The 114,031-nt window shown below is 60.4% G+C and carries 107 protein-coding genes (2 of these 107 only partly in view); 49 read left to right on the top strand and 58 right to left on the bottom strand.

From position 1 onward, the window contains the following. The 5 genes from BTN45_RS15990 to BTN45_RS15970 all read left to right on the top strand — a co-directional run. Positions 1-347 carry the final stretch of an ABC transporter permease gene (locus BTN45_RS15990; protein ID WP_035207072.1) on the top strand. The gene continues 604 nt to the left of window position 1, outside the view, so the window shows 347 of its 951 coding nt (coding positions 605-951); its start codon lies off the left edge, out of view; its stop codon occupies positions 345-347. After that, positions 344-1,165: an ABC transporter permease gene (locus BTN45_RS15985; RefSeq protein ID WP_207589964.1), complete on the top strand. Its 822-nt coding sequence runs from the start codon at positions 344-346 to the stop codon at positions 1,163-1,165. Before BTN45_RS15990 ends, BTN45_RS15985 begins: the two co-directional genes overlap by 4 nt. A gap of 53 nt (positions 1,166-1,218) precedes the next feature. Beyond that, entirely contained in the window at positions 1,219-2,613 is a 1,395-nt protein-coding gene (locus tag BTN45_RS15980; protein ID WP_207589963.1) for an amidase, read from the top strand. 97 nt (positions 2,614-2,710) lie between these two features. Then, positions 2,711-3,277, top strand: coding sequence for a DJ-1/PfpI family protein (locus BTN45_RS15975; protein ID WP_207589962.1), 567 nt, complete (start codon positions 2,711-2,713; stop codon positions 3,275-3,277). 69 nt (positions 3,278-3,346) lie between these two features. Further along, positions 3,347-3,697 (top strand): ribbon-helix-helix domain-containing protein, encoded by a 351-nt coding sequence (locus tag BTN45_RS15970; RefSeq protein ID WP_004445271.1) that lies wholly within the window; start codon positions 3,347-3,349, stop codon positions 3,695-3,697. A gap of 163 nt (positions 3,698-3,860) precedes the next feature. Here the strand turns inward: BTN45_RS15970 and BTN45_RS15965 are convergent, their stop codons facing one another. The 3 genes from BTN45_RS15965 to BTN45_RS15955 all read right to left on the bottom strand — a co-directional run bounded on the left by BTN45_RS15965 (position 3,861) and on the right by BTN45_RS15955 (position 7,636). Next, on the bottom strand, positions 3,861-4,781 hold the full coding sequence (locus BTN45_RS15965; RefSeq protein ID WP_004445269.1) for an ABC transporter permease: 921 nt from the start codon (positions 4,779-4,781) through the stop codon (positions 3,861-3,863). Then, positions 4,774-5,784, bottom strand: coding sequence for an ABC transporter permease (locus BTN45_RS15960; RefSeq protein WP_004445267.1), 1,011 nt, complete (start codon positions 5,782-5,784; stop codon positions 4,774-4,776). The genes BTN45_RS15965 and BTN45_RS15960 overlap by 8 nt, the downstream gene beginning before the upstream one ends. A 142-nt stretch (positions 5,785-5,926) precedes the next feature. Then, positions 5,927-7,636 carry a peptide ABC transporter substrate-binding protein gene (locus BTN45_RS15955; RefSeq protein ID WP_174151203.1) on the bottom strand — a complete coding sequence of 570 codons (1,710 nt, stop codon included), beginning with the start codon at positions 7,634-7,636 and terminating at the stop codon, positions 5,927-5,929. Between the two features lie 305 nt (positions 7,637-7,941). Here BTN45_RS15955 and BTN45_RS15950 point away from each other — a divergent pair, with 305 nt between their 5' ends. The 10 genes from BTN45_RS15950 (at position 7,942) to BTN45_RS15905 (ending at position 20,573) form a co-directional block, all read left to right on the top strand. After that, positions 7,942-9,105 (top strand): M20 aminoacylase family protein, encoded by a 1,164-nt coding sequence (locus BTN45_RS15950; RefSeq protein ID WP_004445263.1) that lies wholly within the window; start codon positions 7,942-7,944, stop codon positions 9,103-9,105. Between the two features lie 49 nt (positions 9,106-9,154). After that, positions 9,155-11,005, top strand: a complete 1,851-nt coding sequence (locus BTN45_RS15945; RefSeq protein WP_207589960.1) for an ABC transporter ATP-binding protein — start codon at positions 9,155-9,157, stop codon at positions 11,003-11,005. A 300-nt stretch (positions 11,006-11,305) separates the two neighbouring features. Beyond that, entirely contained in the window at positions 11,306-12,259 is a 954-nt protein-coding gene (locus tag BTN45_RS15940; RefSeq protein ID WP_004445260.1) for a sugar-binding transcriptional regulator, read from the top strand. Positions 12,260-12,403: 144 nt separating this feature from the next. Further along, positions 12,404-13,717 (top strand): sugar ABC transporter substrate-binding protein, encoded by a 1,314-nt coding sequence (locus BTN45_RS15935; protein ID WP_022562769.1) that lies wholly within the window; start codon positions 12,404-12,406, stop codon positions 13,715-13,717. Between the two features lie 166 nt (positions 13,718-13,883). Beyond that, a complete protein-coding gene (locus tag BTN45_RS15930) occupies positions 13,884-14,756 on the top strand; it encodes a sugar ABC transporter permease (protein WP_004445256.1) in 873 nt (290 codons plus the stop codon). A 12-nt stretch (positions 14,757-14,768) separates the two neighbouring features. Next, positions 14,769-15,593, top strand: coding sequence for a carbohydrate ABC transporter permease (locus tag BTN45_RS15925; RefSeq protein WP_022562677.1), 825 nt, complete (start codon positions 14,769-14,771; stop codon positions 15,591-15,593). Between the two features lie 12 nt (positions 15,594-15,605). Beyond that, the gene (locus BTN45_RS15920; protein WP_006698332.1) at positions 15,606-16,604 is read left to right on the top strand and encodes an ABC transporter ATP-binding protein; all 999 of its coding nucleotides are present in this window, start codon (positions 15,606-15,608) and stop codon (positions 16,602-16,604) included. A gap of 119 nt (positions 16,605-16,723) precedes the next feature. Continuing rightward, positions 16,724-18,208 carry a mannitol dehydrogenase family protein gene (locus BTN45_RS15915; RefSeq protein WP_022562768.1) on the top strand — a complete coding sequence of 495 codons (1,485 nt, stop codon included), beginning with the start codon at positions 16,724-16,726 and terminating at the stop codon, positions 18,206-18,208. Between the two features lie 7 nt (positions 18,209-18,215). Next, positions 18,216-18,935: an HAD family hydrolase gene (locus BTN45_RS15910; protein WP_048902956.1), complete on the top strand. Its 720-nt coding sequence runs from the start codon at positions 18,216-18,218 to the stop codon at positions 18,933-18,935. 60 nt (positions 18,936-18,995) lie between these two features. Beyond that, positions 18,996-20,573, top strand: a complete 1,578-nt coding sequence (locus BTN45_RS15905; protein WP_207589958.1) for an FGGY-family carbohydrate kinase — start codon at positions 18,996-18,998, stop codon at positions 20,571-20,573. Positions 20,574-20,676: 103 nt separating this feature from the next. On the opposite strand, the gene BTN45_RS15900 is transcribed toward BTN45_RS15905, so the two are convergent. Further along, positions 20,677-21,510 (bottom strand): MurR/RpiR family transcriptional regulator, encoded by an 834-nt coding sequence (locus tag BTN45_RS15900; RefSeq protein ID WP_207589956.1) that lies wholly within the window; start codon positions 21,508-21,510, stop codon positions 20,677-20,679. A gap of 294 nt (positions 21,511-21,804) precedes the next feature. Here BTN45_RS15900 and BTN45_RS15895 point away from each other — a divergent pair, with 294 nt between their 5' ends. Beyond that, positions 21,805-22,542 carry a sulfate transporter family protein gene (locus BTN45_RS15895; protein WP_004445244.1) on the top strand — a complete coding sequence of 246 codons (738 nt, stop codon included), beginning with the start codon at positions 21,805-21,807 and terminating at the stop codon, positions 22,540-22,542. Here BTN45_RS15895 and nth read toward each other — a convergent pair. Continuing rightward, on the bottom strand, positions 22,504-23,286 hold the full coding sequence (gene nth / locus BTN45_RS15890; protein ID WP_022562763.1) for an endonuclease III: 783 nt from the start codon (positions 23,284-23,286) through the stop codon (positions 22,504-22,506). The two genes, BTN45_RS15895 and nth, sit on opposite strands and share 39 nt — an antisense overlap. 37 nt (positions 23,287-23,323) lie before the next feature. Between nth and BTN45_RS15885 the strand changes: the two genes are divergently transcribed. Together BTN45_RS15885 and BTN45_RS15880 are read left to right on the top strand one after the other, a co-directional pair. Then, positions 23,324-23,803, top strand: a complete 480-nt coding sequence (locus BTN45_RS15885) for a DUF2244 domain-containing protein (protein WP_004445240.1) — start codon at positions 23,324-23,326, stop codon at positions 23,801-23,803. Positions 23,804-24,020: 217 nt separating this feature from the next. Further along, positions 24,021-24,893: a bifunctional helix-turn-helix domain-containing protein/methylated-DNA--[protein]-cysteine S-methyltransferase gene (locus BTN45_RS15880; RefSeq protein WP_207589954.1), complete on the top strand. Its 873-nt coding sequence runs from the start codon at positions 24,021-24,023 to the stop codon at positions 24,891-24,893. Between the two features lie 82 nt (positions 24,894-24,975). Here BTN45_RS15880 and BTN45_RS15875 read toward each other — a convergent pair whose 3' ends face one another. Further along, positions 24,976-25,950: a sugar-binding transcriptional regulator gene (locus tag BTN45_RS15875; RefSeq protein WP_034497564.1), complete on the bottom strand. Its 975-nt coding sequence runs from the start codon at positions 25,948-25,950 to the stop codon at positions 24,976-24,978. A 205-nt stretch (positions 25,951-26,155) separates the two neighbouring features. Here BTN45_RS15875 and tal point away from each other — a divergent pair, with 205 nt between their 5' ends. Further along, positions 26,156-27,121: a transaldolase gene (gene tal, locus BTN45_RS15870; RefSeq protein ID WP_034496814.1), complete on the top strand. Its 966-nt coding sequence runs from the start codon at positions 26,156-26,158 to the stop codon at positions 27,119-27,121. Positions 27,122-27,224: 103 nt separating this feature from the next. Here the strand turns inward: tal and BTN45_RS15865 are convergent, their stop codons facing one another. Further along, a complete protein-coding gene (locus BTN45_RS15865) occupies positions 27,225-27,992 on the bottom strand; it encodes an IclR family transcriptional regulator (protein WP_034496812.1) in 768 nt (255 codons plus the stop codon). 205 nt (positions 27,993-28,197) lie between these two features. Here BTN45_RS15865 and BTN45_RS15860 point away from each other — a divergent pair, with 205 nt between their 5' ends. Further along, the gene (locus tag BTN45_RS15860) at positions 28,198-28,929 is read left to right on the top strand and encodes an SDR family oxidoreductase (protein ID WP_004445231.1); all 732 of its coding nucleotides are present in this window, start codon (positions 28,198-28,200) and stop codon (positions 28,927-28,929) included. A gap of 56 nt (positions 28,930-28,985) precedes the next feature. Here BTN45_RS15860 and BTN45_RS15855 read toward each other — a convergent pair whose 3' ends face one another. From BTN45_RS15855 to BTN45_RS15835, 5 genes are all read right to left on the bottom strand, one after another. Beyond that, a complete protein-coding gene (locus tag BTN45_RS15855; RefSeq protein ID WP_003499086.1) occupies positions 28,986-29,159 on the bottom strand; it encodes a DUF1328 domain-containing protein in 174 nt (57 codons plus the stop codon). Between the two features lie 108 nt (positions 29,160-29,267). Then, the gene (locus BTN45_RS15850; protein WP_207589952.1) at positions 29,268-30,122 is read right to left on the bottom strand and encodes a metal ABC transporter permease; all 855 of its coding nucleotides are present in this window, start codon (positions 30,120-30,122) and stop codon (positions 29,268-29,270) included. Next, positions 30,119-30,979, bottom strand: coding sequence for a metal ABC transporter permease (locus tag BTN45_RS15845; protein ID WP_034496805.1), 861 nt, complete (start codon positions 30,977-30,979; stop codon positions 30,119-30,121). The genes BTN45_RS15850 and BTN45_RS15845 overlap by 4 nt, the downstream gene beginning before the upstream one ends. Next, positions 30,972-31,868 (bottom strand): manganese/iron ABC transporter ATP-binding protein, encoded by an 897-nt coding sequence (locus tag BTN45_RS15840; RefSeq protein WP_022562755.1) that lies wholly within the window; start codon positions 31,866-31,868, stop codon positions 30,972-30,974. Before BTN45_RS15840 ends, BTN45_RS15845 begins: the two co-directional genes overlap by 8 nt. Next, positions 31,865-32,728 carry a metal ABC transporter substrate-binding protein gene (locus BTN45_RS15835; protein WP_246751738.1) on the bottom strand — a complete coding sequence of 288 codons (864 nt, stop codon included), beginning with the start codon at positions 32,726-32,728 and terminating at the stop codon, positions 31,865-31,867. Before BTN45_RS15835 ends, BTN45_RS15840 begins: the two co-directional genes overlap by 4 nt. A gap of 311 nt (positions 32,729-33,039) precedes the next feature. On the opposite strand from BTN45_RS15835, the gene BTN45_RS15830 reads away from it, so the two are divergent. Beyond that, positions 33,040-33,975, top strand: a complete 936-nt coding sequence (locus BTN45_RS15830; RefSeq protein WP_246751698.1) for a hypothetical protein — start codon at positions 33,040-33,042, stop codon at positions 33,973-33,975. A gap of 254 nt (positions 33,976-34,229) precedes the next feature. On the opposite strand, the gene lysS is transcribed toward BTN45_RS15830, so the two are convergent. From lysS to BTN45_RS15800, 6 genes are all read right to left on the bottom strand, one after another. Continuing rightward, complete coding sequence (gene lysS / locus BTN45_RS15825) at positions 34,230-35,729, bottom strand: lysine--tRNA ligase (RefSeq protein ID WP_108081663.1); 1,500 nt, start codon at positions 35,727-35,729, stop codon at positions 34,230-34,232. A gap of 220 nt (positions 35,730-35,949) precedes the next feature. Next, complete coding sequence (gene gltX / locus BTN45_RS15820) at positions 35,950-37,407, bottom strand: glutamate--tRNA ligase (RefSeq protein WP_108081570.1); 1,458 nt, start codon at positions 37,405-37,407, stop codon at positions 35,950-35,952. A 213-nt stretch (positions 37,408-37,620) separates the two neighbouring features. Beyond that, the gene (locus BTN45_RS15815; protein WP_207589947.1) at positions 37,621-39,393 is read right to left on the bottom strand and encodes an SLC13 family permease; all 1,773 of its coding nucleotides are present in this window, start codon (positions 39,391-39,393) and stop codon (positions 37,621-37,623) included. A 115-nt stretch (positions 39,394-39,508) separates the two neighbouring features. Beyond that, positions 39,509-39,925 carry a hypothetical protein gene (locus BTN45_RS15810; protein WP_207589945.1) on the bottom strand — a complete coding sequence of 139 codons (417 nt, stop codon included), beginning with the start codon at positions 39,923-39,925 and terminating at the stop codon, positions 39,509-39,511. Between the two features lie 98 nt (positions 39,926-40,023). Then, positions 40,024-40,770, bottom strand: coding sequence for a TerC family protein (locus BTN45_RS15805; RefSeq protein WP_004445214.1), 747 nt, complete (start codon positions 40,768-40,770; stop codon positions 40,024-40,026). 193 nt (positions 40,771-40,963) lie between these two features. Beyond that, positions 40,964-41,650: a TetR/AcrR family transcriptional regulator gene (locus BTN45_RS15800; RefSeq protein ID WP_004445213.1), complete on the bottom strand. Its 687-nt coding sequence runs from the start codon at positions 41,648-41,650 to the stop codon at positions 40,964-40,966. 163 nt (positions 41,651-41,813) lie between these two features. Between BTN45_RS15800 and BTN45_RS15795 the strand changes: the two genes are divergently transcribed. The 11 genes from BTN45_RS15795 to BTN45_RS15745 all read left to right on the top strand — a co-directional run bounded on the left by BTN45_RS15795 (position 41,814) and on the right by BTN45_RS15745 (position 57,503). Beyond that, entirely contained in the window at positions 41,814-43,025 is a 1,212-nt protein-coding gene (locus tag BTN45_RS15795; RefSeq protein ID WP_004445212.1) for an HlyD family secretion protein, read from the top strand. A gap of 34 nt (positions 43,026-43,059) precedes the next feature. Beyond that, positions 43,060-44,643, top strand: a complete 1,584-nt coding sequence (locus tag BTN45_RS15790) for a DHA2 family efflux MFS transporter permease subunit (protein ID WP_207589944.1) — start codon at positions 43,060-43,062, stop codon at positions 44,641-44,643. 339 nt (positions 44,644-44,982) lie between these two features. Then, positions 44,983-46,005 carry a LacI family DNA-binding transcriptional regulator gene (locus BTN45_RS15785; protein ID WP_045531595.1) on the top strand — a complete coding sequence of 341 codons (1,023 nt, stop codon included), beginning with the start codon at positions 44,983-44,985 and terminating at the stop codon, positions 46,003-46,005. Positions 46,006-46,108: 103 nt separating this feature from the next. Beyond that, the gene (gene xylB / locus BTN45_RS15780) at positions 46,109-47,563 is read left to right on the top strand and encodes a xylulokinase (protein WP_022562746.1); all 1,455 of its coding nucleotides are present in this window, start codon (positions 46,109-46,111) and stop codon (positions 47,561-47,563) included. A 227-nt stretch (positions 47,564-47,790) separates the two neighbouring features. Continuing rightward, positions 47,791-49,101 (top strand): xylose isomerase, encoded by a 1,311-nt coding sequence (gene xylA / locus BTN45_RS15775; protein WP_045531597.1) that lies wholly within the window; start codon positions 47,791-47,793, stop codon positions 49,099-49,101. A 707-nt stretch (positions 49,102-49,808) separates the two neighbouring features. Next, a complete protein-coding gene (locus BTN45_RS15770; RefSeq protein WP_207589937.1) occupies positions 49,809-51,188 on the top strand; it encodes a GH1 family beta-glucosidase in 1,380 nt (459 codons plus the stop codon). Positions 51,189-51,554: 366 nt separating this feature from the next. Next, positions 51,555-52,184, top strand: a complete 630-nt coding sequence (locus tag BTN45_RS15765) for an NAD(P)H-dependent oxidoreductase (RefSeq protein ID WP_004445205.1) — start codon at positions 51,555-51,557, stop codon at positions 52,182-52,184. 367 nt (positions 52,185-52,551) lie between these two features. Continuing rightward, positions 52,552-53,592, top strand: a complete 1,041-nt coding sequence (locus BTN45_RS15760; RefSeq protein ID WP_207591651.1) for a methionine ABC transporter ATP-binding protein — start codon at positions 52,552-52,554, stop codon at positions 53,590-53,592. After that, the gene (locus tag BTN45_RS15755; protein WP_004445202.1) at positions 53,582-54,250 is read left to right on the top strand and encodes a methionine ABC transporter permease; all 669 of its coding nucleotides are present in this window, start codon (positions 53,582-53,584) and stop codon (positions 54,248-54,250) included. Before BTN45_RS15760 ends, BTN45_RS15755 begins: the two co-directional genes overlap by 11 nt. 33 nt (positions 54,251-54,283) lie before the next feature. Continuing rightward, positions 54,284-55,063: a MetQ/NlpA family ABC transporter substrate-binding protein gene (locus BTN45_RS15750; protein WP_006699526.1), complete on the top strand. Its 780-nt coding sequence runs from the start codon at positions 54,284-54,286 to the stop codon at positions 55,061-55,063. A 196-nt stretch (positions 55,064-55,259) separates the two neighbouring features. Further along, complete coding sequence (locus BTN45_RS15745; RefSeq protein ID WP_207589935.1) at positions 55,260-57,503, top strand: bifunctional diguanylate cyclase/phosphodiesterase; 2,244 nt, start codon at positions 55,260-55,262, stop codon at positions 57,501-57,503. Positions 57,504-57,605: 102 nt separating this feature from the next. Here the strand turns inward: BTN45_RS15745 and BTN45_RS15740 are convergent, their stop codons facing one another. Then, complete coding sequence (locus BTN45_RS15740) at positions 57,606-58,550, bottom strand: rhodanese-related sulfurtransferase (RefSeq protein ID WP_004445192.1); 945 nt, start codon at positions 58,548-58,550, stop codon at positions 57,606-57,608. Positions 58,551-58,555: 5 nt separating this feature from the next. Here BTN45_RS15740 and BTN45_RS15735 point away from each other — a divergent pair, with 5 nt between their 5' ends. Further along, positions 58,556-58,807 (top strand): hypothetical protein, encoded by a 252-nt coding sequence (locus BTN45_RS15735; RefSeq protein WP_207589933.1) that lies wholly within the window; start codon positions 58,556-58,558, stop codon positions 58,805-58,807. 34 nt (positions 58,808-58,841) lie between these two features. On the opposite strand, the gene BTN45_RS15730 is transcribed toward BTN45_RS15735, so the two are convergent. Together BTN45_RS15730 and BTN45_RS15725 are read right to left on the bottom strand one after the other, a co-directional pair. Continuing rightward, positions 58,842-59,750 (bottom strand): CHAD domain-containing protein, encoded by a 909-nt coding sequence (locus BTN45_RS15730; RefSeq protein ID WP_207589931.1) that lies wholly within the window; start codon positions 59,748-59,750, stop codon positions 58,842-58,844. After that, the gene (locus tag BTN45_RS15725) at positions 59,734-60,222 is read right to left on the bottom strand and encodes a CYTH domain-containing protein (RefSeq protein ID WP_006700246.1); all 489 of its coding nucleotides are present in this window, start codon (positions 60,220-60,222) and stop codon (positions 59,734-59,736) included. The genes BTN45_RS15730 and BTN45_RS15725 overlap by 17 nt, the downstream gene beginning before the upstream one ends. Before the next feature lie 171 nt (positions 60,223-60,393). Between BTN45_RS15725 and BTN45_RS15720 the strand changes: the two genes are divergently transcribed. The 4 genes from BTN45_RS15720 (at position 60,394) to BTN45_RS15705 (ending at position 62,916) form a co-directional block, all read left to right on the top strand. Beyond that, the gene (locus tag BTN45_RS15720) at positions 60,394-61,032 is read left to right on the top strand and encodes a 2-dehydro-3-deoxy-phosphogluconate aldolase (RefSeq protein ID WP_006700245.1); all 639 of its coding nucleotides are present in this window, start codon (positions 60,394-60,396) and stop codon (positions 61,030-61,032) included. A gap of 108 nt (positions 61,033-61,140) precedes the next feature. Then, positions 61,141-61,836 carry a tellurite resistance TerB family protein gene (locus BTN45_RS15715; RefSeq protein ID WP_004445183.1) on the top strand — a complete coding sequence of 232 codons (696 nt, stop codon included), beginning with the start codon at positions 61,141-61,143 and terminating at the stop codon, positions 61,834-61,836. A gap of 152 nt (positions 61,837-61,988) precedes the next feature. Further along, the gene (locus BTN45_RS15710; RefSeq protein WP_112766338.1) at positions 61,989-62,681 is read left to right on the top strand and encodes a GNAT family protein; all 693 of its coding nucleotides are present in this window, start codon (positions 61,989-61,991) and stop codon (positions 62,679-62,681) included. After that, positions 62,668-62,916, top strand: a complete 249-nt coding sequence (locus tag BTN45_RS15705) for a hypothetical protein (RefSeq protein ID WP_004445178.1) — start codon at positions 62,668-62,670, stop codon at positions 62,914-62,916. The genes BTN45_RS15710 and BTN45_RS15705 overlap by 14 nt, the downstream gene beginning before the upstream one ends. Here the strand turns inward: BTN45_RS15705 and BTN45_RS15700 are convergent. The 3 genes from BTN45_RS15700 to BTN45_RS15690 all read right to left on the bottom strand — a co-directional run bounded on the left by BTN45_RS15700 (position 62,907) and on the right by BTN45_RS15690 (position 65,876). Continuing rightward, positions 62,907-63,956 carry a nickel/cobalt transporter gene (locus BTN45_RS15700; RefSeq protein ID WP_207589929.1) on the bottom strand — a complete coding sequence of 350 codons (1,050 nt, stop codon included), beginning with the start codon at positions 63,954-63,956 and terminating at the stop codon, positions 62,907-62,909. The two genes, BTN45_RS15705 and BTN45_RS15700, sit on opposite strands and share 10 nt — an antisense overlap. After that, positions 63,950-64,591, bottom strand: coding sequence for a DUF1007 family protein (locus BTN45_RS15695; protein WP_004445173.1), 642 nt, complete (start codon positions 64,589-64,591; stop codon positions 63,950-63,952). Before BTN45_RS15695 ends, BTN45_RS15700 begins: the two co-directional genes overlap by 7 nt. Positions 64,592-64,697: 106 nt before the next feature. Beyond that, positions 64,698-65,876 carry a hypothetical protein gene (locus BTN45_RS15690; RefSeq protein WP_207589927.1) on the bottom strand — a complete coding sequence of 393 codons (1,179 nt, stop codon included), beginning with the start codon at positions 65,874-65,876 and terminating at the stop codon, positions 64,698-64,700. Positions 65,877-66,147: 271 nt separating this feature from the next. Here BTN45_RS15690 and BTN45_RS15685 point away from each other — a divergent pair, with 271 nt between their 5' ends. The 3 genes from BTN45_RS15685 to BTN45_RS15675 all read left to right on the top strand — a co-directional run bounded on the left by BTN45_RS15685 (position 66,148) and on the right by BTN45_RS15675 (position 69,009). Continuing rightward, the gene (locus BTN45_RS15685) at positions 66,148-66,435 is read left to right on the top strand and encodes a hypothetical protein (protein ID WP_004433441.1); all 288 of its coding nucleotides are present in this window, start codon (positions 66,148-66,150) and stop codon (positions 66,433-66,435) included. A gap of 538 nt (positions 66,436-66,973) precedes the next feature. Next, positions 66,974-67,621 carry an outer membrane protein gene (locus BTN45_RS15680; RefSeq protein ID WP_207589926.1) on the top strand — a complete coding sequence of 216 codons (648 nt, stop codon included), beginning with the start codon at positions 66,974-66,976 and terminating at the stop codon, positions 67,619-67,621. A gap of 206 nt (positions 67,622-67,827) precedes the next feature. Beyond that, positions 67,828-69,009, top strand: coding sequence for an MFS transporter (locus BTN45_RS15675; protein WP_207589925.1), 1,182 nt, complete (start codon positions 67,828-67,830; stop codon positions 69,007-69,009). 221 nt (positions 69,010-69,230) lie between these two features. Here BTN45_RS15675 and BTN45_RS15670 read toward each other — a convergent pair whose 3' ends face one another. The 3 genes from BTN45_RS15670 to BTN45_RS15660 form a co-directional block, all read right to left on the bottom strand. Further along, a complete protein-coding gene (locus BTN45_RS15670; protein WP_034496759.1) occupies positions 69,231-70,223 on the bottom strand; it encodes a WD40 repeat domain-containing protein in 993 nt (330 codons plus the stop codon). 483 nt (positions 70,224-70,706) lie between these two features. Beyond that, a complete protein-coding gene (locus BTN45_RS15665; protein WP_207589924.1) occupies positions 70,707-71,816 on the bottom strand; it encodes a GTP-binding protein in 1,110 nt (369 codons plus the stop codon). A 113-nt stretch (positions 71,817-71,929) separates the two neighbouring features. Then, positions 71,930-72,730 carry a creatininase family protein gene (locus tag BTN45_RS15660; protein ID WP_112766334.1) on the bottom strand — a complete coding sequence of 267 codons (801 nt, stop codon included), beginning with the start codon at positions 72,728-72,730 and terminating at the stop codon, positions 71,930-71,932. Between the two features lie 79 nt (positions 72,731-72,809). Here BTN45_RS15660 and BTN45_RS15655 point away from each other — a divergent pair, with 79 nt between their 5' ends. From BTN45_RS15655 to BTN45_RS15645, 3 genes are all read left to right on the top strand, one after another. Further along, positions 72,810-73,319 (top strand): MarR family transcriptional regulator, encoded by a 510-nt coding sequence (locus tag BTN45_RS15655; protein ID WP_022562734.1) that lies wholly within the window; start codon positions 72,810-72,812, stop codon positions 73,317-73,319. Between the two features lie 134 nt (positions 73,320-73,453). After that, entirely contained in the window at positions 73,454-74,476 is a 1,023-nt protein-coding gene (locus BTN45_RS15650; RefSeq protein ID WP_003505469.1) for a LacI family DNA-binding transcriptional regulator, read from the top strand. A gap of 397 nt (positions 74,477-74,873) precedes the next feature. After that, positions 74,874-75,836, top strand: a complete 963-nt coding sequence (locus BTN45_RS15645; protein ID WP_207589923.1) for a 2-hydroxyacid dehydrogenase — start codon at positions 74,874-74,876, stop codon at positions 75,834-75,836. A 158-nt stretch (positions 75,837-75,994) separates the two neighbouring features. On the opposite strand, the gene BTN45_RS15640 is transcribed toward BTN45_RS15645, so the two are convergent. From BTN45_RS15640 to BTN45_RS15590, 11 genes are all read right to left on the bottom strand, one after another. Beyond that, positions 75,995-77,122 carry a Gfo/Idh/MocA family oxidoreductase gene (locus tag BTN45_RS15640; RefSeq protein ID WP_207589922.1) on the bottom strand — a complete coding sequence of 376 codons (1,128 nt, stop codon included), beginning with the start codon at positions 77,120-77,122 and terminating at the stop codon, positions 75,995-75,997. Positions 77,123-77,158: 36 nt separating this feature from the next. After that, entirely contained in the window at positions 77,159-77,971 is an 813-nt protein-coding gene (iolB, locus tag BTN45_RS15635) for a 5-deoxy-glucuronate isomerase (protein WP_153516861.1), read from the bottom strand. A gap of 190 nt (positions 77,972-78,161) precedes the next feature. Further along, a complete protein-coding gene (iolE, locus tag BTN45_RS15630; protein WP_207589921.1) occupies positions 78,162-79,070 on the bottom strand; it encodes a myo-inosose-2 dehydratase in 909 nt (302 codons plus the stop codon). A 1-nt stretch (position 79,071) separates the two neighbouring features. After that, a complete protein-coding gene (gene iolD, locus BTN45_RS15625) occupies positions 79,072-80,898 on the bottom strand; it encodes a 3D-(3,5/4)-trihydroxycyclohexane-1,2-dione acylhydrolase (decyclizing) (protein WP_207589920.1) in 1,827 nt (608 codons plus the stop codon). Then, complete coding sequence (iolC, locus tag BTN45_RS15620; RefSeq protein ID WP_022562728.1) at positions 80,895-82,811, bottom strand: 5-dehydro-2-deoxygluconokinase; 1,917 nt, start codon at positions 82,809-82,811, stop codon at positions 80,895-80,897. The genes iolD and iolC overlap by 4 nt, the downstream gene beginning before the upstream one ends. Positions 82,812-83,016: 205 nt before the next feature. Continuing rightward, positions 83,017-83,832 (bottom strand): MurR/RpiR family transcriptional regulator, encoded by an 816-nt coding sequence (locus BTN45_RS15615; protein WP_207589916.1) that lies wholly within the window; start codon positions 83,830-83,832, stop codon positions 83,017-83,019. Between the two features lie 273 nt (positions 83,833-84,105). After that, positions 84,106-84,822, bottom strand: a complete 717-nt coding sequence (locus tag BTN45_RS15610; protein ID WP_004445152.1) for an ABC transporter ATP-binding protein — start codon at positions 84,820-84,822, stop codon at positions 84,106-84,108. Further along, complete coding sequence (locus BTN45_RS15605) at positions 84,803-85,567, bottom strand: ABC transporter ATP-binding protein (RefSeq protein ID WP_004445150.1); 765 nt, start codon at positions 85,565-85,567, stop codon at positions 84,803-84,805. The genes BTN45_RS15610 and BTN45_RS15605 overlap by 20 nt, the downstream gene beginning before the upstream one ends. Further along, entirely contained in the window at positions 85,564-86,571 is a 1,008-nt protein-coding gene (locus BTN45_RS15600; protein WP_004445148.1) for a branched-chain amino acid ABC transporter permease, read from the bottom strand. Before BTN45_RS15600 ends, BTN45_RS15605 begins: the two co-directional genes overlap by 4 nt. 1 nt (position 86,572) lies before the next feature. Next, on the bottom strand, positions 86,573-87,436 hold the full coding sequence (locus tag BTN45_RS15595; RefSeq protein WP_077986930.1) for a branched-chain amino acid ABC transporter permease: 864 nt from the start codon (positions 87,434-87,436) through the stop codon (positions 86,573-86,575). A gap of 90 nt (positions 87,437-87,526) precedes the next feature. Next, a complete protein-coding gene (locus tag BTN45_RS15590; RefSeq protein WP_004445145.1) occupies positions 87,527-88,699 on the bottom strand; it encodes an ABC transporter substrate-binding protein in 1,173 nt (390 codons plus the stop codon). A 340-nt stretch (positions 88,700-89,039) separates the two neighbouring features. Here BTN45_RS15590 and BTN45_RS15585 point away from each other — a divergent pair, with 340 nt between their 5' ends. Beyond that, positions 89,040-89,414 carry a hypothetical protein gene (locus tag BTN45_RS15585; protein ID WP_006700227.1) on the top strand — a complete coding sequence of 125 codons (375 nt, stop codon included), beginning with the start codon at positions 89,040-89,042 and terminating at the stop codon, positions 89,412-89,414. A 26-nt stretch (positions 89,415-89,440) separates the two neighbouring features. On the opposite strand, the gene BTN45_RS15580 is transcribed toward BTN45_RS15585, so the two are convergent. The 5 genes from BTN45_RS15580 to BTN45_RS15560 form a co-directional block, all read right to left on the bottom strand. Beyond that, on the bottom strand, positions 89,441-91,174 hold the full coding sequence (locus tag BTN45_RS15580; protein WP_207589915.1) for a M14 family metallopeptidase: 1,734 nt from the start codon (positions 91,172-91,174) through the stop codon (positions 89,441-89,443). A 5-nt stretch (positions 91,175-91,179) separates the two neighbouring features. Beyond that, complete coding sequence (locus BTN45_RS15575; protein ID WP_207589913.1) at positions 91,180-92,028, bottom strand: ABC transporter permease; 849 nt, start codon at positions 92,026-92,028, stop codon at positions 91,180-91,182. Between the two features lie 6 nt (positions 92,029-92,034). Next, positions 92,035-92,958: an ABC transporter permease gene (locus BTN45_RS15570; protein ID WP_207589911.1), complete on the bottom strand. Its 924-nt coding sequence runs from the start codon at positions 92,956-92,958 to the stop codon at positions 92,035-92,037. 76 nt (positions 92,959-93,034) lie between these two features. After that, positions 93,035-94,570: an ABC transporter substrate-binding protein gene (locus BTN45_RS15565; RefSeq protein WP_207589909.1), complete on the bottom strand. Its 1,536-nt coding sequence runs from the start codon at positions 94,568-94,570 to the stop codon at positions 93,035-93,037. 41 nt (positions 94,571-94,611) lie between these two features. Beyond that, on the bottom strand, positions 94,612-96,432 hold the full coding sequence (locus tag BTN45_RS15560; RefSeq protein WP_004445135.1) for an ABC transporter ATP-binding protein: 1,821 nt from the start codon (positions 96,430-96,432) through the stop codon (positions 94,612-94,614). Positions 96,433-96,906: 474 nt separating this feature from the next. Between BTN45_RS15560 and BTN45_RS15555 the strand changes: the two genes are divergently transcribed. Next, the gene (locus tag BTN45_RS15555; RefSeq protein ID WP_162699371.1) at positions 96,907-97,215 is read left to right on the top strand and encodes a putative quinol monooxygenase; all 309 of its coding nucleotides are present in this window, start codon (positions 96,907-96,909) and stop codon (positions 97,213-97,215) included. Positions 97,216-97,278: 63 nt separating this feature from the next. Here BTN45_RS15555 and BTN45_RS15550 read toward each other — a convergent pair whose 3' ends face one another. Continuing rightward, complete coding sequence (locus tag BTN45_RS15550) at positions 97,279-99,180, bottom strand: bifunctional sugar phosphate isomerase/epimerase/4-hydroxyphenylpyruvate dioxygenase family protein (RefSeq protein ID WP_107339671.1); 1,902 nt, start codon at positions 99,178-99,180, stop codon at positions 97,279-97,281. Between the two features lie 121 nt (positions 99,181-99,301). Between BTN45_RS15550 and BTN45_RS15545 the strand changes: the two genes are divergently transcribed. Next, positions 99,302-99,997, top strand: a complete 696-nt coding sequence (locus tag BTN45_RS15545) for a TetR/AcrR family transcriptional regulator (RefSeq protein ID WP_042936849.1) — start codon at positions 99,302-99,304, stop codon at positions 99,995-99,997. On the opposite strand, the gene aroQ is transcribed toward BTN45_RS15545, so the two are convergent. The 12 genes from aroQ to pcaD form a co-directional block, all read right to left on the bottom strand. After that, complete coding sequence (gene aroQ / locus BTN45_RS15540) at positions 99,969-100,412, bottom strand: type II 3-dehydroquinate dehydratase (RefSeq protein WP_207589907.1); 444 nt, start codon at positions 100,410-100,412, stop codon at positions 99,969-99,971. The two genes, BTN45_RS15545 and aroQ, sit on opposite strands and share 29 nt — an antisense overlap. Beyond that, complete coding sequence (locus BTN45_RS15535) at positions 100,409-101,278, bottom strand: shikimate dehydrogenase (RefSeq protein WP_207589905.1); 870 nt, start codon at positions 101,276-101,278, stop codon at positions 100,409-100,411. The genes aroQ and BTN45_RS15535 overlap by 4 nt, the downstream gene beginning before the upstream one ends. Positions 101,279-101,350: 72 nt before the next feature. Further along, positions 101,351-102,109 (bottom strand): amino acid ABC transporter ATP-binding protein, encoded by a 759-nt coding sequence (locus tag BTN45_RS15530; RefSeq protein WP_003505500.1) that lies wholly within the window; start codon positions 102,107-102,109, stop codon positions 101,351-101,353. Positions 102,110-102,139: 30 nt separating this feature from the next. Then, the gene (locus tag BTN45_RS15525) at positions 102,140-102,979 is read right to left on the bottom strand and encodes a transporter substrate-binding domain-containing protein (RefSeq protein ID WP_207589903.1); all 840 of its coding nucleotides are present in this window, start codon (positions 102,977-102,979) and stop codon (positions 102,140-102,142) included. Positions 102,980-103,014: 35 nt separating this feature from the next. After that, positions 103,015-103,854, bottom strand: coding sequence for a transporter substrate-binding domain-containing protein (locus tag BTN45_RS15520; protein ID WP_207589901.1), 840 nt, complete (start codon positions 103,852-103,854; stop codon positions 103,015-103,017). Between the two features lie 41 nt (positions 103,855-103,895). After that, a complete protein-coding gene (locus tag BTN45_RS15515) occupies positions 103,896-104,546 on the bottom strand; it encodes an amino acid ABC transporter permease (RefSeq protein WP_207589899.1) in 651 nt (216 codons plus the stop codon). Between the two features lie 12 nt (positions 104,547-104,558). Then, positions 104,559-105,227: an amino acid ABC transporter permease gene (locus tag BTN45_RS15510; protein ID WP_004445120.1), complete on the bottom strand. Its 669-nt coding sequence runs from the start codon at positions 105,225-105,227 to the stop codon at positions 104,559-104,561. 341 nt (positions 105,228-105,568) lie between these two features. Further along, positions 105,569-106,663, bottom strand: coding sequence for a 3-carboxy-cis,cis-muconate cycloisomerase (locus tag BTN45_RS15505; RefSeq protein ID WP_022562718.1), 1,095 nt, complete (start codon positions 106,661-106,663; stop codon positions 105,569-105,571). 68 nt (positions 106,664-106,731) lie between these two features. Continuing rightward, on the bottom strand, positions 106,732-107,352 hold the full coding sequence (gene pcaG / locus BTN45_RS15500; RefSeq protein WP_004445117.1) for a protocatechuate 3,4-dioxygenase subunit alpha: 621 nt from the start codon (positions 107,350-107,352) through the stop codon (positions 106,732-106,734). A 2-nt stretch (positions 107,353-107,354) separates the two neighbouring features. Next, positions 107,355-108,095 (bottom strand): protocatechuate 3,4-dioxygenase subunit beta, encoded by a 741-nt coding sequence (gene pcaH, locus BTN45_RS15495; RefSeq protein WP_003505508.1) that lies wholly within the window; start codon positions 108,093-108,095, stop codon positions 107,355-107,357. After that, on the bottom strand, positions 108,092-108,526 hold the full coding sequence (gene pcaC, locus BTN45_RS15490; protein ID WP_004445114.1) for a 4-carboxymuconolactone decarboxylase: 435 nt from the start codon (positions 108,524-108,526) through the stop codon (positions 108,092-108,094). Before pcaC ends, pcaH begins: the two co-directional genes overlap by 4 nt. Positions 108,527-108,529: 3 nt before the next feature. Next, on the bottom strand, positions 108,530-109,327 hold the full coding sequence (gene pcaD / locus BTN45_RS15485) for a 3-oxoadipate enol-lactonase (protein ID WP_207589897.1): 798 nt from the start codon (positions 109,325-109,327) through the stop codon (positions 108,530-108,532). A gap of 93 nt (positions 109,328-109,420) precedes the next feature. On the opposite strand from pcaD, the gene pcaQ reads away from it, so the two are divergent. Next, a complete protein-coding gene (gene pcaQ, locus BTN45_RS15480) occupies positions 109,421-110,362 on the top strand; it encodes a pca operon transcription factor PcaQ (RefSeq protein ID WP_072493010.1) in 942 nt (313 codons plus the stop codon). Between the two features lie 199 nt (positions 110,363-110,561). Here pcaQ and pobA read toward each other — a convergent pair whose 3' ends face one another. Then, positions 110,562-111,734 carry a 4-hydroxybenzoate 3-monooxygenase gene (gene pobA, locus BTN45_RS15475; protein ID WP_207589895.1) on the bottom strand — a complete coding sequence of 391 codons (1,173 nt, stop codon included), beginning with the start codon at positions 111,732-111,734 and terminating at the stop codon, positions 110,562-110,564. Positions 111,735-111,851: 117 nt separating this feature from the next. On the opposite strand from pobA, the gene BTN45_RS15470 reads away from it, so the two are divergent. After that, complete coding sequence (locus BTN45_RS15470) at positions 111,852-112,775, top strand: helix-turn-helix domain-containing protein (RefSeq protein WP_207589893.1); 924 nt, start codon at positions 111,852-111,854, stop codon at positions 112,773-112,775. On the opposite strand, the gene BTN45_RS15465 is transcribed toward BTN45_RS15470, so the two are convergent. After that, positions 112,745-113,506: an IclR family transcriptional regulator gene (locus BTN45_RS15465; protein WP_207589891.1), complete on the bottom strand. Its 762-nt coding sequence runs from the start codon at positions 113,504-113,506 to the stop codon at positions 112,745-112,747. The two genes, BTN45_RS15470 and BTN45_RS15465, sit on opposite strands and share 31 nt — an antisense overlap. A gap of 138 nt (positions 113,507-113,644) precedes the next feature. On the opposite strand from BTN45_RS15465, the gene BTN45_RS15460 reads away from it, so the two are divergent. After that, a protein-coding gene (locus BTN45_RS15460) for a 3-oxoacid CoA-transferase subunit A (protein WP_037092253.1) crosses the window boundary here: on the top strand, positions 113,645-114,031 show its 5' portion. It continues 321 nt past the right edge of the window; only the first 387 of its 708 coding nucleotides appear in the window; its start codon is at positions 113,645-113,647; its stop codon lies off the right edge, out of view.

Here is a 114,031-nt window from a genome sequence, read left to right as displayed (position 1 = left end):
CCGCCGTGCTTGAAGTGATGAACGAGGATTTCGTCCGCACCGCCCGGGCCAAGGGCCTGAGCGAGCGGGTGGCGCTGTGGCGGCATGCGGTGCCGAACGCGATGATCCCCGTCGTCACCATGATCGGCCTGCAGTTCACCTTCCTCATTGCGGGTGCGGTGCTGGTGGAAAACGTCTTCAACCTGCCGGGCCTCGGACGCCTCGCGTATCAGGCGCTGACCCAGCGGGATATCGTCGTCATGCAGTCCGTCGTGCTGTTCTTCTCGGCGCTGGTCATCATCATGAATTTCGTGGTCGATATAGCCTATCTCTTCATCGACCCGAGACTGCGGGCAGGTGCGCGATGATGCGATTTATCCGCCGCCGCCCGGCCTTCGTTATCGGTATTGCAGTCACGGCCTTTCTCGTCGCCGTCGCGCTGTTGTCGCTGGTCTGGACACCGGTTTCGCCCACCAAGATGCAGATCGTCCAAAAGCTGAAATCGCCCTTCGTCTACGGTGGTCTCGGTACCGACCATTTTGGCCGCGATGTGCTCTCCATGCTGATGGCCGGTGCGTGGAACTCACTCTCCACCGCCATTGCCGCCGTCGCCATTGGCGCCTTTATCGGCACGGCGATCGGCGTCACGGTCGCGGCGCTGCGCGGTTTCACAGAAACCGTCGTCATGCGCATCTGCGATATCATCTTCGCCGTGCCGCCCATCCTGTCGGCCATGATGCTCGGTGCTTTCATCGGCACGGGACGCTTTACCGCCATCATCGCCATCGCCACCTTCATGGTGCCGGTCTTTGCGCGGCTGACGCTTGGGGCGGCCTTACAAATCTGGGCGCGGGAATACATCACCGCCGCCACCAGCATTGGCCAGAACCGCGCCAAGATCACGCTGTTTCATATCGTGCCGAATATCTCCAACCAGATCATCGTGCAGGTGACGATCCAGCTGGGTCTGGCGATACTGACGGAGGCAGGCCTTTCCTTCCTCGGTCTCGGCATGCCGCCGCCCGCCGCCACCTGGGGGCGGATGCTGGCCGACGCCCAGACCTATCTCGGTGCGGCGCCCTGGCTTGCCATCATGCCCGGCCTTGCCATTGCGCTCGCCGTCTTCGGCCTCAATCTTCTCGGCGATGGCCTGCGCGACCTGCTGGACCCGCGCGATACAAGCTGACCGCTTCAAGCCGATATCGCCGCTATTTCCTGTTTTTCTGACGAGACGATGCCATGACCGATCTCATACACCTCAACACGCTCGAAATTCTGGCGCTTTACCGGGAAAAGAAACTCTCGCCATCGGAATATTGGCAGGCGGTGGAGGCGCGTATCGAGGCATTCGAGCCGGTTGTGAACGCCCTTTACGCTTATGATCCGGAGGATGCGCGCAGGCAGGCGCTGGCCTCGACGGAGCGCTGGCAAAAGGGTGAAACGCTGGGAGCCCTCGATGGAATTCCGGTCTCGCTGAAGGAACTCATCGCCACGAAAGGCCATCCTGTGCCGCTCGGCACCAGGGCGGTGGAGCTTGTGCCCGCGGTTGAAGACGCGCCGGTGGCCGCCCGTTGCCGTGAGGATGGTGCGATTATCTATGCCAAGACGACGTGCCCGGATTACGGCATGCTCTCTTCCGGCCTTTCCAGCTTCCATAAGCTCAGCCGCAACCCGTGGGACCCCACCCAGAATCCCGGCGGCTCCAGCGCCGGTGCTGCTTCGGCCGGTGCTGCGGGTTACGGCACCTTGCATATCGGCACGGATATTGGCGGCTCGGTAAGATTGCCGGCGGGGTGGACGGGCCTCTTCGGCTTCAAGCCGAGCCAGGGTCGTATCCCGGTTGATCCCTATTATACCGGCCGCTGTGCCGGGCCGATGACGCGCACGGTCGTTGATGCGGCTTATGCCATGGCAACGCTTTCGCGGCCGGACTGGCGCGACGGCACATCGCTGCCGCCGAACAGCATCGACTGGATGGACCTCGATATTGATGTGAAAGGCCTGAAAATCGGACTGATGCTGGATGCGGGCTGCGGCCTGCCGCTGGACGAAGAGGTGCGCGACGCCGTTGCCGCGGCTGCAAAACTGTTCGAGGCGGCCGGCGCCATCGTCATCCCGGTCGAGCCGGTGCTGACGCGTGAGATGCTCGACGGGCTGGATGATTTCTGGCGGGCGAAGTTCTGGGGCGACATGGTGGCGTTGAGCGCGGATCGTCGTGCCGCGATCCTTCCCTATATTCACGAATGGGCGGAAAAGGGCGCTGATGTTTCCGGCGCGCGTGCCGTTTTCGGTTTCAATCAGACCATGGAAATGCGTAAAGTTTGCGGGCGGTTGATGCAGTCCGTTGATGTGGTGATTTCACCCGTTAACCCCATCGTCTCCTATCCTGCCGACTGGGCTTCTCCCACCAACGATCCTGCACGCACCTTCGAGCATATCGCTTTCACCGTGCCGTGGAACATGTCGGAGCAGCCCGCATCCTCGATCAATTGCGGCTTCTCCACATCCGGCATGCCCATCGGCCTGCAGATCGTCGGTCCGCGTTACCAGGATCTATTCGTGCTCAAACTGTCCAAGTCTTTCGAGGATTGGGGTGGTGGCGTCCGGCGCTGGCCGGAGCCGCCGGCCGGCTGATATCACCTTTATCGGGCATGTAGTATTGCCATAATACCCGCATCTCGATCCCTCCTGTTAGGGTGCCCAAAGGCATTCGAAAACGGGAGGAGCAGACATGCCGAAGAAGATTTTGATGATCACCGGTGATTTCGCCGAGGATTACGAGACCATGGTGCCGTTCCAGACGCTGCTCGCTGTCGGCCACACGGTGCACGCCGTCTGCCCCGGCAAGAAGGCGGGCCAGGCCATCGCCACGGCCATCCACGATTTCGAGGGCGACCAGACCTACTCGGAAAAACGCGGCCATAATTTCGCGCTCAATGCCACCTTCGCCGATATCAAACCGGCGGATTACGATGCGCTGGTCATTCCGGGTGGCCGTGCGCCGGAATATCTGCGGCTCAATGCGGACGTGCTGGCGGCGGTGAAACATTTCTTCGAGGCAGACAAGCCTGTCGCGGCCGTCTGCCATGGCGCGCAATTGCTGGCGGCTGCGGGTGTGCTCAAGGGCCGCACCTGCTCGGCCTATCCCGCCTGCCGCCCGGAGGTGGAGCTGGCAGGTGGCACCTATGCCGATATCGCCATCGATGCGGCGGTGACCGACGGCAAGCTGGTAACGGCGCCCGCATGGCCCGCCCATCCCGCCTGGCTTTCGCAGTTCATGGCGGTGCTCGGTAAATAAGACCGGCGAACGGGGCTTTTTCCGGCCCCGTTTTCCGCCTATATCTCAGGCGTGGTGAGGGAGGAAACCATGTGCAAGCTCTTCATCAAGGCAGACCCGGCGCTCTGGGAAAGCCATACGCGGTCGCTCCGCATCGATGGCATGGTCACCAGTGTCCGGCTTGAAAACTTTTTCTGGACGACGCTGGACGAGATCGCGCGGCGCGACGGCATGAACAGCGTGCAGCTCATCGCCAAGCTTTATAATGAATCGATCGATGCCGGGCACGATCTCGGCAATTTCACCTCGTTCCTGCGGGTCTGCTGCGGGCGTTATCTCGCGCTTCAGCTTTCTGGCGATATTCCGGCGCGGAACGATATCCCGATTGCCGCGCTGGATGCGGACAGCATTCTGGATGCAGAAAAGGTGAATTATCACTAGGACGCGTCCCGCTTCTGTGCCGCGATACCCTCAACCTCGTTCCTGTGCTTGTCACAGGAATCCAGCCGACGCGCGCCTGCGCGACGGATAGAATCCTTTCAGCCCAAGCACTTGGGCTGGCTGAATCCCTGTGACAAGCACAGGGATAAGGGAAGGGAAGCGTTCAGCTCTTCAGCGCCCGCGGATCAAGCGCATCGCGCACGGCATCGCCGATGTAATTCACGCTCAGAACCGTCAGCGAAATCGCCAGCCCCGGCCACAACACGCGCGAGGGCGTCAGTTGCAGGAAGTTCGCGCCGTCGAACAGCAGCCGTCCCCAGGTCGGAAAGTCGGAGGGGAAGCCGAGACCGAGGAAGGAGAGGGCGGATTCCGTGATGATGGCGGCAGCGATGCCGAGCGTGGCGGAGACCATGATCGAGCTCAGCACATTCGGCAGAATATGCCTGAGGATGATGCGGTATTCGCGCATGCCGCTCGATTTCGCAGCCATGATGAATTCCTGGCTTTTGATCGTCAGCACATCACCGCGCACGATGCGGGCTGTATGCATCCAGCTGGTTATCCCGATCACGAAGACGATCAGGATGAAGATGCCAGTCTCCGGCCCAAAGGCCGCACGCAGCGTGTCGCGAAACAGCATCAGGATGACGAGCAGCAGCGGCAGAAGCGGTAGGGCCAGGAACAGGTCGGTGAGGCGCATCAAGGGTCCGTCCAGCCTGCGGAAATAACCTGACAGAACACCCACCAGCGTGCCGAGGAACAGAGCCAGCAGCATGGCGGTGATGCCGACGGCAAGCGAAATGCGCCCGCCGGCCAGGACCTGCGCCAGCATGTCCTTGCCAAGATTATCGGTGCCGAAGGGATGCGCCAGCGACGGCCACTGGTTGCGCGCCTTCACATTGATGGCGTTCGGAGCAACGGTGTGAATATAAGGCCCGACATAGACCGCGAGCAGGATGAAGATAAAGACGAAGAGCCCCGCCACGCCGCCCTTGTGAACGCGAAACTGTTTCCAGATATCGGCAAGGGCGGATTGCGTGGGGGTGGCCGCAACCGTCGGTGCTGTAATGGTGGCGTCAGTCATAGCGGATCCTCGGGTCGAGAATGCCGTAAAGCACGTCGGCAATCAGGTTGAAGAGCACGATCAGCACCGCAAAGATGAAGGTCAGCGTCTGAACCAGCGGAATATCCGCCCCCTGAACGGCTGTTATCAGCAATTGGCCAAGCCCGTTCACGCGGAAAATCTGCTCGGTGATGATGGCGCCGGAGAAGATGGTCGGCACCCCAAGCGCAATAACCGTTACGACCGGGATGAGGCTGTTGCGCAGCACGTGGATGAGCAGCACGGATTTTTCCTTCACGCCCTTGGCGCGTGCGGTGCGCACGTAATCCTGATGCAGATTGTCGAGCATGGAGGCGCGCACGAAGCGGCTGATCTGCGAGACGTTATAGAGCGTCAGGACCAGCACCGGCAGGAACATCTGCTTCACCTGCGCCACGAAGCTCGCCCAGTCCGTGACCCTCAGATTGGTGTCGTAGACTGAAGGGAACCATTGCAAGTAAGAGCTGAAGATGACGACCAGCAGCACGCCGGTGAAGAAGGTCGGCACCGAATAACCGACCATGGAGACGAAAGTGCCGATCTGGTCGAAGATCGAATATTGCTTGTAGGCGGAGATCACCCCGATCGGGATCGCCAGCAGCGCACCGAAGAGATAGGCAAGGCCCACCACCCACAGTGTCTGCGGCATGCGCTGGATGACGAGATCGACCACCGGGCTGCGTGTCGCCCAGGAAAGCACCCGCATACGGCTGCCATCGCCGATCTGCCAGCCGGTCAGCTTTTCGAAGAGGTTCAGCGGCTCGTTGATGAAGAATTGCTGCAGCCACATCAGGTAACGGATGAAGAAGGGCTGGTCGAGGCCAAGCGAGGCGCGGATTTGCTCACGCACTTCAGGCGGGATGGTGAGGGGAAGGTCGCCGGTCGGATCGTTGGGCGCGAGATCAAGCAGCGCGAAGATGACGAAGCTGATGACGAGCAACGTCGGAACGGCAAAGGCTAGCCGCCGGAGCGTAAAGGTAAACATCTGAAACTCTCCAGACCCAGAGCGCGGCAGAGCGAAAATTGGGAGCTATTTCGCCTTAACGCGGCAAATGTGTCTTCAGAACATGGTCCAGGGGCATGCAGAAGGCCGGCCTCTCCGGGGGAGAAGCCGGCGCATCTGCGTGTTACTTCTTGCGGGACCAGTCCGCGACGTTCCAGAGTTCCGAGTCCCAGGCATTCATGCGCACGCCTTCCAGCGTCAGCGAATGCGAGGAAACGCTGCCGCGGTGGATGAGCGGAATATGCGCGCCTTCCTCCGTCAGCATGTCGTTGAGCTGCTTGGAAATCTCCGCACGCTTGGCAAGGTCGGCGGTCTTGGAGAGTTCACCCACAAGCTTGTCGAATTCCGGGTTGCAGTAACGCGGAATATTCTGCCCCTGCCAGCCGTTTTCGGGGGCCGGAATCTTGTCGCACAGCCATTCCGCCAGATATTTTTCCGGGTCCGTACCGTCGAAATTGTTGGTGTACATTTCGACGTCGGCATAAAATTTCTGGAAGGTATCCGGGCTCGCCGGGTCACCGCCGAAGAAGACCGAGGCGCTGACATTGCGCAGTTCGGAAGCGACGCCGATCTGCGACCACATGTCCTTCACCAGTTCCTGCGTGGCCTGGCGAACCGAGTTGGTGGACGTCTGGTAAAGGAAGGAAAGTTTCACGCCATTCTTGGCGCGAATGCCATCGGCACCCTTCACCCATCCGGCATCGTCCAATAGCTTGTTTGCGCCTTCCACATCCTGCTTCAGGCACCAGCTGTCATTCTTGGTGGAAGCGACGGCTTCCGGAGCCGGTACGATGTTGCAGGTCGGCTTGCCCGCTTCTCCGTAACCTGCTTCATCGATGACCTCACGGTCGATGGCGAGCGAAAGCGCGCGTCGCACGGCGGGATCGGAAATGGCCGGATGGGGACCGGCCTGTTTGGTGGAGCGCTTGTCGCCCAGCGAAGGATCGGCATTGTACCAGTTGAGATTGATACGCTCGACCTGCGTGCCGAAGGCGGTTTCCAGCTTGCCCTTGCCGGCCGCCACCATGGTGGCGAGGATTTCCGGCTCCACCTGCATGTTCCAGGCATAGTCGAATTCCCCGGTTTCCAGCACGGCGCGCGCGGCGGAAGCGGCATCGCCGCCGCCCTTCAGGGTCGCCGTGGCGAAGGCGGGCTTGGCGGGGTCACGGTAATTGGGGTTGGCAACGAAGCTGATGACGTCGTTCGGCTTGAAATCCTTGACGACGAAGGGGCCGGTGCCGATGGGGCCGAAATTGGCGGAGGTGCAGCCGGGAGCTGCCGCGCCGACGCATTTTTCAAACTGCTTCTTCTGGATGACCGGCGACTGTGCGCCCACGAATGCCGAATAGGGGTAGGGTTTCGGCTCCGTGAAGCTGACCTTGACGGTGTGTGCGTCGATGGCCTCGACGTTCTTCACGCCCTCATATTGTGCCGCCTGCGCGCAGCCGCCATCGGGTGCGGTGCAATATTTCCAGGTGAAGATCACATCCTCTGCGGTGAAGGGCGTGCCGTCAGACCACTTCACGTCGGTCTTCAGCTTCCACGTCATGCTGAGAAGATCCTTCGCGACGCCGCCATTGTCGATCGTCGGAATTTCGCTCACCAGCATCGGCACCAGCTCGCCCTTTTCGTCATACCGCGCCAGCGGCTCGATAACCATGGACGAGCTGTAGACTTCCTTCGTGCCACCCGAAAGATAGGGATTAAGCGTCGATACGGCCTGCCAGAACAGGATTTTCAGTTCGCCGTCACTGCCGCGCTCGGCGTGGGCGGCAGAGCCCGCGAGAGCCATGGCCGCCACCGTGCCGGCAAAGAGAACGCTGCGCTTCTTCATTGTGGTTTTCCCCTTTTTGGATTTTATCTGTTTGAATGTTTGACGCTTTTCCCGTCGTCATGTGCAAGGTCTGTTATTCTAACTATTTGACTTTGCTAAGGAATACTCCTCCATTCCAGATGATGCTATTGTCAGTTTTTTTGAAAAGCAAGTCCCAATGTTTCATTGATGAACAAATTTTGAGCCATTTAGTTTTGGGCCTATTTTTCGCTCATGCAGCAAATTTCATGCTTGCAAAAGAGGAAATTCCAAACTCAATATGGCGTCCGACAACCCGGCGGGGAACAAAAAAAGGGAAAAAGAGAATGCCGATATTGAACCGTGTGGCTGAAATGCAGGAAGAGGTTGCCGGCTGGAGGCGCCATCTGCATGAACACCCGGAACTGCTCTACGATGTCTACGAAACATCGAAATTCGTTGCCGAAAAACTGAAATCCTTCGGCTGCGACGTGGTCGAAACGGGCATTGGCAAAACAGGCGTGGTCGGCATCATCAAGGGCCGGCACGGGGATGGTCCGACCATCGGTTTCCGGTCCGACATGGATGCGCTGCCGATCCTTGAGACGAGCGGCAAGCCATGGGCCTCGAAGACGCCGGGCAAGGCCCATTCCTGCGGTCATGACGGGCATACCGCCATGCTTTTGGGTGCGGCGCAATATCTGGCCGAGACGCGCAATTTCAAGGGGTCGGTGGCCGTGATCTTCCAGCCGGCGGAAGAAGGTGGCGCAGGAGCGCTTGCCATGTTGAATGACGGCATGATGGAGAAATTCGGCATCTCGCAGGTCTATGGCATGCATAACGAGCCGGGCATCCCCGTCGGGCAGTTCGCCATCCGCAAGGGTTCCACCATGGCGGCTGCGGACAGTTTCGAAATCACCATCACCGGCAAGGGCAGCCACGCGGCGGCACCGCATCTTTCTATCGATCCGGTGCTGACTTCGGCGCATATCATCATCGCCCTGCAATCCATCGTCTCGCGCGAGACGGATCCGTTGAAATCACTCGTCGTCACCGTGGCCACCACCCATGGCGGCACGGCGTCCAACGTCATTCCCGGTGCGGTGACGCTGACCGGCACCGTGCGCACGCTGCTGCCGGAGACCCGCGATTTCGCCGAAAAGCGCCTCAAGGAAGTGGCCGCCGCCACCGCCATGGCTCATGGCGCGACGGTGGAGGTGAAATACGATCGCGGTTATCCCGTCACGTTCAACCACAGTGACGAGACAGAATTCGCGACCGGCGTGGCGATGGGTGTGGCCGGCGCCAACGCCGTCAACACCAATCCCAATCCGCATATGGGCGCCGAGGATTTCTCCTACATGCTGGAAGCGCGCCCCGGCGCCTTCATCTTCATCGGCAATGGCGATACCGCCGGGCTGCACAATGCCGCCTATGATTTCAACGACGACGCGCTGCCCTACGGCATCAGCTACTGGGTTTCGATGGCCGAAACCGCACTTGCTGCATGAGACATCCGGCGGCCCCTCGTGGCCGCCTTCTGCTTTTCAGGAGATCGGCATGCTTTTGGCAGCGACATCAATGGAACAGACCGGCGGTTCGGTCAGCCCGGTTTTATCGGTTCAAAATCTCACCACCTCCTTCCGCGTCGATGGCGGCTGGAAATCCGTGGTGCGCAATATGAGTTTCGAGATCGCGCCGCGTGAGACGGTGGCGATCGTCGGCGAGAGCGGCTCGGGCAAGAGCGTCACCTCGCTCTCCATCATGCGGCTGCTCGATAAAAAGACGAGCCGCATCGAAGGCAAGGTCATGCTCGGCGGGCGCGATCTGCTGGCACTGCCGGAAGAAGAGATGCGCAAGGTCCGGGGCAAGGACATTTCGATGATCTTCCAGGAGCCGATGACCAGCCTCAACCCGATCTTTCCGATCGGCAAGCAGATCGCCGAAGCGCTGACCGTGCATCAGGATATTTCCTCCTCTGCCGCAAAGGCCGAGGTCATCCGGCTTCTGGAAAAAGTCCGCATTCCCAATGCGAAGAACCGTTTCGACGATTATCCACACCAGTTTTCCGGCGGCATGCGCCAGCGCGTGATGATCGCCATGGCGCTTGCCTCCAAACCGAAGCTGCTGATCGCCGACGAGCCGACGACGGCGCTCGACGTGACCATCCAGGGCCAGATTCTCGACCTCATCAAGACATTGCAGGAAGAGGAGGGCATGTCGGTTCTCTTCATCACGCACGATATGGGCGTGGTGGCGGAAGTCTCTGACCGCACCATCGTCATGTTCCGTGGCGATGTGGTGGAGACCGGCACCACCGACGACATCTTCCATCGTGGCCGCCACCCATATACGCGTGCCCTGCTTTCCGCGGTGCCGAAGCTGGGTTCGATGAAGGAAAGGCTGCTGCCGGCCCGCTTCCCGATCATCGATATCAAGACCGGCGAAAGTCAGCCTGTCGCGGACGTGAAGGATACTGTCTCCGGCGGCCGCACGCCCATCCTTTCGGTCAAGGATCTGACCACCCGTTTCGACATCCGCTCCGGCCTATTCGGCCGCAAATCCGGGGCCGTGCATGCGGTGGAAAAGGTTTCCTTCGATCTCGCCGAGGGCGAAACCCTCTCGCTGGTGGGTGAATCGGGCTGCGGGAAGTCCACCACGGGCCGCTCCATCACCCGGCTGATCGAGCCGACGTCAGGCGATGTCATGCTCGATGGCTACGAGGTGCTGAAGCTCGACAAGACGACGCTGCGAACCATGCGCCGCAGCGTGCAGATGATCTTCCAGGACCCCTTCGCCTCGCTCGACCCGCGCATGAGCGTCGGCACGGCGATCATGGAGCCTTTTATCGAACATCGCCTCGGAACCAAACAGCAGGCCCGGGAAAAGGCTGCCGATCTTCTGGAAAAAGTGGGCCTGAGCCCGGATATGATGCGGCGCTTCCCGCATGAATTTTCCGGCGGCCAGCGCCAGCGCATCGCCATTGCCCGCTCGCTGATGCTCGATCCCAAGGTCATCGTCGCCGATGAGGCGGTATCGGCGCTCGATGTCTCGATCAAGGCGCAGGTCTGCAACCTGCTGCTCGACCTGCAGCAGAACCTCAACCTCGCCTTCCTGTTCATCAGCCATGACATGGCGGTGGTGGAACGCGTCAGTCACCGGGTGGCGGTGATGTATCTTGGCGAGATCGTCGAGATCGGCCCGCGCGCGGCCGTTTTCGATAATCCCCAGCACCCCTATACGAAGAAGCTGATGTCCGCCGTTCCGGTGCCTGATCCCGCGCGACGGCAGATCAAGCGCAACATGGCGACCGACGAGATCAGAAGCCCGATCCGGCCGGTGGACTATGTGCCGCCGCAACGCCATTACCGCGAGGTTTCCGCAGGTCATCTGGTGCAGGAAGCGGCTTGATTGAGGGCTGGGTTCATAAACCCAGCGACGTCACCCCGGACTTGATCCGGGGTCCAGCGCGATCAAGTCTTTGATCGCAATAGACTCTTTCACGGCGCAGACGCGCCGTGGCTGGATTCCGGCTCAAGGCCGGAATGACGGAAAAAGCGACACCAATCATAACGTGCTGTCAGTCACCGATCCAACGTCTTGCGCTCGCTGGTTTTGTATCGGGTGTTCTTTGCGCACATCGCCCGTTTGACAGCCGCCGCAAAAAAATGCCAGCAAATGCTGCAAGCATAATTCTGAGAGGGCAGCTGCATGGCCAGACGAAACGACGCACATGGACGGCTGGATGATGCGGCCCGTGCCGGCTGGCTTTATTATGTCGCCGGTCGCACGCAGGACGAGATCGCCGCCGCCATGGGCATTTCCCGGCAGTCGGCGCAGCGGCTGGTGTCGCTGGCCGTTGCCGAGCGGCTGATCAAGGTTCGGCTCGACCACCCCATTGCCGCCTGTCTCGAGAAGGCCGAACGTCTCAAGGAAAAATTCGGCCTTGGATATATCGAAGTCGTGCCGAGCGATCCTGCCGGGATTTCTTCCACGGTGGGGATCGCCGAGGCCGGAGCGGCGGAAATCGAGCGCTGGCTGAGAAATGTCGATCCCATCGTGCTCGCCATCGGCACCGGCCGTACATTGAAGGCCGCCGTGGACCAGCTGCCGCCGATGGAATGCCCGCAGCACCGCATCGTCTCGCTGACGGGCAATATCGGCCCAGACGGATCGGCCGCCTATTACAACGTCATCTTCAGCATGGCCGACGCGATCAAGGCCAGGCATTTCCCGATGCCGCTGCCGGTGCTCTGCTCATCGGCGGAAGAACGCGAGTTGCTGCACGATCAATCCATGGTGCGCTCCACGCTGGCGCTGGGGGCCGCTGCCAATGTTACCTTCGTCGGTATCGGTGAGCTCGGCGAAAATGCACCGCTTTGCGTCGATGGGTTTCTTGATGTCGACGAGATGAAGGCACTGATGGCGAGCGGGGCGGTGGGAGAGATTTGTGGGTGGATTTATGATGCCAACGGTCACATCCTCGATCACGCTGTCAACGAGCGCGTCGCCTCCGTTCCCATTCCCTCACGAGACACCTGCACCGTCATCGGCATGGCGCAGGGTGCGCGCAAGAACGCATCGATTCTGGCGGCGCTGAAGGGTGGCCTGTTGAACGGCCTCATCACCGACGAAGCGACAAGCGAATATTTGCTCACGCACTGAGCAAAAATTAATCACGTAAAATCAAGAGCTTGGTTTTTCCATGTGCGTCGCAGCACAGGATGTCGCTTGACATTTTTGGTCTCCGGGTGAGTAAATGCCCCAGAGCAAAGCGAATGCTCATCATTTTTCTTCTGGGAGGAAGATATGACATTGAAGACCATTTTGCTGGGCGCATGCTCGGCACTCGCCTTTTCGACCCTTGCTTCCGCCGAGACGCTGACCATTGCCACCGTGAACAACGGCGACATGATCCGCATGCAGGGTCTCACCTCGGACTTCACCGCCAAGAACCCGGATATCAAGGTCGAATGGGTAACGCTTGAAGAAAACGTCCTGCGTGAACGCGTGACGACCGATATCGCCACCAATGGCGGTCAATATGACATCATGACCATCGGTAACTACGAAGTTCCGATCTGGGCCAAGCAGGGCTGGTTGCTGCCGCTCGAAAAGCTCGGCGACAAATATGACGTGGACGACATTCTGCCGGCGATCCGTGGCGGCCTTTCCGCTGACGGCAAGCTCTACGCAGCCCCCTTCTATGGCGAGTCCGCCATGATCATGTATCGCAAGGACCTGTTTGAAAAAGCCGGCCTGAAGATGCCTGATAACCCGACCTGGGAATTCATCGGCGACGCCGCCCGCAAGATCACCGACCGCAAGGCCGATATCAACGGGATCTGCCTGCGTGGCAAGGCCGGCTGGGGCGAAAACATGGCCTTCATCAGCGCGCTCACCAACTCCTTCGGTGGCCGCTGGTTCGATGAAAACTGGAAGCCGCAATTCGATCAGCCGGAATGGAAGAGCTCGCTGCAGTTCTACGTTGATCTGATGAAGGATGCCGGCCCGTCCGGTGCCTCCTCCAACGGTTTCAATGAAAACCTTACGCTGTTCCAGCAGGGCAAATGCGGCATATGGATCGATGCCACTGTGGCTGCCTCCTTCGTTTCCAATCCGAAGGATTCCACCGTTGCCGACAAGGTGGGTTACGCGCTCTTCCCGACCCATGGCGAGTTGAAAAACCACGGCAACTGGCTGTGGTCCTGGAACCTTGCTATCCCGAAGAGCTCGCAGAAGGCCGAAGCCGCTGAGAAGTTCATCTCCTGGGCAACCAGCAAGGACTACACCGCACTCGTCGCTTCCAAGGAAGGCTGGGCAAACGTGCCTCCGGGCACACGCACCTCGCTTTACAAGAACGCCGACTATGAAAAGGCTGCCGCCTTCGCCAAGCCGACGCTTGCCGCCATGGATGCCGCCGACATCACCAAGCCGACTGTAAAGCCCGTGCCTTACACCGGTGGGCAGTTCGTGGCGATCCCTGAATTCCAGGCGCTCGGCACCACGGTTGGCCAGCTGTTCTCGGCGGTCGTTGCCGGTCAGTCCAGCGTCGATGATGCGCTTGCCAGCGCCCAGTCGACCGCGACACGCGAAATGACCCGCGCCGGTTACATCAAGTAATCCTCCCGAAGATCGCTGTCCGGCGCCAATGCCGGGCAGCGAGACTGCGGGCTGATGACCGCCATGCGGCTTCGATAGCTTTCAAATCAAAACAAGAATGAGCCGGTTCTTCCGGATATGCCGGGCGCATCTCTTGATGCCCGAGCCCAAGGGGAGGTGAGTGCAAATGGCAACACGAAACACAAGCGGTCTTGCGCGGGTGATGCTTGCGCCTTCGGTTCTGCTGCTTCTGGTCTGGATGATCGTGCCTCTGGCAATGACCCTGTGGTTCTCGTTCCAGAACTACAACCTCCTGAACCCGGCCAATGTCAGCTTCGCCGGCCTGTTCAATTATCAGTATTTCTACACCGACCCCGCCTTTTTCCAATCGATCTGGAACACGCTGCTGATCGTCGGCGGGGTGCTTTTGATCACCGTCATCGGCGGCATTGCCATTGCGCTTTTGCTCGACAACGACATTTTCGGTCAGGGCATTGTGCGCATCATGATCATCTCGCCCTTCTTCGTCATGCCGCCGGTGGCAGCATTGGTGTGGAAGAATATGATCATGCATCCCGGCTATGGGGTGCTCGCCGATCTGTCGCGCTTCTTCGGTTTCCAGCCGGTCGACTGGTTTGCCCAGTTTCCGCTGCTGTCCATCATCATCATCGTTGCCTGGCAATGGTTGCCTTTTGCCACGCTGATCCTCTTGACCGCGCTGCAGTCGCTCGATGGCGAGCAGAAGGAAGCGGCCGAGATGGATGGCGCCAACTTTGTCAACCGCTTCATCTATCTGACGCTGCCACATCTCTCCCGCGCCATCACGGTCGTTATCCTCATCCAGACGATCTTCCTTCTCGGCGTCTACGCGGAAATCCTCGTCACCACCAATGGCGGCCCGGGTTATGCGTCCACCAACCTTGCCTTCCTGATCTATCGCACCGCGCTTCTGGGTTACGACGTGGGTGGCGCTTCGGCCGGCGGTATCATCGCCGTTATCCTCGCCAATATCGTCGCCATCTTCCTGATGCGCGCGGTCGGCAAGAACCTCGACCGGTAAAGGGGAAACATCATGGCCCGCAAGACAACCACTCGCGCGAAGATCGGCTTCTCCATCGCTGCATGGATCGTTGCCATCCTGCTGTTCTTCCCGATCCTTTACGCCTTCCTCACCTCCATCAAGACCGAGCCGGAGGCGATCGCCGGCTTCAGCCTCATTCCCTCGGGCACGCTTGAGAATTACGTGACGGTCCAGACCCAGCGCGATTACTTCAAGCCCTTCATGAACTCGGTCGTGCTGTCGCTCGGCTCGACAATCATCGCGCTGATCATCGCCATTCCCGCCGCCTGGGCCATGGCGTTCTCGCCGACCAAGCGCACCAAGGACATTTTGATGTGGATGCTTTCCACCAAGATGATGCCGGCCGTGGCCGTGCTGGTGCCGATCTATCTGATCTTCCGCAATGCCGGCCTGCTCGATACCCGCATTGGCCTCACCATCATGCTGACTTTCATCAACCTGCCGATCGTCATCTGGATGCTCTACACCTATTTCCGGGAAATTCCCGGCGAGATCCTGGAAGCGGCGCGCATGGATGGTGCATCGCTGTGGAACGAGATCGTGCATGTGCTGACACCGATGGCGGTGCCCGGCATTGCCTCGACGCTGCTCTTGAACGTCATCCTCGCCTGGAATGAATCCTTCTGGACCATCCGGCTGACCACCACCAATGCGGCACCACTGACGGCCTTCATTGCCTCCTTCTCCTCGCCGCAGGGGCTGTTCTGGGCAAAACTTTCGGCCGCCTCGATGATGGCGATCGCCCCCATTCTCGTCATTGGCTGGTTCTCGCAGAAGCAACTCGTGCGCGGCCTGACCTTTGGCGCCGTGAAATAAGGAACGACAAACATGGGCAGCATTTCCCTTCAGAACGTGTCCAAGGTCTTCGGTGAGGCAAAGGTCATCCCGTCGATCGATCTCGATATCCACGATGGCGAATTCGTCGTCTTCGTCGGTCCCTCCGGTTGCGGCAAGTCCACGCTTCTGCGCCTGATCGCCGGGCTGGAGGATGTCTCCGGCGGCAAGATCGTCATCGACGGCAAGGATGTGACCGAGCGTGCGCCGGCCGAACGTGGCCTTGCCATGGTGTTCCAGTCCTATGCGCTTTATCCGCATATGAGTGTCAGAAACAACATCGCCTTTCCGCTGAAGATGGCCAAGCTCGACAAGGCGGTTATCGACAAGAAGGTGGAGGATGCGGCACGGGTGCTGAACCTCACCGATTATCTCGAACGCCGGCCCTCACAGCTCTCGGGCGGCCAGCGCCAGCGCGTGGCGATTGGCCGCGCCATCGTGCGCGAGCCTTCCGCCTTCCTGTTTGATGAGCCGCTCTCCAACCTCGATGCGGCGCTGCGCGGCACCATGCGGCTGGAAATCTCCGAGCTGCACAACACGCTGAAAACGACGATGATCTACGTTACCCACGACCAGGTGGAGGCCATGACCATGGCCGACAAGATCGTGGTGCTGAACCGTGGCAATATCGAGCAAGTCGGTTCGCCGATGGAGCTCTATCGCTCTCCCGCCAACCTCTTCGTCGCCGGCTTCATCGGCTCGCCGCGCATGAACCTCATCACCGGTGACTTCGCCCGCCAAAAGGGTGCCGCCACAGCCGGGGTTCGGCCGGAACATTTGGTGCTGTCGAAGGAAAGCGGTCTCTGGCAGGGCAAGGTCACCGTCGCCGAACATCTCGGCTCCGACACATTTCTGCATATCGATGTCCCAGGCATCGGCCCGATTACCGCCCGCGCGGACGGCGAATTCGCCTGCAAGCACGGCGACACTGTCTTCATCACGCCCGACGATACCAAAATCCACAGGTTCGATGACAAGGGCAAGGCAATCTAGGCGGGGCTGGCCCTAAAGACGCAGCGGCTCGCCATTCGGTGGCGGCCGTTTGCAGATAGTCCGAATGCCCGCGACAGCGCGATTGGCAAGACCACCGTTTTCCCTTCGAGGATCATGACATGACATGCAAACTTTCCCTCGCAACGCTTGACGAAGCAAAAAAGACCGCGGCCGTTCCGTCCTACAGCCGGGACGATCTTTCTGCCGGCATCGTGCATTTCGGCGTTGGCAATTTCCACCGCGCCCATCAGGCGGTTTATCTCGACGACCTGTTCAACACCGGAGCGGACCATGACTTCGCGATCATCGGCGCGGGTGTCCTGCCGTCGGATACGGTGATGCGCGAAAAACTCGCCGCACAGGATTTCCTGACGACCGTTGTGGAGCAGGACAATAACCGCACCGGTGCGCGTGTCACCGGGCCGATGATCGATATTCTGCCGGTCGGAGACAGCGCGGCGATCATCGAAAAACTGGCCGATCCGCAGATCCGCATCGTTTCCATGACGATCACGGAAGGCGGTTATTTCATTGACGCCTCCGGTTCGTTTAACCCGCAGCATCCGGCGATTGCCGAAGACGGCAGAAATCCGGCTTCGCCGAAAACCGTGTTCGGGCTGATCGTCGCCGGGCTGAAGGCGCGGCGCGACAGAGGCGTGCAGCCTTTCGCCGTCATGTCCTGCGACAACATTCCGCATAATGGCAAGGTCACGAAAAATGCCGTGGTCGGGCTGGCGGCCCTGTCCGATCCTGCCTTTGCCAACTGGATTGGCGAAAACGTTGCCTTCCCCAATTCGATGGTCGACCGCATCACGCCAGCCACCGGCGAGCGCGAACGCAACATCGCCCGGGATGACTTCAACATCGACGACAACTGGCCGGTGTTCTGCGAAGAATTCAAGCAATGGGTGATGGAGGATAATTTCCCGGCGGGCCGCCCGGCGCTCGAGAAAGCGGGCGTGCAGTTCGTATCCGATGTTGCGCCCTATGAGCATATGAAAATCCGCATCCTCAATGGCGGCCATGCGGCAATCGCCTATCCTGCGGCGCTGCTCGACATCCACTTTGTCCACGAGGCGATGGAGCATCCGCTGATCCGGGCGTTTCTGGCAAAGCTCGAAAAGGAAGAGATCATACCGGTCATTCCGCCGGTGCCGGATACCGATCTCAATGAGTATTTCTCGCTGATCGAGCGGCGCTTCCTCAATCCGAAGATTGGCGACACCATTCCGCGTCTGGCGCAGGACGGTTCCAACCGCCAGCCGAAATTCATCCTGCCTTCCACCGCCGACCGGCTGGAGCGCGGAGAGGATATCATCGGTCTTTCGCTGGTTTCGGCCTTGTGGTGCCGCTATTTCTACGGCACGTCCGACAGCGGCAAGGAAATCGTCTTCAACGATGCCAGCGCCGAGCGCCTGCAGGCGGCGGCCATCAAGGCCAAGGACGATCCCATGGCCTTCCTCGCGCTTAACGATATTTTCGGAGCAGTTGCCGAATCGAAACTTTTCCGTAAACGCTTCGCCCACGCGCTGAAGACGCTGTGGCAAGAGGGTACAGCGAAGACCTTGCAGCTTTATCTGGATGACAAGCTGGCTGAAAAGTGACGATGAGATGGAAGACGACACCGGCCCCCTTTTGATTTTCGACTGCGACGGCGTTCTCGTCGACAGCGAGCCGGTTTCCATCTCCGTCCTCCTCGACATGCTCTCCCATCTGGGTGTGACGATGGGGGAGGAGGAGGCCTATGAGCGCTTTCTCGGCCGAAGCGTCGCCAGCATGACAAGAACGTTGTTCGAGGATTACGGTGTCGAGACGGATATCGATTTTCTCGATCATATGCGGGCGACGCTGTTCGAGCGCTTCAAAAGCGAGTTGCAGCCGATCGATGGCATTGCGCAGACGCTCGACAGGCTTGTGCCATTCAGGCGCTGTGTTGCTTCCTCCAGTCAGCCGGAACGTATCCGTTATTCACTGGGGCTGACCGGCCTGATCGACAAATTCGAACCGCATGTCTTCAGCGCCACCATGGTGAAGAACGGCAAGCCGGCGCCTGATCTCTTCCTGCACGCGGCGCGCCAGATGGGCGTCGATCGGCGTCACTGCATCGTGATCGAGGACAGCCCGGCCGGTATTGCCGCGGCAAAGGCCGCCGGCATGGGCGTTTTTGCTTTTACCGGTGGTTCGCATGCCCGTTTTCCCGCATTCCGTGAAAAGATCGCCGGGCTTGGCGCGGATGCCGTGTTTGACGCGATGCCGGATTTGGTCCAACTTGTCGGCAGCTATGTGGGGAAGGGCGGTTTGGGCGGCCAAGCGGAACGTGATGCAGGCTAAAACGGATTTCGCCTGCCGCCGCTGTCGCCGGGCCGTTGCGCAAGGGATGGAATTGCAGTCTTGAAGCGTCAAAATCTCGTCGCTGTCGATGTCGGCACCGCCAGCGCCCGGGCCGGCATTTTCGATGCGGCCGGCCGGCTGCTTGCCCGCGCCACCCATCCGATCCTGATGCAGAGGCCGCAGGAAAACCACGCCGAACATGATTCCACCGACATATGGAAGGCAGTCTGCATCGTGGTAAGGGCAGCGCTTGCCGAGGCGGGTGTTCCGCCGGAAAGCATTGCTGCAATCGGTTTCGATGCCACCTGTTCGCTCGTCATCCGCGATGGGCGGGGTGAGCCGGTTTCGGTATCCGTGACCGGGGAAGACCGGTTCGACACCATCGTCTGGCTCGATCACCGGGCGATATCGGAGGCCGACCGGCTGACGGCATCGGGACACCGGGTGCTGGATTTCGCCGGCAACAGCGTCTCGCCGGAAATGCAGATGCCGAAGCTGATGTGGCTGAAGCAGCATATGCCCGGGAGCTGGTCGCGCATGTCCTTAGCCTTCGATCTGGCGGATTTCCTGACGTGGAAAGCGACCGGTTCAGCAAAACGTTCTAATTGCACGCAGACGGCGAAGTGGAATTTTCTTGCGCAGGAAAATCCCGGCTGGCAGGCGGATTATCTCGAACTGGCGGGGCTTGCCGACTTGAGAGAGCGGGCAGGGCTCCCCGAAACCACCGTGATGCCGGGAGAAAGCATCGGTCCGCTTTCGCCCGAAGCTGCAGCCGAGCTTGGTCTGGATACCGGTTGTCAGGTCGCTGCGGGCATGATCGACGCCTATGCCGGCGCGCTGGGGGCGCTGGGCGGATGCCTGTCTGCCGATGTTGGCCGCCATGTTGCGCTGATCGCCGGGACTTCGAGCTGCCTTGTTGCGGTGTCGGAGCGGCAAATGCCCGGCCATAGCCTCTGGGGCCCCTATTGGCAGGCGATCCTGCCCGGGCACTGGCTGGTGGAGGGCGGGCAATCGGCCACCGGCGCGCTGCTCGATCATATGGTACGCATGCATGCGGCGGGCGGGGAGCCGGATACGGCGCTGCATGCCCGCATCGTTGCGCGGGTAACGGAATTGCGGGCGCTTGAGGGCGAGGCCTTTGCCGAGCGGCTGCATGTGCTGCCGGATTTTCACGGCAACCGCTCCCCGCTTGCCGATCCGCACGCCGTCGGCGTCATCAGCGGGCTGACATTGGATACGTCTTTCGACAGTCTTTGCCGTCTCTATTGGCGCACCGCCGTCGCGATTGCGCTCGGCGCGCGCCATGTGCTCGATGCGATGGAGCGTTTCGGTTATGCCGTGGAGAGCCTGCATGTCACTGGCGGACACGTGAAAAACCCGCTGCTGATGGAGCTTTATGCCGATGTGACCGGCAAGCGCATCGTGGTTCCCGCCACTGCCGATGCGGTGTTATTGGGCACGGCAATGACAGCGGCAACCGCCGGCGGGGTGCATGCAAGCCTCGCGGCTGCTGGCGCCGCCATGTATCCCGGCAACGCGGAAATATCAGGCGATCCGGCGCGGGGACCACGTTATGAGCGGGATTATCGCCGTTTTCTCGCCATGTACCGGCATCGTCAGGAGCTGGAAAGCCTTTGACTTATCAGCGTGGAATTTTTGCTGACGGATGCCGCGCGATTCTTCTCCGGCGGGAGAAGAAACAGGTGGTGGCCACTCGATCCTGCCGCGTGCCAAGCGCAGATCAGCCGCGTAGCGAGCGCTTCAGCGCGGCAAAGTTTTTCGCCCGCGCTTTTGTTGCGTCATCGGCCCCGGCGCTTAGCGCGCAGAGGGTGAATTCCAGCAGGGAAACCAGTTGCAGCAAGCCTTGGCCGCCATTTTGCGCCTGCGGCATGGCGAGACAGAGGTCGGCACTTTCCGGACCCCATTCGTAAAAGCGCGTGGTGATCAGCAATGTGCGATAGCCGCTCTTGCGCGCCATTGCAGCAAGCCGCTGCAGCGGTGACAGGCTGCCGCCGCAATCCATGATGACGAGCAGGGTCTTTGCGGTGTCGAAATCCCACAGGGCAACATAGGCGGCGCTGTCGCTACCGAGATAATGGATGTGCCCCCGGCTTTCGAGAAGACGCGCGTAGAAATGCCGCCCGGCATCGAGACCTTCCGGCGAGGTTGCCAGAAAGACATCGCCCGCCGTGGCGATCTCGTTCATGGCAAGCCGCCAGATTGACTGGGACGTCATGTCGAAGGCGGTCTGGACGGCCTGGATCTGCTGCGAAAGAAGCTGTGAAAACGGGTTGGACTGGCGTTCGCCGCCTTCCGCCGTTGCGGGCTGGTCCGCGCCGGCGGTTTCTTCGGCATGGCGCAGATCGGCGCGGATATCGCTGAACTGCCGGTATCCCAGCGAGCGCAGGAAACGTCCGACCGTCATCGGGCTGAGGCCGAGCTTCGCAGCCAGCGTCTGCGCCGTCTCGAACGGTAATTCGTCGAGATGTTCGATCAGATATTTGGCGATCTTCCGCTCGGAAGGGGTGCCTGCCTTCATGGCGCGCGTAAGGTTCAACAGCAGCTTTTCCACCAACGCCTCATTCTTATCTTTATTGAACGATGATGCATGCGCGCGCGCAGACAAGCGTGCGAACCGCAATTTGACGGTGGGGGATAGCTTTTCCGGCCTTGTCCTCCACCGGACCGGAATGCGAATTATGATAGGTATATTATTATATTTTAGAGATACCTTTTATTCAAGAGAAATTCCATCTCCGGTTTAGATCGCGCTAATCTACCTTTTGGGTCCCCGTCTTGCGCAGGATGGGGTCATCGCCTATCTCCTCCTGAGAGAGTGCCCAACCCGAGAAGCTTCAAGGAGTTCCGAATGATTTTTGATGCGGCGCGGCTCGCCTTCCAAAATCTCTTTGCTGCCGAAACCCGGTCGGTATTCTGGAAGGTACTGGGGCTCACCCTTCTCGTGCTCGCGGCCCTGTGGTTCGCCATCCGCTCGATCTTCATCTATTTCGCCCTGCCATGGATAGACGCGCTGATTCCCGGCGTGCCGGACTGGGCGGGCTGGCTGAGCTTCGTTTTCGCCATTTTCGCCGGAATAGGGCTGGCTTTGGCACTGGCGCTGCTCATCTCGCCGGTCACTGCCGTCATCGCCGGCCTGTTTCTCGACGATGTCGCCGAAGTGGTTGAAAAAAAGAGCTATCCGGACGATCCGCCCGGCAAGGCGATGCCGATGGGCGAGGCCGTGCTCTCTTCCATCAAGTTTTTCGGCGTTGTCATTGCCGGCAACCTCATTGCGCTTTTTCTGCTGCTTGTTCCCGGTATCAACCTCATCGCGTTTTTTCTGGTGAACGGTTACCTGCTCGGCCGGGAATTCTTCGAATTCGCGGCGATGCGTTTCCGCTCGCCCGCTGACGCCCGGCTGTTCCGGGTAAAACACCGCACCACCGTCTTCATGGCCGGGCTGGTCATTGCGGCCTTTCTGGCGGTTCCATTCCTCAACCTGCTGACGCCGCTTTTTGCGGCCTCCATGATGGTGCATCTGCACAAGGCTGTCAGCCGCCGCGACCCTTCATTCGCCGCCAGCCGAACCGAACAGCTGCGCGGGTAATTCCACCAGCGGTGCCGGAATATCGAAGGTTTTTTCCGGCGATTTGCAGATATCGGCAATCACGCAGCGCTCGCATTCCGGCTTGCGTGCCTTGCAGCAGTAACGCCCGTGCAGGATCAGCCAGTGATGGGCATGGAACAGATATTCTTCGGGAATGATGCGGATCAGCCGGTCTTCAACCTCGTCAGGGGTCTTGCCCGGCGCAAGACAGAGCCGGTTGGCGATGCGGAACACATGTGTGTCCACCGCAAGCGTGGGCACGCCGAAGGCCATCGACATCACCACATTGGCCGTCTTGCGGCCGACACCGGGAAGCGTCACCAGTTCGTCGCGGGTCTTCGGCACCTCGCCGCCGAAATTGTCGATCAGCATCTGCGACAGGGCAATGACGTTCTTCGCCTTGTTACGGTAAAGCCCGATGGTCTTGATGTAACCGATCAGCTGTTCCTCGCCGAGCGCCAGCATCTTTTCCGGCGTATCGGCCACCTTGAACAGCGCGCGGGTGGCCCGGTTCACGCCCACATCGGTCGCCTGTGCGGATAGCGCCACGGCCACGAGCAGGGTGAAGGGATTGGTATGTTCCAGCTCGCCTTTCGGTTCCGGCCGCTGGATGGAAAAGCGGCGGAAGATTTCGCTGAGCTCCTCCCTGGAATAGGCCGTCTTCACCCGCGCCGGCCTGCGTGCGGCTGCCGGATTTGACTTTTTCAAGGTTTGGGTGCTGGATCGTTTCTTGGCGATTGTCATGGATTATCTATAGCCAGCCCGCCCAAAGGAAAGCAACGTGGATACGCTCAACGACCAGCCGATTTTCGCGGCGGAACTCGTTCCGCACCGTTCGCTTGGCCGCCGCGGTTTCCGGCTGCTTCTCATCCTGTCGGGATTTGCCTGCCTGATCTATGGCGGCTTTTTCTTCGCCACTGGGGCGTGGCCGATCGGCCTGTTTTTCGGACTGGATTTTCTCCTGCTTTATATCGCTTTCCGCGCCAATTACCGGGCGGCCAAGGCGCGGGAGGAGGTCAGCGTCTCGCGCACCAGCCTGTCGATCCGAAAATTCTCCCCTGCCGGACGAATGGTGGAGCATCGCTTCAATCCGTTCTGGGCGCGTTTCAGGGTGAGGCGGCATGACGAGATCGGCATCGTCTCGATGCATGTGACGGGCGAGGGCCGGGCGACCGACATCGGCTCGTTCCTCAATCCGGATGATCGGGAAAGCTTTGCCAAGGCGTTTGGCGGTGCGCTGGCGACGGTGCGGCGGATGTAAGAGGATAATCCAGCTCTCCCTCCGTCATTCCGGCCCTGAGCCGGAATCCAGCCGACGCGCGTCGGCGCGGCGGAAAAGACTCCTTTCAGCCCAAGGACTTGGGCTAGCTGGATACCGGCTCGAGGCCGGTATGACGGTAGAAATGGAGCAGGGCGCAAGAAACGGGTGGAGACGACCACGCTTTAATGTTTTTCTCTTACCCGTTAGGAGATTTGCGATGAACGCCAATATTACGCTGAACGAAGACATCACCCCCATCGGATCCGATTACGACACGGTGCGCGGGGTCATCGAGCTTTTGACGCTGGATTATCGCGAGCAGCCCTCCCTCGAAGCCATTGCCGCAAGGCTCGGCCAGTCACCGACGCAATTGCAGAAGACTTTCACCCGCTGGGCCGGCCTTTCGCCCAAGGCATTCCTTCAGGCTGTAACGCTCGATCATGCCAAGCGGCTTTTGCGCGAGGAGGATCTGCCGCTGCTCGAAACCTCGATCGAGGTCGGCATGTCGGGGCCGGGACGCCTGCACGACCTCTTCGTCACGCATGAAGCCATGTCGCCCGGCGAATGGAAGGCGAAGGGCGGCGGGCTGACGATCCGTTACGGGTTCCACGCCTCGCCCTTCGGTCTTGCGCTGGTCATGGTGACCGATCGTGGACTTGCCGGCTGCGCTTTTGCCGATCCGGGTGAGGAGAGGGCCTGTTTTGAAGACATGGCCGGCCGCTGGCCGAATGCGGATTATGTCGAGGATCGCGAAGCGACCGCGCCTTATGCCGCCCGTATCTTCGATCCGTCCATGTGGTCGGCGGACAGGCCGCTGCGTGTTGTGCTGCTCGGTACGGATTTTCAGGTGCGGGTATGGGAAAGCCTCCTCAAAATCCCGATGGGCCGCGCGGTCACCTATTCGCACATCGCCTGTGATATCGGCCAGCCCACCGCCTCCCGCGCCGTGGGTGCCGCAGTGGGGGCAAACCCGGTGTCCTTCGTCGTTCCCTGCCATCGCGCTGTCGGCAAAAGCGGGGCTCTAACGGGTTACCATTGGGGCCTCACTCGCAAGCGGGCGATGCTGGGCTGGGAAACGGGAAAGGTGTGAGGCTGGTCTCCCTCATCCCTGTGCTTGTCACAGGAATGAGGGGTGTCTGAGTAGGCTGCCTGACAACGCTGCCTGACAACGCCTAAACCAGCTCCATCAACGCCCGCGCCGCCGCCTCGTCCGTTATCAGCGTATTGCAGCCGATCCGCTTGATCGTGGCGCGGATGGCGATGGCGCGGTGGGCGCCGCCGGAGGCAAGCACGATGTGTTTGGCCTTGCGCAGCGTATCGAGATCGATCGCCATGGCGCGCTGGTTGATTGGATGATCGACCGAGCGGCCCTCGGCATCGATGAAGTTGAACATGGTGTCGCAGACGCAGCCGGCGTCAATGAGTTCGCGCAGCGTCTCCCTGGAGATGAAACCTTCCGACAAAGATGTGGAGTGCGGCCCGATATCGCCGCAGGAGACGATGGCAAGATCGAGCGTTTCGGCGAGATCGTACAGCGTTGCAAGCCCGCATTTTTCGATCAGCGCCCGTTTGGTCTCGACCGAATCCACCAGCAGCGGCGCGAGGAACATGTAACATTCCGCGCCGAGCGCGCTCGCCAGCCGCCAGGTGTAATCGAGCGGGTTGGTCTGGTGCACGGCGACGATACCGCCGAGCAGCGAAACGACCTTGCAGTTCTCCCGGCGCGGCGGGCGGAAGCTGGAAAGCGAGGCGGTCATGGTGCGACCCCAGCCGACGCCGATGGTGGCACCATTCGGCACCGCTTCGGAGAGGAATTGCCCGAGCGCCAGCCCGACGGCCTTGGCGGTGCCTTCCGCACTGGCTTTGTCGGGAGAGGGGATGATCACGGCCTCGTCCAGCCCGTAAGCTGCCTCAAGCTGGCCGGCGAGCGAGACGAAATCTTCGATGCCCTCATTGATCCATATCTGCACTTCGGAGCGCTTCATCGCTTCGTCCAGCAGGCGGATGACGGTGGAGCGGCTGATACCCAGCTTTTCGGCGACATCTTTCTGCGTCATGCCCTGATTATAATAGAGCCATGCCGCCCGCAGCCGCAGCGAAGCCGCTTCCGAATAGGCCGTATGGGTTTCTCTTCTCAGTTTCGCCACGGTTTCCGCCATTCATTGTGTTCGCGGAGTATCGCAGGCATGAAACTTATGTCAATTGCGATGCGCAAATGTCTTGACTTTCGACCGTGCCGCTTGCGATAGTCGAAGCCGACGAAACCGCGATTTCGGCCTTGGGCGCACCCATGGTGCGGGAACGAAATGACGGCTGAGCAAGTTTTCAAGAGATCATGAAGGATCATTCGATATGACATCCAAACTCGAACAACTTCGCGCCATCACCACGGTCGTTGCCGACACCGGCGATATCGAGGCGGTTGCCCGCCTGAAGCCGGTGGATTGCACCACCAACCCGACAATCGTTCTGAAGGCGCTTGGCACGCCGGCATTTGCCGATGCGGTCAAGGAAGCCGTCGCCTGGGGCAAGAAGCAGGGCGGTCAGTCCGACGCCGTTGTTGCCGCCGTTGCCGATCGTCTGGCCATCTCCGTGGGTGCAGCGCTTGCCGGCCTCGTGCCGGGCCGCGTATCAACCGAAGTCGATGCCGACCTTTCATTCGATACCGAAGCCTCCATCACGAAGGCCCGCCACATCATTGCCGCCTACAAGGAGCGCGGCATCGAGCGTGAACGGATCCTCATCAAGCTTGCTTCCACCTGGGAAGGCATCAAGGCTGCCGAAGTGCTGCAGTCCGAAGGCATCGACTGCAACCTGACGCTCCTTTTCTCGCAGGCTCAGGCGATTGCCTGCGCCGAAGCCAAGGTCTTCCTCATTTCGCCCTTCGTCGGCCGTATCCTTGACTGGTACAAGAAGTCGACCGGCGAAAACTACACCGCCGAGACCGATCCGGGCGTCGTTTCCGTGCGCAGCATCTACAACTACTACAAGGCCAATGGCATCAGCACCGTCGTCATGGGCGCGTCCTTCCGCAACGTCGGCGAAATCGAAGCGCTTGCCGGTTGCGACCGCCTGACGATCAGCCCGGCGCTGCTGGAAGAGCTGGACAAGGATACCGGCAAGCTGGAGCGCAAGCTTTCGGCAGAAAACGTCAAGGCCGAGCCGCTGCAGTCGCTGGACGAGAAGGCATTCCGCTGGGCGCTGAACGAAGACGCAATGGCCACCGAGAAGCTCTCGGAAGGTATCCGCCTCTTCGCCAAGGATCTGGTGACGCTGCGCGAAATGGTGCGCAAGGAACTGACGGCCGCCGCCGCCTGACGAAAAAAGGGGGAACCATCCACGTTCCCCCGACGTTTACGAGACATAAATCTCCAGTCAACTGAAACGCGATCGGGTCCCTGCCGGTCGCGTTTTTTTGTGCTCAGATAGTGCCCGTCACGATCTCGGAGATACGTTTTGCTGCCTCGCGGATCAACACCTCGCAGGCCTCGCGTGTGGGCGCCTTGCCGCCAAGAGGGGTAATATAGGGGCAGGTGATCACGGCCAGCGCGGTGCCATCGAGCGTCAGCACCGGAGCGGAAATATTGCGGACCCCGGCGGTCTGGAGGCTGTCCATCGATTCGAAGCCGTTCTTGCGCACCTCTGCCAGCCGATCGGCAAGACCCTGCGGTATGGTCTCGCCGCTGCCGCGCACCTGTTCGGTTATCATGATCTGGCGCTGCGCTTCTGTCTGGAAGGCCAGAAGCACGTGGCCCGAGCCGGTGTGGAACAGGCTCATCTGCGCGCCGACACGCATGGACATGGCCCAGTAGGTGGATGATTCCTGTTGGGCAATGACCACAACGCTGCCGCGATCATGGACCGCCAGATGGCAGGCCTGCTCCGCACTCGCCGAAAAATCGCGCATGACAGGGGCCGCGAAGGAAACCAGCCGGCGGATCGGCGCATGGAAATGCGCCAGCCCGAACATCTTCAGCGTCAAAGAGAATCGATCGCCGTCAAGCCGCTGCACATAACCCCGGCGTACCAGCCGGTCCAGCATGCGGTAAAGCTCGTTGGGGCTCTTTCCGATGGACTTGGCGATCTCGATCTGTGTCAGCCCGCCATCGGTGCGGGCCAGAAGTTCGAGAATGTCCAGGCCCTTGTCGAGGGCGGGAGCGCGATATCTTTCGCTGTCGTCGTCGGTCATCTGGCCTCGATGATGATGGTGTGTATGGTCGCCGGCGCCGGGCTGGGCCTGAAAATAGGCTTGCCCTATACCAGCCGTCCAGGCAAGTTTGCTTGACGTCATATGAATACCGCGTTTACATATGAATTGTCGATCCATATTTGAGATCACTGAAATTCAACGGCTCGGCCCCGGCAGGCGGGCGTGCCTTAGCGGGAGGCTATTCATGGTGCAGGATTTTAACGGCCGGACAGTGGTGATCACCGCGGCCGGTCAGGGTATCGGGCGGGCGGCGGCAGAGCGGTTCGTGTCGCTCGGGGCGCGCGTCATCGCCACCGATATCAATGAGCAGGCGCTTTCTACGCTCAAGGGGGCAGAGACGCGGGTTCTGAACGTGCTCGACGGCGATGGCGTAAAAGATTTTGCCGCCGATATCGGCCATGCGGATGTGCTGTTCAACTGCGCCGGTTTTGTTCATTCCGGCACCATCCTCGAGTGTGAAGAGAAGGACTGGGATTTCTCCTTCGACCTCAACGCAAAGGCCATGTACCGTACCTGCCGCGCTTTCCTGCCCGGCATGCTGGAGAAGGGCAAGGGCGCGATCGTCAACATGTCCTCGGTTGCTTCCAGCGTAAAGGGCGTGCCAAACCGGTTTGCCTACACGGCTTCCAAGGCCGCCGTTGTGGGCCTGACCAAGGCGATTGCGGCGGATTTCGTGACAAAGGGCATTCGTTGCAACGCCATCTGCCCCGGAACGGTGGATAGCCCTTCGCTGCACGATCGTCTGCGCGCCACCGGCAATTACGAACAGGCTCTTGCAGATTTCATCGCGCGCCAGCCTATGGGCCGCATCGCTACGCCGGAAGAGATCGCAGCGCTCGTCACCTACCTCGCGTCAGACGAAGCAGGTTTCACCACCGGCCAGATCCATGTCATTGATGGCGGCTGGACGGGCTGACGGATTTCAAGGGAGAGGGGAGGGCGACCGGCGTGACAACCGGTCGCCTTTTTCATTCAGACGACGGCGCTTCCGGCCATCAGCGCAAGCACGAGGAAGACCAGGAAGATCACCACGGCGATGAAGAACAGAATGCGGGCCACGCCGGCTGCGGCTGCCGAAATGCCGGTAAAGCCGAACACGCCTGCGATCAAAGAAATGACAAAGAAAATAAGAGCCCATTTAAGCATGGCGCTTCCCCTTTTGCGAAATTTTCCCGAGCCGCCGCCCCGCGACAGGCTCGATAAAATGACGCGCAAAAGGAGAAAATGTTCCACGCGCCCGTAAAAATCGTTCTTTTATATTGCCGTCTCACGGGCCGTGTCGGTACGGCGGGTTTTCCAGATGGTGCGGACGAATGTCGCGACGAAGGTGACGCTCATGAAGAGCACGATCGTGGGGGCGGGAGCGCTGTCGATCAGGAAACTCAGCCATATGCCCGCAAGCGACGAGGCGACCGCCACCGCAATGGCCACCAGCAGCATGGCGGAAAAACGCCGGGTCAGCAGGAAGGCGATTGCGCCCGGTGCGACGAGCATGGCGACGGAGAGAATGATGCCAACCGCCTTCAGCGCGCCGACTACGGTGAGCGATAGAACCATCAAGAGACCGTAGTGCAGCAGGCGCACGGGCAGGCCGATGGCTCTTGCATGTTGCGCATCGAAGGCGTTGACCAGCAGATCCTTCCGCAGGATGCCGAGAAACAGAGTGGCGAAAAGCGCGATCACGCCCGTCTCCAGCATGTCCAAGGGCGCGATGCCGAGCATGTCGCCGAAGAGGATATGGTCGAGATGTACGTCGCTCTGCACCTTCACGTAAAGCACCAGTCCCAGCCCGAACATGCCGGAAAAGACGATGCCGAGCACCGTATCCTCCTTGACGCGGCTGTTTTCCTTGATGAAACCGGTGCCGAGGGCACATATCATGCCCGCGATGAAGGCCCCGATGGAAAGCGGGATGCCAACGATATAGGCCACCACCACGCCGGGCAGCACGGCATGGGAAACGGCGTCCCCCATCAGCGACCAGCCCTTCAGCACCAGAAAACAGGAGAGCATTGCCATGGGCACCGCGATCATCAGCGTGATCAGGAAGGCATATTGCATGAAAGGCAGCTGAAACGGCAGTATGGCTAGTTCGAGATATTCACTCATGGCGTTTCCTCCAGCGCCCTGCGCGCCTTGGCGCGAGAGGCGAGCAGGCCGTGTTTGGGTGCAAAGACGAAGGCGGCAAGGAAGATCGCCGTCTGTAGCACCACGATGACGCCGCCGGTCGCGCCATCGAGAAAATAGCTGAGATAGGCGCCGATGAAGCTGGTGGCCGCGCCGATGATGAGGCTCATCAGGATCAGCCGCTCGAAACGGTCGGTCAGGAGATAGGCAGTAGCGCCCGGCGTCACCACCATGGCGACGACGAGGAAAGCGCCGACAGTCTGTAGGGCGGCAACCGTGGAGGCGGCCAGCAGGGTGAAGAAGATCACCTTCAGCACTTCCGGTTTCAGCCCCACGGTGCGGGCGTGGTTCTCATCGAAGAACACCACCATGAAGTCGCGCCATTTCAGCGAAAGCACAAGGAGGCTGATACCGCCGATCAAAGCCAGCTGGATGGTGTCTTCGGCGGTGATGGCGAGGATATTGCCGAGCACGATGGTCTGGATATTCACCGAGGTCGGCGAGAGCGATACCATGAACAGGCCAAGCCCGAAAAACGAGGTGAAGATCAGGCCGATGATCGCATCTTCCTTAAGCCGTGTCTTCTGGTTCAGAAACAGCATGGACCCGGCCGCCAACCCGCCGGAGAGAAACGCGCCGAGCGAAAAGGGCAGGCCAAGCATATAGGCTCCGGCAACCCCGGGAACGATGGCATGGGAAAGCGCATCGCCGATCAATGACCAGCCCTTCAGCATCAGATAGGCCGAGAGAAAGCCGCAGACACCGCCCACCAGTGCGCTGACCCAGATGGCGTTCAACATGTAACCATAGGTGAAAGGCTCAAGAAGGGTGTCAATCATCGGCTTTCTCTTTCGGAGCCTCAGAATCGCGCCTGTCCTGGCCATTTTTGCCGTAGATCACGAAGGGCCGCTCGTCATCGGTTATGACCTTCAGGCGGCGCGGATCGGCGTCGCTATGCAACTCTGCCCCGCCGAGAACGAAGTGGCGCAGGCTTCCGCCGAAAGCCCTTTGCAGGTTTTCCTCTGTAAAGGTGTCGCTTGTTTTGCCCGACGCCAGAACCGTACCCTTGACGAAGACGGCGCGGTCGCAGAATTCCGGAACGCTGCCAAGATTGTGGGTGGAGACCAGCATGACGCGGCCCTCGTCGCGCAGTGCCTTCAAAAGCGCGACGATCTGCTCCTCCGTCGTCACGTCGACACCGGTGAAAGGTTCGTCCAGCAGGATCACCTGCCCTTCCTGCGCCAGCGCGCGGGCCAGAAACACACGCTTCTTCTGCCCGCCGGAGAGTTCGCCGATCTGGCGCTTGCGATAATCGAGCATGTTGACGCGTTTCAGCGCCTCTTCCACCATCTGGTTATCGCGCTTTGAGGGGATGCGCAGGAAGTTCATGTGGCCATAACGGCCCATCATCACCACGTCCTCCACCAGCACCGGAAAGCTCCAGTCCACCTCTTCCGCCTGCGGCACGTAAGCGACGAGGTTTTTCTTCAGCGCCTCCTTTACCGGCAGGTCGAAGATCGAGACGGAACCGGCGGCCAAAGGAACGAAACCCATGATCGCCTTGAAAATCGTGGACTTGCCGGCGCCGTTGACGCCGACAAGTGCCGTGATCGTTCCGCGGGGAATGGAGAAGCTGGCATCTCTTAATGCGGTGTGGCCGTTGCGATAGGTCACTGTCGCATTTTGAACCGTCAGGCCGCCGCCTGATTTTTTACTCCCCATTCTCATAAAGACAGTCCCTTGGCGATTGTTTCGCTCGTCACACGCAGCAGGTCCAGGTAAGTCGGGACGGGACCATCAGCCTCGCTCAGCGAATCCACATAGAGAATGCCGCCATAGGCCGCACCGGTTTCCTTGGCCACCTGCTGGGCGGGATCGGCGGAAACGGTGCTTTCGCTGAAGATGACGTGGATATTATGCTCGCGCATGGCGTCGATCACACCCCGAACCTGCTGCGGCGTGCCCTGACTATCGGCGTTAACAGGCCAGAGGAACAATTCCTTCAGGCCGAAATCGCGGGCGAGATAAGAAAAGGCGCCTTCACTCGTCACCAACCAGCGCTTGTTTTCCGGAAGGGCTGAAAGTTCATTGCGGATCGGCTGCACCGTGGCCCTGATCCTGTCCGAATAGGCCTTGGCATTGGCGGCGTAGACATCGGCGTGGGCGGGGTCGATCTCGCTCAGGCCCTTGCGAATATTTTCGACGTAGATCAAGGCGTTATCGGGAGACATCCAGGCGTGCGGATTGGGCTTGCCCTGATAGGCGCCGCCGCTGATCGCCATCGGCTTCACACCATCGCTCACCGTCACATCAGGCACGCCGGAGAGGTTAGTCAGGAATTTCTCGAACCACAATTCCAGATTGAGTCCGTTGCGCAGCACCAGATCGGCCTTGCGGGCCTTCAGAATGTCGCGGGGCGTCGGCTGGTAATTGTGGATTTCCGCGCCGGGCTTGGTGATGCTTTCCACCTCGGCCGCGTCACCCGCTACGTTGCGCGCCATATCGGCGATGATGGTGAAGGTGGTCACGACAACAGGTTTTTCCTGGGCAAGGGCGACGCCCGGAAGAAAAAGCGAGAAAGCGAAAATGGCGTGGCGGAATTTTTGGACGTTCACGTGCTCACCAGATTTTGTTGCGACTAATTCGCAATACCATCTGTTATAAAATCACCTTTGTCAACGCTATTGCAAATCATTCGCAAATCTTGAGATTTCTGAAATGTCCGAAAATGATGCGCTTTTGCGGGTATCTTGCCTGCGGGATTAAACTTTTTTCAATGAGAAAGCGGCACTATCGGAAGGCTCGGACAGCGTGGTCCGAAGCTTATCCCGCGTGTGTTCCTCATCCTTCGAGCCACGTTTCCGGGGTGAGGGCGAGAGGCGGGGTACTTGATGTCAGGATGTTGCGGGTGAAAGCTGTATTCGGACGAATGCGGTTTTCGCGCAAGCTCGTTATGATTGGAGGCGGGATCCTGCTTTTGGCAGGCGCGACCGGTTCCGCTGCCGTTTTCATCGGCAGCGAGCGGCTGCTTGGCCCATCCTATGCCTCCACCAATGGGCTTTCCTGCGACGCAGTCCAGACAGTGAATATCCGCAAGAACGGCTCGCTATGGGTACGCAAATTCATTCGCACCGAAGGCGGAGACGGCACGGAGCGGTTGAAAACCGCCCTGCGCGTCGCCAAAGCGGTTTACGACAAACAGAAGCCCGATCTGGTTCAGGTCTCCGTGCTTGACAGGAACGGCCCGCAGCTGCGTTCGGAAATGCGCGGCCGGGCCATTGCCGCACAGGTGGTCTTCATTCCGGATACGGCGAAAATTCCCGAGGGCGCCGAGGCCCGCCGTTATTCAGCCTTCTATTATGACGGCGCAGCAAATGGCAGCGGCCAGTTTTACGGTCTGCGCATCGATCTGCCGCTTGAAGATACCGAAGCCATGGCTGCCAGCCTCAGCGACTTCGCCGATTGTGCGACGCCGGTTGCGGAGCCGGAAGCGGGCGGCCACGAGGGCAAGTCCGCCAAAGGTCACGGCGAAAGCAAGGGCGGGGCCAGCGGCGAACATGACGCTGCGCCAACGGAGCCCGGCCATGGCGAAACTGCTCCGGAAGCACATGACGAAACTCCGTCTCCCGAAGCGCATGGTGAGACCGTCACCGACGAGCTTCTGACCTCGACACCGGAAGCCGAGGGCAGCAGCATCTTCAGCCTGTCCTATCTGAAGTCACTGATCTTCGGAAAAGGCTCGACCACCGCGCAGGCGGCGGAGGAAAAACCGATGGACGGAGAGGCGGCGGTGGCAGAGGAAGCTGCTGGCGAAAAGGCCAAGGCGGGGCATTGAGAGGGATTCGGCTGTTGCCTAGGCGTTCCTGTTTCATGCCGGCGGTAGGTTCCGCCGACGCTGCCTTGTCATGCTTGCCCGACGTCATCCTTGGGCTTGCCCCACGCCTCTAAGCACGTCAACAAAATCGCTACGTTAGCAAATCCTCGGGACAAGCCCGAGGATGAGGTTGAGTGAATATTCACCTTTCAGCGCCAACTTCAAGGGGATTGCAGCTTGCCCGGAAATTCGAACCGGGCAGCGCTCCTGGTGCCTCAATCCGCCTTGTTGCGGCGGGCCGGGAAGAGAATGACGTCGCGGATCGACGGGGCGTTGGTCAAAAGCATGATCAGGCGGTCGACGCCGATGCCGAGGCCGCCGGCGGGTGGCATGCCCTGGTCGATGGCGTCGAGGAACTCGTCGTCCAGCTGCTTGTCCTTTTCGCCACGCGCATGCGCCTGTTCCAGCTGCTCCACCATGCGGCGGCGCTGTTCTTCCGGATCGTTGAGTTCCGAGAAGGCGTTGCCCACTTCCCAGGCGTTGCAATAGCTTTCGAAACGCTCGACGAGGCGGGGTTCGCCCGGCACTTCCTTGGCGAAGGGCGAGATGTCTTTCGGAAAGTGCGTGACGTGGCTCGGCTGGATCAGCGTGCCTTCCACCTTCTCTTCGAAGATGAAGGCAAGGCATTCGCCCCAGGTCCAGTCCTTCTCGACAGCAAAACCGGCGGCCTTGGCGGCAGCTCGGGCTTCTTCGTCGGTCTTGATGGCGAGGAAGTCGATACCGGTTGCTTCCTTCACCGCATCAGGCATCGGCACGCGCTTGAACGGACCCTTGAACGAGATCGTCTGGCCCTGGAATTCCACCTCTGTGGTGCCGTGGAGCGAGATCGCCAGCGTCTCGAACAGCCGCTCAACGAGACCCATGATGTCCTCGTAGTCGGCATAGGCCCAGTAGCACTCCATCATGGTGAATTCAGGATTGTGCCGTGTGGAGACGCCTTCGTTGCGGAAGTTGCGGTTGATTTCAAAAACCTTGTCGGACAGGCCCGAAACCAGCGTGCGCTTCAGGAACAGTTCCGGCGCGATGCGCAGATACATGTCCATCTTCAGCGTGTTGTGGAAGGTCTTGAACGGGTCGGCCGTTGCACCGCCATAGACGGTCTGCAGCATCGGCGTTTCCACTTCGAGGAAGCCTTCGGCTTCCATGAAGCGGCGGATGCCGGAGAGAATCTTCGAGCGCTGCAGGAATCGCAGCTTGGATTCCTCGTTGGAGAGAATGTCGAGGTGGCGCTTGCGGTAACGCAGCTCGATGTCGGAGACGCCGTGCCACTTCTCGGGCATCGGCAGCAGCGACTTCGTCAGCATGGTGATTTCTTCGGCGTTGATCGTCAGCTCACCGCGCTTGGTGCGGCGCACCTTGCCAGTCACGCCGATGATGTCGCCGATATCGATCATCGGCAGCAGGTTGCGCGCCGCTTCCGGCGTCGTATCCTTGTGGCTGAAGATCTGCACCTTGCCCGAGGCGTCATGAATATCCATGAACATGCCGGAATTGCGCGAGGAATAAACGCGCCCCGCCACCGTCACCGTATCACCGGTCTCGACGTCGGCTTCGATACCGGCATATTTTTCCGCCAGCTCGGCATTGCTCATCGTGCGGTGGAAATGCGCCGGATAGACGTCGCCGATCTGCTCGCGCAGCAGCGCAAGTTTCTGGCGGCGCACTTCTGTCGCGTCGGAGGAGAGGGCGGTGGTTTCGGTCTTGGTGTCGGTCATCGTGTTCGCCTTTATGGGCACATTGTTCTGTTTGCTACTGCGGTCGCCAAATGCGTCCACACTTTCCACATCCGTCATCCTCGGGCTTGACCCGAGGATCCATTCTCCAGCCGGCACGTCTTCCTGTCGAAGCTCATCGAAACTGGCGTGGATCCTCGGGTCAAGCCCGAGGATGACGACCGTTGATGAGCGGGGTCAACAAAAGCCTCGCCGCTTTTTCCTACGTTCCGCTGCCAACCATCGTGGCCACAACGGCGATCGCAGCCTTCAGGCGCTGGCGCACGACGGAGCGGCCAAGCAGCGCCATCGAGTCAAACAGCGGCAGCGAGCGCGACGATCCGGACATGGCGACGAAAAGCGGCGGCGTGACGACGCGCAGCTTCTTGCCAGTGCGTTCGGCCACATCGCGCAACTCCGCCTCGATGGCTTCCACGTTCCAGTCGGGCATCTTTTCGAGGTCTGCGGCAACCGTGGTGAGGATTTCGTGGATTTCCTCCGGCTTGCTCTTCAGCCCGGCAAAGGAGGCGGGCGTCAGGCCAGCATCGCTTGCGAGCAGGAAGCCGGCAAGGTTCGGCAGCTCGCCGAGTTTGGAAACGCGGCTCTGCGCAAGCTTCAGGCCCTCGGTCAGGCGGGAATTCTCCATCGCCCATTCCAGTGTGCGGGCAATGAACTCTTCCGGCGAAAGCTTTTCGCGCAGCCAGCGGCCGTTCAGCCAATCGAGCTTCTGAATGTCGAAAATGGCGCCGGCCTTGGACAGCGCTTCCGGGTCGAACTTCGCGGCGAGCTCGTCCATGGTCAGAAGTTCTTCGCCCTCTGCGATCTGGATGAAGAACAGGCCGAGGAAGTTCATCAGCGCTTCCGGCAGGTAACCGAGCGCGGAATAATAGGAGATCGAGGTCGGGTTCTTGCGCTTTGAAAGCTTGGACTTGTCGGCGTTGCGCATCAGCGAGAGATGCATGAACACCGGCTCCTGCCAGCCGAAATAACGGTACAGCAGAATGTGCTTGGGCACCGAAGCCAGCCATTCTTCACCGCGCGCCACATGGGTGATCTTCATCAGATGGTCGTCGATGACGTTGGCCATGTGATAGGTCGGCATGCCGTCGGCCTTGATCAGCACCTGCATGTCGACGGAATCCCACGGGATCGAGACATCGCCATAAACGCCGTCATGGAAATCGCACGAGCCTTCGGTCGGGATTTTCATGCGCACGACGTTCGCTTCACCGGCGGCAACGCGCGCGGTCACTTCCTCGGCCTTCAGGTTGAGGCAGTGGCCATCGTATTTCGGCGGCTTGCCGGCGGCACGCTGGGCCTCGCGCATCTGCTCCAGCCGCTCGGGCGTGCAGAAACAGCGGAAGGCATGGCCCTTTTCCAGAAGTTCTTCGGCATAGGGCCAGTACATCGCCTTGCGCTCTGACTGGCGATACGGACCGTAAGGGCCGCCGACATCGGGGCCTTCCGACCAGGTAAGGCCGGTCCAGCGCAGGGCTTCCAGCACCTTCTGCTCATATTCGAGGGTCGAGCGGGTGGCGTCGGTATCCTCGATGCGCAGGATGAACTCGCCGCCGTGTTTCTTGGCGAAGAGATAGTTGAACAGCGCGATATAAGCGGTGCCGACATGCGGCTCGCCGGTGGGGGAAGGTGCGATGCGGACGCGAACGCCGGAAGTGGTCATGAATTTCACTCGTCGTGACGTGGCGGTGACATCGGGGCGGTTCCACCCTGATACCACGGAGTTTTCGTTTGGATGCGGCAGGACATCATGTCAAAAGGCGAAAGGAAAGTGCCTTTTTCATATGCCCGTTCGGCTTGGGCTTAGGCCATATTCTGCCGCAGGCGTCAAGGAAATATGGAGTCTCCAGAGGTCGGCCGGTCCTGCCGGCTGGCTTCAGTTGACCGGCCAGACGTAAAGCAGCATCGGAATGCTGGCGACGACGATCATGATCGACAGCGGCAGGCCAAGCCGCGGATAGTCGCTGAAACGATAACCGCCAGGACCCATGACCAGCGTATTGCACTGGTGCCCGATGGGGGTGAGGAAATCGCAGCCCGCGCCGATCGCCACCGCCATCAGGAAGGCCTCCGGCCGGAAACCGAGCGTGGTGGCAAAACCCGCGGCAATCGGCGCCATGACCAGCACCGTTGCGGCATTGTTGAGAAAGGGCGTAACCGCCATGGCGGTGAGCAGGATCATGCCAAGCGCGGCGAAGGGCGGCAGGCCCTGAGCCGCGTTGCCGAGCCAGGCGGCGATCAACTCGCTGGCGCCGCTGGTGCGCAGACTGTCGCTGACGGGAATGAGGGCGGCGAGCATCACGAGGATCGGGCCATCGACGGATTTGTAGACTTCGGTCAGCGGAATGGCGCCGACGACGATCATCATGAAGGCGGCTGCGAAAAAGGCGACCGAGACCGGGACCAGACCGCTGCCGGCCGCGATCATGGCCGCGGCGAGTACGAGGACCGGCAAAAGCGCGCGACGCTGTACGCCGAGCAGAATCTCCCGCTGCGCCAGCGGCAGCAGCGAAAATTCCTGCAGCACCTGCGGCAGGTTCTTGCGGCTGCCCTGTAAAAGGATGACGTCACCCGCCTGCAATGTCAGTTCCGAGAGCCGCTGGCTGACACGCTGGCCGCGCCGGCTGACTGCAATCAGGTTGACGCCACGCGTATAGGACAGCGCGAGTTCCCGCGCCGAAATGCCGTTCAGAACGGATTCGTTGCTGATGACGGCCTCCATGGAAATGAGATCGGCGGTTTTCTGGCCGTTCTCCATCAGGGGCTTGCCGGAAAGCAGCAACTTTGCCTGGGAGACGATGCGGTCGAGGCCTTCCGGGCTACCTTCGAGCAGAACCGTGTCTCCGGCCTTCAGCGTCACGTCGGGAAAGGGGGAAATGCGCCGCGGTCCGCGCAGGATGGTGCTGGCAATGACATCGCCATCGGCCTGCTTGAGAAGTTCGCGCAGCGGCTTTTCCGCAAAGCTATTGTCTGCAGGCAGCGTCGCTTCGGCGGTATAGGCGGACTGGTCGAGAATATCCTCGACAGAGGCCTTTTCCCGGTTGCGCACCGGCAGCAACCGATAACCGAAGGTCAGGAAGATGATGCCGATGAAGGTGAGGCCAGCCCCAACGGGCGTGAAATCGAACATCGAGAAGCTCTCACCGGTCATCTCCTCACGCAGGCGTGAGACGACGATGTTCGGCGACGTGCCAATCTGCGTCATCAGCCCGCCCAGCAAGGCGGCAAACGCCATGGGCATCAGGTAATAGGAAACCGGGCTTCCGGATTTGCGGGCGAACTGGAACGCGACGGGCATCATGATGGCGAGTGCGCCAATGTTCTTGATGAAGGCCGACATGACGGCGACGACGATCATCAGGAAGGCGAGCTGCAGGCCTTTTGAATGCATCTCGGGGAAATATTTCTTGATCGTCATGTCGACGATGCCTGAACGCGCCACCGCCGAACTGACAACCAGCGCGCTGCCGACGATGATGACGATATCATCCGAAAAGCCGGAAAATGCCTTGTCGAAAGGCACGACGCCGAGTGCTACAGCCACCAGCAGCGCGCTGCAGGCGACGACGTCATAACGAAACCTGTCCCAGATGAATGCCGCCATCATGCCGGCGATGACGACGAAGGCGAGAATCTGGTCTGTCGTCATTTGTGCGGGTTACTTTCGCATGCGGGGGATGGAATCGTATTTGCTTTTTTTTGTCAGGGACCTGCTCATCAACGCAAGTGCGGGGCGGGAGTTCCTCGTGCCTGCGCACATCATTTCATTGCTTGAAAAATGCCTCGATAAAACGTGTTGCCTCGTCAGATATGCCGACGATCTTGTCTGTCGCCTGGCGGTAAAGTTTGAAATTGAGTTCGGTCTCAGGCTGCCCGTCCTCCCAGTCCCGGAAATCCCGCAACTGTGCCCGGCCGAGAGGACGCCAGGCCGTTGCCGTTCTCTTTATGGTGAGATCGACCCGGGGCGTTTGGCGCGCGATGCCCGGTCTGCGGGCAATTGCCCGGGTGGCTGTCACGACGCCGCTCGCAATGAGGCCGTGCCCGCCCTCATTTTCGCTGGCAAACAGGAAAACAGTATCGCCCGCCGTGATGGTCTTGCCGCCATACATGGTTTTCTGCGCGGTGAATGCGAAAGTTTCCGCGTCGGGGTCTGAGATTTCCGCTTTAATGACGAAAGCCATGTTCTCGTCCCTTCGGGCGATGCCATGTGTCGGCCCCCCTTGGTCCGGTTATGCAAGGCCCGCATGCTGCGGGCCCTACCAGTCGTTGCAGCTATCACTCAATGCAGCTGTTTGTTCTTTCGCCTTGCATTGCGCGCCAGCATGTTGAGCAGTTCCACCAGTGCCGAGAACGCCATGGCGGCATAGACGTAGCCCTTGGGAACATGGAAGCCCATGCCTTCGGCGATCAGTGTCGTGCCGATCATCATCAGGAAGGCGAGCGCCAGCATGACGATGGTGGGGTTGCGCTCGATGAAATTGGCGAGCGGCGTTGCGGCCAGCAGCATGACTGTCACGGCCACGATGACGGCGACGATCATGATCGGCAGGTGAGGGGTCATGCCGACGGCGGTGATGATACTGTCCACCGAGAAGACGAGGTCGAGCAGCAGGATCTGGCCGATGGCGGCGCCGAAATTCATGCCCACAGGGCCGCCCACCAGGTCTTCCTTGTGGTCTTCCGGGTCGACATTGTGGTGAATTTCCTTGGTCGCCTTCCAGACGAGGAAGAGACCGCCGGCGATGAGGATCATGTCCTTCCACGAGAATGGGTGGCCGAAGGCTTCGAAGACCGGTGTGGTGAGCTGCACGATCCAGGCGACGGTACCAAGCAGGCCAAGGCGCATGACGAGCGCGAGGCCTATACCGATCTTGCGGGCTTTTTCGCGCTGTTCAGGCGGCAGCTTGTTGGTGAGAATGGAGATGAAGATCAGGTTGTCGATGCCAAGAACGACCTCCATGACGATCAGTGTGACGAGCGCCACCCAGGCGGCGGGGTCCGACAGAAGAGGGAGAATGGACTCCATCAGGTATGTTTTCCTTTCAGCAACAAGGCCAGCCGATATATTCGGTGGGTGGAATTTATAGCGCAATACGCGAGAAACAAGGAGATAGCTCCTGTGTTTGGCAAGATTTCATCGAAATTTCGCGCAAACCGCGTATCGGACGCCATCGCCTTGCCGGCCTGATGCCGGTCAGGCCGTCCCTTGCTGAATGGTCTCAGGCCTTGTCTGTTCCGTAAGCCGCCATGAATACGTTGATGGCGCTGCTGATAACCCGGTCCAGTTCCTCGTCGGGAACCGGGCCTTCCAGTTCGCCGAACAGCCGCAGCTTGAAGAAGGTGCCGGTGGAAAGCTCGATATATTGCCGGGCGGCCAGTTCAGGATCGTCCACTTTCAGGTGGCCGATTTCGACCTGATGTTGGATGAAATCCAGGAGCACGGTGCGCACGTTGTTCGGAGCCGACAGGAAAAAGCGCTGCGCCAGTTTTGGCATGCGATCGATGACGCCGAGCACCGAACGCATGGCGGGGATCATGTCCGAACAGATCATCTTGTTGGCAAAGGCCTTGCCGAACTGCTCCAGCCCCTCGCGCACCTCCTCGGTGCCCTCAAGGATATGGCGCATGGAGGTGGCGAATTCGTTGCGATGGTGATCGACGAGCGCAACGAACAGATCCTCCTTGTTGGAGAAATAGACGTAGATCGTGCCCTTGGAAACGCCCGCTTCACGCGTGATGTCGTTCATGCTGGCCGCATCGAAGCCCTTGCGCTTGAACACACGCCAGGCACCTGCCAGAATCTGCTCGCGTTTGGCCGGGTCTTCGCCCGCCGCAAAACGCCCGGCGGCATTGCCCGGACAGCCCGTTTCCGTTTCCGTCTCCATATCCCTGTCTTCACCTGCCATCGCTACCGCCCTCATAGCATCACAACGGCGTAAAAAAAATTAACCGAACGTCGAACCAATCGGTTCGATAACACTTGATATGTGTCAGGAAAGAGATTATGTCAATCGAACCGAACGGTTCAGTTCGAAAAACTTTCTTCAATCTATCACGGTAAGCTCTCTCATGTCGGCCCAGAAGAATAATGCGGTTCGCGCCGTCAACGATGCGGAAGAGGCGGATATCTCCGCCAAGGCCGAGACCTCTCCCGCAAAGCCGGCGGAGGCGCCTTCCCAGCAGCCGCAGGCAGCGCCGGCACCAAAGCAGAAGAAGCGCTCGAAGCTTCTGCCTGTCATTGCCATTGCACTGCTGGCCGGTGCTGGCTGGTACGGTTACAACTGGTGGATCGATGGTCGCTTCCTGGTGTCGACGGACGACGCCTATATCGAAGGTGACATCGCGGTCATTGCGCCGAAGGTTTCCGGTTACGTCGCCAGGGTGAACGTGGTCGAGAACCAGGAAGTCAAGGCGGGCGACCCGCTGGTGACGCTTGACGACGGCGATTATCGTATCGCGCTTGACCAGGCCGAAGCGCAGATCCGCACCGAGGAACTGTCTCTGAAGCGTATCGATGCGCAGATCATCGGCGGCGAAGCGGCGCTCGAGCAGGCCGTTGCCCAGAAGGGCGCGCTGGATGCAGCCCTTCGTGGTGCGGAAATCACCCAGAAGCGCGCAAGCCAGCTGCAGGCAAAGGATGTCGGCACGGTTGCCGCGTCCGATAATGCGCAGGTCGCGCTCGATCAGGCCAAGGCGAATGTCGTCGCCGGCGATGCCGCCATCGCCTCGGCCAAGGCCAATGTGGAGCTCCTGCGCGCCCAGCGTCAGGAGGCGGAAAGCACCATCCGTTCGCTGCAGCTGTCCCGCGACAAGGCGGCCCGCGATCTGTCCTTCACGGTTCTGAAGGCGCCTTATGACGGCGTTATCGGCAATCTCGCGGTACAGAATGGCGATCTGGTGTCTGTCGGCAAGCGTCTGGCTTCGCTGGTGCCGATGAACGAGCTTTATATCGACGCCAATTTCAAGGAAACGCAGCTCGCCCGCGTCGTACCCGGTTCGAAGGTGCGCGTGCATGTCGACGCCTTTGACGACGCGACGATCGAAGGCACGGTCCAGTCGATCTCGCCGGGTTCCGGCTCGGTCTTCTCGATGCTGCCGCCGGAAAATGCGACGGGCAATTTCACCAAGGTCATCCAGCGCGTGCCGGTTCGGATCGTCTTCTCCAAGGAAGACCTCGAAAAGCATAATCTGCGCGCGGGCCTCAGCGTTGTTGTCGATGTCGATACCCGCACGGCGCCGGAAACCACCAGAACGGCGCAAGCTAATCCGCAGGCCAAGTAAGGCGCGTCTTTGACGCACCGTTGAGGGCAAGATCATGGCGGCTACGGTTGTCGGTACGGGCGGGGCGTCCATCCCCGCCGATCCTCCGATGGACAGGCGCAGGCTCATCGCATTCTTCGCGATGGTCTTCGGCATGTTCATGTCCATTCTCGACATTCAGATCGTTTCCGCCTCGCTTGCGGAAATCCAGGCCGGCCTCGGCGCCGGCTCGGATGAGATCGCCTGGGTGCAGACGTCCTATCTGATCGCGGAAGTCATCATGATCCCGCTATCGGGCACGCTGGCGCGCATCCTCTCCACGCGCGTGCTCTTCGCCACCTGTGCTGCGGGCTTCACGATCTCGAGCGCGCTCTGCGCCACTGCCACCAATATCGACCAGATGATCGTTTACCGCGCGATCCAGGGCTTTATCGGCGGCGGCATGATCCCGTCGGTCTTTGCGGCCGCCTTCACCATCTTCCCGCCGTCCAAACGCTCGGTCGTCTCACCGATCATCGGTCTCGTCGCCACGCTCGCGCCCACCATCGGCCCGACGGTCGGCGGTTATCTTTCCAACGCCTTTTCCTGGCACTGGCTGTTTCTCGTCAACGTCATCCCCGGCATCATCGTCACCATCCTGACATGGAGCCTGATCGATTTCGACAAGCCGGAGCGGTCGCTCTGGAAGAAGTTCGACTGGTGGGGACTGATCTCCATGGCCGTATTCCTCGGCTCGCTGGAATATGTGCTGGAAGAGGGTAACAACAAGGACTGGTTTAACGACGAGCACATCGTCATGGGAACGGTCGCCATGGTTATCGGCGCGGTCGTCTTTTTCTGGCGCGCCTTCAAGGTAGAGTTCCCCGTGGTTGATATCCGCGCCTTTGCGGACCGCAACTTCTCCATCGGCTCGCTGTTCTCCTTCGTCATGGGCATCGGGCTTTACGGGTTGACCTATCTCTACCCGCTCTATCTCGGCCGGGTGAGGGGATATGACGCGCTGATGATCGGCGAGACCATGTTCGTGTCCGGCCTTGCGATGTTCTTCACCGCGCCGATTGCCGGCAAGGTCTCCACCAAGCTCGATCCGCGGGCGATGATGGCCATCGGCTTCATCAGCTTCGGCTGCGGCACCTGGATCATGACGCATGTGACGACCGACTGGGATTTCTACGAGCTGCTGATCCCGCAGATCCTGCGCGGTTTCGGCCTGATGATGTGCATGGTGCCGATCAACAACATCGCGCTCGGCACCCTGCCGCCCGCCCGTATCCGCAACGCCTCCGGCCTGTTCAACCTCACGCGTAACCTCGGCGGCGCCGTTGGTCTTGCCGTCATCAACACCATGCTGTCGCAGCGCACGGACGACCATTATGTGCGTCTGGCCGAACATATCAGCTATTCCAACCCCAAGGCGCTGGAATGGCTGAACAGTGTCGGCGCCAACTATGATTCCTACGGGCTCGATGGCGCATCCGTCGCGGTCAAGAAAATGGTCGGCATGGTCTCGCAGCAGGCATGGATTCTAGCCTTCGCCGATGTGTTCTTCGCGCTGACGCTGCTGTTTTCCAGCCTGATCTTCATGACGATCCTGATCCAGAAACCCAAGGCAGCGCCGCCACCAGACGCGGCGCACTGATAACAATCCCCTCCCATCCACCGCAGAGCTGGGGCCGTCGGAAATGACGGCCCCTTTTTTGTTTTGGATATGGAGCGAGCGTGGGCGGCAATTTTCTTCTCCCCGCCGGGGAGAAGTCCGCGGCAGCGGGATGAGGGGGCAAGTGTGCGGTCTATCGCTGGCGGTTCCCCCTCATCCGACCCTTCGGGCCACCTTCTCCCCTCGGGGAGAAGAAACACGCGGCAACGCGGGCGAAAGAACACCGACGGATCGCCGTCTTGCATCGAATTATGAGGTACGTACATCATTTTTCGATTTACGGCGGCGGCAAAGCTGGATATGCAGGAGGCGGGAGGAGCCATGAAGCCGACAGTTCACGATATCGCCGAGCGGGCGGGCGTCAGCCTCGCCACCATAGACCGCGTGCTGAACATGCGTCCCGGCGTGCATGCCGCAACGCGGGCGCGGGTGGAAGCGGCCATTGCCGAACTGGGTTACGTGCGTGACATCGCCGCCGCCAATCTGGCCAAGGGGCGCAATTATTCGATGATCTTCATCCTGCCCGGCAACGACAATTCCTTCATGGCGACGCTGCGCGCCGAGGTACGGGCTGCGGCCAGCCGCTCGCATCTGGAGCGGACGGCGATCCGCGTTATCGAGGTGCCGCCGTTTAATGCTGCGGCTCTGACCGAGGCTCTGGAAGTTGCGCGCCGGGAAAAACCATCCGGGGTGGCCTTCGTCGCCACCGATTCCGAAGATGTTGCGGAGGCCGCCGACCGGCTGGCGGAAGACGGCATCGCCACGGTGACGCTGGTGTCGGACCTCTCGGGTTCGAGGCGTGATCATTATGCAGGTGTGGACAACGTCGCCGCCGGGCGCACGGCGGCGAGCCTGATGGGACGTTTTCTTTCCGGGCGCGGCGGAGATGTCGCCGTTGTGGCCGGCTCCATGCTGGTGCGGGACCACCGCGAGCGTCTGGAAGGGTTTCGCGCCGTCATCGAGGCAGAGTTTCCCCAGGCGCGGCTGCTGCCGGTGCTGGAGGGCAGGGACGATCCGGTGACCGTCGAGGCGCTGGTGCGCGAGGCGCTCGGCAATGCAACCCTCGCCGGCATTTACAGTCTCGGTGCCGGTAATCGAGGTCTCATCCGCGCGCTTGGGGCGGTAGATGACGAAAGACCGCTTTCGGTCATTGCCCATGAGCTCACCGAAACCACCGCCAATGCGCTACGGCAAGGGCTGCTGGATGCCGTGCTCAACCAGGACGCGGGTCACGAGGTGCGCAGCGCCATCCGCGTCCTGAAGGCGCGCGCCGATGGTCTGCCCGTCATCGCCGCGCAGGAACGTATTCGTATCGACATCTTCCTCAGGGACAATCTTCCCTGAAGAAACTCTTCCGAAGGAAAAGTGGCCGCCGGTTTTCCCTCTGGCGGCGGCTTTAAAAAACCGCATGAACTTTGGCGCATGGCGCGCCGGAATGGAGAAATACATGTATCTCGGTCTCGATCTTGGCACTTCAGGCGTCAAAGCCCTGCTGATGGACGGCGATCAGAAAATCATCGGCTCGGCCAACGGCTCGCTGGATGTCTCGCGCCCGCATCATGGCTGGTCGGAACAGGACCCGGCGGACTGGATCGCCGCGACGAAAACCGCAGTTGCCGGCCTGAAGCAGAAGTTTCCGAAAGAGCTTGCCGCGGTGAAGGGCATCGGCCTTTCCGGCCAGATGCACGGCGCCACACTTGTCGATGCCGATGGCAAGGTGCTGCGCCCCTGCATTCTCTGGAATGACACCCGCTCCCATGCCGAAGCAGCCGCACTCGATGCTGATCCGCGCTTCCGCAAGATAACCGGCAATATCGTCTTCCCCGGCTTCACCGCGCCGAAGCTCGCCTGGGTGGCAAAGAACGAACCTGAAGTCTTCGCAAAAGTCGCCAAGGTATTGCTGCCGAAGGATTATCTGCGGCTGTGGCTGACCGGTGAGTATATCTCGGAAATGTCCGACTCCGCCGGCACCTCCTGGCTCGATACCGGCGCTCGCAAATGGTCTTCCGACCTGCTTGCCGCGACGGGGCTCGATGAAAAACACATGCCGTCTCTGGTGGAAGGCACGGATGAGGCGGGCGTTCTGCGCGCCGAGCTTGCCTCCGAATGGGGCATTTCCGGCCGGGCCGTGGTTGCCGGCGGAGCGGGCGACAATGCCGCCTCGGCCTGCGGCATGGGCACGGTGAAGGAAGGTCATGCCTTCGTGTCGCTCGGAACCTCTGGCGTGCTTTTTGCCGCCAATGCCTCTTATCTGCCGAAGCCGGAAAGCGCAGTTCATGCTTTCTGCCACGCGTTGCCCAATACCTGGCACCAGATGGGCGTCATTCTCTCCGCCACGGATGCACTGAACTGGTATTCGCGGCTGACAGGCCAATCTGCCGCCGATCTGACCGGCGAACTCGGCGACACGCTGCTTGCACCGACTGGCGTCACTTTCGCTCCCTACCTTTCCGGCGAGCGCACACCGCACAATGATGCTGCCATCCGCGGCTCCTTCATCGGCCTTTCGCATGAGAGCGACCGCAAGGCGCTGACGCAGGCCGTGCTTGAGGGCGTGACCTTCGCGATCAGAGACAATCTCGAAGCCCTGAAATCCGCCGGCACCTCGATCTCTCGTGTCACCGCCATCGGCGGCGGCTCGCGTTCGGCCTATTGGCTGGCGTCGATTGCTACGTCGCTTGGTGTGCCAGTGGATATTCCCGCCGAGGGCGATTTCGGTGCGGCCTTCGGTGCCGCGCGTCTCGGCCTGATTGCCGCGACCGGAGCTGATCCGGTGGCGGTGTGCTCGCAGCCGGAGACGGCGCGGACGATTGAGCCGGTGGCTGATCTGGCCGATGCCTATGAGGAGGCTTACCGGCGGTATCACGCGGTTTATCCGGCGATTAGGGGGCTTTCGCATTGAGACACGGCGTGTGGGGCTTCACCCCCCTCTGCCCTGCCGGGCATCTCCCCCACAAGGAGGGAGATCGAATCGCCGCACCGTCCCGGCCATCTCTAACGCAGCGGAGGATGCGCCGAAGTTAACGTCTTGCCGATCTCCCCCCTTGAGGGGGAGATGTCCGGCAGGACAGAGGGGGGTAGCCACACCCTCCATCAATTAAACCTAACCCACCAAGGAGGAACCACCCAATGAGCACAGGCTTCTTCGGCGATATCGCCAAGATCAAATATGAAGGCCCCGACAGCACCAATCCGCTGGCCTTCCGCCACTACAACCCTGATGAAATCGTCGCGGGCAAGCGCATGGAAGACCATCTGCGTTTTGCGGTGGCCTACTGGCACACCTTCACCTGGCCGGGCGGTGACCCCTTTGGCGGCCAGACGTTCGAGCGTCCATGGTTTGAAGACAGCATGCAGGCCGCGAAACTGAAGGCCGACGTGGCGTTCGAATTCTTCTCGCTGCTCGGTTCGCCGTTCTACTGCTTCCACGATGCCGACGTACGGCCGGAAGGCAAGAACTTCGCGGAAAACACCAAGAACCTCAACGAGATCGTTGATTATTTCGCGCAGAAGCAGGCCGATACCGGCGTGAAGCTGCTGTGGGGCACGGCCAACCTCTTCTCCAACCGCCGCTTCATGTCCGGTGCCGCGACCAATCCGGATCCTGACGTCTTCGCTTTCTCCGCTGCAACGGTCAAGACCTGCATGGACGCCACCAAGAAGCTTGGCGGCGCGAACTACGTTCTGTGGGGCGGCCGCGAAGGCTACGAAACGCTGCTCAACACCGATCTGTCGCGCGAGCTCAACCAGCTTGGCCGCTTCCTCAATCTGGTGGTGGAATACAAATACAAGATCGGTTTTGAAGGCACGATCCTGATCGAGCCGAAGCCGCAGGAGCCGACCAAGCACCAGTACGACTATGACGTCGCCACCGTTTATGCCTTCCTGCAGAAGAACGGTCTCGACAAGGAAGTGAAGGTCAATATCGAGCAGGGCCACGCCATCCTCGCCGGCCACTCTTTCGAGCACGAGCTTGCCATGGCCAACGCCTTCGGCATTTTCGGCTCCATCGACATGAACCGCAACGATTACCAGTCCGGCTGGGATACGGACCAGTTCCCCAACAACGTGCCGGAAATGGCGCTCGCCTATTACCATGTTCTTGCCGGCGGCGGCTTCAAGAATGGCGGCACCAACTTCGATTCCAAGCTGCGTCGCCAGTCGCTCGATCCGCAGGACCTGCTGATCGGCCATATCGGTGGCATGGATTGCTGCGCCCGTGGCCTCAAGGCGGCGGCGAAGATGATCGAGGACGGTGCGCTTTCGAAGCCGCTCAAGGAGCGTTATTCCAAGTGGGATTCGCCGGAAGCCCAGAAGATGCTGCGCGGCGAGCTGAAGCTCGACGAGATCGCGGCATTGGTCGAGCGCGAGGATATCAACCCCGAGCCGAAATCGGGTCGTCAGGAATATCTCGAAAACGTGGTCAATCGTTACGTTTGACGTGATGGAGGGGGTGACGGCAACGTTGCCCCCTCATCGCCCCGCTGCGCTCCGGCACTTCGCCCCGGCGGGGAGAAGAACAAGCTTCACGCTCCTTGCCAAACGCGGCGGGCTCGGCACATTTCTTCTCTCCGCCGGAGGAGCCCAAAGGGCTGGATAAGGGGCCCCGCTCTCAGTTCTGCTCCAGAAGAAGCGGACAACTCTGCGCCACCCCTCCATCCTTTTCAGTCACTTCCGAAAAAATTCTTCCTCTCCCATCCCCATTGCCTCCGTTGGCTGCATCATTCCTCCCGCAACCGGAACGGAAGGGCGATACGCGCGGCGCCTTTTGCGAACCGGTTGCCGGCATCGACAAGCATGGTTCTGGTAGACCGTGTTTCGGAGAGGCGTCCCGCACGGCCAGAGGCGGGAAGGGCTGATCGGATAGATGTCGTGAAAAGGCTGTAAGCGAGAGGCCATGATCATGGTCTCTATAATGCGGCCCGGTGCATGCAAATACTTCCACCAATACCTGTTCCACCCGCATTCACCGGGCCTGCCTTCCACGCCGCCGGCCGAGCGCCGCGGCGACGTTTGCGCATGCAAAGCGCTTTGGGCCTGTTCACCGCGCATCCTGAAACGTTGTAGATTCCGCCGAGCCCGACTGTACCTCGCAGGCGACATGGTCTAAACCGCTGCTGATCTTTTCACATCCGATGGACTCTCCGATGACCGATCCCAAAACGCTCGCAGCCCGTTTCCCCGGCGATTTCCTGTTTGGCGTCGCAACTGCCTCGTTCCAGATCGAAGGTTCCACCAAGGCGGATGGCCGCAAGCCCTCCATCTGGGATGCCTTCTGCAATATGCCGGGCCATGTCTTCGGGCGTCACAATGGCGATATCGCCTGCGATCATTACAATCGCTGGGAGGAAGACCTCGATCTCATCAAGGAGATGGGGGTGGAGGCCTATCGTTTCTCGATCGCCTGGCCGCGCATCATTCCCGATGGTTTCGGGCCGATCAACGAGAAGGGTCTGGATTTTTACGACCGCCTCGTTGATGGCTGCAAGGCACGCGGGATCAAGACCTATGCGACGCTGTACCATTGGGATCTGCCGCTGACCCTGATGGGGGATGGCGGCTGGGCTTCCCGCTCCACGGCACATGCCTTCCAGCGTTACGCCATGACCGTCATGGCCCGCCTCGGCGACCGGCTGGATGCGGTGGCGACCTTCAACGAGCCTTGGTGCGCGGTGTGGCTCAGCCATCTCTATGGCATCCACGCGCCGGGCGAGCGCAACATGGAGGCCGCGCTTGCCGCCATGCACCATATCAACCTCGCCCATGGTTTCGGCGTGGAAGCTTCCCGCCATGTCGCGCCGAAAGTGCCGGTGGGGCTGGTATTGAACGCCCATTCCGTCATTCCCGCTTCCGATGGCGAGGCTGATCTGAAGGCGGCCGAGCGGGCCTTCCAGTTCCACAATGGCGCGTTCTTTGACCCGGTCTTCAAGGGCGAATATCCCGCCGAAATGATGGAAGCGCTGGGTGATCGTATGCCCGTCGTTGAGGCGGAGGACCTCGGCATCATCAGCCAGAAGCTCGACTGGTGGGGCCTGAATTATTACACGCCGATGCGCGTTGCCGACGACGCGACACCGGGCGTGGAATTCCCCGCGACTATGCCCGCACCGGCGGTCAGCGATGTGAAGACCGATATCGGCTGGGAGGTTTACGCTCCGGCGCTGCATACGCTGGTCGAGACGCTCTACGAGCGTTACGACCTGCCGGAGTGCTACATCACCGAAAACGGCGCCTGCTACAATATGGGCGTCGAAAACGGCGAGGTGAATGACCAGCCGCGTCTCGATTATTACGCCGAACATCTCGGCATCGTCGCCGATCTCATCCGCGATGGTTACCCGATGCGCGGTTATTTCGCCTGGAGCCTGATGGATAATTTCGAATGGGCCGAGGGATACCGCATGCGTTTCGGCCTCGTCCATGTGGATTATGAGACCCAGGTGCGGACGGTGAAGAATAGCGGCAAGTGGTACAGCGCGCTGGCTTCGGGTTTTCCGAAGGGGAACCATGGGGTTGCCAAGGGGTGAGGTTTTTTCCCCTCATCCCTGTGCTTGTCACAGGGATCTAGCCAGCCCAAGTCCTTGGGCTGAGGGGAGTCTTTCCGCCACGCGGACGCGTGTGGGCTAAATTCCTGTGACAAGCACAGGAATGAGGGTGGGGAGGCCGGCTGATGCGTAAAATTCAACGTCGACTCTTGACGGGCGAGGGCACGAAGCCTGTCCGCAATAAAGTTCTATCCCCTTATTATCAGTTTTCCAAACTTTTTTGTCGGTTACCCCACGGTGCCTGCTTGCGCCTGCCGTCCCGGCTCCTATGTGAGACGGGCTACGAAGCGTAGCGCCCATCCTGCCGTCAAGGGGCAGGGCGGGCTGGTCCTCCCAGGGAAAACGAACATGCTTATCGAAAAACTTAACTGGCGTTATGCCACCAAGAAAATGGACCCTTCCAAGACGGTGTCCGAAGACAAGGTTGAGCGCATTGTCGAGGCAGCGCGGCTGGCGCCCACCTCCAGCGGTCTTCAGCCCTTTGAAGTCATCGTCGTCACCGATCCGGAAGTGCGCGCCAAAATCCGCGAGATTGCCTGGAACCAGGCGCAGGTGACCGAAGGCTCGCATCTGCTGGTCTTTGCGGCGTGGGATAATTACACCGAAGAGCGGATCAACCATATGTTCGATCTGGTCAATGAAGAGCGCGGCATCAAGAATGAAGGCTGGGAAGCCTATCGCCAGATGCTGCTTAACACCTATCCGCAGCGCGATCAGCAGGTGAATTTCGAGCACGCCGCCCGTCAGGCCTATATCGGGTTCGGCATGGCTGTGGCGCAGGCCGCCTTTGAGGGTGTGGATTCCACTCCGATGGAAGGTTTCGATCCTGCCAAGCTCGATGAAATCCTTGGCCTGCGTGAGAAGGGTCTGCGCTCCGTCACCATCCTGCCGCTCGGTTATCGCCAGCCGGAAGGCGACTGGCTGGTGAACCTGAAGAAGGTGCGCCGTCCCGCCGAAGAATTCGTCAGCCGCGTCTGATTCAAGGTACTCGCAAAATCTTGACTGCCGCAGGGCTGCACACGCGGCTTTGCGGTAGATTTTTCCTCTCTTTTCAGATAATTGAAAAAACATCCCTGTTAAAAGGTGGCGTGTGCGGGCAAGTATGCGCCATCGAATTGCCGATCCCCGGCATTTCTGAGTGAAAGCCTGACGAAATGACCCGGAAAATCAGCTGTCATCGAATGTGCCCGAAGGCTGCATGAAGAGAGCGGTTCAGCACCGCAACAGGATTTTTTGAGACCCGATCCGTCACGCATTCCCAGAGTTCACAATGAGTTTTCCATCCAGTGCGGCCTCGCCCGCGCGCCAAGAACAGGCGGTCCCTGAAGGGGCGGCAAAGGAGCCGATGGTCACGTTCGAAGGCGTGACCAAGACCTTTGGCGGCACGGGCGGCAAGCCCGGCTTCGCAGCCCTTGCCGGTATCGATTACGCCGTGCCGAAAGGCTCCATCACCGGCATCATCGGTCGTTCCGGCGCCGGCAAGTCCACGCTCATCCGCCTCGCCAACGGCCTTGAAAAGCCTTCGACCGGTCGTGTGATCGTCGATGGCGTCGATGTTGCGGCGCTCGATGAAAAGAGCCTGCGCACGCTGCGTCGTTCCGTCGGCATGATCTTCCAGCATTTCAATCTCCTGTCCTCGCGCACCGCTTTCGATAATGTGGCGCTGCCGCTCGAAATATCAGGCATGGGCAAGAGGGAAATCGAGACCCGCGTTGGACCATTGCTTGATCTCGTCGGGCTCTCCGATAAGGCAAAGCGTTATCCGGCGGAGCTTTCCGGCGGCCAGAAGCAGCGTGTCGGCATTGCCCGTGCGCTCGCCACCCAGCCGAAGCTGCTGCTGTCCGACGAAGCAACCTCCGCGCTCGATCCGGAAACGACACAATCCATTCTCGAACTGCTGAAGCGCATCAATGCCGAACTCGGTCTGACCGTGCTGCTCATCACCCACGAGATGGAGGTGGTAAAGACCATCGCGTCGCAGGTGGCCGTCATCGACAGGGGACTGATCGTCGAGCAAGGCACGACTTTCGACATCTTCACCGCCCCGAAACACGAGACCACCCGCAGCCTGCTGTCGTCCTCTGTCGGCGTGAAGCTGCCGCACTGGGTTACCTCTGGTCTCAAACCGCAGGCAGCGGAAGGCGATCGTGTTCTGGTGCGTCTGGTGTTCTTCGGCGAAACGGCCTTCCAGCCGCTGACAGCCCGTCTCGTTGCCGAAATCGGCCCTGATGTGAACATCCTCGCCGGCACCATTGAGGAAATTTCCGGCGAACCCTTCGGTTCGCTTGTCGTCTCCTATCCGGCCTCGGCTGAGGTTACGGCGCGCGCCGATCGCTTTTATGCTGAAACCGGTCTTCACACGGAGGTGCTCGGTTATGTCGCCTGATATGATCTTCAGCCTTCTGCTGAAAGGGCTGTTGCAAACCCTTCACATGGTTGCCGTTTCCGGCATCGTTGGGTCCATCATCGGCGTGCCGATGGGCGTTTTCCTCGCCACCAGCGGCAAGGGCGAACTGTTTCCCGCGCCCATGACCAACCGCATCCTCGGCCTCATCGTGAATGCGGCGCGCTCCACGCCCTTCATCATTCTTGTCGTGGCGATCATTCCCTTCACCCGTCTCGTGGCCGGCACATCGATCGGCACCAGCGCCGCCATCGTGCCGCTGACGGTTGCGACCGTGCCCTTCATCGCCAGGCTGGTGGAGGCGGCGATCCGCGAGGTGGACAAGGGTCTGATCGAGGCCGCCCGCGCCATGGGTGCGACCCCGCTGCAGATCGTCACCAAGGTTCTGCTGGCTGAGGCCAAGCCCGGCATCACGCTGGCGCTCACGCTCACGCTGGTCAGCCTCATCGGTTATTCGGCCATGGTGGGCGCGGTCGGCGGCGGCGGGCTGGGCGATCTCGGCATCCGCTACGGTTACCAGCGCTTCATGCCAGACGTGATGCTGGCCGTGGTTCTGGTGCTGATCGTGCTGGTGCAGCTGGTGCAGAGCGCCGGCGACCGGCTGGCGCGCAGCTTCGACAAGCGTACACGGAAGAATTAACTGCGTTCATAATAACAACCCAAGGAGACACCCATGAAAAAACTTATTCTCGCGGCATCCCTCGCCGCTCTCTTCACCGCCGGTCAGGCGCTGGCCGAGACGATCAAGATCGGCGTCACCCCCGCCGAACACGCGCAGATCATGGAACAGGTGAAGAAGATCGCGGCCGCCAAGGGTCTCGATATCGATATCGTCGAATTCTCCGATTATGTCGTGCCGAACCAGGCGCTGAACGATGGCGAGCTGCAGGCCAACTCCTTCCAGCACCAGCCTTACCTCGACAACCAGATCGCTGACCGCAAGTTCGATCTCGTCAGCGTCGGCACCACCATCACCACCCCGATGGGCGTTTATTCCAAGAAGGTGAAGAGCCTTGACGAGCTGAAGGATGGCGCGACGGTCGGTATTCCGAACGATCCCACCAATGGCGGCCGCGCCCTTCTGGTTCTTGCCTCCAAGGGCCTGATCAAGGTCAAGGAAGAAGCTGGCCTCAAGGTAACGCCTGCCGACATCACCGAAAACCCGAAGAACATCCAGATCGTCGAACTCGACGCCGCACAGCTGCCGCGCTCGCTTGACGATACCGACGCTTCGGTCATCAACACCAACTATGCCACGGCAGCCGGCCTGAACCCGAAGAAGGACTCCATCGCCATCGAAAGCGAAAAGTCCCCTTACGCGAACGTCATCGCCGTTCGCACGCAGGACAAGGACAAGCCCTGGGTGAAGACACTGGTGGAATCCTACCACAGCCCGGAAGTGAAGGCCTTCATTCTGGAGAAGTATAACGGCACGGTTATCCCGTCCTGGTAATCGCTCCATCACGATGAAAATGATGACCTCTCCCGTTCGCGGGGGAGGTTTTTTGTTTTACGGACGGGCGCAAATCCACTTTTCCTGAAAAACCTCCGTTCTTTCCAGAAAGGATTTTTCAGATTTGCGGTCGGGCTGTCGTTTTGTACCCGTTGTTTTTTGGGTCGGTGTTACCGCGCGGCTTAACGGCTTTTGAATGTTTCCTTCGCAAGATGATGCTTTCGAAGGGGATTTTATGCGGATTGCGCCGCGCAACATTGGGGACTATTTGCCGGTCGGGCGCAGAACCGCCGTCGGCGTTGTGCTGTCCACCTTCGCGCTGGTGCTTCTCATCGTTACGGCGCTCGTCCTCTCCGCTCTCGGTCAGGTCCGGGAAAAGGCCAACCTGCTCGACAGTGCCCGTTCACGCGAGACGACGGCGGGAGCTCTCGTCACTTTTCGCGAACAGCTTGGTGCGACGCTCAACGATTACGCCGCCTGGGACGATGCCGCCGAATATGTCTATGCTCCTGATCGCTTCGACTGGGTGGCCAGCAATTACGGCGACATGACGGCCAATAACGAACTTTTCGATACTGCCGTTATCATCGACGAGGATGACAAGGTCCGTATGGCTTATCAGAATGGCAAGCCGGCGAAATGGGTGCCCGGCACCTATTTCGCCGCCGGCCTTCCGGAAATGATCGAACGGGTGCGGTCCATGCGTCCCGGCGTCACCTCGCAGGTCACGGGTTTCGTCAAAACCGCGGATGGTATCGCCGCTGCCGGTGTTGCGTTGGTGCGGCTCAAATCGGGAGCGCTGCCGCCGGTCGGCGCGGAGCGGCGCTATCTGGTTTTTGCCCGTCATCTCACCCAGGCGACGGTGAACAAACTCGCCCGCAACTACGTGATCGAGGGCCTGGAGCTGCAATATGGCGACGGAACGGCCGCCAACCACGTGGATATCGTCAATCCGCTGGGGCAGGTGCTGGCACGGCTCGTCTGGCGGTCGCACCTGCCCGGAGATGTCAGTTTTCATGAGGCGCGGCCGGTCGTCTTTACCGCGCTCGGTATCGCCGGCACGTTCTTTCTGGTGCTGCTCATCATCGGTTCGGCCACGCTCGATCGTCTGAAGGCGGATGAGGCGGCGGCGCGGGAAGAGGCTCTGCGCGATCGGCTGAGCGGCCTCAATAATCGCGCCGGTCTCTTCGCGAGGCTGGACCGCATGGTCGCCAGGGCAAGCCACGACAAGACGGATATCAAGCTGCTTTATCTCGATCTCGACGGCTTCAAGGAAATCAACGATTCCTACGGCCACGCGGCGGGTGACCGGCTCATCAAGGGCGTGGCGGCGGCGCTCAGGGTGCTGGTGCCGGAAGGCGCGGTTCTGGCGCGGCTCGGCGGCGACGAATTCGCCATCGCCATTCAGGGCGACGACGTGTGGGTGGAAGGCCGCAAGCTCTGTCTGTCACTGCTGGAACTCTTCACCGAACCCTTCAGCATAGGCGAGCGTGTGGCAAGTATCGGCTGCAGCATCGGCACGTCGATCTCGCGGTCGGGGGACATCAATGGTGAGGAATTGCTGCGCCGCGCGGATATGGCCATGTATCAGGCCAAGGAAAACGGCCGCGGTCGTTACGTGTCCTACGAATTGAAAATGGATGCGCTGCGCGAGGAAAAACTGCAGCTCGAGGCCGATCTTCGCTCCGCCATTTTGAACGACGAGATACAGGTGGTTTATCAGCCCGTCGTCAACGCCGCCACGCGCTGCATTACCGGGGTGGAGGCGCTGGCCCGCTGGCAGAGGCCGGGATATGGCTTCGTCCCGCCCGACATATTCGTCGCCGCTGCCGAGACGAGCGGTCTCATCGACCGGCTCGGCCTGCTGGTGCTGCGCAAGGCCTGCGAGACAGCACAGCATTGGCCGTCCATCAAGCTGTCGGTCAATATTTCACCCGTGCAGTTCCGCAATCCGGCCTTTTCCGGCCATGTCGCGGATATTCTGGATGCGACGAAGACGCCGCCGGAAAGGCTGCGGCTGGAAATGACGGAAGGTTATTTCATCCAGCACCCGGAGCGGGCAAGTGCGGCGATAGACAAGCTGAAACAGCTCGGCCTGCATATCGCGCTCGACGATTTCGGCGCCGGCTTCGCCAGCGTTGGCTATCTGCGTCGCTTCGGCTTCGACAGGATGAAGATCGACCGTTCGCTCATCATGGCGCTCGACAAGGGCGGCCGCTCGCTGGAAATGCTGCAGGCGACCGTGGCGCTGGCGAAATCACTCGACATTCCGGTCACGGCCGAAGGTGTGGAAACGGAAGAGCAGGCGGCCATACTGCATCTGTGCGGCTGCGACGAATTGCAGGGTTACCTGTTCTCAAAACCGGTCGCGGCGGAAGAGATCACCGCCATGCTGGACGGGCAGGATGCGCCGCTCTTTGCGCTGCGGGCGGGGGCGTGAGGTTCTCGACGTGTCGCTTCTCGTTTCTTCTCCCCGGCGGGGAGAAGAAACACGCGGCGCCGCTCTATCCAAATTTAGATACAGTCCTATAGCTACCTGGGCTTACCGCCCAAGATGCCGCTCGCCGCGCTTCTTTGCCAGGTCGATCTGCTGTTGCCGGTCGCGGAAGCGCTGGCGGTCTTCTTCGCTGCGCTCATCGTAGCAGCTCGGGCAGGAGACGCCTTCCTCGAACTTGGGTGACAGGCGCACTTCCGGGGTGATCGGGTTGCGGCAGGCGTGGCACAGCTGGTGGTCTCCTTCGGCCAGGCCATGCACCACCGACACACGCTCGTCGAAAACGAAGCAGGCGCCCTCCCACAGGCTTTCTTCTTCCGGCACTTCTTCCAGATACTTCAGGATGCCGCCCTTGAGGTGATAGACCTCGTCGAAGCCCTGCTCCTTCATGAAGGCCGTGGCCTTTTCGCAGCGGATGCCGCCGGTGCAATACATGGCGATCTTCGGCTTGTTGTGCAGGCCGGGATTGTTCTTCACCCAGTCCGGAAACTCGCGGAAGGTTTTCGTCTTCGGATCGACTGCACCCTTGAAGACGCCGATGGCGGTTTCGTAATCGTTGCGGGTATCGATGACGATCGTGTCCGGGTCGGAGATCAATTCGTTCCAATCGCGCGGGTCGACATAGGTGCCGACGATCCGGTTCGGATCGATATCAGGCACGCCCATCGTGACGATCTCTTTCTTGAGCTTCACCTTCAGCCGCACGAAAGGCATGTGCGAGGCGCGGCTTTCCTTGTGCTCCAATGCGGAAAATTCCGGCTGGGCGCGCAGGAAGGAAAGCACGGCGTGAACGCCTGCATCCGGGCCGGCGATCGTGCCGTTGATGCCCTCGGCGGCCAGCAGCAACGTGCCCTTCACGCCGTTCTTCTGGCAGAGCTCGAACAATGGCTCACGCAGGCTCTCGAACCGCGGCAGGCGGGCGAAATGGTAAAGCGCGGCCACAAGGAAATCGCCAGAGACTTCCGGGCGGGGGAGAATGGTCGTGTCGGTCATGGCCGGTGAAATACAGCGACGGCGGCCGCAAAGCAATATTTATCGGTGTGTTCGGGTATTTTGAAAATCGTCAATCGGGAGGATTTGTGGGCTTCCTGTCATTCCTGCTGCCGTGTGCAGGCAACGGGATGTCGCAATGCCGCCTCCGTCATTCCGGCCTTGAGCCGGAATCCAGCCGACGCGCGTCTGCGCGGCGGGACAAGTCTTTTCAGCCCAAGGACTTGGGCTGGCTGGATTCCGGCTCAAGGCCGGAATGACGGAGGTGAGCGAGCGCCGAAAGTGGCGTTTGGCCTACTTCGCCGCCTGCCGCCACAGCAGGCCGACGATGCGGCTTTCCGTGCTGGCAGATTCGGAAAAGACCTCATCTGCCAGTTCAAGGCCTTCGGCACGCAGCGCCTGCTGCCGTTCGATGATGGCGTCGAGCAGCAGCGCCAGCCGTTCGCCGTTGCCAAAGCGGTCGGGCTCGCGGTCGGCCACGGCGGCGAGAACCGAGAGATCGTGTTCGTGGCCGAGAATGTCGACCAGTCGCTTGGTATCGGCGCGCTTGGCGCGCATGGCGGATGGCCAGATACGCCTCATCAGACCAAGATGCATCCAGTAGGTCTGGCCGGCCTTGCGCAACTCATGGAAATGCTCGACATCGGCCCGCTCGTGGCAATCGGCCAGCGCCTGTCGCGCCCGTTTCCTCTGCCGCGCCCAGCTTGTCCTCAGCAGCCGGGCGCTGTCCTTGAGCTCATCCGGCAGCGATAGCGTCTTCAGCCGTTCACGTCCCGCCTCGCAGCCGGTGATGGCCGCAGAAATCGCCTCGTCGAGAGCGGCCTCGTATTTCACCGCATGATCCCGACGCGCGCGCAGCATCGCCGTGATGGACCGCAGCGCCTCACCCTGTGTATCGGAGAGCGCGAAAGCCTCCAGATATTCCGCCGTTTCCACCAATGCCGTCGCATCACGGGCGAAGGCGAGCGAACGGGCAATATCCCGGAAGCGGGCATTTTCCTCTCGGCTGAAATCCGGCGCCGCCTTACGGATGAGGCGGTAGAGGGCTCGCAGCCGCTTGAAGCGCTTGCGCGCATCGTGCACGGCCTCGTGCGGGCCGGACGGACGGTCACGCAGGATGGTGACCGTCTCTTCGATCAATTCTAGGCCGGCGCGGCGGATTTCATCGTCAAAGGGCTTTTTCGGATCAATTCTGAAAGGCATCCGACAGATCTCCGCTCTGGTCGTCCGTGGCCAGGGACTGGTTGGAAAAGCGCCTGTCGCCCGTCACCTCCCTGCCGAGCCAGGCAGGAAGATCCGGATCGGCATTTTCGTCATCCATCTCCACTTCCGCCACGATAAGCCCCTTATATCGGCCTTCGAAAACATCGATCTCCCAGGTGAAGCCGCCGTGATCAACCGTGTGCCGCGTCTTCTCGATCACCACGCCGGGCGCGCTGGCCATCAGTTCCTCGGCATCTTCCAGCGGGATGGGATATTCATATTCGTCGCGGACGAGCGCGCTTGCGCCGATCTTGATGGTGAGTGTCGCGTCACGCCCGTCGACGATCCTCACCCTGACCGAACGATTTTCCATGGAGGCGACATAGGCCTGCCGGAAAGCCATGCTATGCGTTACCTCATCGCGCCATTCACCGCCTGCAACAAGAAACTTCCGTTCGATTTCCTTGGCCATGCTGTCTCCGCAAACTGGTGCGCCAGACTATCGCAAGACAGCGTGATGAAGAAGCGAATTGATTGAAGTATCAGGGCAAAAAATGGCCTTGCCATGCCTCGACATCAAAGCCGGGGCAGGCTAATCGGTAAACGGGATTTCAATCGTTTCAATCGCGCAAGGAGGCTCATCTTGGCCCAGGACTCCGAAAAACTTCTCTCCATCCTGAAACTTCAGCCGGTCGTGCCGGTGCTGATCGTGGATGACGCCGCCTCCGCCGTGCCGCTTGCGCGTGCTTTGGTCGCTGGCGGTCTGAAGGCAATCGAGATCACCATGCGCACGCCGGCCGCGCTGGACGCCATCCGTGCTGTTGCGGCGGAAGTGGAGGGCGCCAATGTCGGCGCCGGCACCATTCTCAATGCGAAGGATTTCGAGGCGGCTGCCGAAGCCGGTTCCACCTTCATCGTCAGCCCAGGCATCAACAAGAGCGTGCTGGAAGCCGCGCGCAGCTCCAGGGTGCCGCTGCTTCCGGGCGCCGCCACTGCCAGCGAAGTCATGGCGCTGCGTGACGAGGGTTACAAGGTGCTGAAGTTTTTCCCGGCCGAGCAGGCTGGCGGCGCACCTTATCTCAAGGCGCTGTCTTCGCCGCTCGCCGGCACCGTCTTCTGCCCGACCGGCAGCGTATCGCTCAAGAACGCCAACGACTATCTCTCCCTGCCGAACGTCGTCTGCGTCGGCGGCTCCTGGGTTGCCCCACGCGAACTGGTGGCGACGGGTGACTGGGCGGGCATCACCAAGCTTGCCGCCGAAGCCGCTGCGCTGCGCGGCTGATTTGTCTCCTGTCAAACCCGTTCACGAAGGCGTGAGCGGGTTTGACATTTATAATCTGCCCACGGCTTCCTATCTCCCCTGTAGATTTGACCTCTACAGGAGATTTTGATGTTCGACGCCAAGAAGCTTCTTGAACAATTCCTCGGCTCGCAGGTGCCGGGCCTTTCGGGAAGCGTCCGTGACAGAGCCGGGCAGGCCGCCGATATCGCCAAGAACAATCCCCTCAAGGCCGGTGCTCTCGCCGCCGCAATCCTGGGCACCAAAACCGGCCGCAAGCTCGCCGGCAACGTCGCCACCATCGGCGGTGTCGCCGCCATCGCTGGCCTCGGTTACCTCGCCTACAAGAATTACAAGTCAGGACAGGCGCCGGAAGCCGCGCCTAAACCAGAGCCGGAACTTCTCGCTCCGCCCGCCGATTCCGCTTTCCATCCGCAGTCGCCGGCGCTTTCCAATGATTTCGCGCTGAAGCTCATCCAGGCCATGATCGCGGCTGCCAAGGCCGACGGGCATATCGATGAGAAAGAGCGCGCCAATATCATGGACAAGGTGCAGGTTTCCGGCCTCGATAGCGAAGCCGAGCGTTTCCTCGAAAAGGAACTGGCCGATCCGCTCGACATCGACGCGCTGGTGGCCGCTGCCCGCACGGAAGAGCAGAAAGTGGAGCTTTATACCGCCTCGCGGCTTGCCATCGAGGCCGATACGCGGGCGGAGCGGGGGTATCTCGATCTTCTTGCCGGGCGGCTTGGGTTGCCGGATGCGCTGGTGGATCACATCGAGGCGACGGTGGTGGCGGCGAAGGTGTAGGTTGGCGTTTGGACTTGGGCATGAAGGTTTGAGCGTGTGGCCCACCGAGGATGATAAGCGCCCTGCCGAGATCACCGCATCCCACCCCCACATCCACTGTTGTCATCCCGCCCGGCTTGCCCTAATCCTTCTCCCAGCAAATGGGGAAGAGAATGCGCGATCTGAGTGAATTCAAGGGATGCCCGGCGCCGCTGCCGGTGGTGCTGAAGGGCCGTTATGTAACGGCGGAACCGTTCGATCGCGACAAACATCTGGAGAAACTCTGGGCTGCGCTTGGCGGCGAGGGCACCAATGCGCTGCTCAGATATTTCCCGCAAAGCGCCTTTCCCGATGCGGATGCCTTTGGCGACTGGCTTGTTGGCGCTGGCGAAAAGCTTAACTGGGTGACGCTGGTCTTCGTCGAAAACACAACGGGCGAAATCGTCGGCATGGCGAGCTACATGCGGCCCGATCCCGCCAATGGCGTGGTAGAAGTCGGCTCCGTCGCCCATGGGGCGAAGATGAAACGTTCCCCGCTTGCCACCGAGGCGCATTACCTTATGGCGAAGCATGTGTTCGAGGATCTGGGGTATCGCCGTTACGAGTGGAAATGCCACAACGAAAACGAGCCCTCCAAGACGACGGCGAAGCGTTATGGCTTCACCTTCGAAGGCGTCTTCCGCCAGCATATGATCTCGAAGGGGCAAAATCGCGATACGGCGTGGTTTTCCATGATCGACGGCGAATGGCCACTGATCGGCAGGGCCTTCGAGGCCTGGCTTTCACCGGACAATTTTACAGCTGACGGCACGCAGAAGCGCAAGCTTGAGGATATTCGCGCGGAGCTTGCCCATGCCAACGCCTGAAAAGCCAAAGCCCGAGACGCCAACCGCGAGAAAGGATTGGTCGCCTGCCATTGCCGCGGTGCTCATCATCCTCGGCTTCGGGCTGATATTCTTCATCATGCCTAAAATCATGTTGTGGCTCGGGGATTATTCGCCCTGGCTGGCGGCCGCCTTCGGCACGGTGGCGGTGCTCTGTTTTTTCCTGCTGTTCTGGCTGCGGGCGCGTTACCAGCGCCGCCATAACGATCAGAACTGAAGCGACGCCCCGAGCAGCATCAGGCCCATCAGCAAGACGAAGAGCGCACCGGCGATTTCGATCGCGTGGCTGATGCCGGCCGCCCTGCGGCTGCCGGGGCCTGCGAAACGCACGGCCAGACCCTTGGCGGAGACGGCCATGATGGCGAGGACCGAGACCGTGATGGCGGTGCCGAGCGACATCGCAAGGACGGAGAGCGCACCGCCAAGATAAAGCCCGTTCAAAAGCGCGAAGCTCATGACGATGATAGCCCCCGAGCAAGGCCTGAGCCCTACAGCGATGATGGCTGACCATGCCTCGTGAAGACTGAAGTTCTTTGCCCTCAGCAGCATCGGATCGGGCGCATGGGATTTGCCGCAGGCGGTGCAGAGGTCGCCCGAGCCGTCATGGGCGTGATCGGCAAAAACCGGTTTGCCCTGAAACCGCAGCCCCGTGCCCATGCCGGTGGTTCTTGCTGCCGGTGCCTCACCCGCCACAGCGAAAACGGTGGCCGGCTCGCGCCGGATGCGCAGCGACCAGAGTTTTCGCACCAGCAGCCATGCGCCGAACAGGGCGACCATGGCGAAACTCGCGATTTCCATCGCCTGTGTCGCTTTCGTCATGGTAATTGAGGTGCCGCGCAGCACCAGCCAGGCCGCGCCGACAAGGCCGATCGCGACAGCGCCCTGAATGAGCGCCGAGACGAAAGAGATGACGATGCCACGTCTCAGCTGCGTTTCATTGGCGATCATGTAGGAGGAGATGACCGCCTTACCGTGGCCGGGACCGGCCGCATGGAACACGCCATAAGCAAAGGAGAGGCCGATCAGCGAACCGAGCGCCCAGCTGTCCTCGCGCATCGCCTTCAGCGCGCCGGTCAGCGCCCGGTAGAACATCTGCTGGTGCACGTTGATCCACTGCATCAACGGGGCAAAAGGTCCGCCGACGGAAAAGGACGGTTCGGCCGAGCCTATGCCGAGCGGCGATTGCGCATGGGCCGCGCCGGCCACGGCAATGAAGCCGATGACGACGGCAAGCAGGCCGACCCGGCGGCTCAGCATGTGACCTCCAGCCGCGTGGCAAAGAGCTTGGTCATGTCTGTACCGGTGGGATCGTTGAAAAAGGCATCGGTGAGCGTATTCTGGTTCTGGGAGATCACCTCGTCCGGATCAGGGCGCACCACATGCTGCTTGCAGGCCTTCAAATCCTTGCCCTCGGTGGCGATATCGCCGTCCTTGGCGAAATCGATCGCCGTATACATCGTCGGATCCCACGCGCCAAAGCTGAGCCTGCCCTTCACCGCCAGAGGTTTGAGCGGTTTCACGGAAAAGAACATCAGAATCTGCTGGTCCTTGTAATCCACATGAATGGCGTCGGGTTTACCGAACTCCACCGGTTTCCCGTCAGCGGTGATGAAGGTGTAGTAGGAATATTCGGCCAGCGATTCCAGCACGGTATTGCCGATTTCGGCCAGCTCGTCCTTGTCGAGTTTCAGATCGCTGTTCTTGTCGTAATCCATCACAACGCTTGCTGAGAACATCTCGTCGAAACGCCAGATGTTGCGCACTTCCTGGATGGTCCGGTTCGGTCCCTCGACGATTTCCATCCGGGCTTCGGCAAAGATATGCGGATGGGCGGAGGCGGCGACGGGGATGCAGGCGAGGCCGGCCGCGAGAAGCAAAAATCGTCTGTACATTATCCGGTCTGTCCTGCCGTCGAATCTGGAAGGTGTGAGTCTAGCAGAAATTGGGACCGAATTTCGACCCGATGCGTCCGAACCTTCGCGCAGGTTGAGACGGAGTTCAGAAGGTGCCGCTGAAACGCGAGGTGACGCTCGAGCCATCATAGGCAAGGTCGGTATCGCGCTCGTCATGCAGCAGGCGGTTGAACTCCACCTCCAGCTTGCTGTTCTTGCCGGTATCGAAAGAGAGGGTGGCGACCAGCCGGCGCTCGCTGGTATCGTAATTGTAATAGATCCAGTCCTTGTGGACCTGCTGCAGCGCGAGGTCCAGGCCGACCTTCTCGGCCAGCCTGCTTTTCACGACGAACTGCCAGCGACGATGAAATTCGGCGATCAGGTCGTCGGGATCGAACAGGGCGTAATCCTGCGAGAAGCCCACGCCGAAGGCGATGCGGTCCGTGGCCTTCAACTCGGCTTCCGCCCGGAGATAAGGCCGGGTGCGCTTCACCTTGTCGCTGATCTCGTCTCCGGAAATGGAGGTCAGCCCAGCTTCGGCAAGCACTGCGAGACGGTTCGAGAACCTGTAGCCGTAAGCAAGCGAGCCGCGCAGCGTTTGGGCCGGAAACCGCTCATATTTTTCCTGCTGCCCTTCCGGCACGAGAATGCGGTCATAGGCGATCGTGATGCCAGCCTCACCGCCGGCGAGTGGCCGTTCATGTTCCGCCTTCAGCGACAGGAGCGCCTCATTGGCCTCCAGACGCGTGGGGATGAAATAGGCCGGGCGGAAACGCGCCTCGCCTTTCATCAGGCTGGCAAGGCTGGCCGTCAGCTTGTTCTTGCCGCCAAGGGCGAGGATGCCAAGCTGGGAGGAGGCTTCAAGCTTGTGATCCAGCTGCCTGTATCCGATATTTTCTTCCGGCAGGTGCAGGAAAATATCGCCGGCATCGCTGCGGGTGCCGCGCAACTCAAGAGCCCATTCCAGCTTTTCGGAAAAGCGTCTGGTCAAACCCAGCGACGCGATGGTGTTATGCTCATTGGCAAAACGGTAACGGGGAAGGCGAACCTCTTCCTGCTCAAGCGAGTAACGCAGTTCCGCCCCTTCAAGCGCGATCTTGCCCGTGAGCCCGAAGCCGGCGCGCAGCGAAATGGCGCTCAAGCGATTGGTATCGGCGAAATAATTGCTGTCATAGGAGATGCCGGATTTGTAGGTGATGGTGTGCTCATCGGCCTTTTCTCCCGCCCACCCGCGGCAGGCGCAGGCAAGCCCGAGAACAAGCGCGATATATCCCCCCAGCCGCATTTGCATCTCCGGTCGCTAATTAAGCAATATCTTATATTTGGATGGTTAATAAAGTTTCCTGCCCGGTTTTACTGTCTCCGCCAAAGGTGCCTGTCGATACTGTTTGGAAAAGGAGTGAAAGGGCGGAGGCGACATATGTAATATTTGATTAAAATCGCCAGTATTAGTGTTAATCGTTTATTTTAATGTTAGCCTTTGCTTGAATTAGAATCCTCTAAATATACAGTTCAGTTACGCCAGATGGCGTGATCAAACAAAAGAGGAGAGAGAAATGATTGCAAAGTTCGCTTGTGTAGCCGCTATTCTTACTGTCGCTTCCGTTGGTCAGGCCAATGCGGGCGGTCTTCTGGGTGGCATCCTGTCCGGCAACAGCAACAAGGGCGGCGCCCTTGTCGTGGTTTCGCCGAGCATCGATCTCGGTGTCAGTGGCATCCTGTCCAATAACGGGATTTTGAATGGCAACAAGACCGGCATCCTGAACGGCGTGCTGAATGGCAACAAGACGTCCGTCGATGTCATCGACAACAAGAATGACGGCGGCAAGAAGCGCCGGCACTAAGGAATGAAGAAAGGGATGGCGAAACCATTGTCTTTCGCCATCCCGCTCTGACGGGACAGCTCGAAGATCATCAGGGATTTTCGACGCAGACGATGCGCGAAGCGCATAAGCCGGTAACGAGCCCAGAGTTGCGTGTGTGTGACGCATGGTATTTCCGGCAAGAACAAACGGCGCATCGCATGACTGAAGGGGGCCCTCGGGCTCCCTTTTTTTGTCTAGGTTGCTGGCGGGAACAACGTGCACAAAAAAACGTAATGTCCACTACCTGTGATGGTTTTTCAGTGTGGCCAGAGCCGTTTTGACCGGGTGCGAACGTTCGATGAATAACCGCGCGACCTCTAATTTATGTTTAGTAAATATTGCGAATATTAATAGGAATACGTCTCATCGCAGCATATTTATCAAGGTCATTTACGCGATTTTAACCACGATGTTCTTCAATCTGGGGGTGCGCTAAGCCCGTCAAGATGCTGCGCTTCTGGTCGCGAAATACTCGCAGCCCGCAGGTGACGGGATGTTATTTTCAAGGAGCTATCGCATGTTGAAACAATCTCTTCTCGCGCTCGGCCTGCTCGGCGGTCTCGCGACTGCTGCTGCTGCTGCCGACGCGGTCAGCGACATTCCGTCCGCGCCTGTCGTCAACGACGTTGCGCCCGCCTTTTCCTGGGATGGCGTTTATCTCGGCGCGTCTGCGGGTTACGGCTGGAACCGGGTCAAGTCGACGACTTTCGGTGTCACCACGAAGCATGAATTTGACGGCGGCCGTTTTTCCGGTTTCGCAGGCTATAATGCCGAGGTTGCTCCCTCTGTCATTCTCGGCGTCGAGGGTGATCTTGGTTACGCCTGGGGCGACAAGACCATCGTCACCAGCGAAGTTTCGGCAGGCCTGAACGGCTCTGCACGCCTGCGCGCCGGTTATGCGATCGACCGCGCACTGATCTATACCGCCGCCGGTTATACCGCGACGGACAGCAAGGTTAAGGCACCCTTTGGTGAGGACAGCAAGGTATTGCACGGCTGGACCGTTGGTGCAGGCGTAGACTACGCGTTCACCAACAAGCTGTTTGGACGTGTCGAATATCGTTACAACGACTTCGGCAAGGAAACCTACCATACCGGCCCTATCACTTCGACCGGTGATGTCAGCGAACACGTCGTCAAGGTTGGCCTTGGTGTGAAGTTCTGACCTATATTTCGTTTTCGACAGGGGGCGCCGCACCGTCGCGACGCCCCACTTATCTCATGCGGCGGTCCTGAGGTTGTTCCGGCGAACCTTGAAGGTATTGCGCCGAAAACGAAAACGCACACTGCCTTTGGCTCAGGCTTGAACAGCGGAGCGTTTTGATGTGATGGTGGGTGCCACCCCCGCTTGCCAGCCTTCAGACGATTCCCATGCAACAAAAAAGCACTTTGCCGGGCGCTTTTGATCGCCAGGCCTATATGATCGCGTTGCTGGTCTTCATTGCCGGCAGCACCAATGCCGCCGTTGTGCCATTTATCGGCTTCTACATCATTCAGGTGCTTGGTCATCCGCCGGCCACCGTCGGATTTTACAGTGTGACGGCGGCGCTGGCTTCGATTGTCGCAAGCCGTGTTTATGGTGAGCGCGTTGATGCCGGGATGCGGGTGAGGCCGCTTTTGTTGCTTTCGGTGTGCGGCGCTCTTGTCGCGGCCGCGGCGGCAAGCTTTGGGCATATGGCGCTGCTGGTGGCCGTAACGGCGACCGGCATGGGGCTTTCCAACGCCGCAAGCACGCTCATTTTCAGTTACGGCCGGTATCATGGCCGGGTGAAGGGGCTGGACACGGCCGCCTATAATGCCTTCCTGCGGACGATGGTGTCGCTGGCATGGATGCTGGTCCCCGCCGCCGCCTATCTGATCTTCGACCTTGCGGGTGCGAAGGCGGTATTCGTGAATGCCATGCTGATGGCCGTCATCTGGGGCGGTCTTGCGCTCGTCGTCGTGCCGTTGAACCAGACAAGCCCCACGGAACGGCGGCCGCAGGGCGAGGGCGACACACGGCGCAATATGCCGCTGCTTCTCGCCGCCGCGGCCAGTTTCTGCATGTCTTTCGCCCATGCGCTCTGCGCTTCGGCATTGCCGGTGTTTCTGGTGCGTGAAGTGGGGTTGCCGGACTATGCGCCGGGCCTGTCGCTCAGCGTCAAATGCGCCATGGAAGTTCTGCTTATTCTTCTTGCGCCGCGCATCATGCGCCGGATCAGCGCACGGCTGCTGCTGAGCGGCGCGGCGATAACGGCGATAATCGCCTTCAACATCATCGCTTCGGTCACGACCCTGCCCGCAATGCTGGTGGGGGCTGCGATGGAGGGTGCCTATTACGGCCTTTTCGCCGGCACCTGTCTGACCTTCGTGCAGGGCTTTGCCCGTGGACGCACGGCGCGGGCGACGGCGCTCTATATGAACTCGATTTTTCTCGCTGCGCTGTTTGCGGTGCCGCTAATGGGGTTCGTATCGCAATATGCCAGCTTCGGGGCCTCGATCCGGCTCGCCTCCGTCGGTGCGGGCGCGGCTTTGCTGCTCTTGTTCCTCACGCGGCGGCAGGTGGGAGAGTAGCGTATTGCAGGGGGCAGCAATCCTGCACAAAGGCTTGGCGGCGACATTGCGGACGACCCTCGTTCCTGTGCCTGTCACAGGATTCCGGTCGACGTGCGTCTGCGCGACGGGAGGCTACTTTCAGCCCAGGGACTTGGGCTGCCTCATTCCTGTGACAAGCACAGGAATGAGGCAGCGAGATTGGCCGTGGAATAAGCGGCCGTCTCGCGGGCGGCCAGCCCTCAAGCCGAAATGTCTATAATCCCGCAATCACCCGCTTCTGAAGCGAAGGCGAGCAGCTTGCCGGTGGCGCTCCAGTCCATGGATGTGATCGCACCCTTGCCGGGACGACGCAGCAGGGCTTCCTTGCCGTCCGCAAGGCGCACGCCGAGGATCATGCCGTCGATGAACCCGATCGCGAGCACATCTTCCACGGGGTGGAAGGCGACATTGGTGACCATGATGTTGGCGCGGGTGCCGAGTTCCTCCGGGGCCTTGCCCATCGGACCATCCTTGCCGGAGAAGGGCCAGACGATGGCGGCCGGTGCGCCCGATGAGGCGAGCCATTTGCCCTTTGCCGACCAGGAAACGGATTTGACCTTGGCGGGATAACCCGTCATGCGCATATGGCGGGCCTCCATGCCGCCCTTGGTGGCTTCCATCTTCCAGCCGTGCAGGGCATTTTCCTGCATGGTGGTGACGAGGAACTTGCCGTCGGGCGAGAAGGTGACGCCGGTATGCGCACCCTTCCATTCGAGATCGACCGGGTCGCCTGCTGTGGCGACCCAATGCAATGTCACGCCGTTATAACGGGCAACGGCAATGCGCAGGCCCTTGGGCGCAAACGCGATCGCCTCCACCGTGCGCTCTTCCTTGAATTCCTTGACCGTACCGTCCGGCAGCCGCACGAAGCTGGATTTGCCGACACCATAAGCAACCGCCTTCTGTGGCCCGCCGGCAACGACGCCCACCCATTTGCGCGGCACGTTGGCAATTTCGCTGAGGCTGCCATCATGGCCGATGCGCAGCACACGCCCGTCTTCGCCGCCGGAAAGCAGCGTGGCGCTGTAGGGGTCGCGAATGCAGGTCAAGAGCCCGTCATGCGCCTCAGTCACTTTCTCGCCGCCATCGAGCCGGTGAATGGTGCCGGCGGCGGTGGCAAACAGGGGAATGTCGCCGAGAAAATGGGTCGAGACCACGTGGCCTTCGATATCAAGCGGGGCAACAGTCGGCATGGGGTATTGGTCTTTCGTATCTGTGTCTGATTGGCGGGAGCGTCATTCCCGCTGGCTGGCATGGTTCTAGAGCATTTCCGGCGAAAGCGGAACCGCTTTTACGTTCGGACGATTCGCGAAATCAAGGAGATAGAATTCTTTGTGGTAGGGGAATCACCCCTGCACAGCGGTTGAAAATCATTGATGTTCTGCGCTCCGGGCTCACCCCCCTCTGTCCTGCCGGACATCTCCCCCTCAAGGGGGGAGACCGGCAAGACGCACTTTTCTCACTTCATTCTCGACCGTCGAGAGGTGCGAAACCTCGCCACGGAACGATCTCCCCCCTTGAGGGGGAGATGTCCGGCAGGACAGAGGGGGGTGAGCCCGGAGCACCGGAGCGTCAATGATTTCAACTGCCGTGTACGGTGTCGAAGAACGCGCGTCGGGCGGATGACGAACGCAGCCGTACCCCGGCTCAGGACCGGGGTGACGGAGGGATAAAGATCAAGCCGTGGCGAGGCAGGCGTTAAAACTCTTTTCCAGCTTCTCGCGGTCCAGCTCACGGCCGATGAAGACGAGGCGGCTTTCGCGTTTTTCATCTTCCTTCCACGGGCGCTGGTGATCGCCCTCGATGATCATGTGCACGCCCTGCACCACGTAACGCTCGGCATCGCCCTTGAAGGCGATGATACCCTTGAGGCGAAGGATGTTCGGGCCGTCTGTCTGGGTGACCTTCTGGATCCACGGGAAGAACCGCTCGGGGTTCATCTCGCCGCCGCGCAGCGAAACCGACTGTACCGTCACGTCATGGATTGGGGATACCGCGCCATGGTGGTGATGATCGTGGCCATGGTCGTGATCGTGGTGATGATGCCCGTGGTCATGGTCATGATGATGATGGTCGTGATCGTGATGATGATCGCAATCAGGGCCGCAGACGTGGTCGTCATGGCCGTGCTCGAGGAAATGTGGGTCGTTTTCCAGCGCGCGTTCCAGGTTGAAGGCGCCCTGATCGAGAACCCGGGCGAGATCGACGCCGGAACGGGTGGTCTTGTAGATGCGGGCTGAAGGATTGATGGCGCGCACGATATCCTCGATGCGGGCAACTTCCTCCGGCGAAACGAGATCGGTCTTGTTGACGACAACGACATCGGCAAAGGCGATCTGGTTTTCGGCCTCGCGGCTGTCCTTCAGGCGCAGTGGCAGGTGCTTGGCATCAACGAGGGCGACGACCGCATCCAACTCGGTTTTGGCGCGCACGTCGTCATCCATGAAGAAAGTCTGGGCGACGGGCACCGGATCGGCGAGGCCCGTCGTCTCGACGATGATACCGTCGAAGCGGCCCGGGCGTCGCATCAGGCCCTCCACGACGCGGATCAGGTCGCCGCGCACCGTGCAGCACACGCAGCCATTGTTCATTTCGTAGATTTCCTCGTCGGATTCGACGATCAGATCGTTGTCGATGCCAATCTCGCCGAATTCGTTGACGATGACAGCGTATTTCTTGCCGTGGTTCTCGGAGAGAATGCGGTTGAGAAGCGTCGTCTTGCCGGCGCCGAGATAACCCGTCAGGACGGTGACTGGAATGGGCTTGGCTGTTGCTGTTTCGGTCATGGAAAACCCCGCGTGGAGAGAGGCCCGATGGCCTCAGGAAGATGTGTCGTTGTCCATATAGGCGCGACGCTCGGGCAGTTCAAAGAGATTTTGGCCGAATCCGGCCATCTCACTCAAATTTTGTTATGAAATAACGTTATGTCAAAAGCGTGGATATCTTCAAGCAGTTCGACAAGGCCGTTGACGGCGTGGGAAATCAGCCTTTCGCCCTTTTCCGCTGTCGCGGCGGCGGCGTTTCCGGCAACGCCATCGTGGTTGAGGTCGCTCATCAGCCAGCCGAATGCGTGCGGGCCATAGGCGCGCAGGTGTTTGAAGCGGCTGGCGAAATCGCTCTGGCGGGAGGGGAAATTCGCGGCCTTTTCCATTGCCACGCATTCGGGGTGAAGTGCCAGCATGACCGATGTCTCGATGTCGCCGCCGTGAATATCAACCGCCTTGTCCTCCGGCTTCACGATGTCTTCCGGCACGCCGAAACGGGTCCAGCTCGTGGCGACCGCCAGCATGCCGAAACGGGCGCGGGCCTCGGTGGCGACGATGGTCATCAGCGGTGAATTGCCGCCATGGGCGTTCAGCATGACGAATTTGCGCACACCTCTTTTATGTTCCAACTCGGCGATGCCGAGCCAGCGCTCGATGGCCTCATCGTATCGCAGCGTCTTCGTGCCCGGCACATTCATGTGTTCGATGGAATATCCGACCGGCTCCGCTGGCAGGAAGGAGACGGGCAGATGACCGGGCAAGGCGGCGGCAAGGCGGGCGACGATGCCTTCGGCAATCAGCGTATCGGTCTCGAAGGGCAGGTGGGGGCCATGCTGTTCATGCGCGCCGAGCGGCAGCACGGAAATTGCGCCTGTTGCGTGAAGATGAGGGTCTGTTACGTTTTCGTCGTGATAATGCGTGTATGAGTTTGGCATCTGGCAGTCCGCGCGAGCATTCGGTAAGGATTTCCAGCAACATATATCGGTTCCGCCACAGGGTAAAAGGCACTCGCGTATGAGCAAGGACAAATCCGGGAACAAGGACAAAAGCGCCAAGAAGGATAAGGGCGGCAAGAAGGTCAAGGACGCCAAAAAGAGGGATGAAAACTTCAACCCGGAGGAGTTGGCGCAATCGATAACCCAGGCCGCCCGCTCCATGCGTACCGCGCTCAGCCACAGCCTCGCCGAAAGCGGGCTTTATGCCGGACAGGACGGCGTCATCCTGGCGCTGGCGCAGGAAGGCAGCCTGACGCCGGGGCAAATCGCGCAGAAGCTGGGTGTCAAGGCGCCAACCATGACGCGCACCATTGGCCGCATGGAAGCCCAGGGTTTCGTGGAACGCAGCGGTGACGACGGGGACGGTCGTGTGACGCTGGTGAAGCTGACCGAAGCGGGCCTGAAAAGCGTCGAGCACATCAACGTTTCCATCGCCAATTGTGGCGCGAGAGCTATCGAAGGCCTTTCGGCCAAGGATGTTCGCAACATTGTTAAACTCTTGAAAGCCATAGACGCCAATCTTCAATAATTTTTGCTGAAATTTTTAAAAGAACCATCTGTTTTGCGGTTATTCCTTAAACGGGTTGCGGATTTTGTTTAAATTGTTTAATTGCGATTTAAACGGAGCCATCCGTCACTGACACGCGTTTGGGGAGGAATGCCGTGGCCCAAAAGGTCAAACTGTCTACCATCGCCGAAAGTCTCGGCCTTTCAACCGCCACCATTTCCCTTGCATTGCGCGACAGTCCGCTGGTCGCCGCAGATACGCGGGACAAGATCAAGGAACAGGCGCGGGCGCTGGGCTACATTTACAACCGCCGCGCCGCCAGCCTGCGCACCTCGCGCTCCGGCATTGTTGGTGTCGTGTTCCATGACGTGATGAACCCCTTCTATGGCGAAATCCTGAAAGCCATTGAAAGCGAGCTGGACCGCAGCCGCCAGACCTTCATCCTGTCCAACCATTATGATTCGGTTGAAAAGCAGCGCACCTTCATCGAGACGCTGCTGCAGCTCGGCTCCGACGGCATCATCATGTCGCCGGCCATCGGCACGCCGATCGAGGACATGACGCTCGCCGAAGAAAACGGCATGCCTGCCATTCTGGTGGCCCGTTCCATGGATGGCGTTGATATGCCGACCTATCGCGGCGATGACAGCTACGGCATTTCGCTCGCCACCAACCATCTGATCAGCCTCGGCCACCGCACCATCGCCATGGTCGGCGGCACTGACCAGACTTCCACGGGCCGTGACCGTTACCAGGGTTACGTCAATGCGCTGCGCAAGGCCGGCATCGAGGTCGACCCGAACCTGCGCATTCCCGGCCCGCGCTCCAAGCAGGGTGGTTTCGAGGCGGCGGTGCATTTCCTGTCGCTGCCGCAGAAGCCGACTGCGGCCGTGTGCTGGAACGATCTCGTCGCCATCGGTCTCATGAACGGTATTTCCCGCGCCGGTCTGGTGCCGGGTGTCGATATCTCCGTGACCGGCTACGACGACCTGGAGGAAGCGGCCATCGCCACCCCGGCGCTCACCACGGTTTCCAACGGCCAGGCCGAGGTCGGGCGCCTGGCGGCCCGCGCACTGCTGGACAGGCTGGCGGGCAGCCACGAACCTGACGGCATTCACCTCATCAAGCCGGAAATGCGTATCCGGCAATCGACCGGGCCGGTGCGGCCGCGGGTGTGAGCGTATCGCCCTCGCAGGCGTGGATACGGCAGGTTACATGCTCCTCGTCGTCTACGGTGTTTCCTTCCTCCGTCATTCCGGCCTTGAGCCGGAATCCCGGCCGCCGCGTGTCTATGCGGTGAAAAACAGTCATTCAGCCCAATGACTTGGGCTGGCTGGATGCCGGATCAACTCCGGCATGACAACCTTGCAAGTGCCGCAGCAAAGGCTGCATGATGCTGCCGGGCGCTTAAAAAAATCGGCATGAAACGTCGCTCTGCCCCCATAGCTTCCGCTTATTGGCCTTTTCACGGCAGCCGTTGTTTGAAAAGATCGCGGTCCGATGGAGCAGGATGGCGGGTAGTTTGCCCGCAACCCTCTCCGGCTATTGGAATGTTATCAGGAGGAATATCCGCTTATGTCTGACAAAAAGGCCGTCGTTCTCGTTCCCGGCAAGATCAATCCGCGCGTTCTCGAACGCCTCGAAGGCAAGGTCGAGATTGTCACGGCACCCGCCGGCGCAGAGCCGGTTCTGCCTGACGGCGCGGCGGAGCGCATCAATGCCATTGCCGTTTCCGGCGCCGTCAACGCCAGATGGATCGACGCGCTGCCGAAGCTCGAGATCATCGCCAATTTCGGCGTAGGTTACGATGGCGTTGATGCCAAACACGCCGCCACGCGTGGCATCGTGGTGACGAACACGCCTGATGTGCTCAATGACGAAGTGGCCGATACGACGATTGCTCTGTTGATCAATACCGTGCGGCGTCTCTATCAGGCCGAAACCTGGCTGCGGGCTGGCAAGTGGGTCGGCGAAGGCCCGTTCGCGCTGTCGCCGTTTTCGCTGCGCGGCCGCAAGGTTGGCCTGTTCGGCATGGGCCGCATCGGCCAGGAAATCGCCAAGCGGCTGGAGCCTTTCAAGGTGGAGATCGGCTATCACACCCGCAGCAAGCGCGACGAACTCTCCTACACCTATTACGCTTCGCTGAAGGAGATGGCTGAGGCCGTCGATACGCTGATCTGCATCGTGCCGGGCACCCCGGAGACGCACAAGGCGATCAATGCCGACATCCTGACCGCGCTTGGGCCTGAGGGCGTTTTCATCAATGTCGGTCGTGGCTCCAGCGTCGATGAGGACGCGCTTCTTGAGGCGCTCAAAAGCGGTGCTTTGGGTGCTGCGGGACTCGATGTGTTTTATGCCGAACCGAAAGTGCCGGAGGCCTTCCTGTCGCTACCAAACGTTTCCCTGTTGCCGCATGTCGCTTCTGCGTCCATCCCGACGCGCAATGCGATGGCTGATCTTGTGGCCGACAATATTCTCGGCTGGTTCAGGGATGGCAAGGTGCTGACGCCGGTGCCGGAGACGCCGGTTAAGGAGTAAGGTCGGAACCTCCACCGTCACCCCGGACTTGATCCGGGGTCCAGCGCGATCAAGTCTTGGATCGCGAAAGACTCCTCTCACGGCGCAGACGCGCCGTGGCTGGATGCCGGATCAAGTCCGGCATGACGGAGGAGACGTTTTCGCCCGTTGTGGGCGTTCTATTCCACGATCTCCGCGCTTCCCACCCAGCGCCCTTCGGCAAAAGAACGCGCCATGGCGTGAATGCTGCGCTCGATCTCCAGCCCTTCCTTAAAATCGATGATATGAGCCTTTTTCCCCTCGATTGCCGCGATCAGTTCCCGGCATTCGATCACCTTCAGATCGTTGAAACCGAGGCCGTGGCCGGGGGCGGGGATGAAGCGGTCGTAGGGCTTGTGATGCGGGGCGGTGAGGATGGTTCGGAACCCCTGTTCTTCCGGGCGTCCATCCGTGGTGTAAAGCTGGAACTCGTTCATCCGCTCCTGATCGAACAGGATCGAGCCGGTAGAGCCATAAATCTGGATGGCGATGCGCCCCTTGCGGCCCCAGGCGGAACGGTTGGCGATGAGCACGGCGGAAATGCCGCCTTCGAGCTTCAGGAGGACGCTGGCAAGATCATGCGTTTCGACGGCCCGCTCGCCGCCGCCGGCAAGCGGACGGGTCTCGTAAGGTTTCACCATATCGGTAATGGCGCTTTCTGCGTGGCCGAAGAGGGCATAAAGCAGCGATAGCGGGTGCACGGCGAAATCATCCAGTGCGCCGTAACCGGAGGACGCCTCGCTCTTCCAGTAGAAGGGCTGGGTGGCATCGGCCATGAAGTCCTCGTCCATTTCGGCACGCACATGATAGACCCTGCCGATCGCACCTTCATCGATCAGGCGGCGGATGTGGCGGATGACGGGGTTCTGGATGTAGTTGTAACCCATCGCCGCCGCCTTGCCGGACCGGCGGGCCGCATCACGCATCTTCACGGCGTCAGCAAAGGCGGGCGCCATCGGCTTTTCACACCAGACATGCTTGCCGGCCTCAAGCGCGGCAATCGCCATTTCGGGGTGAAACGCATTGGGCGTGGTGACCGAGATGACGTCGATTTCGGGATCGGATAGCAGGTCACGCCAGTTGCCTGTCGAGCGGGCAAAACCAAACTCGGCCGCTTTCTTCGCGGCAAGCTCGGGGTTGACTTCCGCCAGCGTCACAAGGCGGGGGCGTTCCACATCCCCGAAGACGCTCGTGACGTTGTTCCACGCCAAAGCGTGGCACTTGCCCATGTAACCGGTGCCGATAAGGCCCACGCCAAGAGCGGCCATGGTATTCTCCTCCCAGAGATGTGATGATTGAATGCTTCAGGGATTATCGCGCTTGAAAATCCAGTCATGATCAGGGTGGTTCTTGAAGCGCCATTTGCGCATCGGCCCCGCCATCACGTTCAGATAATACATCTCATAACCATAGGGCGCGCCGCAGGGGTGATGGCCCTTTGGCACCAGCACGACATCGCCATCCGATACAGCCATAGTCTCGTCCAGCGAACCGTCTTCGGTGAAGACGCGCTGGAAACCGAAACCCTGCGCCGGGTTGAGGCGATGATAATAGGTCTCTTCGAGATAGGTCATGTCGGGGTAGTTATCCTCGTCATGCCGGTGCGGCGGATAGGAAGACCAGTTGCCCGAGGGTGTGAAGACTTCCGTTACCAGCAGGCTGTCGGCGACGTCGCGTTCTTCCATGGCGATGGGGAAGATGTATCGCGTGTTGGCGCCCTTGCCGCGCTCGGTCAGTTGCACACCGTTAGGCCCGATCTGCTGCGCCTCGCGGCTGCCTTTTTCGCCGGGTGCGGTGCAGACGCCGACGGTGCAATCCGTTGTGGCGGTCAGCGACCATTCGGAACCGGCAGGAACATAAACGCAATGCGGTGGCTTGCGCTCGAACACATTCATGCGGTCACCGAGTTCTCCGAAATCCTTATCCCCAGCGGAAATCGTCGCCTTGCCTTCGACCAGCACGAGGATGACTTCCGTGTCGCCAGTGTTTTCCGCTGCCGTCTCGCCCGGCTTCAGTCGGTAAAGGCCGAAACCGACATAACCCCAATCCGCGCTTTGGGGCGTGATATCGTGCACCTTGCCGCTGGTCGCGACCGGCTTGCGCAGAAGTGAGGTCATGGTGGTGTTCCTTTTTGGTCAGTCGTTCGTCGGTTCTTGCCGTCTCGTCACCCCGGCCTTGAGCCGGGGTCCAGCCGACGCGCGTCGGCGCGGCGGGGACAACTCTTTTCAGCCCAAGGACTTGGGCTGGCTGGACACCGGCTCAAGGCTGGTATGACGGGCGGGGTATGCCGCCCGTTATCGGCTCAGCTCAAGCGGCCTGAGCCTTGTCCAGCCCCGCTTCGCGCGCCAACGCCTTCAGCGATTTCAGCCCGAGGCTCTGATATTCGAACGGGTTGCGCACGTCAGGATCCTGCTCGGCCTCGATCACCAGCCAGCCGCTATAGCCATGCTCGGCCGCCACTTTCAGCACGGGCGGGAAGTTGACGCCGCCTTCGCTATCGCCCGGCACGGTGAAGACACCGCGGCGAACGCCTTCGAGGAAGGAAAGCCGTTCATTGCGGACCTGATCGGCAATGACCGGGCGCACGTTCTTGGCATGGATATGGCCAACGCGGCCCATGTATTTCTGCGCGACGCGAACAGGGTCGCCGCCGCCGAACAGGCAATGGCCGGTATCGAGCAGCAGATGCGTCTTCGGACCGGTGTGCTGCATCAGGAGGTCGATTTCCTCTTCGCTCTCGACCACCGTCCCCATGTGGTGGTGATAAACGAGGGTGACGCCCTGTTCTGCGGCAAAGGCGGCCAGCGCTTCCACGCCCGCGCCGAATTTCGCCCAGTCATCGGCCGCAAGGCGCGGACGGTCGACCAGCGCCTTTCCGTCATCGCCGTGGATGGCGTTGGAGGTCTCGCAGACGATGATGACCTTCGAGCCCATGGCCTTCAGAAGGTCAAGCGCCGGCTGCATCGCCTTCTTTTCGGATTCGATATCGTCGGTCAGAAGGTTCAGCGAATGCCAGCCCGAGACGAAGGAGAGGCCGCGTGGCGAAAGCACGCCCTTCAGGCCTTCCGGGTCGGTCGGGAATTTGTGACCCTTTTCGATGCCGTCGAAGCCGATCTTGGCGGTTTCATCAAGGCATTGTTCAAGGCTGATATGGGCGCCCAGCGTGCGGTCGTCGTCATTGGACCAGGCGATGGGGTTGGTGCCGTAACGGATCATCTTACTGTCTTTCCTTGACATGGTTTTCATAACGGGCGCGCGCCGGGCCGATTTCGGCGCGGTCTGAGACTTCAGGCACCGCGACATCCCACCAGTGGCCACCGGCTCTCGGGGTCGGATAGGGGTCGGTATCGATGACAATGACGGTCGTGCGGCTGGATGCACGGGCGGCGGCGAGGGCCTCTTCCAGTTCGGTTATGGTGGAAACCTTGCGTGCATCCGCGCCCATCGAGCCGGCATGGGCGACGAAGTCGATGGCGATGGGATTGACGTTGGTATGGGCGTAGAGGTTGTTGAACTCCGCGCCGCCGGTTTCCATCTGCAGACGGTTGATGCAGCCGTAACCCCTGTTGTCGGTAATGACGAGCGTGATCTTCACGCCCATGGCGACCGATGTGGCAAGCTCGGAATTCATCATCATATAGGAGCCATCGCCGACCATGACGATCACGTCCCGGTCCGGTTCCGCCATCTTGATGCCGAGACCGCCGGCGACCTCGTAACCCATGCAGGAGAAGCCGTATTCCATGTGATAGGAGAGCGGCAGCTTGGATTTCCACAGCTGGTGCAACTCGCCCGGCATGGTGCCTGCGGCGCACATCACGACGGTATTGTCCCGCGACTGGCGCTGGACAGCGCCGATCACCTGCATGTCGGTAGGCAGGCTGTTTGCGTGTTCCTCGCCCGGAGCCGCCGTATCGGCATCGGCCTTTTCGAACCATGCTGCCTTCAGGCCGGCATCCGGCGCTGCAAAACGGTGAGCGCCGAGGGCTGCGGAGAGTTTTTCAAGGCCGATTTTGGCATCCGCCGTCAGGCTGATTGCATCGTGCTTGGCGCTGTCATAGGGCTGGACGTTGAGTGCCAGGATCTTGCGGTTCGGGTTCTTGAACAGCGCCCAGGAGCCGGTGGTGAAGTCCTGAAAACGGGTGCCGACACCAAAGACCAGATCGGCCTTTTCGCTGATGATGTTGGCGCTTTCGGCACCGGTAACGCCAACGGGGCCGAAATTGAGATCGTGATCCCAAGCCAATGCTGATTTACCAGCCTGCGTTTCGACGACGGGGATGGAGTGGGTTTCGGCAAAGCGCTTCAGCGTCTGCGTTGCGCCGGCGAAATGAACGCCGCCGCCAGCAACGATGATGGGGTTCTTCGCGGCCTTCAGCGCCGCGACGGCCTCTTCGAATTCCACCACATCGGGCTCGGGGCGGCGCTGGCGCCAGACCCGCTTTTCGAAGAAGCTTTCGGGATAGTCGTAGGCTTCCGCCTGTACATCCTGGCAGAAGGCGAGCGTGACGGGGCCGCAATCGGCAGGGTCCGTCATGGTGCGCATGGCGCGGGGGAGGGCGGTGAGCAACTGTTCCGGCCGCATGATGCGGTCGAAATAACGGCTGACAGGACGGAAGCAGTCATTCACCGTCATGGTGCCGTCGCCGAAATCTTCGAGCTGTTGCAGCACGGGGTCCGGGCCACGATTGGCGAAGACATCGCCGGGGATCAGCAGGACCGGCAGGCGGTTGACGTGGGCCAGCGCTGCCGCCGTCACCATGTTTGCCGCGCCGGGGCCAATGGAAGAGGTGACCGCCATGGCGCGACGGCGGCGCAGCTGCTTGGAATAGGCAATGGCCGCATGGGCCATGGACTGCTCGTTCTGGCCGCGATAGGTCGGCAGTTCGTCGCGGATGCCATACAGTGCTTCGCCGATGCCGGCGACATTGCCATGGCCGAAAATTGCCCACATGCCGGCAATATAGGTTTCGCCATGTTCATTCATCTGCGCTGCCAGGTAACGAACCATGGCCTGCGCAGCCGTCAATCTTACTGTCTTCACGCTGCCTCTCCCTTTTTGGCGCGCGCCTCATCCCAAATACGGCACAGGCTGGTGTAACGCTGCGCCATATCCTTGACCGCTTCCTCGTCGGTCATCTTGCCCGAGAGCCAGCCGCGGGCGGCGTCGGCAAAAATCGTGCGGCCAACGGCGAAACCTTTGACCAGATCGAAGCCAGCCGCAAGGCGGAAGCTTTCTTCCAGTTCACTCTGCGGTGCGTCGAGACCGAGAACGACGATGCCCCGCACGTAAGGGTCGTTGCGATGCACGGCGTCGCAGGCATTTTTCCATGCCGCGGTGGTTTTCATCGGCTCCAGTTTCCACCAGTCGGGGTAAACGCCGATCTCGTAAAAGCGCTCGATGATGCGGGCGGCGGTCAGATCGTCGGTCGGGCCGACCTTGGAGGGAATGATCTCCAGCAGCATTTCCAAGCGGTTGCGCCGTGCGGCTTCAAACAGCCGTATCACGGTCTCTTCCTGCGCAGCGCGCATCTCATCGGTGTCGTCGGGGTGATAGAAACACAGTACCTTGACGACATTTTCGAGCGGCCATTCGGCAAGCCCGCCAAAGTCCTTGCCGAGATCGGGTTCCAGCGTCAGCGGGCGCGAGCCCGGCCATTCCACCGGACGGCCGATCCAGAGGCCGGAGCCGCTGGCGGCAAACAGCGCGTCACGTCCAAGGCGTCCGTCGCAGAGAATGCCGTAACCCGGTTCCCCACCGGAAACTTTTTGCGCGGCCTGGAGGCAAAGCTTCTTGAAGGCGCCGATCTGTTCATGCTTGACGCCAAGCTCGTCGGCGATCGCTTCCAGCTGCATGCGATGGTCGAAAGCGAAGACGCGCATGGTTTCCCAATCGCCCTTGCGGTTAGTGGACCAGTGCACCTGCTCCAGCGCCTCGTCCTTGCGCAGCGCCTTGTTGCGAATGCCGGCCTTGAAGAAATATTGCAGCTCTTCCCAGCTTGGATAGGCAGGCGTGCAGCCGTGGCGGGAGACGGCAAAGGCGCCGCAGGCATTGGCGTATTTCAGCGTTGTCGGCCAGTCTTCGCCGCGCAGCCAGCCGCGAAACAGTCCGGCCATGAAGCCGTCGCCAGCGCCCAGAACATTAAAGACCTCGATCGGGAAACCTTCGCCTGTCTGCCCGTCATCCAGGCTTGCGGGAATATCCCCGGTGAAGACCGAAGCACCCATCGGGCCGCGCTTGCACACCAGCGTCGCATTCGAAACCTTGCGCACGGCATTTAGTGCGGCCAGCGTATCTGTCGAGCCACCGGCAATGTGGAATTCTTCTTCCGTGCCGACGATGAGATCGAAGAGATGCAGGGTGGATTGCAGCTTGGCGGTGACCTTCTGCGATTCCACGAAACGGCTCTCGCCATCGCCATGGCCGGCCACACCCCAGAGATTGGGGCGGTAATCGATATCGAGCGCGGTTTTTGCACCATTTTCGCGGGCAAGTTTCAGGGCCTTCAGCACGGCCGCTTCCGTTCTTGGATGCGACAGGTGCGTGCCGGTGGCGCAGACGCAAGCCGCCTCGGCAATGAAGGCGGGATCGATATCGTCTTCGCTCAGCGCCATGTCGGCGCAGTTTTCGCGGTAGAAAATCAGCGGGAACTGGTTCTGATCACGAATGCCGAGCAGCACCAGCGCGGTCAGGCGCTCCGGGTCGGTTTTCACGCCGCGCACGTCAACGCCTTCGCGCACCAGCTGTTCGCGGATGAAGCGGCCCATGTGCTCGTCGCCGACACGGGTAATGACGGCGCTGTTCAAACCGAGGCGGGCGGCGCCGGCTGCGATATTGGTGGGCGAACCGCCAATATATTTGGCAAAGGAGGCCATGTCCTCCAGACGGCCACCGACCTGCGACCCATAAAGGTCAACAGACGAGCGCCCGATCGTGATGAGATCAAGTTTTTTCAAAAGGTTCCTCCTTAGCACCGCACGCTGGCGCGGTCTGCCTCATATGTGTCGAGCGGATCAGGCAACCATGCCGCCAGCTATCGCCATCCCCGCTCCGGTGAGCCTCCTCCGCTCACATGGCCCGTCACGAGAAGGACAGTCGTGGAATGTCCGTTTCATGAATTTGGATCATAAATTCTATTTTTTCCGTTTTCAATAAAAATATTCAGGCCGTCTTGCGTGTTCCCACAGCCACGGCAAGGGTGATGGCGAGACAGAGCGTGGCCGAAAGGGAGCGGAAAGCGCCGAAATCGATCTCTGTAACCGTCAGCAGCGTTGCGCCGGATTTCCTTAGCGGATTGACGGCGGAATCAGACATGGCGACAACCGGAACGCCCTTGGCGCGGGCCGTTTCCGCCAGTTCCAGTGTCTCGGCAGAGTAGGGGGAAAAGGTGATTGCGATCAGCGCGTCGTCGCGGGAAATCGCACTGATATTGCCGAGCCCGCCCACGGCGCTATGCAGAACCGCCGGCACCTTCATCTTCTCGAAGGCATAGGCCAGATAGCTGGCAATGGGGAAGGACCGCCGCAGGCCGACGATATGCACGGTGCGCGCCTTGGCCAGCACGGAAACCGCCTCATCGAGCTGTCGGGTGTCGACCGATTTCAGCAGCATTTCCAGCGACGAGCGGCCGGCTTCCACGAATTCGGCAAGCAGGCCGGACGCGCTCTCATCGCCCTTTTCGCGCAGATGATCGAGCCGCGTGGCATAATCCGGCCAGCCGCCGACATAGGAATCACGGAACAGGCGCTGCATTTCTGAAAATCCGGAAAAACCCATGATCTGGCAGAAACGCATGAAGGCCGAGGGTTGCACGCCGGCACCTTCAGCCATTTCGGCGACGGTGGAAACGGCGATTCGATCCTGATTGGAGGCGACATAATCGGCACATTGCCGCAATCGTTTCGGCAAACCCTCCGCCACCTGGAGCAGCCGCTCCTCAAAAGCCTTTACGGAGTCTGGCGCCTCGATTGCCGTCATTGTCGTTCCCTGGTGCAGATTGAAATCGTGTGCACTTTAACTGCAATGGAATTTTTATTCCATTGGGTTTTTCGGAGGAAGGGCAGATGAGACGGCGGGGGCTTTGTGTGATCGGTCACCCTCCGTCGCTCCGGCCTCAAGCCGGAATCCAGCCGACGCGCGTCGGCGCGGCGCGAAGGGTCTCTTCACCCCAAAGACTTGGGGTGGCTGGATGCCGGCTCAAGGCCGGTATGACGGAGATTATATATGAACGCGCAATGGCGATGCGTTGGCTTAGTGCAGCCCACCCACGCCTAGATGCGTATCGATAATATCCGGGTTCTCCACCAGTTCGCTCGACGGTCCGTCCCAGACGATGCGGCCGCGTTCCATGATGATGGCGTGGTCGGCGAAGTCGATGGCCATCTGGATGCGTTGTTCGACGAGAAGAATGGTCATTTCGCCGGATTGGGCAAGCTTGGAGAAGGCGGCCATCAGCTCTTCGCAGATGACGGGGGCGAGGCCTTCGAGCGGTTCATCGAGCAGCAGTACCCGCGGCTGGCCGAGAATGGTGCGGGCGGTGGACAGCATCTGCTGTTCGCCACCGGAAAGTTGCGAGCCGAGATTGCGGCGGCGCTCCTTGAGGCGCGGAAACAGCGTGTAGGCTTCCTCGATCGCCGATTTCGGTCGCCCCTTGAGGCCCACGAACAGGTTTTCCTCCACCGTCAGCGTCGGAAACACGTCACGGGTCTGTGGCACGTAACCGAGTCCGGCCTTGGCGCGCGCAGCACTTGGCAGGGTGCCAATCTCCTGCCCCCCGATGCGGATATCGCCGGAAAAACGCTTCGTCTGGCCGGCCAGCGTGGCGAAGAGGCTCGTCTTGCCGACGCCGTTGCGGCCGAGCACGGCGAAACGCGAGCCCGATGGCACGGAAAGCGACAGGCCCTCGATGACCCTTGTCGGGCCATAACCGGCCGTGAGGTTGACGATTTCAAGCGGCGCTGCGGGCATCGGCGTAACTTCCCAGATAGGCTTGGCGGACTTCCGCATTGCTGGTGACATCATCAGGCGAGCCGTCGAAAATGACGGCGCCGGCGGCCAAAACGACGACGCGCTTGGCAAAACGGAAGACCAGATCCATGTCGTGTTCGATCATCAGGATCGCGAGGTCGGATGGCAGCCGGTCAAGCGCCTGTTCGATGCGCGCGGTTTCCGTGGAAGGCACGCCGGCGGCCGGCTCGTCGAGCAAGAGGATTTTCGGGCGAAGCGCCATGGCAAGCGCGATCTCGATCAGCCGCTGCTGGCCATAGGCGATTTCGCGCACCTTTGTTTCAGCGAGGGCCGTGAGGCCAAGCGTGCCGAGAATGTCGCGGGCTTCGCCCATCACGGCAGGCATGGCACGGTAACGGCCGAAAATCCGGCCGGTCTTGCCCTCACGCTGGAGAATGGCGAGCGCCACGTGCTCCTCTGGCGTCATGTCCTGAAACAGCCTGGTAACCTGGAAGGAACGTACGAGCCCGCGTTTCACGCGCTGGCTGGCGCTGAGGCCCGTCACATCCTCGCCGGCGATGCGCACCGTGCCGGCTGACGGTTTGATATTGCCGGTGACGAGATTGACAAAGGTCGTCTTGCCGGCGCCATTGGGGCCAATGAGTACCGTCCGGTCTCCCGGCGACAGCGACAGCGAGACGTTGTTGGTGACGACGAGGCCGCCGAAATTTTTCTGCAGACCGGAGACTTCGAAAATGGCGCTCATTTGCGACCTCCCCGGAGACGCGCGATGATCTGTTCGCCTGCGCCATAAAGGCCGCGCGGCGCGAAGAGCACGACGGCGATCAGCAGCAGGCCGACAATGGTGAGCCAGTGAAACGGGTTGGCGGCGGAAACCACGTCTTCAAACCACATGAAGGTGACGGTGCCGATCAGCGCGCCATAAAGGGAACCCGCGCCACCGAGCACCAGCATGACCAGCCCCTCGGCCGATAGCGTGAAGCTGAGGCTGTCCAGGCCGACGACCTGCGTGGAGATGGCGTTGAGCGCACCACCAATGCCGGCGACGATGCCTGAGATAACGAACATCTTCAGGATTGTGCCATTGACGGCGCCGCCCATGGCCTGAATGCGGATGCTGTCCTGTTTGACGCCGCGGCACAACATGCCGAAGGGTGAATTGACGACCACCTTTAGAGCGAGGAAGACGACAAGCAGCAGGCAGACACCATAGATATAGGCGGTGCGGCCGAAGAGGTCGAATTCGAAGGTGCCGAACAGCGCGTCCGGCGAAACGCCGGCAAGACCGTCGCTGCCGCCGGTCCAGCCTGAAGCCTTGTTCGCCGCCTCGTGGAACAGGTGGATGACGGCGATGGATAGCACAAGCTGTGGAAGCCCGTGGGCACGCAGCAGCACCGCGCCGGAAAGCAGCCCGGCCACGCCGCCCGCAGCCGCGCCGATGGCGGTCATGAGAAGCGGATCGGTGATTTCAAAATGGGCGGCGGCGATGCCGGCGGCATAAGCGCCGGCGCCGAAGAGGGCGGCATGGCCAAGCGTGGCGACGCCGCAATAACCGGTGACCAGATCGATCGACAGCACCAGAAGCGCAATGGCTATGATGCGTGTCAGAAGCGCCAGATTATCCGGAAACAGGTAATAACCGGCAACAGCGGCGGCGATGATGAGGAGCGGCCCCGCGAGCGCGCGCAGTGGTGAGCGCGCCTTCGGAATGTCTGCCGTTTCAGTCACGTCGTTCATGAGCACCGCCATCTCATTTCGCCCTTCCAAGAAGGCCGCGCGGGAACAGCGTGATGATCACGATGACCGCCAGATAAAAGAAGAATTCGCCATATTCGGGCGCAAGATATCGCCCGGTCGTATCGATGGCGCCGAGCAGCAGACAGGCGATCAACGCACCGGGAATGGAGCCCGCGCCACCAACGGAAACCACGACCAGAAAGGTGACCATGTAGCGCAGGGCATAATAGGGTTCCACCGGCAGCAGTTCCGCGCCGATGACGCCGCCCATGGCGGCTAGTCCGACGGCGATGGCGAAGCTGACGGCATAGATGATTTCGGTGCGCACGCCGAGGGCTGCGGCCATGGCGGCATTATCGACCGCCGCGCGCAGCTTGATGCCGAAGGCGGTCTTTTCAAAGGTGAACCACAGCGCGCCGGCCACGGCAAGACCGCAGACAATGGCGAAGATGCGGTGGGTGGCGATGGTGCGGAAGCCAAGATCGGTGGGGCCGGCCAGCTGCTGCGGCAGCGGAATGGTCTTCAGCGTCGGGCCGAAAACGAAGTTTGCGATGCCAATGATGCAGAAGGTGATGCCGATGGTCATCAGCACCTGTGTCAGTTCCGGCGCGCCATAGATGCGGCGATAAAGGAAACGTTCCAGCGGTATGGCGATGACGATGGTGCCGACGATGGCGACGAGGATCGCAGCCGCATAACCGAGACCCAGTCCGTGGGCGGCATAGGAGGCGAGATAACCGCCGATCATGGCGAAAGCGCCGTGCGCCAGATTGACCACACGCATCAGCCCCATGGTGACCGAAAGGCCGATGGAGATGATGAACAGGACCATGCCATAGGCAAGCGCATCGATGAGGATGCTGAAGACCGTCTGCATGATGAAGAAACTCCTCCCGGTGCTGCAATGCCCGTCCGGGCCGGAAACGGGCCGCCACTGGCGGCCCGGCAATATTGTCCTGTCTGGCCGTTACTTCGCGGCGGCGAGACCCGGATCGCCCTGTTTTTCGAAGGTCTGGACTTCCTTGTTGTAATAGCTGCCGTCATCGGCCTTCGCTACTTCGCGCAGATAGATGTTCTGCGTGATGTGGCGGCTTTCCGGGTCGATGCTGACCGGGCCGCGCGGGCTTGTCCAGGAAAGGCCCTTGACTGCCTCAACCGCCTTTTCCGCATCCTGCTTGCCGCCAGTGGCCTCGATCATCTTGCTGATGACATACATGCCGTCAAAGGCGCCGACGGAAGGGAAGGAGAGTTCCTTCGGATTGCCGATTGCCTTGGTTGCGGCTTCCACGAAGGTCTTGTTCTCGGGTGAATCATGCGAGATGGCATAATGGAAGGTCGTCTGCATGCCGAGTGCGGCTTCCCCGAGCGCCGGCAGATCGGATTCCTGTGTCAGATCACCCGGCGCGAAGAGCTTGACGCCTGCGGATTTCAGGCCGTTGTCGTTGAAGGCCTTGACGAAACCGAGCGTGGTCGGGCCCGATGGCAGGAAGGCGAAAACACCCTGTGCGCCGGAATCCTTCACACGTTGCATGATGGGACTGAAATCATTGGTGGAAAGCGGCATGCGGATGGTTTCAACCACTTCGCCGCCGGCAGCGGTGAAGGCCGCCTTGAAAGCATTTTCGGCATCGACGCCCGGGCCATAATCGCTGACCAGTGAGATGACCTTCTTCACGCCGCCGTCAAAGGCCACCTTGGCGATGGGGGTGGAAGTCTGCCAGGTGGTGAACGACGTGCGCACCACATAGGGGCTCTTGGTCACGATGGCCGAGGTGGCGGCATTCATGACCACCATCGGCACGTTGCCCTGCTTCAGCAGGGGTGTGACGGCCATGGCGTCAGGGGTAAAATAGAAGCCGGCAAGATATTGCACGCCTTCCTTCACCACCAGCTCCTGCGCCAGTGCCTTGGATTGCGCCGGATCGGCCTGCGGCACATCGCGATAGACGACCTCGACCGTGTCATTGCCGACCTTGTTACCGTGAAGGGCAAACCAGGCGTCGATGCCGGCCTTGAAGTTCTTGCCCTGCAGCGCAAACGGGCCGGAGAACGGGCCGACAACGCCCACCTTGATCGTTTCTGCATAAGCGGCAGAGCTGAAACAGATGGCCGCTATCGCCACGGTGATCCGAAATTTCATGGTTTCCTCCAAATTCGCCTGTGGCTCCCATCCACCGGTCCAGGCTGCCAGATTGATGATTAAGAATATCAAAGTAAAATGAAATAAGGGGGGTAATAAATAACCTGACGGTTATCAATACCGCGCCTTTGACGCCTTGCCCATATCGGATCGGGAAATCAGCCCGGCGCCTGCCCCTTTTTTCAGCTCCACATCGCCTTGGTCTTCGCGGTCTAACAGTTCGGGGCAAATGTCGCCTGCAACCGCGCGACCGGCCGTCCCGCAACCAGAGCTTTAACCAGTTCTAAGGGGATTTTTCGTAGTCTCCCCAAGCATATTTAGAACGTTATTTGGTGTCTTGATGGGCGAATATCAGAATAAAGCTGTTGAGCTGATGCGCAATCGCGTTGGAGAAAACAGGCTCAACAACCGGATCGAGCGTCGTGAAGCATTTCTGCGCAAGGCGCTGACGCTTTATCATGCCATGGGTGGTGCGATGGAGGATGTGGAAGCGGCCGTCAAGGACGCCGTGTCATCACCTGCACCGACCATCGACGTGGCCGTTGGCGACGTGATGTACAAGCTGGCCGCCATCGGCCATGTGGCCGATCTCGATATTATCCAGGCGGGATATAACAAGCTTGATGCCGCCAACCTGCATATTCTCAGCAAGGGCAAGAAGCTGCTGCAAAAACAGCGCGATCAGAAACTGGCTGCGACAACGCCGGGGAAGTGAACCGCCCGCTCGGGGCGGTTGCCGTATCAGGCCACTTGCGGCGACAGGATTTCCTGCCAGGCATCGTAGGCGGACAGCACCGTTTCCATTTGCGCGGTGTGGCCAGTGATGAAATCCGTGCCATAGATGGTTTCGTCGGGATATTCGGTGATCAGCGTCATCGGCACGGTGTGGCGGTCATCGATGGACGACAGGCACGGAAAGCCGTTGATGATGCGGAAACCGGTTTCGCCGGCGTGGATTTCATAAAGCGCGATCTGTCGGTTGTTGTAATCGAGCAGGCCGGGAATGGCGCCGAGATGACGGGTCACCCGGTCGAGCAGGGCTTCGGCCTGGCTTTCCCAGTCCGCATGGTGGCGGATAATGAGGAAGAAACCCTTCGGCAGCGTCCACATGGCGAAATTGCGCGGCACATAACCGGATAGAGGTCGGGTCCACTCATGCGAGGGATAACCGTGCAGGTTCACATGCAGGCTGGCGCCGCTCATTTCCTGCGCCTTGAAGCGGATTTCCTTCTCGTTGAGATGGCTGCCTGAATTTTCCAGCGTGCGATATTCGAGGTCATCGCCGAGTGCCGTGTAGCGCGCGGCATGGTGCATATGGCGCGGATTGTCGACGCGCAGGCGCTGGTGCAGGGCATAACCGTCAGGGTTTTCCAGCGGAGAAATCGTGAAATGCGCGCCCTTGCGTGCGACGAGTTTGCGGGCGGCGCGGATGGCGCCGACGATGCCCGTCGTCTCGTTGGGGTGCTGGCCGCCGCTGATCATCACCGCGGCATCGCTGCCGGCGACATAACGGGCGGAAAGGACGCGGCCGGAGCGGGAGCGCGCCTGGAATGGCTCGCCGCCGATTTCCTCAAGCAGCCCTGCGAGCTGGCCTGCCGCAACCGGTTCGCGCGCCTCATCGATCGGTTGCTCGCCGCCATCGAGGAAGGCGGTTGTGAGCGGGCGGGTCTCGATGTGAAGGGTGATCTCGCCTTCGCTTTTGACGATTTCCGGTACGATCTGGCCGGGCTTGAGGCCACGGTCACCCAGCGGCCGACCGGATTTTTTCTGAAAGAACTCCAGCAGCGAGAAATAGAAATCCTCGTGCAGCGCTTCGCGGAGGCTGACGACCTCATCACCAACGGAAAGAGGCAGATCTTCTGCCGGATGGGTAACACGGATGTTCAGTTCCTCGAAATAGGGCTCTTCATCGCCCCAGCCGTGGTTGGCGACGGCACTGATTGCCGCTTCAAAAAGCTGTTCGTAATCCGTCTCCAGTCGCTCGCCCGAGGCATCACCGGCAAGCCGGAACCAGCCGGTTGGCGAGACATTGGTTTCGCCGACGATATCGGTATGAACCCGGTTCGGAGCCAGAACCTTCAGAGTTTCCGTCTTGCCACGGCGGCTCAGCGTCACCTCATAATGGACACTGCCGTCCTCGCGGGCGATGAAATCCAGCTTCGCATCGCCCACCAGCGCCGCCAGCGGATAGGCCTCCAGCCGGAAACGGTTGGAGGGGGCGTTTTCGTGCACCGGGTAACGCACTTCGATGGCGTCGACGCCATCCAGATTGATCTCTTCCAGAAAGGTGAAGAGAAGCGGCTTGTAGGCGCTGCGGATGCGGGCGCAGATGCCTTTTTTCTTCAGCCTCTCTTCAGTCTCGCGGCGGCTTTTGGCGTCATCGAAGGTCCATGCCTCGAAGGACTGGCCGGGCTCGGCTTTGGCGACAAGCGCGTCCAGCGTGCGTTCGAAGGTCTGGTCGAAAATCTGGCTCATCACGGTTACCTCGAGGTTCTGCCTGTTGGGTCGAGGCTGTCGCGCAGCCAGTCGCCGAGAAGGTTGAGGCCAAGCACGGTCAGAAGAATCGCAAGGCCGGGAAAGACGCTAACCCACCATGCCGTCTGCAGATAGGTACGCCCATCCGCCAGCATGCCGCCCCAGCTCGGAATTGTCGGATCAACGCCGAGACCGAGGAAGGTGAGGCTGCTTTCCAGCAGGATGTTGTTGGCGACGTTGAGCGTCATCAGCACGATGACCGGGCCGATGAGGTTCGGCAGCAGGTGCTGAAGGATGATGCGCCAGTCTTTCACGCCGATGGCGCAGGCGGAAAGGATGAATTCCCGCTCCCTGAGCGTCAGCACCGATCCGCGCACGAGACGGGCATATTGCACCCATTGCGAGACGATCAGGAGGATGATGGTGTTGGTGAGACTGCCGCCGACAATGGCGATGAAGGTGATGGCGAGCAGGATGAAGGGCATGGCGAGCTGGATATCGGCAAAGCGCATGACCAGCATATCCCAGAAGCCGCGATAATAACCCGCCACAAGGCCAACGGCGACGCCGAAGATGACCGCGCCGATGACCGAGGTGAAACCGACCAGCAGCGAAATTCTGCCGCCGGCGACGACGCGGGCGAGCACATCACGCCCGAGCGGATCGGTGCCCAGGGGATGGGCGGCATTGGCGAAGGGTTTGGCAAGGCGCGCCATCAGATCGATCTTGTCTGCCCCGCCCGGAAACAGCACGTCGGAAAAGACGACGGCAAGGCAAATGATTGTTGTCAGCGACGCGCCGAGGACGAATTCGAGATTGGTGAAGCGCGCGAGACGCGAGGTTTTGGCAGCCATCGTCACTTACTCCGTGCGGATGCGCGGATCGACAAGCCCATAGGCGATATCGACCAGAAGGTTGATGCCGACGATCATCAGCGACAGCACGGTGATGACGGCCTGAAGCACGGGATAATCGCGCGCGCCGACCGCGTCGAAGGCCAGCGTGCCGAGGCCCGGCCAGTTAAAAACGCGCTCGATGACGACGATGCCGCCCAGTAGACCGCCAAATTGCAGACCGAAATAGGTTATGAGCGGAATGGCGCAATTGCGCAGCGCATGTTTGTAGAGAACCTTGCTTTCACTCAGCCCCTTGGCGCGTGCGACCATGACGTATTGAGAGCGCAGCGTATCAAGCATGGCCGTGCGCACCAGGCGCACATTGGTGGCCGTCAGGATAACGCCCATGGTGACGGCGGGCATGATGTAGCTTGTAAAACCACCCATGCCGCTGGGCGGCAGCCAGCCGAGCGTGATGGAGAACAACAGCACCAGCATGGTGGCCAGCCAGAAATTGGGGAAGGACAGGCCGACGAGCGAGAAGATGCGGATCACCTGATCGGCCGTCTTGCCGCGCGAGGTCGCCGCCTTGATGCCGAGCGGAATGGAAAGGGCAATCGACACGGCCATGGAGATGAAGGCGAGAAGCAGCGTGGCGGGCAGGGCATCGGCGATCAGGCGCGAGACCGGCGTGCTGCCGGTGAAGCTGCGGCCGAAATCGAGCGTCAGAAGCCCCTTCAGGAAGCTGAAATATTGCACGAAGAACGGCCGGTCGGTGCCGAGCGCCGCACGGATGCGCGCCAGATCATCTTCCGTCATGCTGCCGCCGCCCTGGAACATGGTGACGGCGGGGTCACCCGTCAGGCGGATTGCGAAGGAAACGAGAAGGGTGATGGCGATGACGACAAAAATCGCCTGCAGCAATCGCTTGATGAGGAAACCGGCCACGTTTTTTACCTTGAAGAGAGATCCGGCCTTGCCCGCATTGCGGCGGGCAAGGTGTTGATCAGAAAAACCAGCCTGATTATTCGACGGTGACGTCGGTCAGCTTCAGGCGGTTATCCGGCGGTGCGACGAAACCCTTGACCCGCTTGTTGATGCCGTAAATGGCATTGGTGTTGTAAAGCGGGATTTCCAGCGCGCGTTCGGCGGTGTAGCTGCCGATTTCCTTGAGGATCTTCTCGCGCTCGGCACGGTCGGTCAGCGGACGCTGGGATTCCAGGAGCTTGTCCAGCTTTTCGTCCTTGTCATAGGGGTTCCACTTTTCACCCGAGTGATACATGGAATAGGCGGTGTTATCGTAATCGAAGGTCCAGCCGCCCCATTTCTGCTGGAACATCGCGCCGGTCTTGCCCTGCGGGATGATGTCGTTCAAGAGAACGTTGGTTTCGTAGGGCTTAATGGTGGCGGTGATGCCAACCATGGAGAGGTAGCTGGAAATGACCTGCGCCACTTCGTTCATCGTCGCGTCGTTGCCACGGATATCGATTTGCAACGCAGCACCCGGCTTGACGCCGGCTTCCGCGAGCAGCTTCTTGGCGCCTTCCGGATCGTAGGGCAGCGGTTTGAGATCGGCGTCATAGCCGAAGGACAGCGCACTCTGGAAGCTTGCGATTTCGGAAGCCTGACCGGCGAGGATCGACTTGACGATCGTGCCGCGGTCGACAGCCATGATGATGGCCTTGCGCACCTTCGGATCGGCGGTAATGCCGTCACGGGTGTTGAAACGCAGCGCATCAACCGTCGGGCCGGGAACGCTGACGATCTCAAGCTTGGAATCGCCTTGGATAACCGGGATCATGCCAATCGGGATGGTGGGCGGAATGACGAGATCGACGCGGCCCGCCTGCAATTCGGCGACGGCGGTCGCCGGCTCGGAGATGAAGCGGTATTCCAGTTCGGAAAGCTTCGGCGCACCGCCCCAGTAATCCGGGTTGGCTTCAAGCTTGATGTTGGTCTTCGGGGCATAGGATACGAATTTGAACGCGCCGGTGCCGACCGGATTGAGGTTGAAGTTGTCCTCACCCTTTTCCTGGATGTATTTCGGCGGCACGATCATGCCACCATAACCGGCAAGCTTGGTCAGAAGCACCGGATCCGGCGCCTTGAGCTTCATGTCGACGGTGTAGTCGTCGATGATATCGACGCTTTCGATGGCGACATAGTTGGAGCGCTGCGGGCCCTTGGCACCCTGTTCGCCAAGAAGGCGCTCGAAGGTGAACTTGACGGCGGCGGCGTTGAAGGGCTCGCCATTGTGGAACTTGACGTTCTGGCGCAGCTTGAAGCGGATGCGCTTGCCCTCATCCAGCTCTTCCCAGGATTCGGCGAGGCCGGGCACGACCTTCAGGTCCGGGCCGCGATAGGTGAGGCCATCGAAGATGTTGGTGGCGACAGCCGCCCATTGCACGAGGAAGGTGTCGATCGGATCCCAGCTGCCCGGATCCTGTGGGCTGGAAATGGTCATCTTGCCGGCGGCAAGAGCCGGTGCGGCGGTCAAGGCCGTTGCGGCCATGGCAAGCGTGACGAACGTTGTCGTCATCCCCTTCTTGATCATTGTCATCTACCTGTTCCTCTTCAGATGGTTGTGGTTCTGGTTGTAATTCAGGCGCTCTTCGCGATGAAGTGGCCCGGATTGATTTCCTCATGGGCGAGAATGGCCGGCTCATCGCCGACACGGCGCACGGGATTGGGAATTTCGCCCTCGATCATGGCAATGCGGCGCTCGATGGTCGGATCGGCGACCGGCACGGCCGACAGCAGGCGGCGGGTGTAATCATGCGTCGGCGTTTCGAAGACCTGCCGGCGGCTGCCCATTTCCATGATCTGGCCGAGATAAAGCACGGCGACGCGATGGCTCATCTTTTCCACGACAGCCATGTCATGGCTGATGAAGAGATAGGCGAGCCCGCGCTCGGCCTGCAAATCCATGAACAGATTGATGATCTGCGCCTGAATGGAAACATCGAGCGCCGACAGCGCCTCGTCGGCAATGATGAGCTTGGGATCGGAAGCAAGCGCGCGGGCAATGCAGACGCGCTGGCGCTGGCCACCGGAAAACTCGTGCGGATACCGCGCGGCGTGCTCGGAGGAGAGGCCCACACGCTCCAGCAATTCATCCACCCGCCGCTTTACGGCTTTCTGATCATTGATCAAACCATGGGTGTTGATCGGCTCGGCAATCGAAAAACCAACCGTCTTGCGTGGATCGAGCGAGGCAAAGGGGTCCTGGAAGATATATTGCACTTCCTGACGCATGCGGAAGCGTTCCGCCGCCGACATCTGTGCAAAGCTGCGGCCGTTGAAGGTTATTTCGCCCGAGATGGCCGACTGCAACTGCTGGATGGTGCGGCCGATAGTGGATTTCCCCGAGCCGGATTCTCCCACCAGCGCCAGCGTTTCGCCGGCATGAATATCGAAACTGACCTTCTGCACGGCGCTGCACCGGTGCGTTGCCTTGCCGAACAGGTTCTTGCGGATATCGAAGCGCACGAACAGGTCCTTGACCGACAGAAGCGGTTTCTGGTCGTATTTCGCGGTATTTTGCACGCGCTCTTCACCGATCACGACCGGCTGGCCATCCTGCAGCACCGTGAGCGGCAGGCGCTTCGGGAAGGCTTCACCTTCCATGCTGCCAAGGCGCGGAACGGCGGAAAGCAGGGCGCGCGTGTAAGGGTGCTGCGGATTGGCGAAGATATCCTTGACCGGACCTTCCTCGACCTTCTTGCCCTTCCACATGACGACGACGTCATCGGCCATTTCCGCCACCACGCCCATGTCATGGGTGATGAAGACCATGCCCATGCCGAGCTTCTTTTGCAGGTCGCGCATGATGTTGAGGATCTGCGCCTGAATGGTCACGTCGAGCGCCGTCGTCGGTTCGTCGGCAATGAGAAGCTTCGGGCGACAGGCGAGCGCCATGGCAATCATCACACGCTGGCGCATGCCGCCGGAAAGCTGGTGCGGGTATCGCTTCAGAAGCTCGGCGGCATCGGGCAGGCGCACCATTTCAAGCAGCTTCTGTGCTTCTGCCATCGCTGCCTGCTTGCCCATCTTTTCATGCAGCACAAGCACTTCGCAGATCTGGTCGCCGATGGTGAAGACGGGGTTGAGCGAGGTCATCGGCTCCTGGAAGATCATGGCGATCTCCTTGCCGCGGATCGAGCGCATCTCTTTCTGAGAGGCCTTCAGCAAGTCCCTGCCTTCAAACAGGATTTTGCCTGTCGGATAGGTCGCGCCCATCATGTCCGCAAGGCGCATGGTGGAGAGCGATGTGACCGATTTTCCCGATCCGGATTCGCCGACGATCGCCACCGTGCGGCCGGGCTCGACGCGAAAGGAAATATCGTCCACGACGCGGCTGTTGCCAAACTCGACGCTCAGGCCTTCGACGGACAGCAGGGCGTTTGCGTTTGCGGCAGTCATGTCAGTGTCTCCGGCGTGGCCTGCGCCGGTGAAGCGGCGCGGTGGTCTGGAAAAGGAAAAGGGCGATGGGCAGGCGAGCTACGCGCAACGCCGGGCGGGAATATCGAAAATGTCGGGTGAGATCGCATCTTCAGGATGCTTTTTCACAGGGAGCCGCGCGACAAGCGATGCCCCGCAATAATAGCCGTAGTGCCGCCGCAGCCGTGCCGGTTACATCCATGGCAGCCACCCGACGCGAAACGCCGGATGCCAATTCGACAATGCGCATGAAACCTTATTCTCCCCCGCCCTTGTTTTATGGAAAAAGCTAACAAAACAGAACAATCATGTCCATAGTGTTGAACAATTTTTGTGTACTGCTCTACAAATACGCATATGCACCGATTTTGAGCGCGTGTTCCTGCACAATGCTTCGCAAAGAGGCGTGTATTCCGCCTGTAGCGCCACTGAAAACGCTGAGAAGAACGAAGAGGAATGGGAATGCCGTGCATGAAGAATAGGGCGGGCGCAGTCAGGCTGAGGGGTTTTCTACGATGCTTGTCCAAGCATGATGTCGATCTGGTCCGGCGCCACCTTCCTGAACATCTTCGTCTGACGAGAGAGGAACCCGGCTGCATTTCCTTCGAGGTATCCGAGACAGACGATCCCCTGATCTGGCGGGTTGAGGAGCTTTTTGCCGATCGTGCCGCCTTTGATTTTCATCAGCAGCGGACGCGGGCGTCGGTGTGGTTTACGGCGACCTCCGCCATTCCACGCGATTACGAGATAACGACATTGGAATAAATGAGAACAGGCCGCAGCGCCATTCCTGCCGGCTGCGGCCTCGTCGGATTTCGCTGCCGAGACTTATTCCTTCGGCATGCCAACCGGCGGCGCAAGGCGTCGTTGCGCGGCGATGCGGAAGGGGGCGTTCATGGCACCATAACCGCCGTAAGCCCCGCGCCTTTCGATGATTTCGAAGAAGAAACCTTCGCCGAAGGTGCGGCTGTAGATCTGGAAATATTCGCCATTGTCGTCGCGGTCATAAAGGATGCTGGCGGCCCGGAGAGCATCGGAAAATTCCGGCTCCAGACCGAAACGCGCTTCCAGATCGTCGTAATAATTGCGCGAGATCGGCAGGGCGTGGAAGCCACGTGCCTGCATCGCCCTGGCCGTGGCGAAAATATCGTCGGTGGCGAAGGCGATGTGCTGGATGCTGGTGCCGAAACCTTCAGCGAGGAATTTGCCGGCGAAGGTCTTGCGATTGTCGGCGCCGTTCATGGTCAGGCGGAAATGCGGTGAGGGTACGCTTTCAATCGCCTGGCTGCGCACCAGCCCGCCCGGATCGACCACATCGATCATCGGTGTGCGGCGCGTAGAAAATAGCGAGGTGTAGAACAGAAGCCACGTCAGCATTTCATCGTAATGCGTTGTTTGCGCAAGATGATCGATCCTCTTCAGCCCGGCATCGCCAGCTGGTTTATTGTCGCCGACTGTCGCAAACTCATTGTCCCAGATGGAAGCAAGCGCCGGCGAATCGTCGAGGAAATAAATGACACCGTTGCCCACGCCCTGAATGGCCGGGACGGCGACTTCGCCCGTCTTGCGCGGCTCGGCGAAGGTGGGCGCACCCAGCGCTTCAGCACGCGCCAGCGCCGCTTTGGCGTCATCGACCTTCAGGCCGAATGCATAGGCATTGGTGCCGTGGATGGAATAGGACGCCCCGGCGAAACTGTCGCCGCCATCACTGGTATTGATGACGATGCGGATATCGCCCTGGGTGTAGAGGTCGACATCGCGATTGCGGTGATGTGCGGTTTTCTCGAAACCGAGCGTGGCGAGCAGCGCCTCCAGATTGATCTTTTCTTCCGGCGCCGTGGTGAATTCCACGAACTCCACGCCCCGCGTCTCAACCCGGTCCGGCATGGCGGGCACGTCGATTCTGATATCCGGCTCAAGACGGCGCACCTGATCCATCAGGTTGACGAGCGAGCGGTGGCCGTCCTCGGCGAGCAGCCGGGCCGAGCCGCCGCGGAACTGGTCATTGAAGATTTCGAGCGACAGCGGGCCGCTATAACCGGTTGCAGCCACGGCGCGCATGAAATCCACGACAGGCAGATCGCCTTCTCCCGGCATGTTGCGGAAATGGCGGCTCCAGTAGAGCAGGTCCATGTCGATCAGCGGCGCATCGGCCAGCTGGACGATGAAAATCTTGTCGCCGGGAATGGAACGGATGGAATTGGGATCGATCTTGCGCGACAGCGTGTGGAAACTGTCGAGAATGATGCCGACATTGGCGTGGTCGGCACGGCGCACCACTTCCCAGGCATCGCGGTGATCGCTGATGTGACGGCCCCAGGCCAACGCCTCGTAACCCACGCGCACGCCATGTTTTGCGGCAAGTTCGCCCAGCTGATGGAAGTCGGCGGCGGCGCGGTCTATGCCGCCGAGCGAGACCGGCGAGACATTTGAGCAGATCAGCATCAGATCTGTGCCGAGTTCGCCCATGATGTCGAATTTCCGCTGCGCTCTCTCGAAGGCGCGGGCGCGGTGCGGTTCCGGCATGCCCTCGAAATCGCGGAACGGCTGAAACAGGGTGATATCAAGTCCGTGGTCGGCAGCCAGTGCCTTTACCTCGCGCGGGGAGGCGTCATAGGTCAGGAAATCGTTTTCGAAAATCTCCACGCCGGAAAAACCGGCCTTGGCGATCGCCGCCAGCTTTTCGGGGAATTCGCCACTGATCGATACGGTTGCAATGGATGTGCGCATTGGCATGCCGTGTCCTGCTGTGTCATAGCTCGCCATATTGCCTTCCTTTTCAGCCTTATGTACTGATTGGTTAATAAGCAGGGCGTGACCGCAGGCCGCCGCCCCACCGATGGAATGGATGATGACCAAAACTGCGACTTTGAACGCGACCCGAGAAAGCCGGCAGGCGAAGCGTGATCCGGAAGGGGTTCGCCGCGACATTCTTTCGGTGGCCATGGAAGAGTTTTCGCAAAACGGCCTCTCCGGCGCCCGCATCGATGAAATAGCGGCGCGCACGCGCACGTCCAAGCGCATGATCTATTATTATTTCACCGACAAGGAGAGCCTTTACCAGCGCGTTCTGGAGGAGGCTTATGCCAAGGTGCGCGGCGGCGAGAGCGATCTGGAGCTCGATGATCTGGAACCGGCTGCGGCGCTCGACAAGCTCTGTCGGTTCACCTTCGATCACCACCGGCGCAATCCCGCTTTCATTCGCATGGTGATGATCGAGAACATCCATCACGGCCGGCACATGCAGTCCTCCGAAACGATCCGCCAGCTCAACCGTCCGGCCATCGATGCGCTGGAAAGCGTGCTGCTGCGAGGCCAGCAGAGCGGCGTCTTCCGCGAGGGCATCGATGCGCTGGAATTGCACTGGCAGATCAGCGCGCTGTCCTTTTTCAACGTCTCGAATGTCACGACGTTCTCGTTCATCTTCGGCGACAGCCTGTTCACCGATGCGGGACAGGAGACATTGTCGCGGCATGTCAGCGACATGGTGCTGCGTTATGTGCTGACGCCCGCCCATATCACGACGAGCGCGAAAGACGGCCAATGAGGTGGCGCAGCGCCACGTCATAACCTTCGATGCCGAGGCCGGCGATCACGCCTTCGGCGCGGGTCGAGACATAGGAGTGGTGCCGGAAGACCTCGCGCTTGTGGATGTTGGAAATGTGAACCTCGATCACCGGCCCCTCGAAGGTATTGAGCGCATCGAGGATCGCGACCGAGGTGTGGGTAAAGGCGCCGGGATTGATGACAATGCCCGCGGTCTTGCCGCGGGCTTCGTGTACCCAGTCGATCAGCTCATATTCCCGGTTGCTCTGGGCAAAAAACAGATCGTGGCCCGCGGTTTCGGCGATCCCACGGCAATGGGCCTCGATATCGGCGAGCGTTTCATAACCATAGATTTCCGGCTGGCGCTGGCCGAGCAGGTTGAGGTTGGGACCGTTCAGAACAGTGAAAAGGCTCATGCGACGCCCTCCGCCATACAAAGCTCGGTGAAATGCGCCGTCATGCGCCCGGCATCCGGCTCGCGGCCACAGAAGAGGCGGAATGCGCCGACGGCCTGAAACACCGTCATGCCGCCGCCGGGCAGGGTGCGACAACCCTTTTTCGCCGCCGTCGCCAGCAGCTCGGTGACAAGCGGCATATAGACGATATCGGCCACCCAGTGCCGCCGTTCGATGAGATCGGCCGGAACCGGCATGCCGGGATGGGCGGGCATACCCATCGGTGTGGCGTGGATCAGGCCATCGGCAAAGGGCAGGGAGGCGGCGGGGTCTTTGACGGCAAGCGCGCGGCCCTCGCCGAAGCGGGCATTGAGTTCCCGGGCCAGTTGCTCCGCCCTTGGGAAATCCCGGTCGAGAATGTCGAGACGGGCAATATTGAGCTTCAATGCGGCATGGGCCACCGCAACGCCAGCGCCACCCGCGCCGACCAGAAGCGCCCGGTCACGCCGTGCATCCGGCAGGCCGCGCACGAAGCTTTCGTAAAAGCCGTACCAGTCGGTGTTGTGGCCGATGCGGCGTCCGTCCCGGAAGACGACCGTGTTGACCGCGCCCAGCATGCGGGCATCGTCCGACAGTTCGTGCAGATGCGGAATAACGGCCTGCTTGAAGGGATGGGTGATGTTGGTGCCGGAAAAGCCGCGCGCTTCCAGTTCGTCCAGCAGGTCGGGAAGGGCGCTCGGCGGCAGCTTGCGGGCGGTGACATCCACCAGCTCATAGGAATAGTCGAGACCGTGGGCCGCCCCTTCGCGCATGTGCAACGCGGGCGATTTGGAAAGCTGTATATCGGCGCCAATCAGGCCGACCTTGAAGGATGTTTTCTCTGTCATGATCACGTGTCGCTCATCGGACGGTGTGGGAGAGGCGGGATTATCCCCGCCTGTCTTAAGAGCGCGCGAACCTCAGTGATGGGCGAGAATTTCGCCGAGGAACGTGCGCGTGCGCTGGTGTTTGGGATCGCGGAAGAATTCCTCCGGCGGGCCTTCCTCGATGATCTCGCCTTCCGACATGAAGATCACCCGGTCGGCCACCTGCCGTGCAAAGCCCATTTCGTGGGTCACGCAGATCATCGTCATGCCGTCGCGGGCAAGGCCGATCATGGTGTCGAGCACTTCCTTGACCATTTCCGGGTCGAGCGCCGAGGTCGGCTCATCGAACAGCATGGCCTTGGGCTCCATGCACAGCGCCCGGGCGATGGCCGCGCGCTGCTGCTGGCCGCCGGAAAGCTGGGCCGGGTACTTGTCTGCCTGGTTGAGAATGCGCACGCGCTCCAGATATTTGCGCGCCGTCGCCTCCGCATCGGCTTTCGACAGGCCCTTCACCCGCATGGGCGCAAGCGTGCAGTTTTCCATGATGGTCTTGTGCGGGAAGAGATTGAAGCTCTGGAACACCATGCCCACTTCGCGGCGAACCGCATCGATGGCGCGGCTGGAATCCGACAGCGTCGTTCCCTCGACCGTGATCTTGCCCTCCTGGATTTCCTCCAGATGGTTGATACAGCGGATGAGCGTGGATTTGCCCGAACCGGACGGCCCGCAAAGAACGATTTTTTCGCCTTTGCGAACCGTCATGTTGACGTTTTTAAGCGCGTGGAAGGCTCCATACCACTTTCCCACCCCTTCAAGGGCGATCAGCGGAGCCTGAGCGGCGGATTGCGGCATGGAACTTTCCTTCATGCTTTGGCAGCAGTGTTAGTTGACGGTGTAGGGAATGTCGGGAAGCGAAGCCGGGAACTGCGGTACCGGGCGCTTCATCCATTTGGCGTAAACTTTTTCGAGGTCGCCATTGGCCTTGATCTTGTCCAGATAGGCGTTCAACGCTTCGTTCCAGTCCTTTTCGCCGGGGCGTGTGGCGGCGCTGTTGTAAAGGGTCACGAGGTCGAACTTCACCTCGTAATCCTTGCCGCCGGCAGCCGCGAGACGGTCGCCATAGAACTGGTTACCGCCGATCGCCTCGATCTGGCCCGAAAGGATCGCCTGAATGGTGGCGGCGTCGTCATCGAAGCGAAGGATATTCGCCTTGGTACCAACCCCTGCGGTCAAGGCCGTATCCATCGGGCTGGATTTCGGTGCGCCGACGGTCATTCCGGTCAGATCGTCGAAACCGGCGATCTTCTTGTCCTTGGTGGCATAGACCGACATGACATTATGCGCGTAGGGCTGCGCATATTGCACGTTCTTCGCCCGCTCCGGCGTCATTCCCATCGATGCGAACAGCGCATCGACCTTGCCGGTGCGAAGCGAAGGGATGCGGTTGGCGACGGCAAGCGGCACGAATTCCACCTTCAGCCCCAGATAATCCGCAAATCCCCTTGCGAGATCGGCGTCGTAACCCTCCTGAACGCCAGTGGAATTGATGAAACCCCAGGGCGCATTGTCGCCCTGAATACCGATCACGACCTTGCCGCTGGCTTTTGCCTCGTCAAGCGTTCTCGCATCTGCCGCCACCGGGGTCAGAACCGGCAGCAAAGCTGCCGTCAGTCCCGCCGCAAGGGTTGCTCGCCAACCCGTCAGGGTTTTCAAGATTCTCATTGTTTCCTCCTCCCAAATCCAGACGGAACCGGCCGTTACTTCACGGTGAACGGGATGTCGGGCAGGTTGTCCGGGAAGGCCGGGACTTCGCGCTTCATCCACTTGTCGTAGATCTGTGCGAGCTGGCCGTCGGACTTGATCTTGTCGAGGAAGGCGTTGACGGTCTCGTTCCAGTCCTTTTCACCGGGGCGGGTGCCGGCGCCGTTGTAGAGCGTCGTCAGGTCGAATTTCGGCTCATATTTGCCTGCGGCAGCCTTGTTCAGGCGGTCGCCGTAGAACTGGTTGCCGCCGACGACCTCGACCTGGCCGGAAATCAGCGCCTGAATATTGGCGGCGTCATCGTCGAAGCGCAGGATATTGGCCTTGGAGCCGGCGCCGGCGGTGATCGCCGTATCCATGGCGCTGGACTTCGGGACGCCGACGGCGATGCCGGTCAGATCGTCATACCCGCCGATCTTCTTGTCCTTGGGGCCATAGACGGAAAGCACGTTGCCGGCATAGGGCTTGGAATATTGAATGGTCTTGGCGCGTTCGGCCGTCATGCCCATGGTTGCGAACAAGAGGTCGACCTTGCCGGTCAGCAAAGCGGGAATGCGGTTGGCCACGGCGAGCGGTACGAACTCAACCTTGACGCCGAGATAATCGGCAAAGGCCTTGCCGATATCGGCATCGAGGCCATCCTGCACACCGCTGGAATTGACGAAGCCCCACGGCGAGTTGTCGCCCTGAATGCCGATGACGACCTTGCCCTTGGCCTTGGCCTCTTCCACCGTGCCGGCGAAAGCATCGACCGGTGCGACGAAGGGCAGGGCAACCGTTGCCGCGGCAAGCGCGAGCAGGGCGCGACGAGAGAATTTCATGCTGGTGGTTTTCATCTTTTGCTCCTCCTTACAAAGCTGATGATGTCTTCATGGACTTAGCGGGTTGCGGTCTGCAGCCGCTTTTCAACGCTGGCGCCCCACAGGGAAAGCGGCCAGCAGATCAGGAAATAGATGACGCCGACGAGGGCGAAGACGGTGAGCGGGCGGAACGTCTGGTTGGAGACGATCTGTCCGGCGCGGGAGAGCTCGACGAAGCCGACAATGGCCGCAAGCGAGGTGCCCTTGATGAGCTGCACGAGGAAACCGATGGTGGCCGGCAGCGAAATCTTGAAGGCCTGCGGCAGAACCACGTCTTTCATGCGCGATACGTAATGCAGGCCGAGCGCATTGGCGGCTTCCGTCTGGCCCTTCGGCACAGCCTGGATGCCGCCGCGCCAGATTTCGCCGAGGAAGGCGCTGGCATGCAGCGTGAAGGCGATGGCAACGGCGATCCAGGCATCGACATTGAGGCCGGCGAGCGCCACGCCGTAATAAACGACGAAAAGCTGCATCAGGAGCGGCGTGCCCTGGAAGATGGCGATGTAGGCCGTGCTTGCCCGCTGGATTGCCGGGCTATCCGCAACGCGGGCGAGCGCCACGCAAAGGCCGAAAATGCCGCCGCCGATAAAGCCGATGATGGTCAGCGCAAGGGTCCATTTCAGGCCCTGCAGCAGGAAGAAGAGTTCGTTGGGACCGATGGATGCCATTGTCTTTTCTCCTCACTTGACCGGATAGCTGAAGGAAAGGCGGGAGATGAGCGAGAAGACGGCCATCATCAGCGAGGAAATGACGAGATAAAGCAGCGTGATCGAGAAATAGACCTCGAAGGATCGGAACGTATCCGCCTCGATCTTCTGCGCGACCGAAGTCAGCTCATAAGCGGCGATCGAAGTGCAGACCGACGTCGTCAGCGTCAGCATGATGAACTGGCTGGTGAGTGACGGATAGACCGCGCGCAACGCCGGCTTCAGGATGATATGGCGGAAGATCTGCGCCCGGTGCAGGCCGAGCGCGAGGCCCGCTTCCACCTGGCCCTTGGGGATGGAATCGACCCCGCCTCGAATGATTTCAATGGCATAGGCGCCACCGTTCAGGGCCAGCGCAATGATGGCGGTGACGGTGGGATTGAGCTTGATGCCGATCTGCGGCAGGGCGAAGAAGATGAAGAATATCTGCACCAGAAACGGCGTGTTGCGGATGGCTTCCACAAAGCCGATGACGATGCCGCGCAGCAGCCTGAAACGCGAGCGTCGGGCGACAACCCCGAGAACCCCGATGACGGTGGCAAGCGACATGCCCGCAATGGCAAGGCCGATCGTCGCCAGACAGGCTAAAAGCAGCTCGGGCAGCCGGTCTATGACCGCTGAGAAATCGAGACTGTAAGACATTCTTCCTCCCAACCCCTTCGGGTCCGGACAGGCTTTGTGCCTTGTCCGCATCGCTCTGGAACCGTGCGGCGCCAAAGCCCTCCATCTGTGGATTTTTGCCGCTGCGGGCTTCGAACCCTCGTCGGCGTCGCCTCGTCAATATTAATGTTTGTACCAGTTAGTTCATTTTTGTGTCAAGCGTCATCTCCGGTTAAAAAGCGGCGTTGCCGCTGTTTTTTTGTTTTTTGAAATTCCCGATAAAGTCTTTTTTATCAATGGCTAATGCAAAGGAGCGCAAGCGCTTTCCGCACGTCACCATGTCGCCACCGGCCGCCCGTCTGGCAGTTCCTGCAAGCCCTGATCTATGGACGATGTAGATCGTCGTGAGGCTCGTTTTCGCCTGCGCCCAACCTGTCTATCTGCCCCGCCAACCGCTCGGCGATCAGCAGCGAGGCTCCCGTTGCCGTCACCATTTGTGGGAGCGACAGCCATTCCAGCATCCAGCCCGCGCCAGACCTTTCCTGTTCGTGCACAAGCGACTGGTGCAATGCCGATATGTGCACGGCATTGAAGCGCGCGAGCGTCACCAGCGTTTCGGCATTGACCGGGTTTTGTTTGTGCGGCATGGCCGAGGAACCACCGCCTCCGGAGAGGCGGATTTCCGTGCCGAGTTCGGCCATGAGCGCGATGTCCTGCCCGAACTTGCCGAGCGTGCCGGTGATCAGCGAAAGCAGACCGGAAAATTCGGCGATGCCGTCGCGCTGGCTTTGCCATTGTGGCCGATCCGCAAGGCCGAGGCGCCTTGCCAGATCGATGCGCACGGCTGCGGCATTGTCACCGAGCTTTTCGAGCGTGCCGGCCGCGCCGCCGAATTGCAGGGCGAAACCGGTCTGCGCGAAGCTCTGGAGCCGCAGCAAATGGCGCTCCAGCGGTGAAATCCAGCTTGCCGCCCGGTCGGCGACCGTGATGCCGATCGCGGCCTGCATGCGGGTATAGCCCGTCAACGGATTGTGGCCGTCGCGGGAGGCGAGATCTCCCAGCGTATCGACGAGACGCCCGAGCCGCATGGCGATGATTTCCGTCGCCATTTTCAGCCGCAGCATCAGGCTGGTATCGATGACATCCTGGCTTGTGGCGCCGAAATGCACCTTGTCCGCTGCCTTGCCGGCGACGGCCGCCCGCATCTGCCGGATGAGTTCGGGAACCACAACGCCATCCTTTGCGACGCCGTGGCGAAGGGCGGTGATGTCGGCGGCAAAGTCCGACAGGCCTGAGACAATCGCTTGTGCCACCTCATCCGCAAGGATGCCAGCCTCCGCCTCCGCCTCCGCCTCCGCCAGCGCCACTTCGAAACGGATCATGGCGTCGATATCCGCCCTTGCCGAAAACAGCTCGACGATTTCGCTGTCGCCGAAAAGGCCTGAGAGGAAAGGGTGCTCGAAGGGGGAAAGGCTCATTGTCCGTCTCGCTTTCTTTTGCGCATATCGTTGTCGCAAAACCGCTGCACACTTTTGCGCGATATGCGTCAGATATCGAAAAACACGGTTTCGCCTTCGCCCTGCAGACGGATATCGAAACGATAAACGTTGCCTTCTTCCTTTTTGGCGACAAGCGTGGCGATGCGGCTTTTCTGCTCGATGCGTGCGAGAACGGGATCGGCGGCATTGGCCTCCTGTTCTTCCGGGAAATACATACGGGTCTGCAGGCCGATATTGATGCCACGCGCGACGATCCAGAAGGTGATGTGCGGCGCCATCGGCCGACCGTCGCGGAACGGCACCGAGCCGGGCTTGATGGTTTCGAAGACGAATTCGCCCGTATCCATGTCACCGGGCGAGCGGCCCCAGCCGATGAAATTCGGATCGGCCTTGCCGCGCGTTTCGCTCGGGCTGTTGTAATAGCCGTCGGTATCGGCCTGCCATATCTCGATCAGCGCATCCTTGAGCGGCATGCCGGCGCCGTCATAGACCGTGCCGCGCACGCTGATGCGCTCGCCGCGGGCCTTGTCGTTATAAAGCGGGCCGGAACCGAGATCCTTCTCGAACACGCCTTCGATGCCGACGAAATTGGGTGTGCAGCCGATATGCACATAGGGCCCTGCCGTCTGCGAGGCGGTTTCCTTGAAATAGTTGAGCGGCTGAACCATGGTCAGTTGCCCTCCATGCGGTTTTCGAAAAGGGTGGAGCGGCGACCGCGCAGCACGATATCGAACTTATAGGCCAGCATGTCCATCGGCAGCGTCGCATTCATGTCCAGCGGCGCGATCAGCCTCCGTATCGCATCCTCGTCCGGAATGGTTTTGACGATCGGACATTTCCAGATCAGCGGATCGCCTTCGAAATACATCTGGGTGATGAGGCGCTGGGCAAAACCGTGGCCAAAGACCGAGAAATGGATATGGGCCGGCCGCCAGTCATTGACGCCGTTCGGCCAGGGATAGGCGCCCGGCTGGATGGTCTTGAACCAGTAATAGCCGTTCTCGTCGGTGATCGTGCGGCCGACGCCGCCGAAATTCGGATCGATGGCGGCGAGGTAGCTTTCCTTCTTGTGGCGGTAGCGACCGCCGGCATTGGCCTGCCAGAATTCCACCAGCGCGCCGTCGACGCCGCGACCGCGCTCGTCCAGCACCCGGCCGTGGACGAGAATACGCGGGCCGACCGGCATTTCACCGGGGCGGGCATAGTTGAGGATGAGGTCGTTATCCAGCGGGTTCAGCATGCCGTGGCCAAAAACGGGACCGGTGATCTCGCTCTTGGTTCCCTCAAGCGAAATCAGGGCGCGTTGCGGCGAGCGCAGGATCGAGGTCTTGTAGCCGGGCGCATAGGCCAGCGGGTGAATATCGCGGTTGCGCGCGAAGAACGGCCCGGTTTCTGGTGGCTGGTTGCTCATTTCGTCTCCTCCCCATCGCCAGTTTTATCAAGGGAACTATCGGCTTTCATGCTGGCCAGGGCAAGCTTGGCAATCTTGAAAGCATGATTGGCGGCAGGCACACCGGCATAGATCGCCACGTGCATCAGCGCCTCGCGAATATCCGCCTCGGTTGCGCCGGTATTGACGGTGGCGCGCACATGCATGGCAAGTTCTTCGTCTTGGCCCAGCGCCGCAAGAAGGGCGATGGTGACCATCGAGCGCTCGCGTTTCGTCCATTGATTGCCGGACCAGACGGTGCCCCAGGCGCCTTCGGTAATGAGCTGCTGAAAAGGCTGGTCGAAGCCCGTCGTCACGGTCTGGGCGCGGTCAACATGGGCATCTCCCAACACGGAGCGACGGGTCTTCATGCCCTGTTCGAAACGTTCGTTCTTGTTGTTCTGGTCCGCCATCGGTCAATGCTCCGGCAAGGTCTTGAGAAAAATGCACGCGGCCTGCGCGTAGGCGAGTGGCTGTTCAAGGCACGGAATGTGGCCGCAGCCGGCGATTGTTACAAAGCGGCTTGCGGGAATGAGGTCCGCCAGCGATTTTACCAGTTCCGGCGGTGTCGAGCCGTCCTGATCGCCCACGACACAAAGCGTCGGCACGGCAATGTGCCCGGCGGCCGCGGTAAAATCCGCATCGCGGATGGCGGCGCAAGTGCCGCTGTAACCGGCTTCCGGCTGTTGCGACAGCATGTTGCGTGCGCCGGCATAGGCCGCATTGTCAGGCGTGCGGAAGGCGGGCGTGAACCAGCGCTCCATGACGGGATCGACCAGCGAGCCGAGGCCATCCGCAGAGATTTTGTCGATGCGGGCGTTCCACATGTCGGCCGTGCCGATCTTGTGAGCGGTATTGCTGAGGACGAGTGCGCGGACGAGATCGGGCCGGCGGGCATAAAGCCCCTGGGCAATCAGGCCGCCGACGGACAGGCCCCAGATGACGGCACTTTTCACGCCGAGATGATCGAGCAGCGCGATCAGGTCACCGGCATGGTCGTCGATCGAATAGGGTGGGCGACCGATATCGGAAAGCCCGTGGCCACGCTTGTCGTGCAGCACGTAGGCATAGTCATCGCCAAGCACTTCGGTCACCGCATCCCAGATGCGGAAATCCGTACCGAGCGAATTGATGAAGGCGATGACCGGCTTGCCGCTGCCCAATCCCTTGACGCGATAATGGATCACGGTCTCGCCGCAGCGCAGAAAATGCATGATGGCTCCTCCTGCCGGGGATATTGCAAGCGGGTTCCGGTTAAGTAAAATGACATTATTGATGAAAATCATAACCACTGGATTATACGAACGATGGTCGACCAGCGTATCAAGTTCCGCCACCTGCAGACCTTCGTGGAGGTTGCGCGGCAGAAAAGCGTCATCCGGGCCGCCGAAATCCTGCATGTCAGCCAGCCGGCGGTGACAAAAACGATCCGCGAACTGGAAGAGATTCTGGGTGTCTCGCTATTCGACCGGGAAGGTCGCGGCATTCGCATCAGCCGCTACGGCGAGGTTTTCCTGCGCCACGCCGGCGCGACGATGACGGCGTTGCGGCAGGCGGTCGATTCGGTATCGCAGGAGGCAGCGCGCGCCGGTCCCCCGGTGCGGGTGGGTGCTCTGCCCACGGTTTCGGTCCGCATCATGCCGAAGGCGATGGCCGGTTTTCTGGCGGAAAAGACCGGCAGCCCGGTGAAGATCGTGACGGGCGAAAACGCCGTTCTGCTGGAGCAGCTGCGGGTCGGCGATCTCGATCTCGTCGTCGGCCGTCTCGCGGCGCCGCAGAAGATGGCCGGGTTTTCCTTCGAGCATCTCTATTCGGAAAGGGTGCGCTTCGTGGTGCGGGCTGGCCACCCGCTTCTGTCGCCCGGTGTTTCGGTGTTCGATCACCTGCATGAATATCCGGTGCTGATGCCCACACGGCAGTCGGTCATCGGTCCTGTCGTGGAGCAGTTTTTGATCGCCAACGGCGTTCCGGCCCTGCCGATCCGCATCGAAACCGTATCCGACGCCTTCGGTCGCGCCTTTCTGCGCACCAGCGACGCGATCTGGATCATCTCGGAGGGCGTGGTGGCGGCGGATGTGGCGGACGGCATCCTCGAAATTCTGCCGGTCGAGACCGGCGATACCAGCGGCCCGGTGGGACTGACGGTCCGGGCCGATACGCAGCCCTCGCTGCCGCTTTCGCTGCTGATGCAGGCCATACGTGAGGCGGCGGGCGAGTTGCTGGATGGGAGGGCGGAGGCTGGTTCTTGAGATGAGGGTGAGGGTCGGAAAAGTCTGAGAACCTCTCCTCCGTCATTCCGGCCTTGAGCCGGAATCCAGCCACGGCGCGTCTGCGCCGTGAAAAGAGTCTTTTTTGCGATCAATGACTTGATCGCGCTGGACCCCGGATCAGGTCCGGGGTGACGGGTGTGGAAACGGTAGGGATAAAAGCCGCGTGTCTGGGGCAGCCCTAATACGGAAGCCCTACGTAATTTTCCGCAAGCGCGGTGGAAGCGGCGCGCGATTGGACGAGATAATCCAGTTCCGCCTCCTGAATGCGCTGGCCGAAATCCCCCGTATCGGGAAAACGATGCATCATCGTCGTCATCCACCAGGAGAAGCGCACCGCCTTCCACACGCGGGAAAGCGCCTTCTGCGAATAGGCGTCGATGCCGGCCTTAGACCTTTCGCGATAAAACTCGATCAGCGCCTCGCTCAGATAATGTACATCGCTGGCGGCAAGGTTCAGGCCCTTGGCACCCGTTGGCGGCACGATATGGGCGGCGTCCCCCGCTAAAAACAGCCGTCCGAACCGCATTGGTTCACTGACAAATGAACGGAGCGGCGCGATCGATTTTTCAAAGGAGGGGCCGGTCACCATTGCATCCGCATGGTTTTCCGGCAGGCGACGGCGGATTTCATCCCAGAAACGTTCATCGCTCCAGTCTTCAGGCCGGTCCTCGAGCGAACATTGAATGTAATAACGGCTGCGCGTGTGCGAGCGCATGGAGCAGAGCGCAAAACCGCGCGGATGATTGGCGTAGATGAGTTCGTGGTTGACCGGCGGCACTTCGGCCAGAATGCCGAGCCAGCCGAAGGGGTAGACCTTCTCGAATTCCCTGATCGCGCCTTGCGGCACGGATTTTCGGCTCACCCCGTGGAAACCATCGCAGCCGGCAATGAAATCGCAATCGATCCGGTGGGTTACGCCATCTTTCTGATAGGTTACATAAGGGTTTTCGCCATCGAAATCATGTGGCTCGACATCAGATGCATCGTAGATGGTCGAGAGGCCGGCCGCTTCGCGCACATCCATCAGGTCATGGGTCACTTCCGTTTGGCCATAGACGGTCACACGCTTGCCGCCGGTCAGATCGAAGAGATCGATACGATGGTCGCGACCGTCGAAGGTCAGCGAAAAACCGTCATGCGGCAGACCCTCGCGGCGCAGGCGTTTATCCGCGCCGGCCTTTTCCATGAGCTGTACCGTGCCTTCTTCCAGCACGCCGGCGCGGACGCGGCCGAGAATGTATTCCTTGCTGACCCGGTCGAGAATGACGGTCTCGACACCGGCTTTCGCCAGAAGCTGGCCAAGCAGCAGCCCCGATGGACCGGAGCCGATGATGACGACCTGTGTACGCATTGTTTCCTCCCGAACTTGTCTCCGGTCAAGAAATTGACCAAGCGACGCGCGAAGCTCAATGGACTTTCCGGTCCGTAAATTGCACAATCCGACCATCGGGCGCTGGAGGGGGATGAGATGCGTGTGACTGCCAATGAAGGGCTCTATGGCGAGGAAGCCGCGCAGGGCAGCGATTTTCGCTTCCATTGCGAGACGCTTTTTTCGCGGAGCAGCCTGCATCGCTTTGAAATCGGCCTGCATCGCCATTCTGCTTTTTTGCAAATCTTGTACATTTTTGGCGGCGAGGGCGATGCCTTGCTGGATGGCCGCATCGAGCCGATCCGCCCGCCGGTCGCCATCATCGTGCCACCCGGTTTCGAACACGGCTTCCGTTTTTCCCGCGATATCGGCGGCGTGATCGTCACCATGCTGCAGGGCGCGCTGCCGGCATCGGTGCAGGCGCTTCTGCTGCGGAATTTCTCCCAACCGGTGCTTCTGCCCTTGCTGGATTTTGCCGATGGAGAAGGAGTGCGCAGCGGGTTCGAACGGATTTCCGCGGAATATGAGGCCCGTGAGATCGGTCGCGACGCGATGATAGAAGGCCAGCTTGCGACCGTCGTCGCGCTTCTTTCACGGGCGGCGCGGCCGCTTCTGGAAACAAGCGGTGAGGGCCTGGCGGAGCAGCGTTTCGAACGGTTGCTGTCGCTGATCGCCCGCCATATCCGCGAGCCGCAGAAAGCCGGTTTTTATGCGAGGAAGCTCGGCCTTTCGGAAACGCACCTCAACCGGCTTGTCCGTTCCGTTTCCGGGCTCAGCCTGCAGCGGCTGATTGCCAAGCGCCAGATCGAGATCGCCCAGCAGGAACTGGTCTTCACCGTCTCCAGCGTACAGATGATCGCGGAGGGTCTTGGATTTGCCGATCCCGCTTATTTCAACCGCTTTTTCAGGCGCGAGACCGGCATGACACCGCGCGCCTGGCGTCTGGCAGAACAGCGCAAGATGGGCGATACCGGCGCGCGGCAGATGCCGCTTCAGACCAGCATTCTCGCCAGTTCCCGCTGAACGGACAGAAGTGCGGGCAAATATCGCTCCACCAGATCATCCATCGAAGCGACCGAGGCGGCGAGCCCGACATTCAGCGCGGCAACCGTCTGGCCACGCACGCTTTTCAGCGGCACGGCGATGGAGCGAAGGCCGATTTCGACTTCCTGATCGATCAACGCATAACCGCGATGGCCGGTCACCTCGATTTCGGTGAGCAAGGCCTGAATATCGGTAATGGTTTTTTCCGTACGGGCAACCAGCCGGGAGGCTTCGAGAATGTCGCGCTGGCGTTCGGGCGGCTGAGCGGAAAGAAGAACACGGCCCATCGAGGTGCAATAGGCGGGCAGGCGCGACCCCGGCATCAGCGCAATGGACATAACCCGCTGCTGGGCGGCGCGGGCGACATAAACGATTTCGGTTTCATCCAGGATAGAGACGGAGGTGCTCTGGCCGATCTCCTCAGAGAGATGGTCGATGAGCGGTTGTACGATTTTCGGCAGCGGCATGGTGGCGAGGCAGCCGGTGCCGAGCCGCAGCACCTTCGGCGTGACGGTAAAGAATTTGCCGTCATAGGCGGCATAACCAAGCTCCGATAGCGTGAGCAGGCAGCGGCGTGTGGTGGCGCGGTCCAGTCCGGCGATCTCGGCGGCATCGGAGATGGAAAGCCGCGGCCGCTCGGCGCTGAAGGCTTCGATCACGCGCAATCCCTTGGCGAGACCGCCCATCATGTCTCTTTCATTGACGGCCATGGCTCCGCTCCATTTGTGCGATATACGAACAAAAATCATATAACGCACAAAATCCTTGCCGTCGAGGCAATTTCAGCTTTACCTCATGGCCAAGCAGCCCTGCCGGTCCATCCGCTCGGCTGGATGGAGGTTTTGAGAATGGACAAGACAATCAAGAGCGCGGAAGAGGCGCTTGCTGGCATCGGCGATGGTGCGACGATCATGATCGGCGGTTTTGGCGGCTCCGGCGCGCCGATCGAGCTGATCCACGCACTGATCGACAAGGGACCGAAGGACCTTACCGTCATCAACAACAATGCCGGCAACGGCCGCATCGGCATCGCCGCGATGATCGATGCGGGCATGGTCAAGAAGATGATCTGCTCCTTCCCGCGCTCTTCGGATCCGCGCGCCTTCACCGATCGCTATCTGGCCGGCGAAATCGAACTGGAGCTGGTGCCGCAGGGCACGCTTGCCGAGCGCATTCGCGCTGGCGGTTCCGGTATTCCGGCCTTCTACACCCCGACAGGTTTCGGCACGGAACTG

It is taken from the genome of Rhizobium sp. ZX09, assembly GCF_017357485.1.
Lineage (GTDB): Bacteria > Pseudomonadota > Alphaproteobacteria > Rhizobiales > Rhizobiaceae > Agrobacterium > Agrobacterium pusense.
The sequence above is the reverse complement of the archived record's forward strand: the minus strand, read 5'-3'. Positions and strand labels throughout refer to the sequence as shown.

Coding starts and splice junctions, on each gene's coding strand:
- BTN45_RS15585 (WP_006700227.1), top strand. CDS start 89,040: ATGGGCGAATATCAGAATAAAGCTGTTGAGCTGATGCGCAATCGCGTT.
- BTN45_RS15910 (WP_048902956.1), top strand. CDS start 18,216: ATGGAAGACGACACCGGCCCCCTTTTGATTTTCGACTGCGACGGCGTT.
- BTN45_RS15915 (WP_022562768.1), top strand. CDS start 16,724: ATGACATGCAAACTTTCCCTCGCAACGCTTGACGAAGCAAAAAAGACC.
- pcaH (WP_003505508.1), bottom strand. CDS start 108,095: ATGAGCAACCAGCCACCAGAAACCGGGCCGTTCTTCGCGCGCAACCGC.
- BTN45_RS15865 (WP_034496812.1), bottom strand. CDS start 27,992: ATGACCGACGACGACAGCGAAAGATATCGCGCTCCCGCCCTCGACAAG.
- tal (WP_034496814.1), top strand. CDS start 26,156: ATGACATCCAAACTCGAACAACTTCGCGCCATCACCACGGTCGTTGCC.
- BTN45_RS15980 (WP_207589963.1), top strand. CDS start 1,219: ATGACCGATCTCATACACCTCAACACGCTCGAAATTCTGGCGCTTTAC.
- BTN45_RS15860 (WP_004445231.1), top strand. CDS start 28,198: ATGGTGCAGGATTTTAACGGCCGGACAGTGGTGATCACCGCGGCCGGT.
- BTN45_RS15750 (WP_006699526.1), top strand. CDS start 54,284: ATGAAAAAACTTATTCTCGCGGCATCCCTCGCCGCTCTCTTCACCGCC.
- BTN45_RS15795 (WP_004445212.1), top strand. CDS start 41,814: ATGTCGGCCCAGAAGAATAATGCGGTTCGCGCCGTCAACGATGCGGAA.
- BTN45_RS15645 (WP_207589923.1), top strand. CDS start 74,874: ATGTCTGACAAAAAGGCCGTCGTTCTCGTTCCCGGCAAGATCAATCCG.
- BTN45_RS15560 (WP_004445135.1), bottom strand. CDS start 96,432: ATGACTGCCGCAAACGCAAACGCCCTGCTGTCCGTCGAAGGCCTGAGC.
- BTN45_RS15565 (WP_207589909.1), bottom strand. CDS start 94,570: ATGACAATGATCAAGAAGGGGATGACGACAACGTTCGTCACGCTTGCC.
- xylA (WP_045531597.1), top strand. CDS start 47,791: ATGAGCACAGGCTTCTTCGGCGATATCGCCAAGATCAAATATGAAGGC.
- pobA (WP_207589895.1), bottom strand. CDS start 111,734: ATGCGTACACAGGTCGTCATCATCGGCTCCGGTCCATCGGGGCTGCTG.
- BTN45_RS15725 (WP_006700246.1), bottom strand. CDS start 60,222: ATGGCCAAGGAAATCGAACGGAAGTTTCTTGTTGCAGGCGGTGAATGG.
- BTN45_RS15700 (WP_207589929.1), bottom strand. CDS start 63,956: ATGCTGAGCCGCCGGGTCGGCCTGCTTGCCGTCGTCATCGGCTTCATT.
- BTN45_RS15640 (WP_207589922.1), bottom strand. CDS start 77,122: ATGGCCGCTCTTGGCGTGGGCCTTATCGGCACCGGTTACATGGGCAAG.
- BTN45_RS15830 (WP_246751698.1), top strand. CDS start 33,040: ATGTTGCGGGTGAAAGCTGTATTCGGACGAATGCGGTTTTCGCGCAAG.
- BTN45_RS15760 (WP_207591651.1), top strand. CDS start 52,552: ATGGTCACGTTCGAAGGCGTGACCAAGACCTTTGGCGGCACGGGCGGC.
- BTN45_RS15965 (WP_004445269.1), bottom strand. CDS start 4,781: ATGACTGACGCCACCATTACAGCACCGACGGTTGCGGCCACCCCCACG.
- BTN45_RS15755 (WP_004445202.1), top strand. CDS start 53,582: ATGTCGCCTGATATGATCTTCAGCCTTCTGCTGAAAGGGCTGTTGCAA.
- BTN45_RS15945 (WP_207589960.1), top strand. CDS start 9,155: ATGCTTTTGGCAGCGACATCAATGGAACAGACCGGCGGTTCGGTCAGC.
- BTN45_RS15800 (WP_004445213.1), bottom strand. CDS start 41,650: ATGGCAGGTGAAGACAGGGATATGGAGACGGAAACGGAAACGGGCTGT.
- pcaC (WP_004445114.1), bottom strand. CDS start 108,526: ATGGCGGACCAGAACAACAAGAACGAACGTTTCGAACAGGGCATGAAG.
- BTN45_RS15930 (WP_004445256.1), top strand. CDS start 13,884: ATGGCAACACGAAACACAAGCGGTCTTGCGCGGGTGATGCTTGCGCCT.
- BTN45_RS15605 (WP_004445150.1), bottom strand. CDS start 85,567: ATGAGCGCCATTTTCGAAGTCTCCGGTCTGCAGAAAAATTTCGGCGGC.
- BTN45_RS15815 (WP_207589947.1), bottom strand. CDS start 39,393: ATGACGACAGACCAGATTCTCGCCTTCGTCGTCATCGCCGGCATGATG.
- BTN45_RS15470 (WP_207589893.1), top strand. CDS start 111,852: ATGCGTGTGACTGCCAATGAAGGGCTCTATGGCGAGGAAGCCGCGCAG.
- BTN45_RS15920 (WP_006698332.1), top strand. CDS start 15,606: ATGGGCAGCATTTCCCTTCAGAACGTGTCCAAGGTCTTCGGTGAGGCA.
- BTN45_RS15985 (WP_207589964.1), top strand. CDS start 344: ATGATGCGATTTATCCGCCGCCGCCCGGCCTTCGTTATCGGTATTGCA.
- BTN45_RS15850 (WP_207589952.1), bottom strand. CDS start 30,122: ATGAGTGAATATCTCGAACTAGCCATACTGCCGTTTCAGCTGCCTTTC.
- BTN45_RS15600 (WP_004445148.1), bottom strand. CDS start 86,571: ATGGCGGTGCTCATGAACGACGTGACTGAAACGGCAGACATTCCGAAG.
- BTN45_RS15895 (WP_004445244.1), top strand. CDS start 21,805: ATGATTTTTGATGCGGCGCGGCTCGCCTTCCAAAATCTCTTTGCTGCC.
- BTN45_RS15525 (WP_207589903.1), bottom strand. CDS start 102,979: ATGAGAATCTTGAAAACCCTGACGGGTTGGCGAGCAACCCTTGCGGCG.
- BTN45_RS15810 (WP_207589945.1), bottom strand. CDS start 39,925: ATGGCTTTCGTCATTAAAGCGGAAATCTCAGACCCCGACGCGGAAACT.
- BTN45_RS15515 (WP_207589899.1), bottom strand. CDS start 104,546: ATGGCATCCATCGGTCCCAACGAACTCTTCTTCCTGCTGCAGGGCCTG.
- BTN45_RS15530 (WP_003505500.1), bottom strand. CDS start 102,109: ATGCCGCAATCCGCCGCTCAGGCTCCGCTGATCGCCCTTGAAGGGGTG.
- pcaQ (WP_072493010.1), top strand. CDS start 109,421: ATGGTCGACCAGCGTATCAAGTTCCGCCACCTGCAGACCTTCGTGGAG.
- BTN45_RS15730 (WP_207589931.1), bottom strand. CDS start 59,750: ATGCCTTTCAGAATTGATCCGAAAAAGCCCTTTGACGATGAAATCCGC.
- BTN45_RS15520 (WP_207589901.1), bottom strand. CDS start 103,854: ATGAAAACCACCAGCATGAAATTCTCTCGTCGCGCCCTGCTCGCGCTT.
- BTN45_RS15935 (WP_022562769.1), top strand. CDS start 12,404: ATGACATTGAAGACCATTTTGCTGGGCGCATGCTCGGCACTCGCCTTT.
- iolE (WP_207589921.1), bottom strand. CDS start 79,070: ATGATCCGTTACGGCACCAACCCCATCGCCTGGTCCAATGACGACGAC.
- BTN45_RS15975 (WP_207589962.1), top strand. CDS start 2,711: ATGCCGAAGAAGATTTTGATGATCACCGGTGATTTCGCCGAGGATTAC.
- BTN45_RS15805 (WP_004445214.1), bottom strand. CDS start 40,770: ATGGAGTCCATTCTCCCTCTTCTGTCGGACCCCGCCGCCTGGGTGGCG.
- BTN45_RS15510 (WP_004445120.1), bottom strand. CDS start 105,227: ATGTCTTACAGTCTCGATTTCTCAGCGGTCATAGACCGGCTGCCCGAG.
- BTN45_RS15580 (WP_207589915.1), bottom strand. CDS start 91,174: ATGAGCCAGATTTTCGACCAGACCTTCGAACGCACGCTGGACGCGCTT.
- BTN45_RS15955 (WP_174151203.1), bottom strand. CDS start 7,636: ATGAAGAAGCGCAGCGTTCTCTTTGCCGGCACGGTGGCGGCCATGGCT.
- BTN45_RS15590 (WP_004445145.1), bottom strand. CDS start 88,699: ATGAAATTTCGGATCACCGTGGCGATAGCGGCCATCTGTTTCAGCTCT.
- BTN45_RS15695 (WP_004445173.1), bottom strand. CDS start 64,591: ATGTACAGACGATTTTTGCTTCTCGCGGCCGGCCTCGCCTGCATCCCC.
- BTN45_RS15550 (WP_107339671.1), bottom strand. CDS start 99,180: ATGCGCACATCCATTGCAACCGTATCGATCAGTGGCGAATTCCCCGAA.
- BTN45_RS15465 (WP_207589891.1), bottom strand. CDS start 113,506: ATGGCCGTCAATGAAAGAGACATGATGGGCGGTCTCGCCAAGGGATTG.
- iolB (WP_153516861.1), bottom strand. CDS start 77,971: ATGACCTCACTTCTGCGCAAGCCGGTCGCGACCAGCGGCAAGGTGCAC.
- BTN45_RS15690 (WP_207589927.1), bottom strand. CDS start 65,876: ATGCGGCTGGGGGGATATATCGCGCTTGTTCTCGGGCTTGCCTGCGCC.
- BTN45_RS15880 (WP_207589954.1), top strand. CDS start 24,021: ATGAACGCCAATATTACGCTGAACGAAGACATCACCCCCATCGGATCC.
- BTN45_RS15970 (WP_004445271.1), top strand. CDS start 3,347: ATGTGCAAGCTCTTCATCAAGGCAGACCCGGCGCTCTGGGAAAGCCAT.
- BTN45_RS15710 (WP_112766338.1), top strand. CDS start 61,989: ATGCGCGATCTGAGTGAATTCAAGGGATGCCCGGCGCCGCTGCCGGTG.
- aroQ (WP_207589907.1), bottom strand. CDS start 100,412: ATGAGCCTTTTCACTGTTCTGAACGGTCCCAACCTCAACCTGCTCGGC.
- BTN45_RS15765 (WP_004445205.1), top strand. CDS start 51,555: ATGCTTATCGAAAAACTTAACTGGCGTTATGCCACCAAGAAAATGGAC.
- BTN45_RS15555 (WP_162699371.1), top strand. CDS start 96,907: ATGGGAATGCCGTGCATGAAGAATAGGGCGGGCGCAGTCAGGCTGAGG.
- BTN45_RS15610 (WP_004445152.1), bottom strand. CDS start 84,822: ATGCCCGCAGCGCCGCTTGAAATCGTCAACCTCACGGCCGGTTATGGC.
- xylB (WP_022562746.1), top strand. CDS start 46,109: ATGTATCTCGGTCTCGATCTTGGCACTTCAGGCGTCAAAGCCCTGCTG.
- BTN45_RS15660 (WP_112766334.1), bottom strand. CDS start 72,730: ATGCCAAACTCATACACGCATTATCACGACGAAAACGTAACAGACCCT.
- BTN45_RS15950 (WP_004445263.1), top strand. CDS start 7,942: ATGCCGATATTGAACCGTGTGGCTGAAATGCAGGAAGAGGTTGCCGGC.
- BTN45_RS15740 (WP_004445192.1), bottom strand. CDS start 58,550: ATGACCGACACGACCATTCTCCCCCGCCCGGAAGTCTCTGGCGATTTC.
- BTN45_RS15655 (WP_022562734.1), top strand. CDS start 72,810: ATGAGCAAGGACAAATCCGGGAACAAGGACAAAAGCGCCAAGAAGGAT.
- BTN45_RS15575 (WP_207589913.1), bottom strand. CDS start 92,028: ATGGCTGCCAAAACCTCGCGTCTCGCGCGCTTCACCAATCTCGAATTC.
- BTN45_RS15545 (WP_042936849.1), top strand. CDS start 99,302: ATGACCAAAACTGCGACTTTGAACGCGACCCGAGAAAGCCGGCAGGCG.
- BTN45_RS15535 (WP_207589905.1), bottom strand. CDS start 101,278: ATGACAGAGAAAACATCCTTCAAGGTCGGCCTGATTGGCGCCGATATA.
- pcaG (WP_004445117.1), bottom strand. CDS start 107,352: ATGGTTCAGCCGCTCAACTATTTCAAGGAAACCGCCTCGCAGACGGCA.
- BTN45_RS15960 (WP_004445267.1), bottom strand. CDS start 5,784: ATGTTTACCTTTACGCTCCGGCGGCTAGCCTTTGCCGTTCCGACGTTG.
- nth (WP_022562763.1), bottom strand. CDS start 23,286: ATGACAATCGCCAAGAAACGATCCAGCACCCAAACCTTGAAAAAGTCA.
- lysS (WP_108081663.1), bottom strand. CDS start 35,729: ATGACCGACACCAAGACCGAAACCACCGCCCTCTCCTCCGACGCGACA.
- BTN45_RS15505 (WP_022562718.1), bottom strand. CDS start 106,663: ATGAGCCTTTCCCCCTTCGAGCACCCTTTCCTCTCAGGCCTTTTCGGC.
- BTN45_RS15745 (WP_207589935.1), top strand. CDS start 55,260: ATGTTTCCTTCGCAAGATGATGCTTTCGAAGGGGATTTTATGCGGATT.
- BTN45_RS15785 (WP_045531595.1), top strand. CDS start 44,983: ATGAAGCCGACAGTTCACGATATCGCCGAGCGGGCGGGCGTCAGCCTC.
- BTN45_RS15845 (WP_034496805.1), bottom strand. CDS start 30,979: ATGATTGACACCCTTCTTGAGCCTTTCACCTATGGTTACATGTTGAAC.
- BTN45_RS15925 (WP_022562677.1), top strand. CDS start 14,769: ATGGCCCGCAAGACAACCACTCGCGCGAAGATCGGCTTCTCCATCGCT.
- BTN45_RS15595 (WP_077986930.1), bottom strand. CDS start 87,436: ATGCAGACGGTCTTCAGCATCCTCATCGATGCGCTTGCCTATGGCATG.
- BTN45_RS15770 (WP_207589937.1), top strand. CDS start 49,809: ATGACCGATCCCAAAACGCTCGCAGCCCGTTTCCCCGGCGATTTCCTG.
- pcaD (WP_207589897.1), bottom strand. CDS start 109,327: ATGCATTTTCTGCGCTGCGGCGAGACCGTGATCCATTATCGCGTCAAG.
- BTN45_RS15790 (WP_207589944.1), top strand. CDS start 43,060: ATGGCGGCTACGGTTGTCGGTACGGGCGGGGCGTCCATCCCCGCCGAT.
- BTN45_RS15685 (WP_004433441.1), top strand. CDS start 66,148: ATGATTGCAAAGTTCGCTTGTGTAGCCGCTATTCTTACTGTCGCTTCC.
- BTN45_RS15670 (WP_034496759.1), bottom strand. CDS start 70,223: ATGCCGACTGTTGCCCCGCTTGATATCGAAGGCCACGTGGTCTCGACC.
- BTN45_RS15680 (WP_207589926.1), top strand. CDS start 66,974: ATGTTGAAACAATCTCTTCTCGCGCTCGGCCTGCTCGGCGGTCTCGCG.
- BTN45_RS15675 (WP_207589925.1), top strand. CDS start 67,828: ATGCAACAAAAAAGCACTTTGCCGGGCGCTTTTGATCGCCAGGCCTAT.
- BTN45_RS15940 (WP_004445260.1), top strand. CDS start 11,306: ATGGCCAGACGAAACGACGCACATGGACGGCTGGATGATGCGGCCCGT.
- BTN45_RS15840 (WP_022562755.1), bottom strand. CDS start 31,868: ATGAGAATGGGGAGTAAAAAATCAGGCGGCGGCCTGACGGTTCAAAAT.
- BTN45_RS15615 (WP_207589916.1), bottom strand. CDS start 83,832: ATGACGGCAATCGAGGCGCCAGACTCCGTAAAGGCTTTTGAGGAGCGG.
- gltX (WP_108081570.1), bottom strand. CDS start 37,407: ATGACCACTTCCGGCGTTCGCGTCCGCATCGCACCTTCCCCCACCGGC.
- BTN45_RS15855 (WP_003499086.1), bottom strand. CDS start 29,159: ATGCTTAAATGGGCTCTTATTTTCTTTGTCATTTCTTTGATCGCAGGC.
- BTN45_RS15665 (WP_207589924.1), bottom strand. CDS start 71,816: ATGACCGAAACAGCAACAGCCAAGCCCATTCCAGTCACCGTCCTGACG.
- BTN45_RS15715 (WP_004445183.1), top strand. CDS start 61,141: ATGTTCGACGCCAAGAAGCTTCTTGAACAATTCCTCGGCTCGCAGGTG.
- BTN45_RS15705 (WP_004445178.1), top strand. CDS start 62,668: ATGCCAACGCCTGAAAAGCCAAAGCCCGAGACGCCAACCGCGAGAAAG.